General features: G+C 68.4%; 112 protein-coding genes, 2 tRNA genes and 1 pseudogene (2 of these 115 cut by a window edge). 59 read left to right on the forward strand and 56 right to left on the reverse strand.

What is annotated here, in order from left to right; translation table 11 throughout:
* The 3 genes from eutC to NCO8_RS08380 all read left to right on the forward strand — a co-directional run.
* Positions 1 to 200, forward strand: the 3' portion of a protein-coding gene (gene eutC, locus NCO8_RS08370; RefSeq protein WP_067638013.1) for an ethanolamine ammonia-lyase subunit EutC. Its footprint begins 589 nt before the window's first position; only the last 200 of its 789 coding nucleotides appear in the window; its start codon lies beyond the left edge, outside the window; the stop codon is at positions 198 to 200.
* Between the two features lie 44 nt (positions 201 to 244).
* Positions 245 to 643 carry an NUDIX hydrolase gene (locus NCO8_RS08375; protein ID WP_067485630.1) on the forward strand — a complete coding sequence of 133 codons (399 nt, stop codon included), beginning with the start codon at positions 245 to 247 and terminating at the stop codon, positions 641 to 643.
* Positions 644 to 712: 69 nt separating this feature from the next.
* Complete coding sequence (locus NCO8_RS08380) at positions 713 to 904, forward strand: hypothetical protein (RefSeq protein WP_067485629.1); 192 nt, start codon at positions 713 to 715, stop codon at positions 902 to 904.
* Here the strand turns inward: NCO8_RS08380 and NCO8_RS08385 are convergent.
* Together NCO8_RS08385 and mca are read right to left on the reverse strand one after the other, a co-directional pair.
* Positions 901 to 1170: a hypothetical protein gene (locus NCO8_RS08385; protein ID WP_067485627.1), complete on the reverse strand. Its 270-nt coding sequence runs from the start codon at positions 1168 to 1170 to the stop codon at positions 901 to 903. The two genes, NCO8_RS08380 and NCO8_RS08385, sit on opposite strands and share 4 nt — an antisense overlap.
* Positions 1167 to 2033: a mycothiol conjugate amidase Mca gene (gene mca / locus NCO8_RS08390; RefSeq protein WP_133733926.1), complete on the reverse strand. Its 867-nt coding sequence runs from the start codon at positions 2031 to 2033 to the stop codon at positions 1167 to 1169. Before mca ends, NCO8_RS08385 begins: the two co-directional genes overlap by 4 nt.
* A gap of 120 nt (positions 2034 to 2153) precedes the next feature.
* On the opposite strand from mca, the gene NCO8_RS08395 reads away from it, so the two are divergent.
* Positions 2154 to 2612, forward strand: coding sequence for a DUF4307 domain-containing protein (locus NCO8_RS08395; RefSeq protein WP_067637835.1), 459 nt, complete (start codon positions 2154 to 2156; stop codon positions 2610 to 2612).
* Between the two features lie 240 nt (positions 2613 to 2852).
* Positions 2853 to 3344, forward strand: coding sequence for a transcription elongation factor GreA (gene greA / locus NCO8_RS08400; RefSeq protein WP_067485978.1), 492 nt, complete (start codon positions 2853 to 2855; stop codon positions 3342 to 3344).
* A 95-nt stretch (positions 3345 to 3439) separates the two neighbouring features.
* Here greA and NCO8_RS08405 read toward each other — a convergent pair whose 3' ends face one another.
* Positions 3440 to 4582 carry a cystathionine gamma-synthase gene (locus NCO8_RS08405; protein WP_067637836.1) on the reverse strand — a complete coding sequence of 381 codons (1143 nt, stop codon included), beginning with the start codon at positions 4580 to 4582 and terminating at the stop codon, positions 3440 to 3442.
* Positions 4583 to 4681: 99 nt separating this feature from the next.
* Between NCO8_RS08405 and NCO8_RS08410 the strand changes: the two genes are divergently transcribed.
* Positions 4682 to 5863 carry an acyl-CoA dehydrogenase family protein gene (locus NCO8_RS08410; RefSeq protein WP_067637839.1) on the forward strand — a complete coding sequence of 394 codons (1182 nt, stop codon included), beginning with the start codon at positions 4682 to 4684 and terminating at the stop codon, positions 5861 to 5863.
* Positions 5864 to 5884: 21 nt separating this feature from the next.
* On the opposite strand, the gene NCO8_RS08415 is transcribed toward NCO8_RS08410, so the two are convergent.
* The gene (locus NCO8_RS08415; protein WP_067637840.1) at positions 5885 to 6193 is read right to left on the reverse strand and encodes a hypothetical protein; all 309 of its coding nucleotides are present in this window, start codon (positions 6191 to 6193) and stop codon (positions 5885 to 5887) included.
* Positions 6194 to 6354: 161 nt separating this feature from the next.
* Between NCO8_RS08415 and NCO8_RS08420 the strand changes: the two genes are divergently transcribed.
* Positions 6355 to 6702, forward strand: coding sequence for a DUF6401 family natural product biosynthesis protein (locus tag NCO8_RS08420; protein ID WP_067485976.1), 348 nt, complete (start codon positions 6355 to 6357; stop codon positions 6700 to 6702).
* A 58-nt stretch (positions 6703 to 6760) separates the two neighbouring features.
* On the opposite strand, the gene NCO8_RS08425 is transcribed toward NCO8_RS08420, so the two are convergent.
* Entirely contained in the window at positions 6761 to 7630 is an 870-nt protein-coding gene (locus NCO8_RS08425) for a mechanosensitive ion channel family protein (protein ID WP_067637842.1), read from the reverse strand.
* Positions 7631 to 7829: 199 nt separating this feature from the next.
* On the opposite strand from NCO8_RS08425, the gene NCO8_RS08430 reads away from it, so the two are divergent.
* The 3 genes from NCO8_RS08430 to erm all read left to right on the forward strand — a co-directional run bounded on the left by NCO8_RS08430 (position 7830) and on the right by erm (position 10641).
* Positions 7830 to 8468 carry a TetR/AcrR family transcriptional regulator gene (locus NCO8_RS08430; RefSeq protein WP_157104835.1) on the forward strand — a complete coding sequence of 213 codons (639 nt, stop codon included), beginning with the start codon at positions 7830 to 7832 and terminating at the stop codon, positions 8466 to 8468.
* Positions 8465 to 9634, forward strand: a complete 1170-nt coding sequence (locus NCO8_RS08435; RefSeq protein WP_067637848.1) for an FAD-dependent oxidoreductase — start codon at positions 8465 to 8467, stop codon at positions 9632 to 9634. The genes NCO8_RS08430 and NCO8_RS08435 overlap by 4 nt, the downstream gene beginning before the upstream one ends.
* A gap of 233 nt (positions 9635 to 9867) precedes the next feature.
* A complete protein-coding gene (gene erm / locus NCO8_RS08440; RefSeq protein WP_376739943.1) occupies positions 9868 to 10641 on the forward strand; it encodes a 23S ribosomal RNA methyltransferase Erm in 774 nt (257 codons plus the stop codon).
* Between the two features lie 183 nt (positions 10642 to 10824).
* Here the strand turns inward: erm and NCO8_RS08445 are convergent, their stop codons facing one another.
* Positions 10825 to 12207 (reverse strand): cystathionine beta-synthase, encoded by a 1383-nt coding sequence (locus NCO8_RS08445; RefSeq protein WP_067485967.1) that lies wholly within the window; start codon positions 12205 to 12207, stop codon positions 10825 to 10827.
* Between the two features lie 73 nt (positions 12208 to 12280).
* On the reverse strand, positions 12281 to 13684 hold the full coding sequence (locus tag NCO8_RS08450; RefSeq protein ID WP_067637854.1) for an MFS transporter: 1404 nt from the start codon (positions 13682 to 13684) through the stop codon (positions 12281 to 12283).
* 34 nt (positions 13685 to 13718) lie between these two features.
* Here NCO8_RS08450 and NCO8_RS08455 point away from each other — a divergent pair, with 34 nt between their 5' ends.
* Both NCO8_RS08455 and NCO8_RS08460 read left to right on the forward strand, forming a co-directional pair.
* Positions 13719 to 14600, forward strand: coding sequence for an SGNH/GDSL hydrolase family protein (locus NCO8_RS08455; protein WP_067637858.1), 882 nt, complete (start codon positions 13719 to 13721; stop codon positions 14598 to 14600).
* Positions 14601 to 14649: 49 nt separating this feature from the next.
* Positions 14650 to 15870 carry an acetyl-CoA C-acetyltransferase gene (locus tag NCO8_RS08460; protein ID WP_067485604.1) on the forward strand — a complete coding sequence of 407 codons (1221 nt, stop codon included), beginning with the start codon at positions 14650 to 14652 and terminating at the stop codon, positions 15868 to 15870.
* A gap of 70 nt (positions 15871 to 15940) precedes the next feature.
* On the opposite strand, the gene NCO8_RS08465 is transcribed toward NCO8_RS08460, so the two are convergent.
* Together NCO8_RS08465 and NCO8_RS08470 are read right to left on the reverse strand one after the other, a co-directional pair.
* Complete coding sequence (locus NCO8_RS08465; RefSeq protein ID WP_067485966.1) at positions 15941 to 16795, reverse strand: Bax inhibitor-1/YccA family protein; 855 nt, start codon at positions 16793 to 16795, stop codon at positions 15941 to 15943.
* A 148-nt stretch (positions 16796 to 16943) separates the two neighbouring features.
* Positions 16944 to 18092, reverse strand: coding sequence for a class I SAM-dependent methyltransferase (locus NCO8_RS08470; RefSeq protein WP_067637860.1), 1149 nt, complete (start codon positions 18090 to 18092; stop codon positions 16944 to 16946).
* Positions 18093 to 18323: 231 nt separating this feature from the next.
* On the opposite strand from NCO8_RS08470, the gene NCO8_RS08475 reads away from it, so the two are divergent.
* The 9 genes from NCO8_RS08475 to NCO8_RS08510 all read left to right on the forward strand — a co-directional run bounded on the left by NCO8_RS08475 (position 18324) and on the right by NCO8_RS08510 (position 23786).
* Positions 18324 to 18902 (forward strand): AMIN-like domain-containing (lipo)protein, encoded by a 579-nt coding sequence (locus NCO8_RS08475; RefSeq protein ID WP_067637862.1) that lies wholly within the window; start codon positions 18324 to 18326, stop codon positions 18900 to 18902.
* A 62-nt stretch (positions 18903 to 18964) separates the two neighbouring features.
* Positions 18965 to 19402, forward strand: a complete 438-nt coding sequence (locus tag NCO8_RS08480) for a DUF6153 family protein (protein WP_067637864.1) — start codon at positions 18965 to 18967, stop codon at positions 19400 to 19402.
* A gap of 61 nt (positions 19403 to 19463) precedes the next feature.
* A complete protein-coding gene (locus tag NCO8_RS08485) occupies positions 19464 to 20060 on the forward strand; it encodes a DUF305 domain-containing protein (protein ID WP_067637866.1) in 597 nt (198 codons plus the stop codon).
* Positions 20061 to 20178: 118 nt separating this feature from the next.
* The gene (locus tag NCO8_RS08490; protein ID WP_067485963.1) at positions 20179 to 20694 is read left to right on the forward strand and encodes an Rv2240c family protein; all 516 of its coding nucleotides are present in this window, start codon (positions 20179 to 20181) and stop codon (positions 20692 to 20694) included.
* Between the two features lie 63 nt (positions 20695 to 20757).
* Entirely contained in the window at positions 20758 to 22086 is a 1329-nt protein-coding gene (locus NCO8_RS08495) for a serine hydrolase domain-containing protein (protein WP_245655280.1), read from the forward strand.
* Positions 22087 to 22156: 70 nt separating this feature from the next.
* Entirely contained in the window at positions 22157 to 22882 is a 726-nt protein-coding gene (locus NCO8_RS08500; RefSeq protein WP_067637869.1) for a GntR family transcriptional regulator, read from the forward strand.
* Between the two features lie 61 nt (positions 22883 to 22943).
* Positions 22944 to 23216 carry a hypothetical protein gene (locus tag NCO8_RS08505; RefSeq protein WP_157104836.1) on the forward strand — a complete coding sequence of 91 codons (273 nt, stop codon included), beginning with the start codon at positions 22944 to 22946 and terminating at the stop codon, positions 23214 to 23216.
* Positions 23217 to 23391: 175 nt separating this feature from the next.
* Positions 23392 to 23547, forward strand: a complete 156-nt coding sequence (locus NCO8_RS31785) for a DUF6131 family protein (RefSeq protein WP_166655728.1) — start codon at positions 23392 to 23394, stop codon at positions 23545 to 23547.
* Positions 23548 to 23576: 29 nt separating this feature from the next.
* Positions 23577 to 23786 carry a hypothetical protein gene (locus NCO8_RS08510; protein WP_067485590.1) on the forward strand — a complete coding sequence of 70 codons (210 nt, stop codon included), beginning with the start codon at positions 23577 to 23579 and terminating at the stop codon, positions 23784 to 23786.
* Positions 23787 to 23804: 18 nt separating this feature from the next.
* Here the strand turns inward: NCO8_RS08510 and NCO8_RS08515 are convergent, their stop codons facing one another.
* Positions 23805 to 24245, reverse strand: a complete 441-nt coding sequence (locus NCO8_RS08515; RefSeq protein WP_067638018.1) for an SRPBCC family protein — start codon at positions 24243 to 24245, stop codon at positions 23805 to 23807.
* A gap of 124 nt (positions 24246 to 24369) precedes the next feature.
* Between NCO8_RS08515 and NCO8_RS08520 the strand changes: the two genes are divergently transcribed.
* From NCO8_RS08520 to NCO8_RS08535, 4 genes are all read left to right on the forward strand, one after another.
* Entirely contained in the window at positions 24370 to 25857 is a 1488-nt protein-coding gene (locus NCO8_RS08520; RefSeq protein ID WP_245655281.1) for a peptide MFS transporter, read from the forward strand.
* 89 nt (positions 25858 to 25946) lie between these two features.
* Positions 25947 to 27404 (forward strand): amino acid permease, encoded by a 1458-nt coding sequence (locus NCO8_RS08525; protein WP_157104843.1) that lies wholly within the window; start codon positions 25947 to 25949, stop codon positions 27402 to 27404.
* A 117-nt stretch (positions 27405 to 27521) separates the two neighbouring features.
* Positions 27522 to 27595: transfer RNA gene (locus NCO8_RS08530), tRNA-Leu, on the forward strand.
* 205 nt (positions 27596 to 27800) lie between these two features.
* Positions 27801 to 28499 carry a class I SAM-dependent DNA methyltransferase gene (locus NCO8_RS08535; protein ID WP_067637876.1) on the forward strand — a complete coding sequence of 233 codons (699 nt, stop codon included), beginning with the start codon at positions 27801 to 27803 and terminating at the stop codon, positions 28497 to 28499.
* An 87-nt stretch (positions 28500 to 28586) separates the two neighbouring features.
* On the opposite strand, the gene NCO8_RS31175 is transcribed toward NCO8_RS08535, so the two are convergent.
* Positions 28587 to 28730, reverse strand: a complete 144-nt coding sequence (locus NCO8_RS31175) for a hypothetical protein (protein WP_157104837.1) — start codon at positions 28728 to 28730, stop codon at positions 28587 to 28589.
* Positions 28731 to 28800: 70 nt separating this feature from the next.
* Here NCO8_RS31175 and NCO8_RS08540 point away from each other — a divergent pair, with 70 nt between their 5' ends.
* The gene (locus tag NCO8_RS08540; protein WP_067638022.1) at positions 28801 to 29349 is read left to right on the forward strand and encodes a carboxymuconolactone decarboxylase family protein; all 549 of its coding nucleotides are present in this window, start codon (positions 28801 to 28803) and stop codon (positions 29347 to 29349) included.
* Positions 29350 to 29363: 14 nt separating this feature from the next.
* Here NCO8_RS08540 and NCO8_RS08545 read toward each other — a convergent pair whose 3' ends face one another.
* The 3 genes from NCO8_RS08545 to NCO8_RS08555 all read right to left on the reverse strand — a co-directional run bounded on the left by NCO8_RS08545 (position 29364) and on the right by NCO8_RS08555 (position 31870).
* Positions 29364 to 30035, reverse strand: coding sequence for a hypothetical protein (locus NCO8_RS08545; RefSeq protein ID WP_067637878.1), 672 nt, complete (start codon positions 30033 to 30035; stop codon positions 29364 to 29366).
* A gap of 281 nt (positions 30036 to 30316) precedes the next feature.
* The gene (locus tag NCO8_RS08550; protein ID WP_067637881.1) at positions 30317 to 31051 is read right to left on the reverse strand and encodes a dienelactone hydrolase family protein; all 735 of its coding nucleotides are present in this window, start codon (positions 31049 to 31051) and stop codon (positions 30317 to 30319) included.
* Between the two features lie 174 nt (positions 31052 to 31225).
* Positions 31226 to 31870 carry a TetR/AcrR family transcriptional regulator gene (locus tag NCO8_RS08555; RefSeq protein ID WP_372462148.1) on the reverse strand — a complete coding sequence of 215 codons (645 nt, stop codon included), beginning with the start codon at positions 31868 to 31870 and terminating at the stop codon, positions 31226 to 31228.
* 108 nt (positions 31871 to 31978) lie between these two features.
* On the opposite strand from NCO8_RS08555, the gene NCO8_RS08560 reads away from it, so the two are divergent.
* The 9 genes from NCO8_RS08560 to NCO8_RS08600 all read left to right on the forward strand — a co-directional run bounded on the left by NCO8_RS08560 (position 31979) and on the right by NCO8_RS08600 (position 39934).
* A complete protein-coding gene (locus tag NCO8_RS08560; RefSeq protein WP_067637888.1) occupies positions 31979 to 32806 on the forward strand; it encodes an SDR family NAD(P)-dependent oxidoreductase in 828 nt (275 codons plus the stop codon).
* A gap of 22 nt (positions 32807 to 32828) precedes the next feature.
* On the forward strand, positions 32829 to 33752 hold the full coding sequence (locus NCO8_RS08565) for a reductase (protein ID WP_067637890.1): 924 nt from the start codon (positions 32829 to 32831) through the stop codon (positions 33750 to 33752).
* Entirely contained in the window at positions 33749 to 34315 is a 567-nt protein-coding gene (locus tag NCO8_RS08570) for an NAD(P)/FAD-dependent oxidoreductase (RefSeq protein WP_067637892.1), read from the forward strand. Before NCO8_RS08565 ends, NCO8_RS08570 begins: the two co-directional genes overlap by 4 nt.
* Positions 34316 to 34379: 64 nt before the next feature.
* Positions 34380 to 35891, forward strand: coding sequence for a flavin-containing monooxygenase (locus NCO8_RS08575; protein ID WP_067637894.1), 1512 nt, complete (start codon positions 34380 to 34382; stop codon positions 35889 to 35891).
* Positions 35888 to 36154 (forward strand): YdeI/OmpD-associated family protein, encoded by a 267-nt coding sequence (locus tag NCO8_RS08580; RefSeq protein ID WP_067637896.1) that lies wholly within the window; start codon positions 35888 to 35890, stop codon positions 36152 to 36154. Before NCO8_RS08575 ends, NCO8_RS08580 begins: the two co-directional genes overlap by 4 nt.
* 87 nt (positions 36155 to 36241) lie before the next feature.
* A complete protein-coding gene (locus NCO8_RS08585; RefSeq protein ID WP_067637900.1) occupies positions 36242 to 36883 on the forward strand; it encodes a fasciclin domain-containing protein in 642 nt (213 codons plus the stop codon).
* A 116-nt stretch (positions 36884 to 36999) separates the two neighbouring features.
* Positions 37000 to 37647, forward strand: a complete 648-nt coding sequence (gene sigK / locus NCO8_RS08590; protein WP_067637902.1) for an ECF RNA polymerase sigma factor SigK — start codon at positions 37000 to 37002, stop codon at positions 37645 to 37647.
* Complete coding sequence (locus NCO8_RS08595) at positions 37644 to 38366, forward strand: anti-sigma factor (RefSeq protein ID WP_067637903.1); 723 nt, start codon at positions 37644 to 37646, stop codon at positions 38364 to 38366. Before sigK ends, NCO8_RS08595 begins: the two co-directional genes overlap by 4 nt.
* Positions 38367 to 38395: 29 nt before the next feature.
* Positions 38396 to 39934, forward strand: coding sequence for a molybdopterin-dependent oxidoreductase (locus NCO8_RS08600; protein WP_067637904.1), 1539 nt, complete (start codon positions 38396 to 38398; stop codon positions 39932 to 39934).
* Between the two features lie 7 nt (positions 39935 to 39941).
* Here NCO8_RS08600 and NCO8_RS08605 read toward each other — a convergent pair whose 3' ends face one another.
* The 9 genes from NCO8_RS08605 to NCO8_RS08645 form a co-directional block, all read right to left on the reverse strand.
* Complete coding sequence (locus tag NCO8_RS08605; RefSeq protein WP_067637906.1) at positions 39942 to 40892, reverse strand: Ppx/GppA phosphatase family protein; 951 nt, start codon at positions 40890 to 40892, stop codon at positions 39942 to 39944.
* 39 nt (positions 40893 to 40931) lie between these two features.
* On the reverse strand, positions 40932 to 41453 hold the full coding sequence (locus NCO8_RS08610; protein ID WP_067485558.1) for a DUF501 domain-containing protein: 522 nt from the start codon (positions 41451 to 41453) through the stop codon (positions 40932 to 40934).
* Entirely contained in the window at positions 41454 to 42026 is a 573-nt protein-coding gene (locus NCO8_RS08615; protein ID WP_067485556.1) for an FtsB family cell division protein, read from the reverse strand.
* A gap of 44 nt (positions 42027 to 42070) precedes the next feature.
* Positions 42071 to 43357 carry a phosphopyruvate hydratase gene (eno, locus tag NCO8_RS08620; RefSeq protein ID WP_067485554.1) on the reverse strand — a complete coding sequence of 429 codons (1287 nt, stop codon included), beginning with the start codon at positions 43355 to 43357 and terminating at the stop codon, positions 42071 to 42073.
* Between the two features lie 115 nt (positions 43358 to 43472).
* Complete coding sequence (locus NCO8_RS08625) at positions 43473 to 44183, reverse strand: lytic transglycosylase domain-containing protein (protein WP_067485552.1); 711 nt, start codon at positions 44181 to 44183, stop codon at positions 43473 to 43475.
* Between the two features lie 67 nt (positions 44184 to 44250).
* Positions 44251 to 45384: a hypothetical protein gene (locus tag NCO8_RS08630; protein ID WP_157104838.1), complete on the reverse strand. Its 1134-nt coding sequence runs from the start codon at positions 45382 to 45384 to the stop codon at positions 44251 to 44253.
* A gap of 66 nt (positions 45385 to 45450) precedes the next feature.
* Positions 45451 to 48183 (reverse strand): ABC transporter ATP-binding protein/permease, encoded by a 2733-nt coding sequence (locus NCO8_RS32385; RefSeq protein ID WP_084456777.1) that lies wholly within the window; start codon positions 48181 to 48183, stop codon positions 45451 to 45453.
* Between the two features lie 205 nt (positions 48184 to 48388).
* The gene (locus tag NCO8_RS08640) at positions 48389 to 49327 is read right to left on the reverse strand and encodes an ABC transporter permease (RefSeq protein ID WP_084456780.1); all 939 of its coding nucleotides are present in this window, start codon (positions 49325 to 49327) and stop codon (positions 48389 to 48391) included.
* Positions 49324 to 50832 (reverse strand): ABC transporter substrate-binding protein, encoded by a 1509-nt coding sequence (locus NCO8_RS08645; protein ID WP_067637910.1) that lies wholly within the window; start codon positions 50830 to 50832, stop codon positions 49324 to 49326. The genes NCO8_RS08640 and NCO8_RS08645 overlap by 4 nt, the downstream gene beginning before the upstream one ends.
* Positions 50833 to 51134: 302 nt before the next feature.
* Here NCO8_RS08645 and NCO8_RS08650 point away from each other — a divergent pair, with 302 nt between their 5' ends.
* From NCO8_RS08650 to NCO8_RS08670, 5 genes are all read left to right on the forward strand, one after another.
* Entirely contained in the window at positions 51135 to 52250 is a 1116-nt protein-coding gene (locus tag NCO8_RS08650) for a TauD/TfdA family dioxygenase (RefSeq protein WP_084456783.1), read from the forward strand.
* Positions 52222 to 53232, forward strand: coding sequence for an ornithine cyclodeaminase family protein (locus NCO8_RS08655; RefSeq protein ID WP_174550305.1), 1011 nt, complete (start codon positions 52222 to 52224; stop codon positions 53230 to 53232). The genes NCO8_RS08650 and NCO8_RS08655 overlap by 29 nt, the downstream gene beginning before the upstream one ends.
* Before the next feature lie 77 nt (positions 53233 to 53309).
* Positions 53310 to 54608 (forward strand): alanine racemase, encoded by a 1299-nt coding sequence (locus NCO8_RS08660; RefSeq protein ID WP_067637912.1) that lies wholly within the window; start codon positions 53310 to 53312, stop codon positions 54606 to 54608.
* 24 nt (positions 54609 to 54632) lie between these two features.
* Positions 54633 to 55667 (forward strand): PLP-dependent cysteine synthase family protein, encoded by a 1035-nt coding sequence (locus NCO8_RS08665; RefSeq protein ID WP_067485546.1) that lies wholly within the window; start codon positions 54633 to 54635, stop codon positions 55665 to 55667.
* A gap of 37 nt (positions 55668 to 55704) precedes the next feature.
* The gene (locus NCO8_RS08670; protein ID WP_067637914.1) at positions 55705 to 57096 is read left to right on the forward strand and encodes an MATE family efflux transporter; all 1392 of its coding nucleotides are present in this window, start codon (positions 55705 to 55707) and stop codon (positions 57094 to 57096) included.
* 45 nt (positions 57097 to 57141) lie between these two features.
* On the opposite strand, the gene NCO8_RS08675 is transcribed toward NCO8_RS08670, so the two are convergent.
* The 4 genes from NCO8_RS08675 to mfd form a co-directional block, all read right to left on the reverse strand.
* Complete coding sequence (locus NCO8_RS08675; RefSeq protein WP_067485544.1) at positions 57142 to 57717, reverse strand: TerD family protein; 576 nt, start codon at positions 57715 to 57717, stop codon at positions 57142 to 57144.
* Between the two features lie 25 nt (positions 57718 to 57742).
* Complete coding sequence (locus NCO8_RS08680) at positions 57743 to 58222, reverse strand: hypothetical protein (RefSeq protein ID WP_067637915.1); 480 nt, start codon at positions 58220 to 58222, stop codon at positions 57743 to 57745.
* A 201-nt stretch (positions 58223 to 58423) separates the two neighbouring features.
* On the reverse strand, positions 58424 to 59125 hold the full coding sequence (locus NCO8_RS08685) for a nucleoside triphosphate pyrophosphohydrolase (protein ID WP_067637917.1): 702 nt from the start codon (positions 59123 to 59125) through the stop codon (positions 58424 to 58426).
* Complete coding sequence (gene mfd, locus NCO8_RS08690; RefSeq protein ID WP_067637919.1) at positions 59122 to 62730, reverse strand: transcription-repair coupling factor; 3609 nt, start codon at positions 62728 to 62730, stop codon at positions 59122 to 59124. Before mfd ends, NCO8_RS08685 begins: the two co-directional genes overlap by 4 nt.
* 118 nt (positions 62731 to 62848) lie before the next feature.
* On the opposite strand from mfd, the gene NCO8_RS08695 reads away from it, so the two are divergent.
* Positions 62849 to 63472, forward strand: coding sequence for a TIGR03085 family metal-binding protein (locus NCO8_RS08695; protein WP_067637921.1), 624 nt, complete (start codon positions 62849 to 62851; stop codon positions 63470 to 63472).
* Here the strand turns inward: NCO8_RS08695 and NCO8_RS08700 are convergent.
* Together NCO8_RS08700 and NCO8_RS08705 are read right to left on the reverse strand one after the other, a co-directional pair.
* Complete coding sequence (locus NCO8_RS08700; RefSeq protein ID WP_067485534.1) at positions 63469 to 64116, reverse strand: TetR family transcriptional regulator; 648 nt, start codon at positions 64114 to 64116, stop codon at positions 63469 to 63471. The two genes, NCO8_RS08695 and NCO8_RS08700, sit on opposite strands and share 4 nt — an antisense overlap.
* A 169-nt stretch (positions 64117 to 64285) precedes the next feature.
* Positions 64286 to 64912 carry a TetR/AcrR family transcriptional regulator gene (locus NCO8_RS08705; protein WP_067485532.1) on the reverse strand — a complete coding sequence of 209 codons (627 nt, stop codon included), beginning with the start codon at positions 64910 to 64912 and terminating at the stop codon, positions 64286 to 64288.
* 341 nt (positions 64913 to 65253) lie between these two features.
* On the opposite strand from NCO8_RS08705, the gene NCO8_RS08710 reads away from it, so the two are divergent.
* The 6 genes from NCO8_RS08710 (at position 65254) to NCO8_RS08735 (ending at position 69591) form a co-directional block, all read left to right on the forward strand.
* A tRNA-Gln gene (locus NCO8_RS08710) sits at positions 65254 to 65324 on the forward strand.
* A 98-nt stretch (positions 65325 to 65422) separates the two neighbouring features.
* Entirely contained in the window at positions 65423 to 66913 is a 1491-nt protein-coding gene (glmU, locus tag NCO8_RS08715; RefSeq protein ID WP_067637923.1) for a bifunctional UDP-N-acetylglucosamine diphosphorylase/glucosamine-1-phosphate N-acetyltransferase GlmU, read from the forward strand.
* Positions 66910 to 67890 carry a ribose-phosphate diphosphokinase gene (locus NCO8_RS08720; protein ID WP_067485529.1) on the forward strand — a complete coding sequence of 327 codons (981 nt, stop codon included), beginning with the start codon at positions 66910 to 66912 and terminating at the stop codon, positions 67888 to 67890. The genes glmU and NCO8_RS08720 overlap by 4 nt, the downstream gene beginning before the upstream one ends.
* Before the next feature lie 228 nt (positions 67891 to 68118).
* A complete protein-coding gene (locus NCO8_RS32135) occupies positions 68119 to 68550 on the forward strand; it encodes a hypothetical protein (RefSeq protein WP_210740324.1) in 432 nt (143 codons plus the stop codon).
* Between the two features lie 14 nt (positions 68551 to 68564).
* On the forward strand, positions 68565 to 69206 hold the full coding sequence (locus tag NCO8_RS08730) for a DUF2461 domain-containing protein (RefSeq protein ID WP_067637924.1): 642 nt from the start codon (positions 68565 to 68567) through the stop codon (positions 69204 to 69206).
* Positions 69207 to 69261: 55 nt separating this feature from the next.
* Complete coding sequence (locus tag NCO8_RS08735; RefSeq protein WP_174550306.1) at positions 69262 to 69591, forward strand: hypothetical protein; 330 nt, start codon at positions 69262 to 69264, stop codon at positions 69589 to 69591.
* 69 nt (positions 69592 to 69660) lie between these two features.
* On the opposite strand, the gene egtD is transcribed toward NCO8_RS08735, so the two are convergent.
* The 4 genes from egtD to egtA form a co-directional block, all read right to left on the reverse strand.
* Positions 69661 to 70632, reverse strand: coding sequence for an L-histidine N(alpha)-methyltransferase (gene egtD, locus NCO8_RS08740; protein WP_067637925.1), 972 nt, complete (start codon positions 70630 to 70632; stop codon positions 69661 to 69663).
* Positions 70629 to 71462: an ergothioneine biosynthesis protein EgtC gene (gene egtC / locus NCO8_RS08745; protein ID WP_067637927.1), complete on the reverse strand. Its 834-nt coding sequence runs from the start codon at positions 71460 to 71462 to the stop codon at positions 70629 to 70631. The genes egtD and egtC overlap by 4 nt, the downstream gene beginning before the upstream one ends.
* Entirely contained in the window at positions 71462 to 72796 is a 1335-nt protein-coding gene (egtB, locus tag NCO8_RS08750) for an ergothioneine biosynthesis protein EgtB (protein WP_067637928.1), read from the reverse strand. Before egtB ends, egtC begins: the two co-directional genes overlap by 1 nt.
* Positions 72797 to 72878: 82 nt before the next feature.
* Positions 72879 to 74156 carry an ergothioneine biosynthesis glutamate--cysteine ligase EgtA gene (gene egtA / locus NCO8_RS08755; RefSeq protein ID WP_067638035.1) on the reverse strand — a complete coding sequence of 426 codons (1278 nt, stop codon included), beginning with the start codon at positions 74154 to 74156 and terminating at the stop codon, positions 72879 to 72881.
* Between the two features lie 123 nt (positions 74157 to 74279).
* Here egtA and NCO8_RS08760 point away from each other — a divergent pair, with 123 nt between their 5' ends.
* Both NCO8_RS08760 and NCO8_RS08765 read left to right on the forward strand, forming a co-directional pair.
* Positions 74280 to 75461, forward strand: a complete 1182-nt coding sequence (locus tag NCO8_RS08760) for an aminotransferase class V-fold PLP-dependent enzyme (protein ID WP_067637930.1) — start codon at positions 74280 to 74282, stop codon at positions 75459 to 75461.
* 192 nt (positions 75462 to 75653) lie between these two features.
* Entirely contained in the window at positions 75654 to 77297 is a 1644-nt protein-coding gene (locus NCO8_RS08765; RefSeq protein WP_067637932.1) for a fatty acyl-AMP ligase, read from the forward strand.
* A gap of 50 nt (positions 77298 to 77347) precedes the next feature.
* Here the strand turns inward: NCO8_RS08765 and pth are convergent, their stop codons facing one another.
* Positions 77348 to 77926, reverse strand: coding sequence for an aminoacyl-tRNA hydrolase (gene pth, locus NCO8_RS08770; protein ID WP_067485516.1), 579 nt, complete (start codon positions 77924 to 77926; stop codon positions 77348 to 77350).
* A 20-nt stretch (positions 77927 to 77946) separates the two neighbouring features.
* Entirely contained in the window at positions 77947 to 78561 is a 615-nt protein-coding gene (locus NCO8_RS08775; protein ID WP_067485514.1) for a 50S ribosomal protein L25/general stress protein Ctc, read from the reverse strand.
* Positions 78562 to 78882: 321 nt separating this feature from the next.
* Between NCO8_RS08775 and NCO8_RS08780 the strand changes: the two genes are divergently transcribed.
* Positions 78883 to 80523, forward strand: a complete 1641-nt coding sequence (locus tag NCO8_RS08780) for a peptide chain release factor 3 (protein ID WP_157104839.1) — start codon at positions 78883 to 78885, stop codon at positions 80521 to 80523.
* Positions 80524 to 80544: 21 nt separating this feature from the next.
* Here the strand turns inward: NCO8_RS08780 and NCO8_RS08785 are convergent, their stop codons facing one another.
* Both NCO8_RS08785 and NCO8_RS32390 read right to left on the reverse strand, forming a co-directional pair.
* Positions 80545 to 81132 carry a nuclear transport factor 2 family protein gene (locus NCO8_RS08785; RefSeq protein WP_370465680.1) on the reverse strand — a complete coding sequence of 196 codons (588 nt, stop codon included), beginning with the start codon at positions 81130 to 81132 and terminating at the stop codon, positions 80545 to 80547.
* A 206-nt stretch (positions 81133 to 81338) separates the two neighbouring features.
* Positions 81339 to 82211 carry an Abi-alpha family protein gene (locus NCO8_RS32390; RefSeq protein WP_084456787.1) on the reverse strand — a complete coding sequence of 291 codons (873 nt, stop codon included), beginning with the start codon at positions 82209 to 82211 and terminating at the stop codon, positions 81339 to 81341.
* Positions 82212 to 82549: 338 nt separating this feature from the next.
* Here NCO8_RS32390 and NCO8_RS08795 point away from each other — a divergent pair, with 338 nt between their 5' ends.
* Together NCO8_RS08795 and NCO8_RS08800 are read left to right on the forward strand one after the other, a co-directional pair.
* Complete coding sequence (locus NCO8_RS08795) at positions 82550 to 83872, forward strand: DUF445 domain-containing protein (RefSeq protein WP_084456789.1); 1323 nt, start codon at positions 82550 to 82552, stop codon at positions 83870 to 83872.
* Positions 83863 to 84699, forward strand: a complete 837-nt coding sequence (locus NCO8_RS08800) for an Abi-alpha family protein (protein WP_067637936.1) — start codon at positions 83863 to 83865, stop codon at positions 84697 to 84699. The genes NCO8_RS08795 and NCO8_RS08800 overlap by 10 nt, the downstream gene beginning before the upstream one ends.
* Here the strand turns inward: NCO8_RS08800 and NCO8_RS08805 are convergent.
* Positions 84696 to 86486 (reverse strand): ABC-F family ATP-binding cassette domain-containing protein, encoded by a 1791-nt coding sequence (locus NCO8_RS08805; RefSeq protein ID WP_067637940.1) that lies wholly within the window; start codon positions 86484 to 86486, stop codon positions 84696 to 84698. The two genes, NCO8_RS08800 and NCO8_RS08805, sit on opposite strands and share 4 nt — an antisense overlap.
* A gap of 184 nt (positions 86487 to 86670) precedes the next feature.
* Complete coding sequence (locus tag NCO8_RS08810) at positions 86671 to 87606, reverse strand: 4-(cytidine 5'-diphospho)-2-C-methyl-D-erythritol kinase (RefSeq protein WP_067638039.1); 936 nt, start codon at positions 87604 to 87606, stop codon at positions 86671 to 86673.
* A 173-nt stretch (positions 87607 to 87779) separates the two neighbouring features.
* On the opposite strand from NCO8_RS08810, the gene NCO8_RS08815 reads away from it, so the two are divergent.
* Positions 87780 to 87986, forward strand: a complete 207-nt coding sequence (locus tag NCO8_RS08815; protein WP_067485507.1) for a cation transporter — start codon at positions 87780 to 87782, stop codon at positions 87984 to 87986.
* Between the two features lie 42 nt (positions 87987 to 88028).
* On the opposite strand, the gene rsmA is transcribed toward NCO8_RS08815, so the two are convergent.
* The 5 genes from rsmA to NCO8_RS08840 all read right to left on the reverse strand — a co-directional run bounded on the left by rsmA (position 88029) and on the right by NCO8_RS08840 (position 93531).
* A complete protein-coding gene (rsmA, locus tag NCO8_RS08820; RefSeq protein ID WP_067485505.1) occupies positions 88029 to 88910 on the reverse strand; it encodes a 16S rRNA (adenine(1518)-N(6)/adenine(1519)-N(6))-dimethyltransferase RsmA in 882 nt (293 codons plus the stop codon).
* A 34-nt stretch (positions 88911 to 88944) separates the two neighbouring features.
* On the reverse strand, positions 88945 to 90087 hold the full coding sequence (locus NCO8_RS08825; RefSeq protein WP_067637941.1) for a lipase family protein: 1143 nt from the start codon (positions 90085 to 90087) through the stop codon (positions 88945 to 88947).
* A 62-nt stretch (positions 90088 to 90149) separates the two neighbouring features.
* A complete protein-coding gene (locus tag NCO8_RS08830) occupies positions 90150 to 91280 on the reverse strand; it encodes an alpha/beta fold hydrolase (RefSeq protein WP_067637943.1) in 1131 nt (376 codons plus the stop codon).
* Between the two features lie 116 nt (positions 91281 to 91396).
* Positions 91397 to 92524 (reverse strand): resuscitation-promoting factor, encoded by a 1128-nt coding sequence (locus NCO8_RS08835; RefSeq protein WP_067637945.1) that lies wholly within the window; start codon positions 92522 to 92524, stop codon positions 91397 to 91399.
* Positions 92525 to 92697: 173 nt separating this feature from the next.
* A complete protein-coding gene (locus NCO8_RS08840) occupies positions 92698 to 93531 on the reverse strand; it encodes a TatD family hydrolase (RefSeq protein ID WP_243749754.1) in 834 nt (277 codons plus the stop codon).
* A gap of 22 nt (positions 93532 to 93553) precedes the next feature.
* On the opposite strand from NCO8_RS08840, the gene metG reads away from it, so the two are divergent.
* Entirely contained in the window at positions 93554 to 95119 is a 1566-nt protein-coding gene (metG, locus tag NCO8_RS08845; RefSeq protein ID WP_067637947.1) for a methionine--tRNA ligase, read from the forward strand.
* Between the two features lie 16 nt (positions 95120 to 95135).
* Here metG and NCO8_RS08850 read toward each other — a convergent pair whose 3' ends face one another.
* On the reverse strand, positions 95136 to 96113 hold the full coding sequence (locus NCO8_RS08850) for an Rpn family recombination-promoting nuclease/putative transposase (RefSeq protein ID WP_084456792.1): 978 nt from the start codon (positions 96111 to 96113) through the stop codon (positions 95136 to 95138).
* Positions 96114 to 96204: 91 nt separating this feature from the next.
* Positions 96205 to 97032 (reverse strand): 16S rRNA (cytidine(1402)-2'-O)-methyltransferase, encoded by an 828-nt coding sequence (rsmI, locus tag NCO8_RS08855; protein ID WP_084456794.1) that lies wholly within the window; start codon positions 97030 to 97032, stop codon positions 96205 to 96207.
* Positions 97033 to 97227: 195 nt separating this feature from the next.
* On the opposite strand from rsmI, the gene NCO8_RS08860 reads away from it, so the two are divergent.
* The gene (locus NCO8_RS08860; protein WP_067638042.1) at positions 97228 to 98778 is read left to right on the forward strand and encodes a dolichyl-phosphate-mannose--protein mannosyltransferase; all 1551 of its coding nucleotides are present in this window, start codon (positions 97228 to 97230) and stop codon (positions 98776 to 98778) included.
* A 4-nt stretch (positions 98779 to 98782) separates the two neighbouring features.
* Here NCO8_RS08860 and NCO8_RS08865 read toward each other — a convergent pair whose 3' ends face one another.
* Positions 98783 to 99139, reverse strand: a complete 357-nt coding sequence (locus tag NCO8_RS08865; RefSeq protein WP_067637953.1) for a GntR family transcriptional regulator — start codon at positions 99137 to 99139, stop codon at positions 98783 to 98785.
* Positions 99139 to 100374, reverse strand: coding sequence for an arginine deiminase (gene arcA / locus NCO8_RS08870; protein ID WP_067485485.1), 1236 nt, complete (start codon positions 100372 to 100374; stop codon positions 99139 to 99141). The genes NCO8_RS08865 and arcA overlap by 1 nt, the downstream gene beginning before the upstream one ends.
* Positions 100375 to 100495: 121 nt before the next feature.
* Between arcA and soxR the strand changes: the two genes are divergently transcribed.
* Positions 100496 to 100981, forward strand: coding sequence for a redox-sensitive transcriptional activator SoxR (soxR, locus tag NCO8_RS08875; protein WP_067485487.1), 486 nt, complete (start codon positions 100496 to 100498; stop codon positions 100979 to 100981).
* A gap of 32 nt (positions 100982 to 101013) precedes the next feature.
* Positions 101014 to 101766 (forward strand): isocitrate lyase/PEP mutase family protein, encoded by a 753-nt coding sequence (locus NCO8_RS08880; protein ID WP_067637955.1) that lies wholly within the window; start codon positions 101014 to 101016, stop codon positions 101764 to 101766.
* Positions 101767 to 101781: 15 nt separating this feature from the next.
* Here the strand turns inward: NCO8_RS08880 and NCO8_RS08885 are convergent, their stop codons facing one another.
* The 6 genes from NCO8_RS08885 to NCO8_RS08910 form a co-directional block, all read right to left on the reverse strand.
* Positions 101782 to 102909: a glycosyltransferase gene (locus tag NCO8_RS08885; RefSeq protein WP_067637957.1), complete on the reverse strand. Its 1128-nt coding sequence runs from the start codon at positions 102907 to 102909 to the stop codon at positions 101782 to 101784.
* A 78-nt stretch (positions 102910 to 102987) separates the two neighbouring features.
* The gene (locus NCO8_RS08890) at positions 102988 to 103956 is read right to left on the reverse strand and encodes a GAF domain-containing protein (RefSeq protein WP_067637959.1); all 969 of its coding nucleotides are present in this window, start codon (positions 103954 to 103956) and stop codon (positions 102988 to 102990) included.
* Positions 103957 to 105774 carry a putative bifunctional diguanylate cyclase/phosphodiesterase gene (locus NCO8_RS08895; protein WP_067485939.1) on the reverse strand — a complete coding sequence of 606 codons (1818 nt, stop codon included), beginning with the start codon at positions 105772 to 105774 and terminating at the stop codon, positions 103957 to 103959. It lies immediately after the preceding gene.
* A gap of 68 nt (positions 105775 to 105842) precedes the next feature.
* Complete coding sequence (locus NCO8_RS08900; protein ID WP_067637961.1) at positions 105843 to 107990, reverse strand: Rv1355c family protein; 2148 nt, start codon at positions 107988 to 107990, stop codon at positions 105843 to 105845.
* A 309-nt stretch (positions 107991 to 108299) separates the two neighbouring features.
* A complete protein-coding gene (locus NCO8_RS08905; protein WP_067637963.1) occupies positions 108300 to 108740 on the reverse strand; it encodes an AraC family transcriptional regulator in 441 nt (146 codons plus the stop codon).
* Positions 108737 to 109180, reverse strand: a complete 444-nt coding sequence (locus NCO8_RS08910) for a GyrI-like domain-containing protein (RefSeq protein ID WP_067485472.1) — start codon at positions 109178 to 109180, stop codon at positions 108737 to 108739. The genes NCO8_RS08905 and NCO8_RS08910 overlap by 4 nt, the downstream gene beginning before the upstream one ends.
* 182 nt (positions 109181 to 109362) lie before the next feature.
* Here NCO8_RS08910 and NCO8_RS08915 point away from each other — a divergent pair, with 182 nt between their 5' ends.
* Positions 109363 to 111540 (forward strand): hypothetical protein, encoded by a 2178-nt coding sequence (locus NCO8_RS08915; protein WP_067638044.1) that lies wholly within the window; start codon positions 109363 to 109365, stop codon positions 111538 to 111540.
* Here NCO8_RS08915 and NCO8_RS08920 read toward each other — a convergent pair.
* Entirely contained in the window at positions 111533 to 112459 is a 927-nt protein-coding gene (locus NCO8_RS08920) for an alpha/beta hydrolase (protein ID WP_167353258.1), read from the reverse strand. The two genes, NCO8_RS08915 and NCO8_RS08920, sit on opposite strands and share 8 nt — an antisense overlap.
* A gap of 291 nt (positions 112460 to 112750) precedes the next feature.
* Here NCO8_RS08920 and NCO8_RS08925 point away from each other — a divergent pair.
* Positions 112751 to 113356, forward strand: a pseudogene (locus NCO8_RS08925) (MFS transporter); the annotation flags it as partial.
* 120 nt (positions 113357 to 113476) lie between these two features.
* On the opposite strand, the gene NCO8_RS08930 reads toward NCO8_RS08925, so the two are convergent.
* Positions 113477 to 113711: the final stretch of an ATP dependent DNA ligase gene (locus NCO8_RS08930; protein ID WP_210740973.1), read on the reverse strand. 608 nt of this gene lie beyond the right edge of the window; the window shows 235 of its 843 coding nt (coding positions 609–843); its start codon lies beyond the right edge, outside the window; the stop codon is at positions 113477 to 113479.

A 113711-nucleotide genomic window follows, 5' to 3' on the forward strand; every position in this document is an offset into this window, starting at 1 on the left:
GTGCCGACGCCGAACGCAACTGTGTATCCAATATCCACCCACCGGACGGTCTGGCCTATGCCGATGCGGCACGGGTGGTGGCCGGGCTCGTCGCGGGCGCCCGTGCACTCGGCCGCTCCGGAGTCGACCTCAAGGACACCTCACGTGCCCTCACCGGATCGGACGAGACCAGTCTCACGGTCGGTGACCCAGACACCTGACCGTTCGACATGATTCCAAGCCGTTCGCTCAATAGAGTGAACCCATGATCCGCACCGCCGCCCTCGCCCATGTTCGCGACCGCAGGCTGATCCAGACGCGCCCGGAAGGCAAGGATGTCTTCTACATGGCGGGCGGCAAGATCGATCCCGGCGAGACCCCTTTACAAGCTCTGCATCGCGAGATCGAGGAGGAGCTGGGCGTGGGTCTGGACGGTGTGTCCGAGCTCGGCATCTTCGAGGCCGAGGCGTTCGGTCACGGCCGCAACACCCCGCTGCACATGACGTGTTTCCTCGCCGACCTCACCGGCGAACCGCAGGCCACCGGGGAAATCGCCGAATTCCGGTACTTCACGGTGAGCGAATACGCGGGCATGACCCAGGTGGCGCCGGGTTCGATGATGGTGTTCCGCCGCCTGCACGAACTCGACCTCATCGACTGGTGATCGCGGCGGCAACGATTGCGTCTCGGGCGAAACGAACCCGCCACCTGCGGCGATCCCTTAGCTGTGACGATGACCCAGCCGACGGCTTCCGACATGACACCGTCCGAGCGCCGGGCTGCTCTGCGGCAGCTGATCATCGCGTTCGGCTTGATCAACAAGACCATCGAGCTCAGTGCCAGCGGCGCGCCACGGCAGATCGCCGAGCATGCCGAGGCCGCTCGCGATCTGATCGGTGAACTGGTGGCCGATCTGGCCCGTTAGGTCGCCGCCGGTTTCGGCGGTTCGGTGCCGTCGCCGGTGTCCGGGATCGCGCCCGGGTCGGTGCCTTCGTCGGCCTTCTGGTCCGGTTCGGGATGTTCGGGTTCGAACGTCTCCGGCAGGCCCTTGAGGTGTTTGTTCATCGAACGAACCAGCAGGACGGTGCCGGCCAGCAGGATCAACACGATCAGCAGGCCGAGCGGGGAGGCCTTGCCGAACTCCGGGCCGGTCGGGGTGCCGGGGTCTTGTGCGAGGAGAGCCAGAATCACCGGTCGGCGTCCTCGATACCGGCGAACAGGTCGGTCTCCGGGATGGCGGTGGATACTCTGGTCTTGGCCAATTCGAACTCCTCGGTCGGCCACAGCCGCTGCTGCATCTCCAACGGGATCGCGAAGAACGCGCCGTTGGGATCGATCTGGGTCGCGTGCGCGCGCAGGGCGTCGTCACGCTGGGGGAAGTATTTCGAGCACTCGATCTGCGTGGTGACCCGGGCCATGATGTCGCCGCGCGCCGCCGCGTACTGACGCATCCGGTCCAGCCATTCCTGCAGCGGGAACGGCTTGCCCTCACGCTCGAACTCGGCGGCGAAGGTTTCCAGGCGCTTCTGGCTGAAGCCGTGGTCGTAGTACAGCTTCAGCGGGGTCCACGGTTCGCCCGCGTCGGGGAATGCCTCCGGGTCGCCCGCCGCGTCGAACGCGGCCACCGACACTTCGTGGCAGCGGATGTGGTCGGGGTGCGGGTAGCCGCCGGTCTCGTCGTAGGTGGTGATCACGTGCGGTTTGAACTCGCGCACCACCTTGACCAACGCCTCGGTGGCCTCCTCGAGCGGGACCAGCGCGAAGCAACCCTCGGGCAGCGGCGGCAGCGGGTCGCCCTCGGGCAGACCGGAGTCGACGAAACCGAGCCACTGCTGGCGCACACCGAGCGCATGGGCGGCCGCGGCCATCTCCTCGCGCCGGATCTCCTCGATCCGGTCGAGGACACCCGGGGTGTCCATGGCGGGGTTCAGGATGCTGCCGCGTTCGCCACCGGTCAGGGTGACGACAAGCACGTCGACGCCCTCGGCCGCGTACCTGGCCGTGGTCGCGGCGCCCTTGCTCGATTCGTCGTCGGGGTGGGCGTGCACCGCCATGAGGCGAAGGCCACTCACGTCTCGTTCACCATCGCTCTCGCTCGCGGGTGTCAGAACTACAGTCCCTATAGTTCCATCCGACCCCACTTTTGTTCCGACCACCCCCGGGAGCGAGAACCGATGACCGAGCCCGCACCGCACTCCGCCGCGAGCTCGGCCGCCTCAGCAGCGCGACACGCCGAACGGTATGGCACAAAACCACCGGTGCGCCGCCCCTGGGTGCTCGCTTTGCTCGGTGTCGGCGTGGTGGTCGCCGGCTTCGTGGTCGCCTATCTCGGTTTCCAGAAATACGGCCCGAAGGCGATCGAGACCGAGCAGCTCGGTTACGTGGTCGTCGACGACTCGACGCTGGAGATGCGGGTGAAGGTCACCCGCGACGAGCCGCGCAACGCCGTGGTGTGCTTCGTACGGGCGATGGACCGTGACGGTGCCGAAGTGGGCAGGCGCGAGATCCTCGTGCCCGGCTCGGAGGCGACCAGCGTGCAGGTGAGCACCACGGTCAAGGCATCGAGCCGCCCCTCGGCGGGCGACATCTACGGCTGCACCGAGGACGTGCCCAGCTATCTGCGGCTGCGCTGACACCGCGCGATCGGCCCTGACCTGCATCTTTGTGAGACATGCTAAAATAGCTGGATACACGGTTCCGGGGCTCGGAGCCGTGTTTGCTGCATTGGCGGCCAGCGATGCTGTTTCCGGGTTACGGGTTCACCCCCAGGATCGCTCCAGCCGTCGGGCTGGTGCATGCCCTCCTACCGGGGGCGTGGCGCCGGTTTCAGGGAATCCCGGTGCGCCGGGAACAACTACTAGGGAGTGATCGAGATGACCGAGAATGTGACCTGGCTTACCCAGGAGTCGCACGACAGGCTCAAGAGTGAGCTGGACTCGCTCATTGCCAATCGTCCGGTCATTGCCGCCGAGATCAACGAGCGTCGCGAAGAAGGCGACCTCAAGGAGAACGGTGGCTACCACGCCGCGCGTGAGGAGCAGGGTCAGCAGGAGGCGCGTATCCGCCAGCTGCAGGAGCTGCTCAACAACGCCAAGGTCGGCGTGGCACCCACCAAGTCCGGTGTGGCACTGCCCGGTTCGGTCGTCACCGTCTACTACGACGGGGACGAGAGCGACACCGAGACCTTCCTGATCGCCACCCGCGAAGAGGGCCTCGGCGCCACCGATCTCGAGACCTACTCGCCGAACTCCCCGCTCGGCGGCGCGCTGATCGACGCCAAGGTGGGCGAGACCCGCGAATACACGCTGCCCAACGGCAACACCATGAAGGTGACCCTGGTCAGCGCGGAGCCCTACCACGGCTGAACACGGCCGCCTCGAGCCCCGTGAAATAGAACCCGAACGCAAGCGGCCGCACCCGGATACCGGATGCGGCCGCTTCGTCATTCTCTGGTCCCCGCTCAGCTCAACGCTTGTTCGATGTCGGCGAGCAGGTCGCTGATGTCCTCGATGCCCACCGAGAGCCGGACCAGGTCCGCGGGCACCTCCAGGGCCGAGCCCTCGGTGCTGGCGTGGGTCATGGCGCCCGGGTGCTCGATGAGCGACTCGATGCCGCCCAGCGATTCGGCGAGGGTGAAGATCGTGGTGCGCGAGCAGAACTTCAGTGCCGCCTCCCGGCCACCGGCGAGGCGAACCGAGATCATGCCGCCGCTGCGGCGCATCTGCTTCTGCGCGATCTCGTAGCCGGGGTGCGTGGGCATGCCCGGGTAGATCACCTTCGAGATGGCGGGGTGGTTCGAGAGGAACTCCGCGATCACCTCGGCGTTGTCGCAGTGCTTCTCCATGCGCACGGCGAGGGTCTTGATGCCGCGCAGGGTGAGGAAGGCGTCGAACGGGCCGGGCACCGCGCCCGCGCCGTTCTGCAGGAACGCGAACGCCTTGTCGAGTTCCTCGTCGTTGGTGATGAGCGCGCCGCCGACGACATCGGAGTGACCGCCGAGGTACTTGGTGGTCGAGTGCACGACGATGTCGGCGCCGAGCAGCAGCGGCTGCTGCAGGTACGGGGTGGCGAAGGTGTTGTCGACGACGAGCTTGGCGCCCGCCGCGTGCGCGATGTCGGCAAGGGCGGGGATGTCACCGATGCTCAGCAGCGGGTTGGTCGGCGTCTCGATCCACACCAGTTTGGTGTTGGGGCGGATGGCCGCGCGGACCTCGTCGAGGTTGGCGATGTGGGCGGGCGAGTGCTCGATGCCCCACTGGCTGAACACCTTGTCGATGAGCCGGAAGGTGCCGCCGTAGGCGTCGTCGGGGATGACGATGTGGTCGCCGGGGCGCAGCACCGCGCGCAGCGCACAGTCGGTCGCGGCCATACCCGAGGCGAAGGCGCGACCGTAGCTGCCCGATTCGAGGGCGGCGAGGTTGGCTTCCAGTGCCGTGCGGGTCGGGTTGCCGGTGCGCGCGTACTCGTAGCCTCCACGCATGCCGCCGACGCCGTCCTGGGCGAAGGTGGAGCTCGCGTAGATGGGGACGTTCACCGCACCGGTCTGAGGATCGGGTTCATATCCGGCGTGCACGGCCCTGGTCGAGAATCCCAGCTCACTCATGGACTCAGACTAGATGCCCGGATCCGGCCGTTCGCGCACGGGTATCACGCCTGCACGAAGTGCCCGATTCGGTGACGGCGCCACGGTTAAGCTGACGCCATGGTGACCGTGGAAGAGTTGTTCGCGATCGATGCGTTGCTGTCCCCGGAGGAGCGTGAGATCCGGGATACCGTCGCCCGATTCGGCGAGAAACGACTTCGCCCGCACATCGCGGAGTGGTTCGAGGCGGGCACCTTCCCCGCCCGCGAGATCGCACCCGAACTCGGCAAGCTCGGACTGCTCGGCATGCACCTCGAGGGGTACGGCTGCGCGGGCGCGTCGGCCACCGCCTACGGCCTGGCCTGTCAGGAACTCGAGGCCGTGGACTCCGGTGTGCGCAGCATGGTGTCGGTGCAGGGCTCACTCGCCATGACGGCCATCCACTTCTTCGGGTCCGAGGAGCAGAAGCAGCAGTACCTGCCCGCCATGGCGGCCGGTGAGCTGATCGGCTGCTTCGGGCTCACCGAACCCGACTACGGCTCCAACCCCGGTGGCATGCGCACCCGCGCGCGCCGCGACGGTGACGACTGGGTGCTCAACGGGTCGAAGATGTGGATCACGAACGGCTCGGTCGCCGACATCGCCGTGGTGTGGGCCTATGCCGAGGAGCCCGGCGACGACAAGCCACGGGTGCGTGGGTTCCTCGTACCGGCAGGCACCCCCGGATTCACCACCCGGGAGATCCACCGGAAATTGTCGCTGCGCGCATCCCTCACCGCCGCACTGGATTTCGATGACGTGCGCCTGCCCGCCGACGCGGTACTTCCCGAGTCACGCGGGTTGAGTTCGCCGCTGGCGTGCTTGAGCGAGGCGCGGTTCGGCATCGTCTTCGGTGCGCTGGGCGCCGCACGCGACTGCCTCGCCGCCGCCGTCGACTACGCCCGCACCCGCGAGGTGTTCGACAAGCCGCTGGCCGGCTACCAGCTCACCCAGGCGAAGCTGGCCGATATGGCGCTCGAGCTCGGCAAGGGTCAACTGTTGGCCCTGCATCTCGGCCGGTTGAAGGATCGGCACGAGATCACGAGTGAGCAGATCAGCGCGGGCAAGCTCAACAGCACGCGTGAGGCGATCCGCATCGCCCGCGAATGCCGCACGATTCTGGGTGCCAACGGGATCACCCTCGACTACCCGGTGCTGCGGCACGCGAACAATCTGGAGTCGGTGCTGACCTACGAGGGCACGGCCGAGGTGCATCAACTGGTGCTGGGCAAGGCGCTCACCGACGCGAACGCTTTCCGCTAGGCCGGTCGACTCGTCGCCGGATCAGTCCGTCGAGTCGGCGGTCGCGGGGCGGATCATTCCGCCGGCGAAGACGAGGGTGAGCGTGAGGGCGACCACGGTGAGCACCGTGAGAGCGAGCGGGAGGGTGAGGCCGAGGGGAACCCCGAGGGCGGTGAGCGCGGCGACTCCGCCGCTACCCCAGAGGAAAGCCGCGACGAATCGGCCGAGCACCCGCGCGTAAGGCCGGTGCCGCAGCAGTCCCGTGACACCGGAGCGCGCCGTGTAACCGGCGCCCGCGGCGACGACAGGGTTCGCCCACAGCAGCTGAACCGCCGAATCGGTGACGTGCACCGTAGATCCTTTCGCTCGCCGAGCTGGTTTGCCGAAAGTTCTCCCGAATCGGTTATACCTGCCCAGAATCCATCGGGGCGGCACTTCACGCAAGTCTGTGCACAGGATCGTAAAGTTGCGCCGCGTTCGCCGCTCTATGACGGATTCGCTACCATCTGGTGGTGTTTTCGCTCGGCCCCGCACTGCTCGAAATTTCGGCACGGCGACATCTGCGACAGTTGAACATCGAATACGGCGTCCCCGCGGCCGCCGCCGCAGCGCAGCACCCAGGGGTGCTGGCGCAGCTGGACCAGCACGCCGCCGCCGTCCGCGACATTCTCGAGTACGGGGTCGAGGAGGCGGCGCGGCTTCCGCTCGCCATCCTGCTGGCCGGATACGTGCGCGGACTGCTCGATCAAGTCGTCGCGGAGCGAGCGGGTGTGTTCGCGGGGGTGGCGCCGCAGACCTGGCACGACGCCGACTGGCTGCAGTACCGGCTCGCGGCCGTCTGCCACCACGCCGGCGCCTGAAACCGGAATCGGCGCTCCGCCACCGAAGCGGTGACGGAACGCCGGCGCCGGTTGGTTCCTACCTCGCGGTTTCCCCGCCCCAGCCGGGCTGCTGGCCCGTCTGCGGGTAGCCACCGGCCTGCGGGCTGCCGCCCGCACCGGGAGTCGCCCATTCCTGCTGGGTCTGCTGGGTGTGCGAACCCGGCACCCGCTGCCCCTCGCGCGTCACGTCCTCACGACCGCGCTGGTAGGCCTGCGCCTCGCCCTTGAGCGCGGGCATCTCCGATTCCAGGTTGCCGAGCCAGCTGCTCCAGCGCTGCTCCATGGGCCGGACCAGGCCGCCGCCCACACCGACGACGAGGATGCCGCCGATCGTGGCGAGCACCGCGATCAGGATCGGGGTGGTCACCGTGGTGGCGACGCCGATCTGGTTCAGGGCCGCGATGATACCGATCGCCCAGATGAACACCGAGGCGATCTTGCCGAGCAGCGAACCGTAGGACAGGCCGCCGAGCGCGTTGGTGACCAGCTCGCTCACCGCGTGCGCGACCGCACCCGCGATCACCACGATCACGATCGCCACCGCCGCCTTCGGCAGCCAGGCCACGATGCCGGTGAGCAGGTCACTGACCGGGTTGGGGCCGAACACACCGAAACCGATCTGCAGCGCGATCAGCAGGATCGCGTAGTAGGCCAGCTTGGCCAGCAGATCAGAGGCGTCGTACTTGCTCTTGGCCATCATCTTCTTGATCTGGCCGCGCTCGACCAGCCGGTCGAAACCGACCCGCTCGAGCACCGCGTTCACCACCTTCGCCACTACTTTCGCGATGATCCAGCCGATCAGCAGGATGGCGATGAAGGCAACCAATTTCGGCACGAATTGCGCTACCGAACTCCAAGCGTCATTGAAGCCTTGCTGGAAGTCGATCGCGACGACGGAGTTGTCCACAGCACTTCCTTTCGCTCTTCCCGCCCGATTTGCCGAGAGTGTCATCGGAGGCTTACCCCCATGAATCGGTCCGAACCAGCCGGTTGCGAGAAAGTTGCCTACTTTCTCGCACGTGGGATGAGCCACACGGTCCGCTCTTGCGCGCGAAGCGATCGCGGCTCACTCTGTAAGTAAGTGGTTACTTACAGGAGGAGTGCCAGTGACGCCGTCGACGCGCGAGCGGATCATGACCGAGGCGCTGCGGTTGTTCGGTGAGCAAGGGTTCGCCAAGACCTCGGTGGCTCAGATCGAGCGGGCCGCGGGGTTGTCCAGCGGAGCCGGCGGGCTGTACCGGCACTTCCGGTCCAAGGACGAACTGCTGGTCGAGGCGGTGTCGTCGCGGCTGTCCGAACGCGGCGCGTTGAAGCTGTTCCTGGCGCCGGACTTCTCGATCACCGCCGCGCTCGCCCCCGCCGGTTCACTGGTCGACAAGCTGACGGCGCTGTGCCGGATCGGCCTGGACCGGATCGACCACGATCGCGATGTGAACCGGATTCTGATGCGCGACAACTCGGTTCCCGCCGACATGCTCGAGGTCTTCCGACAGCAGGAGTACGCCGTTGTCATGCCGGTGCTCACCCGAGGACTCGCCGAGCTGGCCGGAACCCCTGGGCGCGAACAGGACTGGGAGGCAACCGCCGCCGTACTCGTCGGTGCTATCGCGCACTTCTGGCTGATCCGCGACATCTTCGACGGCGACCATCCGGCGAATGTCGAGGCCGAAAGCTATCTGAGAGCAACCGCGGAAATGATCGCCGCCCGACTCGAATGGGCGGGCAACGAGGAGGAACAACCATGAACACACCAGTCACGGTGATCGGGGGCGGCCTGGCCGGACTCACAGCGGCCATCGCGGTCGCCGAAACCGGTGCGGCCGTGCGTCTTCACGACGCACACAGCACACTCGGCGGTCGGGGCCGCGCCACCGAGCCACCACATGTGGTGCACGAGGGCGCGCATGTGTTCTACGCCGACGGACCGCACTACACCTGGCTGAAGAAGCGCGGTTTTGTCGACGGACTCGGCTGGCCGTCTCCCGTCGACGCGGCGAAGGTCGCGTTCCGGTGCGACGGCACGTTGCGTCGGATGCCGCCGATCACCATGCTCCGCGCACAAGCCCGAACTCGTCTGACAGCCCCGGTGGACATCGATTTCCACACCTGGGCGACCGAGCGTTGGGGCGAGCGGACCGCGACCCAGATGGCCAACGCGATCAGCGTGGTCACCTATGACGCGGAAACCGGTCGGCTCTCGGCCGCGTTCGTCTGGGACCTCTTCCAGCGTGTCCTCGGGGCGAAGGTTCCGGCGGTGCGCTGGGTGCGCGGCGGGTGGCAACGCACGGTGGATCGTATGGTCACGCGGGCAACAGAACTCGGCGTCGCGATCGAAACCGGTTCACGCCTGGACAGCGTGCCGACCGACGGCCCGGTGATCGTGGCGACCGACCTGGATTCGGCCCGCCGCCTGCTCGGCGACGAAATACCGCGCGGCACATCCGGGTTCGCCGCTCTCCTCGACATCGCCGTCACCAAGGACCGCCGCGACCGCAGCCTGGTGTTCGACCTGGACGAAGGCGGCTTCCACGAGTCCTACACCATGCAGGACGACTCCATCGCTCCCGCGGGCGAATCCCTCTACCAACTCCAGATGCCCGTCCGCCCGGGCGAATCCCGCGATGCCGCCCACCAACGCCTCGAAGCTTTCGCCGACGCCATCATCCCGGACTGGCGCTCCCGCAAGACCTTCCACCGTAAAGCCACCGCGAAGAACCGCACCGGCGCCCTGGACCTTCCGGGCACCACCTGGCGCGACCGTCCGGCCGTCGACCGGGGCAACGGGGTGTACCTGGCCGGTGACATGGTCGCCGCGCCCGGCATGCGCGGAGAGATTTCCATCAATAGCGCGTTGATCGCCGCCGAGTCGGCGGTGGCCGCCTTGCGCGCACGAACGGTCAGCGGGGCGTGAAATTCGGTTGCGACCGAATGGACCGAGTTCTAGCGTGATCCGCATGTCGTGCTCCGTATTCATCCGCATCCGCCACGCCCGGGCTCTGGCCCGCTAGCGGACGCGGATCTCCTCTCTCGCGTCCACCGGCGCGCCCAGGGCCCATCGAGACTCTTCCGACTCGATGACCCGAAGGGGCAACTGCCGTGGCGCAGGACCATTCACACAAGAACTATTCACACACCCAGCGCAAGATCGCCGCGCGTGGGGGCCACCGTACGTCGCGCGACTCGAACAGAAGGACGCTGTCACAGAACTTCCTGGTGGATCCCCACGCGGTCGAACTACTGATGACCGTCGCCGATCCAGCCGGTACCGTGCTCGAACCCGGTGCGGGCGAAGGCGTGCTCACCCGGGCACTCGCCCGGCGCGGGGCCGAGGTCACCGCCTACGAAATCGATCCACTGCTCGCGGCCAAACTCTCGGCCCAGACCAGGGGCGAGCACGGAATCCAGGTGATCCGAGGTGATTTCACCAACGCCAAGGCGCCACGCACCGAGTTCGCGGTCGTCGGCAACATCCCGTTCTCGGCCACCGCACGGATCGTGGACTGGTGCCTGAGCGCACCGGCCCTCACCTCGGCGACCCTGCTCACCCAACGCGAGTACGCCCGCAAACACACCGGCGACTACGGAAGATGGAGCCTGACAACCGCCCTGACCTGGCCGTGGTTCGACTGGCAACTACGCGGCCACATCCACCGCACCAGCTTCCGCCCGATCCCGGCAGTCGACACCGCCATCCTGCGACTAGGCCGCCGCCCGACACCCTTTGTCCCCCACCGCGACTCCTACACCGAACTGGTACGCACCGCATACTCCGGAATCGGCGGCTCGGTCGGTACCGCGCTGCGAACCCGCTACCACGGAGTGGACACGGCCCTGCACAGCGCAGGCATCGCCCACGACACGGTGGTCGCCTATGTCCACCCGGAGCAGTGGGTGAACCTACACTCCGCGTTGGCTTGACCGATATCCCGCAGGGCTGTCCACAGCGACGGCCCTGCGGGACTTCATCGTCACTCTGATCCCACCGCCGTTTCGCTGCCTGCTCATCCCAGACGATGTAGCGCAGCACGACGCCGACCGTGCTCGGCGTCAGCTCCTCAGCTCACCGCCGCTGTCCGGGCGGCCTTCGCGTTCGGTCTGATCTCAGATCGAGCCGGTGCTGAGGAAGCCGAGCAGGTCGTGGCGGGTGATGACGCCGACGGGCTTGCCGTCTTCGACGACCATCAGCGCGTCGGTGTCGGACAGGGCCTTGGTGGCGGTCGAGAGGGGTTCGCCCGAACCGATCAGGGGGAAGGACGGGCTCATGTGCTGGGCCACCGAGTCGGTGAGCTGGGCGCGGCCCTCGAAGACGGCCGAGAGCAGGTCGCGTTCGGTGACGCTGCCCGCCACCTCGCCCGCCATCACCGGCGGTTCCGCGCCGACGACCGGCATCTGCGAGACACCGTATTCGCGCAGGATCTCGATGGCGTCGCGCAGGGTCTCCGACGGGTGGGTGTGCACCAGGTCGGGCAGCTCGCCCGACTTGCCGCGCAGCACGTCACCGACCAGCGGTTCCGGGCCCGACTCGAGCGGGGTGGTGAGGAAGCCGTAGGAGCTCATCCACTTGTCGTTGAAGATCTTCGACAGGTAGCCGCGGCCGCCGTCGGGCAGCAGCACGACGACGACGGCGTCGGGGTCGCGCCGGGCCACCTCGATCGCGGCGACCACGGCCATGCCGCAGGAGCCGCCGACGAGCAGGCCCTCTTCCCGGGCCAGGCGACGGGTCATCTCGAAGGAGTCGGCGTCGGAGACGGCGATGATCTCGTCGGGCACGGCCGGGTCGTAGGCGGTGGGCCAGAAGTCCTCACCGACGCCCTCGACGAGGTAGGGACGGCCGGTGCCGCCGGAGTACACCGAGCCCTCGGGGTCGGCGCCGATGATCTTCACCTTCCCGCCCGAGACCTCCTTGAGGTAGCGGCCGGTGCCGGTGATGGTGCCGCCGGTGCCGACACCCGCGACGAAGTGGGTGACCTTGCCTTCGGTGTCGGCCCAGATCTCGGGGCCGGTGGTCTCGTAATGGCTTTCCGGGCCGCCCGGGTTGGAGTACTGGTTGGGCTTCCAGGCGCCGTCGATCTCGCGGACCAGGCGATCGGAGACGTTGTAGTAGCTGTCGGGGTGCTCCGGCGGCACGGCGGTCGGGCAGACCACGACCTCGGCGCCGTAGGCACGCAGCACGTTGCGCTTGTCCTCGCTCACCTTGTCGGGGCAGACGAACACGCACTTGTACCCGCGCTGCTGGGCGACCAGGGCCAGGCCGACACCGGTGTTGCCCGAGGTGGGCTCGACGATCGTGCCGCCCGGCTTCAGCAGGCCCTCTTCCTCGGCGGCATCGATCATCTTGACCGCGATGCGGTCCTTGGAGCTGCCGCCCGGGTTGAGGTATTCGATCTTCGCGGCGACCAGGCCCGCGTTCGGGCCGACCACCGAGTTCAGCCGAACCAGTGGGGTGTTGCCGATGAGGTCGACGACATGATCCGCGATGCGCATGAGCTCCATAGTTGCAGAACCTCGCGCGCAGGTCGCGACCTGGTCCGACAGTGTGTGCCAGCACACCGGTCCATCACCCGGCGGCGCGACGCCCCGACAGGCCGACAGCGGTGACGACTGCCCCGGCGAGCACCAGCCCCACGCACCACCACAAGGCGCCGCGATAGGCCGCGGTGACGGCATCGGCGTCGGCGTAGGCGTGCCCGGAAAGCCCGACCAGCAGCGGCAACGCGGCGACGGCGAGCAACCCCGCCGTGCGCGAGACCGCGTTGTTGATGCCGCTGGCGACCCCCGCCCGACCGGCCGGTGCGGCGGCGAGGACGGTGCCGGTCAGCGGGGCGACGAGCATCGAGAGGCCGAGGCCCATGGCGAGCATCCCGGGCAGGATGTCGGTCACGAAGCCGGGGTCGCGCGGCGCGCCCGCCAGCAGCGCCAGCCCGCCGGCCAGGACCAACGCGCCGATCACCATCGGCCTGCGTGGCCCGAATCGGGTGGCGACCGCGCCGAAACGCGCCGCGAGCAGGAACATCAGCACACTGATCGGCACGCTCGCCGCCCCGGCCGCCAACGGCGACCAGCCGGCGCCGATCTGTAGGAACAGGGCGATGAACACCATCGACCCGGACAGCGCGGCGTAGACGAGCAGCGTCACCACGTTGATGAGGGTGAAGACCCGGTCGGCGAACATCTCGGGCGGCACCATCGGATACCGCGCCCGCCGTTCGACGACGACGAACGCCACGGCGGCAACCACACCCGTCGCCGCGGCGCCGACCGTCGCGGGTGTGGCGCCGGTGTCGGGCCATTCGGTGAGCGCCCAGGTGACCGCGGCCAGCGCCACCGGCGCGAGCACGATGCCGGGCAGGTCGAAGTGCTTGCCGTCGGCGCGTTCGTCGCGTGACTCGGGCGCGCCGCGCAACAACAGCAGGGTGAGCACGGCCAGCGGCAGATTGATCGCGAACGCCCACCGCCACGACAGCCCGACCAGCCAGCCACCGAGCACCGGGCCACCTGCGGTGGCGACGCCGAGCATGCCGGTCCAGGCGCCGATGGCCCGCATCCGGTCGTGATGAACGAAGGACGACTCGACCAGCGCCAGACTGCCGGGGGTCAGCAAGGCGGCGGCGACGCCCTGCAACAGCCGTGCCGCGATCAAGGTTTCGATCGTCGGCGCGAGCGCGCACAGCGCGGAGGTGACAGCGAACGCGGCGACGCCCCAGGCGAACATCCGTTTGCGGCCGAACCGGTCGCCGAGCGCGCCACCGACGAGGATCAGCGAGGCGAGTGCGAGGGTGTAGCCGTTGATCACCCATTGCAGGGCGGCCAGGTCGGCGTGCAGTTCGGAGCCGATCCGGGGAAGCGCGACGTTGACGATGGTGCCGTCGAGAAACCCCATCCCCGAGCCGAGCACGGTGGCGGCGAGCAGCCGTCGCCCGGCCGGTTCGCCGAGTCGCAACAGCTCGGGCGCCTTACCCACTCCCGCACCATAGTCCGCCGTAGAATTTTCGGATGTGAGCGCACCTCGAATCAGCTGGCGCACGGCCGCGGTCACCGGCGCCACGACCGTCCTCGCCGGGTCGGGCGCGGGCACCGTCTCCTGGGCCACCTACCGGTTGCTGATGACCCAGGCAGGCGCCGCACGCGCGGTGATCGGCCGCGACACCTCCAAGCCGCCCGAGGCCGACGGCGTGTACGCCCCCGGTGCGAACCTGCCCGAGCCGTGGCGCAAGAATGTCCCGTTCGACCTGCACCTGATGATCTTCGGCGACTCCACCGCCGCCGGTCTCGGCTGCCTCGGCGCCGCCGACGTGCCGGGTGTGCGCCTGGCCCGTGGCCTGGCCGAGGCCACCGGCATGCGGATCCGGTTGAGTACCAAGGCGATCTCCGGCGCCACCTCCAAGGGCCTGGCCGGGCAGGTCGACGCGATGTTCATCGCGGGCCCGCCGCCGGACGCGGCGGTGATCCTGGTCGGCGCCAACGACATCACCAAGAAGCATTCGATCCGTGCCTCGGCCCGCAGGCTCGCGCAGGCGGTATCGCGGTTGCGCGAGGCCGACGCGCTGGTCGTCGTCGGCACGTGTCCCAACCTCGGCACCGTCACCGCCATCCCGCAACCGTTGCGCACGGTGGTGGCGAATTGGAGTGTGCGGCTCGGCAAGGCGCAGACGGTGGCGACCACGCTGGCCGGGGGAATCGCGGTGCCGATGGGCTCGCCGCTGGTGGCCTCGGAGTTCCGGGCGGCTCCCGAGATCCTCTTCGCGACCGACGGCTTCCATCCTTCGGCAGCCGGTTACGAACTCGCGGCCGCCCAGTTGTTGCCGGTGCTCGTCTCCGCGGTGCGTGGCCGCCCTGGTCTTCCTGTCGCGCAGAGCGAGACGTACATTCACGAATGAGCGGTATGTACAACAGCCGTTCGCGCCAGCCTTCCGAAAAGGAGTCCTCATGCCCGAGGCCGTCATCGTTTCCATCGCCCGCTCCCCGATCGGCCGTGCCGTCAAGGGTTCCCTGGCCGGGATGCGCCCGGACGACCTGACCGCGCAGATGGTCCAGGCCGCGCTGGCCAAGGTCCCTGCCCTCGACCCCACCCAGGTCGACGACATCATCCTCGGCACCGGCTCCCCCGCCGGTGAGGGTGGCTTCAACCAGGGGCGCATCGTCGCGGTGAAGCTCGGCCTCGACGTGGTCCCCGGCACCACCGTGCACCGCTACTGCGCCTCGTCGCTGCAGACCACCCGGATGGCCTTCCACGCGATCAAGGCCGGCGAGGGCGATGTGTTCATCTCCGCCGGTGTGGAGACCGTTTCCCGCTACGCCAAGGGTTCGGCCGACAGTTCGCCCGACACCAAGAACCCGGAGTTCGCCGAGGCCGAGGCCCGCACCGCCAAGACCGCCGAGGGCGGCGCGGGCGCGTGGCACGACCCGCGCGAGGACGGCCTGCTGCCCGACGCCTACATCGCGATGGGTCAGACCGCCGAGAACGTCGCCTCGCTCACCGGCATCAGCCGCGAGGACCAGGACCACTGGGGCGTGCGCTCGCAGAACCGGGCCGAGGAAGCCATCAAGAACGGCTTCTTCGAGCGGGAGATCACCCCGGTGACCCTGCCCGACGGCACCGTCGTCAGCAAGGACGACGGCCCGCGCGCCGGCGTCACCTACGAGGCCGTCAGCCAGCTCAAGCCGGTGTTCCGCCCCGACGGCACCGTCACCGCGGGCAACTGCTGTCCGCTCAACGACGGCGCCGCGGCGCTGGTGATCATGAGCGACACCAAGGCCAAGGAACTCGGTCTCACCCCGCTGGCGCGCATCGTGTCCACCGGTGTCTCGGGCCTGTCCCCGGAGATCATGGGCCTCGGCCCGATCGAGGCCGTCAAGAAGGCGCTCGCCCTGGCGGGCAAGTCGGTCGCCGACATCGACCTGTTCGAGATCAACGAGGCCTTCGCCGTGCAGGTGCTCGGCTCGGCGCGTGAGCTGAAGATCGACGAGGACAAGCTCAACGTCTCCGGCGGCGCCATCGCCCTCGGCCACCCGTTCGGCATGACCGGTGCCCGCATCACCGCCACCCTGCTGAACAACCTGCAGACCTACGACAAGCAGTTCGGCGTGGAAACGATGTGCGTCGGCGGCGGCCAGGGCATGGCCATGGTCATCGAACGCCTCAGCTGAGAAGCGTCTGGATAGCAGAGCGGCTCCCCACCGGATCGGTGGGGAGCCGCTTTTGGGTCTATCGCTTGTCTCAGTCCCGCTGGAAGTAGCTCAGCAGGCGGAGGATCTCGACGTAGAGCCAGACCAGGGTGACGGTCAGGCCGAGGGCGACGCCCCAGGCTGCCTTCTCGGGGGCCTGGGCGCGGATCAGCTGGTCGGCGGAGTCGAAGTCCAGCAGGAAGCTGAACGCGGCGATGGCGATGCAGACCAGGCTGAACACGATGGCCAGCGGGCCGCCGTCGCGCAGGCCGAAGCCGCCGTCGGTGAAGAAGCTGGCGATCAGGTTGCCGAGCATCAGGACCAGCACACCGACCATGGCGCCGAGCAGCATGCGGGTGAATCGCGGGGTGACCCGGATCGCGCCGGTCTTGTAGACCACGAGCATGCCGAAGAACACGCCGAACGTGCCGAGCACCGCCTGACCGATCAGGGCGCTACCGCCCACACCGCCGAAGGTGACGTCGGTGAACATCAGCGACAGCGCGCCGAGGAACAGACCCTCGAACGCCGCGTACGACAGTACGAGCGCGGGGTTGTCCATCTTGTTGCCGAAGCTGGCGATCATGACCAGCACGAAGCCGATCAGGCCGCCGCCGATGACGAACAGCGGCGCCAGCGACGGGTTCGCCGACGACAGCGCGAAGGAGACGATCGCCGAGACGGTGAGCACCGCGAGGGTGATGCCGGTCTTGGTGACCACGTCGTCGATGGTCATGGCACGGGTGGCGGGCGCCTGCTGGTACTGCTGCCCGTACTGCTGACCGTATTCGCCGTACTGGTTGCCCAGCTGGCCTGCGCCGGTCACGCCCGAACCGAAGTTCGCGTAACCGCCGACTCCCTCTTGGCGAGGTAAGTTCTTGAACACCGGATTCGATGAGGTACGCACCGTGCGCCTTTCCTGGAGTGATGAAACGTCGTACAGCTCCAACTGCCCTGTTCAACGTGTCGCGAACGAACAAAGTTCCCGGCGGCGCGATCATTGATCGCATCACCGTCCGTTCGGACAAATCGGACTCTACCCCGTCGGAGCGCCCCTATCGTTGTACGTCGCGCAGGCCACGGACAGACCGCGTCACCGTGAATTTCTGGTTCCGGTCGATCACGTCGGTCCGCCCGACCATCCGTTCCACCACACCCCGATAGTTCAGGTGCGAGTTGTACACCGTCCACAGTTCGCCGCCGGGACGGAGCACCCGGCCGGTCTCGGCGAACATCTTGATGGCCGAACCGGTGTGCACGGCCGCGCCGACATGGAACGGCGGATTGCACAGCACAAGGTCGGCACTGTTGTCGGCGGCCGAGGACATCGCGTCGTCGCGCACCACCGTGACGCGGTCGTCGACACCGTTCGCGGCGGCGGTCGCCCGGGCCGAGGCGACGGCGGCACAGGACTGATCGGTGCCGACCACCCGGATACGCGGACGCGACTTGGCCAGGGCCACCGCGAGAATGCCGGTGCCGCAACCGAGGTCGATGGCCTCGCGGGCGTCGGGCTTCATCCGGTCCAGATGTTCGAGCAGGAACCGGGTGCCGATGTCGAGGCGTGGGCCGGAGAACGCGGCACCGTAGGCGACCACGTCACCGTCGATCTCGATGATGTTCTCGCGCACCGGGAATCGGGGTTCGCCGACGGGTAGCGGTTCGCTGACGACGAGCACCCGTGACTTCTGCCTGCCCCGGCCCGCCCGCACCTGGCGGAACGTTTCGCCGAACACCTCGTTCATGGTCGGGGTGAGGTATTTGTCGCGGCCACCGGCGTAGACGACCACGTCGTCGGCGGCGTAGCGGGCGATGGCCTCGGCGATCTCGGCTAGCCCGGCAAGCATTTTCGGCAACCGCATCACGACCACGCGGGCGCCGGTGAGCAGGTCCGCGTCGAGCCCGTGCACGGTGAAGCGGTCGGCGAGACCGAGGTTCTTGGCGTTGCCCGCCAGGGCGAGTTCGCCGGTGAGCAGGTCCTGGTGCACCCGGATGCCGCTGTGTCCGTGCCGTACCGCTACCCCGAGGGTCAGCGCGCCGTAGGCGTCGCCGATCACCGCCACCTCGCCGCTGCCCGCGCTCGCGAGCGCGTCGGCGGCGGTATCGAGAATCAACCGATCCGCGGCGTCGACGGCATAGAGGTTCGGCGCCTCCACGTCCGGATACCGGCGCAGCCGGGTGAATACGTCCTCGACACTGTCCACGCGACAAGTGTGCTAGATCGTTGCCCCATCGTCACATCCGCCCCTGCCGCACATCGGAACCGGCGGCCACATATGCGCACCGAGCATGGAAAAGACTGACGGCGAACGGGTTACAGCGATGCGTGCCGACCTCGCTGATACCGCGGTGCACGCGCCCAGCAAACTCACAGCCTGGACACGCGCCCGGCTGATTCCCGCAACCCTCGAGTTCACCTGAGTACCATCGGTCACATGCGCAACGCCCCCGTGTTCGTGCTGATCGCCGCCGCGGCTCTGGTCCTGCCGAGCTGCGGTTCCGACGACGCGCCCGCCGCGACTCCCTCGACGACGACAACGAGCACCGCGAGCACCTTCGCCGACGCCACCGGCCCGCGCGACAACGACGCGAAGTCGGGCGAGGCGAGCGACGGTGCGGCCCTCACCGTCACCGATGTCCGCCTCGGCCACCACCCCGGCTACGACCGGGTCGTCTACACCCTCGGCGGCACCGGCACCCCCGGCTGGCAGGTGGCCTACACCGACAACGCCGTGCAGGATGCCAGCGGCAAGGCCGTGGACGTGGCGGGCAACTCGATCCTGGAGGTGCGCATCCTCGGTTCGGCCTACCCGTTCGACTCCCCCGTTCCCCCGTTCGCCGGGCCCGATCCGGTCACCGATCCCAGTACGCCCCGCATCACCGGCGTCTACAAGTCGGTGGTCTACGAAGGCGTCACCCAGTCGTTCATCGGGCTCGACGCCGACCGTCCCGGTTTCACCGTGAGCACCCTCGCCGACCCACCGCGCCTCGTCGTCGACATCGCGAACGACTAGTTCTACCCCTACCACGTGCGGGTATTGCGGAGAGCCCCTGAGCACTGGTTAGACTCGTCGCCGTGACCGTCCAGCTGTCGTATGCGCGCCTCGCGAGGGCCTTCGCCGTCGTGCTGCTGCTGGCCGGAATCGTCGCCATGCACTCGGCGGTATTCGTCACCTCCGCACACGACACCTCCGCACACGACACCTCCGCTCACACGCACGGAAACGCCGCCCACACAGCCGTCGGTCCGGCTGTTGAAGCGGTACCGGCGCAGAACGACTCGACGAAGGACCACGGCTGCGGCGGCGGCGGATGCACCGAACACGCGGCCGTCCACGGATGCGTGTTCGTCCTCGTCGCCCTGACCATGTTGCTCGGCTGGATGCTGCTGTCGCGGCTGGCCGAGGACGGCGACGCCATCCGCCGGTCGACGAGAGCCTGGCGTGGCCGCCGCGAACGGCCACCTCCCTGGACCGTCCTTTCCCTTTCCCAACTGGCGATTCTGCGGATCTGACAGATCGGCCCACGCGGCCCCTGTCCGACACCCCACACCCGAGTCCCCAGGAGGATCACCCATGTCCATCACCCGTACCGTTCTCGCCCTCGCCGCTGTCGCCGTGGTCGCCGCCGGGTGCGGCGACGACTCGACCACGCACACCACCGAGCACTCCTCGACGACCACGGCGAGCACGACGAGCGCCACGGCCCGCACCGACTTCAACGATGCTGACGTGACCTTCCTGCAGATGATGTACCCGCATCACGCGCAGGCGGTCGAGATGTCGAAGATGGTGCCGAGCCGGACCCAGAACCAGCAGCTCATCGCGCTGGCCGCGCAGATCGAGCAGGCGCAGGCACCGGAGATGCGCCAGATCACCGACCTGCTGACCAGCTTCGGCAAGCCCGCACCGAGCGCCGAGGGCCACGGCGGCCACGGCATGCCGGGCATGATGACCGAGGAACAGATGAGCGCGCTGGCAGCGGCGAACGGCGCCGAGTTCGACCGGCAGTGGCTGCAGATGATGATCGAGCACCACCAGGGCGCGGTCGCCATGGCCCAGACCGAGCTGGCGGAGGGAACCAACCCGGAGGCAAAGCAGCTCGCCACCAAGATCGTCGCCGATCAGGAGGGTGAGATCGCGACCATGCGCGGCATGCTCGGCCAGAGCTGACCCGGGGTGGCGCCGCGCCGGAACGGCGTGGCGCCACCTGATCGTCGCGAAGCCAGTACGGTCGATGTGTTCGGCCACCGCGACGGTGACCGACGCTCCGGCGAGGGAGGAGAGACAGATGCTGGTACGGGAACGAATGGGGCTCGGCACCGCGCTGGTTGTCGTAGCGGGCGCGCTCACGCTGGCCGCCTGCACCAATCAGGTACCCGGTACCGCCGAGGCCAACCTCACCGATCTCGCCTCCTACACCTCCGAAGTCGCGGCCTCCTCGACCGCGAAGGTGAAGGCGGCCAACGACTCGGCCTGCGACGGACTGCGCGCGGCCAACAAGAGCTCGGTCGCCTCGTTCAACGCCTATATCGAGGCGAGCAACAACCGCGCCCCCGACACCGACACCAAGGCCAACGAGGCGGTTCCGGTGCTGCGCAACAATGCCAAGGACGTCGATCGCAAGGTCACCACGGATGTCATCGCCGAGCTGGCCGACCCGCTGCGCACCTACCGTGACAAGACCAACCTGCTCGCCGACACCCTCGAGCGCCGTGCGCCCACCGACGAACTCAACGGCGTGATCGATCAGTTCAACGCGTCCAAGGACGCGGCGATCGAGGTCTGCAAGCCCTACGGCCGCTAGCCACGTAACAGGAACATCACCGTTCGCGATTGCCACTCCGAGACAAGTCATCGGAGGGGTTGCGTGCGTGGGTTCCTGAAATATGGTGCGGCGATTGCGGTTACCGCATTGTCGCTGACCTCGGCGGCACTGCTGCCCGTCGCGGCGGCCGACCCGCCGATCGCGCGGCACTGCGAGGTCAGCTCCGGACGCACACCGCAGGCGGCCTCTCCCGCAGAGGTCGCCCTCGATCCCGATCGGGTCGCCGAGGCCATGCGCCTGGCCGTCGACCCCACCCGCTTCAACATCCAGCTCTACCGCAACAACTGCCTGGTGGCGGCGGGCCCACGCAACGCCGAATCCGGTGGGGTGCCGTGGAATCTGTGGAGCGGGACCAAGAGCGTCGTCGCGCTGATCGCGGGCGCGGCGGTCGACGAGGGCCGCCTCGACGTCGACGCGCCGATCGGCCGCTACCTGCCCGAGGGGCTCGGCGACGAAGGGCACCGCGCGATCACCGTGCGCAACCTGCTCACCGAGTCCTCCGGGATGGAGGTGGCCATCGCCGCCGAGGGCGCGACGGGGCTGGCCCAGCTGGATCCGAACGTCGTCGCCCAGGCGCTCGCGATGCCGATCGAACGCCCCCAGGGCACCCTGTTCCGCTACAGCCAGCGCGCGGTCGACCTGCTCGTCTACGTCATCGCACAGGCCGTCGGCGAAGACTTCCAGGACTTCGCCCAGCGAAAGCTGTTCGACCCGTTGGGCATCGAACGCACCGATTACTACTGGGCCCGCGATCGCGCCGGAAACACCTACGGCCACGCGCATCTGCTGCTCCCACCGGACGACTTCGCGAAACTCGGTCTGCTCGTGGGCAATCGGGGCCGATGGAACGAGCAGCAGGTGATCTCGGACGCCTACCTGCGCGAGGCGTTGTCGCCGTCGCGGGCCATGCCCTGTTACGGCTTCCTGTTCGTGATCAACGGCGCGCCCTGCCGCCTCGAATTCCCCGGCCTGCCCGACGATGCCGTGAAGATGTCCGGAATGCTGCGCAACGACAGCTACATCGTGCCGAGCCTCGGGCTGGTGCTGAACTGGACCGGCGTCGCCACCCCCGGCATCTCGACGACCTACACCCATGACGTGATGCGCAAGCTGGTCTCGTCGTTCCGCGATGTGGCGGTGCCGGATCCGGGCCCGTATCGGGAGAAGCCGGACGTGAGCGTCACCGATCCGATGATCGCCCGGCCCGACCCGGTGTTCGGCACCTTCGGCCTCGGCCCCTACGCCTATCCGGGCTGCGGTTTCGTCGAATGTCTCGGCGAGACACCGAAAGCCCCGTTCGCCGACACCCCACCCGGCTGCGTGGTGCTCGGCTGTATCGGCCCCGACCCGCGCACTCCCGGCATCCGCTGACGGCTGGCGTATCCTCGACAACGACCGGACAGGACCAGTAGGGACCGGTTCGTCGAGAGGAGCCAGCCCCATGCCAGCACCGCTGCGAGACAGCGCAGTGCCCAAGCATGAACAGTTGCGCGCGATCCTGCTGCAGAAATGCACGCGCGAACTCCAACCCGGCGATCTGCTCACCAGCGAGCGAAACCTGATGCAGGACTACGGCGTCAGCCGGATCACCGTGCGCGAGGCGGTCGGTCAGCTGGTGAACGAAGGCTATCTGGTCCGGGTGCGCGGTAAGGGCACCTTCGTCGCTCACCGGCCGGTGCAGTCGCGGTTGCATCTGGCCTCCTTCACCGAGGAGATGCGCGCCCTCGGCCATCAGCCGAGCACCCTGGTGCTGGTCGCCGAGGAGGCCACCGCGCCCGAGCCGACGGCCCGCGCGCTGCGGCTGCCGCAGGGCGCGCGCGCCTATCACGTGCGCCGCTTGCGCCTGGCCGACGACGACGCGGTGAGCGTCGACGACGCGTGGTTCAACCCCGAACTAGTCCCCGACCTCATCGCCCACGACCTCACCGGCTCGCTGTACCGCCTCGCCGCCGACCGCTACGGCAGGCCGATCGAACGCGCCGAGCAGACGGTCGACGCCCAAGCCGCCGACACCGGGATCGCCGCACTGCTCGGCGTCCGCAAGGGCGCACCCGTTCTGCATTTCGACCGGGTGTCGTTCAGCGCCGACGTGCCGATCGAGCACACCCACAGCTGGTACCGCTCCGATCGGTACCGCGTGCAGATGGAAGTCGGAAGAAGCACCTGAAACACTCGTATTTCAGATACCGTATGGGCGCCATCACAGTGAAGTGCTCGGAGGTATCACCGTGTCCCTGTCCCCCACCCTCACCCGCGCGGGCGTTCTGACCGCGCTGGCAGCCGCCGCCTTGCTCACCGCGGGCGGCACCGCCAACGCCGTCGGCAGCGCCGATTGGGATCTGCTCCCGTCCGGCTCGGTGGTGATCGGCCCGCCGACCGGCAGCGCGGGCTCGGTCGACATCGGTCTGCCGACCGGTTCGGTCGACGCCGACTTCGGCTCGAGCGCACCCACCCCGCCGCCGCCCTCGGGCTCGGCCGTAATGCCGGGCTCCGCAGGCTGATTCGCGTGGCGCGTCATCTCGGAAAGGTGACGCGCCGCACTCGGAACGGCACCGATCGAGCCGCGAATCCGTTCCGGCGCAACCGAAGCTGTTTCCTCTTCACCGAACCGGGCATACGCCCCACGAGACGCGCCACCCGGTGCGTCTGATCGTTACCCGAACAGGTGAGCTTCACATGATTCTTCTCGGTGCAATTCTTCTCATCGCCGGCCTCGTCTTCGGCATCCCGATTCTCAACACCGTTGGTGTGATCGTGCTCGTCATCGGCCTCGCGCTACTCATCGCGGGCAGCATCGGGCGTCCGGTCGCCGGTCGCAGGCACTACTACTGAGCCGGGCCTGCCACCGGAAAGGACACGTCATGACGAATACACCGCGCATCGTTTCGATCGTTGTGCTGGTCTGGTTACTGATCGGTGTCCTTGCCGCAGGTCAACGCGGCTACTACACCGAGCGCGACCAGAATTGCGCTTCGTTGGGCACCATCGCGGTCACCATGATCGCGGGCCCGCTCAACTACATGGGCGTCAACCCGAAGGTCGACGACTGCGAACTCCCGCAACCCAGTTAGCCGGAATCCGCGCGCGAGCTACCTGGCTCGCGCGCGGATCAGGGCTGCCAACCGTTCCAGAGATTCCTGATTGCGCGCGGCGAAGGCCACGTCCTGGGCGAGTCCCGGGATCAGGCTGGCCGGGCCGCGCGCGGCACGTTCGGTCATCCGGATCGTCGTGTGCCCCGGCTCGGCCTCGGCGAGGGTGATCCGGATCCAGGCCGACCCGATCGACCACAGCCGCGCCTCCAATTCCAGCCGGTGCGGCGGCTCGACCGTTCGCACCTCGGTGGTGTCGCCGATCAGCACCGGCCACAGACCGAAGCGGTAGTGGATACGGCTGCCGACGGCGGGCCATTCGGGGTCGACTTCGCGGATGTGCGAGGCACCGACCACCCAGCTGGCGTAGAGCCAGCCGTCGGACAGCGTCGCGAACGCGACCTCGCACGCCACCGGCACGGTCACCTCGGCAGTCAGCACCAGACCAGCGTAATTCCCGTCCGCCCCGTCGGCGCGGCAACGCGGGCCCCGGCCGGCGGCACGCCGAACGATGACAGATGCGGGAAAATTGCTGTACATCGTTTCGACGTGGGATCGTTCCCTTATGTCCACGCAACACACCCGGCTCGGCGACCAGCCAGGGCCCGCCGATCCGGCGCTCGAACACACCCTGTTCGGGCATCCGATCGGGCTGACGAATCTGTTCGGCGTCGAGCTGTGGGAGCGTTTCTCCTTCTACGGCATGCTGACGATCCTCGGCTACTACCTGTACTACACCGCCGCGGACGGCGGACTGGGGATCGCGCAGAGCACGGCGCTCGGCATCGTCGGCGCCTACGGCGGATTGGTATACCTCTCCACGGTCCTCGGCGGGTGGATTGCCGACCGGGTGCTGGGCATGGAACGCACCGTGTTCTACGGCGGTGTCGTGGTGATGGCGGGCCATCTCGCGCTGGCCGTGTTGCCCGGATTAGCCGGTGTCGGTGTGGGTTTGGTGCTCGTGGCACTCGGCAGCGGCGCGTTGAAGGCCAACGCCTCCTCGCTGCTCGGCACCCTCTACGCGCCCTCGGACGCGCGCGTGGACGGCGGCTTCACCCTCTTCTATCTCGGCATCAACATCGGCGCCTTCACCGGTCCGCTGCTCACGGGTCTGCTGCAGCGCGAATGGGGATTCCACGTCGGCTTCGGCGCGGCCGCGGTCGGCATGGCGCTCGGCCTGACCCAGTACGTGGTCTTCCGGCGCAACCTCGGTACGCACGGGCGTGAGGTCCCCAACCCGGTGACCCGTGCCGAGCTGCGGCCGGTGCTGACCGGCGTGGCCGTCGCCGCCGTGGCAGCGGGCCTGGCGATCTGGGCCGGGTGGATCACCCTCGACAATCTCTCCGATGTCACCACCGGCGTCATCGTTGTCGCGTCCATCGCCTATTTCACGGTGATGCTCACGAGCGCGAAGGTGGAGCCGGTCGAACGCACCCGGGTGGTGGCGTTCATCCCGCTGTTCCTGGCCAACGCGGTGTTCTGGTCGCTGTTCCAGCAGATGTTCACCATGCTCGCGGTGTACTCCGACGAGCGTGTCGACTGGCGCATCTTCGGCTGGGAGGCTCCGGCCAGCTGGATCGGCTCGGTGGAACCGGTGTGGATCATCGCGCTCTCGCCGCTGTTCGCGCTGCTGTGGACCAAACTCGGTAACCGGGCGCCGAGCACACCGATCAAGTTCGCGCTCGGTGTCATCGGCATGGGTATCGCGTTCTGGTTGTTCGCGCTGCTGTCTGGCTTCGAGGGCAAAACCGTTCCGGTGCTCGCCGTGTTCGCCATCCTCGGCGGTTTCGCGGTCTCGGAATTGCTGCTGTCCCCGATCGGCCTCGCGGTGACAACGCACCTCGCGCCCGCCGCGTTCCGCTCCCAGATGATGGCGCTGTACTTCTTCTCGGTCGGCATCGGCACGTCGATGGCGGGCACGCTTGCCCGCTACTACAGCCCCGACAGCGAAGGCGTGTACTTCGGCGTCAGCGGTGCGGCCGCCATCGCGGCCGGACTCGTCGTCGCGGCCTGCGCGCCGTGGATCAAACGGCACATGCAGGGTGTGCACTGACCCGCCGGGGTAACTCTTCTCACAACGTTCGCATGCAGAAGGAGAACAACGTGCCGGCACCGGCAGAGACACCGAGCCGATGGGGCGGCATGTTCCGCACCAAATCGGTCGAACAGTCGATCCTCGACACCGATGAACCCGACTCCAGACTCCGCAAAGACCTGACGGCCTGGGATCTCACCATCTTCGGTGTCGCCGTCGTCGTCGGCGCGGGCATCTTCACCCTCACCGCCCGCACCGCGGGCAATGTCGCCGGGCCGTCGGTGTCGCTGGCGTTCGTGTTCGCCGCCATCGCCTGCGGTCTCACGGCGGTCTGCTACGCCGAGTTCGCCTCGACCGTTCCGGTGGCCGGCAGCGCCTACACCTACTCCTATGCCACCTTCGGTGAGCTGGTCGCCTGGATCATCGGCTGGGACCTGATCCTCGAATTCGCGCTCGCCGCGTCGGTGGTCGCCAAGGGTTGGTCGCAATACCTCGGCACCGTCTTCGGATTCGAGTCGGCCACAGTGAAATTGGGGTCGATCACCTTCGACTGGGGTGCGGTGACGCTGCTGATCGTGCTCGGCGTGCTGCTCGCGGTCGGCACCAAGGTGTCCTCGCGGGTGTCGGCGATCGCCGTGGCCATCAAGCTCGGTGTGATCGCCCTGGTGCTCGTCCTCGGCATCACCTACTTCAAGGCCTCGAACCTGAGCCCCTACATCCCGCCGTCACAGCCCGCCGACGACGGCGCGAGCGGCCTGCACCAGTCGCTGTTCTCGTTCGTCACCGGCGCCGGTGACAGCAGCTTCGGCTGGTACGGCCTGCTCGCCGCGGCCAGCCTGGTGTTCTTCGCGTTCATCGGTTTCGACGTGGTCGCCACCGCCGCCGAGGAGACCAAGAACCCGCAGAAGGCGGTGCCGCGCGGCATCCTCGGTTCGCTGCTCATCGTCACCGTGCTCTATGTGGCCGTCACCCTCGTGCTCACCGGCATGGTGCCCTACACCGAGCTCGCGGGTGAGAACGCCACGCTGGCAACGGCATTCGCCATCCACGGGGTCGACTGGGCCAAGACCGTCATCTCCATCGGCGCCCTGGCCGGCCTCACCACCGTGGTGATGGTGCTGTTCCTCGGCCAGACCCGCGTGCTGTTCGCCATGGCCCGCGACGGCCTGCTGCCCCGCTGGCTGGCCCACACCGGCAAGCGCGGCACCCCCGTGCGCCTGACCGTCATCGTCGGCATCGTCTGCTGTGTGCTCGCCGGTTTCGTCGAATTCGGCACCCTCGAGGAAATGGTCAACATCGGCACCCTGTTCGCCTTCGTGCTGGTGTCGGTCGGCGTCCTCATCCTGCGCCGTACCCGCCCCGACCTGCCCCGCGGCTTCCGCGTCCCGCTCGTCCCCCTCATCCCGATCCTGGCCGTCGCGGCCTGCCTGTGGCTGATGGTGAACCTGTCGGTGGAAACCTGGCTGCGCTTCCTGGTCTGGATGGTGCTCGGCTTCGTGATCTACTTCGCCTACAGCCGGCACCACTCCCTGCTCGGCAAGAAGGAGGCGTTGGCCAAAGACTGACCAGCGACGATAGCTCCCCGGCCCGGATCGGCGCGCTCCCCCGCGACACGCCGATCCGACCGGGTCTACCGCCAAAATTCCGGTACACCCGTACGAGTCGCTAGGCTGTCGGCGGACGCCCCTATAGCCCAATTGGCAGAGGCAGCGGACTTAAAATCCGTCGAGTCTGGGTTCGAGTCCCAGTGGGGGCACTTCGGTGCTGTTGGGTGGTGCCTTGACGTGCTCGTTCATGATCAGCTCGCCTGTCCAGTCCGCAGTGAGCCCGCAGGGCTCGCACGCCCCCGTCCATCGCGCCCTACCGATGAGACAGGAGACTCGCGGTCGGCGCCGAGCGCTGCGTGCGGGAGTCGGTGAAATCAGGTTGCTCGTGCCGGTCGGTGCGGGAATACTCCGCCCGTGGCGACTTTCGCAGAATTCGACCGGCGCAATTACCGGACCGTCGATGCCGTCACAGGATACGACGGGTGGGCAGCCACCTACGAGCAAACCGTGATGGACGAGATGGATCTCGCACTGCTGGAACGGCTGCGCCGTCCGGAGTGGGGGCGGGTGCGGCGGGCGGCCGATCTCGGCTGTGGGACCGGACGGACCGGAGGCTGGCTGCGGGGGCAGGGGATCACGCACATCGACGGGGTCGACGCGAGCGCGGGGATGCTGGAGCGCGCCGAGGTCCGAGGCGCGCACACGTCGCTGCGGCGACGCGACGTGCGCGACACCGGACTGCCCGACGACACCTACGACCTGGTGATCGCATCGCTGATCGATGAGCACCTGCCCGAGCTGGCACCGTTCTACGCCGAGGCGGGGCGGCTGGCCGCGCCGGACGCCCACTGCGTGGTGGTCAGTTATCACCCGCAGTTCATGATGGTGACCGGCATGCCGACCCACTACACCAGCGGGTCCGGGGAGCCGGTGGCGATCAGCACCCACCTGCATCTGATCAGCGAGCACGTCACCGCGGCGACCGCAGCGGGCTGGACGCTGACCGCGATGGCCGAGGCGTTGGTGGACGACCGCTGGCTGGAGCGCAAACCGAAGTGGGCCGACCTGCGCGGCCACCCGTTCACCATGGCGACGGTCTGGTCCCGGCCGTGACCGCGTCACCGTGGAACAGGTTGTCCAGCAACGCCGTTCCGATGTTTCGGCGCCGAGCGGGACGGCGACGGCTGCGCCGTGTCAGGTTCAACCGCCGGTGATGTCGGCGGGCAGGAACATCGCGCCGAGTTGGGTGGCGATGGCGTAGGTGACGAGGCGCCGTTCTGCGGGTTCCGCGACTCGGTATCCGCCGACCATCGAACTCGAGCGAGGACGGGTGGTGCGGATCACGCTGGGTTTCGGTGGTTGTGCGGCGTAGCTTCAGCCGAAAGCGAATCGCGGGCACGAAGGGGTGTTGACGATGCGGGTGATCGGGCGGATTCGGGGGTATGCCACGGTGGTTCGGCGGGCTCGCCGGCATCGGGGGGACCTGGTCGGGTGGCTGGGGCGGCGACCGCAGATCGGGGTGGCGACCGCGGGGTACGAGACGGCGTTGTTGTTCAGCAACAAGCTCGATCCTCGGCTCAAAGAACTCGCCGAGCTCAAAACGGCGGGGCTGGTGGCCTGTCAGTTCTGTCTCGATATCGGGTCGGCGCTGGCGCATACGAGTGGGTTGAGCGAGCGGCAGATCACCGATCTGCCTCGCTATCGCACAAGTGACGCCTACAGCGAGTTGGAGAAATTGGTGATCGCGTTCGCCGAGGCGATGACGGTGACGCCCGCGGTGGACATCGACGAATTACGGGCAGACCTGCTCACCCATCTGACGAAAGCGCAGCTCATCGAACTCGCCGCGACTATCGCCTGGGAGAACCAGCGGGCCCGCCTCAATCAAGGGCTCGGGGTGCAGCCGACCGGGATGGCAGACGGCCTGGCATGCGCGATGCCGGAGCGCCCACACACTCCGTGATCGCAGCAAGTTCCCTATGTTCCGGCCGCCCTAGTCCAGCTGGCTACGACGAAACCTCGGTCATGGGAAGCCAAATCGGATAGCACGTGACCGGCGAGTTCTTGGCCTTCGGCCGCGCCGGCCAGAACTTGCCACGCTGCTCGTCCGGTGGCCTTCAGCGTCTGCGATTCCACGGGGTCCAGTTGGTTGAGGGCGGTGGTATCCACTTGGGCGAAGGCCCTTGTGAGGGCGCCGTTGTATTCGGCTGCTCGGATTGCCGTGTGAGTGGTCGGCTGTTCGCGTGGCGCGGCCTCCCCGACGACGAGCATTGTCACATTGGCCTCCTGTGCGGCCAGGTCCTTTCCGAGTGCCGCACACTCACTCGGCGAGGCGTCAGACGAAATCGATTGATACGCAATTCTTTTGATGAAGACGCCGGGCGGGGCGTGCGCAGTGGCGAGCCATACCCCGACCGACAAGGACAGCGGAAGTGGCCGCGAAGACAAGTCGTCCCGGCACCAAGCGATATCCCAGTCCCAAGCGATGCCGTGATGCCGAAGGCTGCCGAATGCGTTGGCCGGATCGGATGCGGTTGTCGTGTCGTCGCATCCGACAATCACCAAGAGGCCGGGCAGAGTTGGATCGGACAGAAACTCCTCGGACCGACCCACAGCCCAACCGTCGGCCTCGTTGCCGAACTTGGGCACCCTGAGCCGCCGGACCGACTCGATACACGCCGCACGTAACCCATCCAGTTCAGCGGCTGCAGCGCCTCCCACTGCGGGTATGAGTGCGGGCGGGTGCGGGCAGACAGCGGCCGATATCAGCGGCACGGGCACTCCTGACGATCTTGGTTACCACCACTGTGGCACGCCGGATTGCACAGGGCCCGCGCTCGTGTCTCCGCCGACACAAGATCGGCGGAGACACTTCCGCACGACGGGTTACTCGAGCGCCCTCACGCCGCGCATGCCGTTGACAGCCGACATCACGTCAGGTGCCGGGTGAAGAAACGGCCCGCCTCCGCCCCGGCGTACGGCGGAACGCCGGTGTGCCCGCCCATATTGGCGTTCAGTGCCTTCTCCGCGGAACCGAAGGCGTCGAACAGGTCGAGGGACCTTTGGCGGTCGTTTCCTTCGTCGTCCCATTGCAGCAGGACGTGCAGCGGAATTTTGACGTTGCGGGCTTCCTCGAGGATGGCGCGTGGCACGAAGCTGCCGGCGAACAGGACGGCGGCGGCGATGCGTGGCTCGACGGCTGCCAGTCGGGTGCCGATGGAGATGACTCCGCCCGAGTAGCCGACCGGGCCACTGATTTCGGGCAGGGCGAGGAGGGCGTCCAGGGCGGCTTGCCACTCCGGGACAGCCTCGTCGACCAGCGGGAGGATGAGCCGGTCGACGATCTCGTCGGCGACAGGCCCACCGGCCGCCAGCGCCCGGCGCAGGTCGGCGAGGGCCTGATCGGCGGCGGCCGAACGGGGGCGGTCACCGCTGCCGGGGAGTTCGATGGTGGCCGCGGCGTAGCCTGCCGCCACGGTGGGCCGGACCCGGGCGAGCAGGCGCGGGTACGCGTTGCGCAGGCCGATCGGAGGAGGGCCTACCAGGATCAGGGGCGTCGGCGTGGGGACAGACGCCGGCGTCCACAGAATTCCGGGGATGTCGCCGAGGAGGAATTCGCGTTCGAGGATGTCGTCGTCGAGGCGTTGTTCGGTAATGAATCGCACGGTCGTGCCTTTCGGGAGTGCTGTTGATCGGCGCTCCCGGACGACCTATCGCCCGACCGTGACTCCAGTGGAGAGCACCCATGTCGATACTGCGTTCACGGGTACCACCTCCTCGTCCACTGTCACGGAATTCGTGAAAGGTAGCAGTGGGTGCCGTCGTTCGCCAACGGATTTTCAACCGCCGATGATGTCCGCGGGCAGGAACATGGCGCCGAGTTGGGTGGCGATGGCGTAGGTGTGTTCGACGAGGCGGGCGGCGTCGACGTCGATGGCACCGGTGCGCCAGGCGGTGAGTAGTTCGATGAAGCCGCCGATGCCTGCCAGGGTGCTCATGCGCACGGCGGTTTCGTCGGCGTCGGGGCGTAGATGGGGCCAGGCGGCGGCGAGCAGGAGGTCGGTGGCGTCGGTGAGCATGGCTTTGCGGCGTTGTTCGAGGACGGCGCTGCCCGCGTGGTCGGCGAGCAGGATGCGGGCCCGGCCACGCAGGTCGGTCTGCAGTTCGACGGCGCGGGCGATGGCGGCGCGCAGGATTTCCAGGGGGGCGCGGTCGGCATTGTCGGCCAGGATGGTCGCCAGGTCGGCGAAGACCTCCGCGCACACTTCGTCCCACACCACGGCGAGCAGGTCGTCGCGGTCGGTGAAGTTCTCGTAGAAGTAGCGGTCGTTGAGCGCGGCCCGCTGGCAGACGCCACGCATCGTCACCGCGGCCCATCCGCTGTCGAGCCAGATCTCGAGGGCCGCCGCGATCAGGTCGGCGCGGCGCTGTGCCCTGCGCTCTTCGGCGGTGCGGCCGCCCCAGGTCCGGGCCGGTGCGCGCACATCCATGGTTGACAAAGTACTCCGTCACGCGCCTAATTGGTGTCAGGTGCGGCCAATGGTGGCAGATGACACCAGTTCGGACCGGACCGGTTGAACCAGGGAGTCGCCATGCGCCTGTTTCGTCGTCGTCGAACCGAACACGCCGATGCGGTGGTCACCGGCGCGGGCAGCGGCATCGGCCGCGCATTCGCCGTGGAACTGGGCGGTCGCGGCGCGCGGGTGGTGTGCTCCGACATCGACGCCGACCGGGCCGCCGAGACCGCCGTGCTGGTGGAGAACGCGGGTGGCAAGGCCGTCGGCGCCCGCTGCGATGTCACCGCGATCGACGAGGTCACCGCGCTGGCCACCCTCGCGCAGGACTGGTTCGGTGGTGCGCCGAGCCTGGTCGTGAACAATGCCGGGATCGGTGCGGGCGGGCCGCCGGTCGGCGAGTTCACCCTCGACGACTGGGAACGCACCCTTGCGGTGAACCTGTGGGGAGTCATCAACGGCTGCCACGTCTTCACGCCGATCCTGCGTGCGGCGGGGCGTGGAACGGTGGTCAATGTCGCCTCCGCCGCCGCCTTCGGCGCGGCACCACGGATGGCCGCCTACAACGTGAGCAAGGCGGGGGTGCTCGCGCTGTCGGAGACGATGGCGGCCGAGCTGGCCGGGACCGGCGTCGGCGTGACGGTGCTCTGTCCCACGGCCGTGAAAACCGGGATCCTGCGGTCGGATTCGCCGCTGGACGGCACCGCCGAACGCCTCGGCGGATCGCTCCTGCGGTGGACGGGCCGCGCGCCCGCGAGTATCGCGAAGACCACCCTCGACGCCGTCGACCGTGGCGATCTCTATGTGGTCCCGCAACTGGAGGCCAAAGTGCTGTGGCAGGCCAAACGCTTGATGCCCGCCACCTACACCCGTTCGGCGGGCCTGCTGGAGCGGGTCGTGCGCTGAACCGACCGGAAGGAGACGGACAATGACGTTCGCCTATCCCGACATGCTCGCCACCGTGCGGGCCAAGCAATGGGCCCTGGCCGATATCGACTGGGACGCACCGGGTGCCGAGCTGATCACCGACGAGCAGCGGCCACGACTCGCCGCGTTCATGTCCGATCTGGTGTGGATCGAACACGTCGGCGCCCGTGGTTTCGCCGCGCTGGTCCAGCAGGCGCCACCGGGTGCGCTGCGCGAGATCTACCGGCACTTCCACGCCGAGGAGCAGAAGCACGCCAATGCCGAGCTGGCGCTGATGCGCCGCTGGGGCATGCTCGACGGCGACGCGATGCCGGTGCCCAACAAGAACATTCGCCTGGTGATCAGCTGGCTCGATCGCTATGCCGAACACCTGAGCCTGCCCGTCCTCGGCACCGTCATCCCGTCCTTGGAGACGGCGCTGGACGGCGCGCTGGTGAAGTTCCTGCTCGACGAGGTCGACGACCCGGTGTGCCACGAGGTGTTCCGCCACATCAACAGCGACGAGTCCCGGCACCTGGCCGTCGGCTTCCAGGTGCTCGAGCAGCTCGGCGCGGGACCGCTGCGCAAGATCGCCATCGAGACAGCGGGTTTCGCGGCGCGTCCGTCTTTCGTACTCGGCGCGCTGCTCTACGCACCGCTGTTGTCGCGGATGGCAGCCAATATCGTGGCGCTCGGTCTGGACGAGGAAAAGCTGTGGAACGCGGTGCGGCGCTACGAGACCGTCGGCGAGCGCAGCCCGCGGATCCGGCGGCTGCCGCTCTATCACGTGGTGCGGTTGCATGCCAAGGCGACGATCGACCACCGGCAGCCGTTCCAGTTGCTCGCCGATGTGTCCAGTGCCTGTATCGACAGGTTCCCGGTCCGGGTGCTCGGTCACCGTCCGTCGTGGGTCCGCGAGCTCACCTACGAACCGGTCGCGAAATGATCGGGCTCCCCGGCACATTCGACGGCCGGATCGTGCACCACCGCGAATTCCATCCGCGCCGGGAGTTCACCGGCGAGCGGGTGGCGATCATCGGTTCCGGCGCGGCAGCGGCACGACTACTGCCCGGCATCGCGGCCGAGGCGGCGCGGGTGACGGTGTTCCAGACCGAGGCCGTCTGGATCGTGCCGCGCGCACCCCTGCCGCCCGCTGCCCTGCGGCACGCGCCGGATGGTCTGGTGCGGCTCGTCGCGCGCGCCAATCTCTTTTGGCAAGTGCGCGATTCGTGGTTGCGGTACCGGCTCACACCCGACGACGACGCGGGCGTCGCGGTGCACGACAGCTACTACCGCACGCTGCGACAACCACACTGCCGGCTGGTCACCTGGCCGATCGCACGGCTCGCCCCGCTCGGCGTGCGCACAGTCGACGGCATCGAACACCGGGTCGACACCATCGTCTTCGCCGACGACTCCCACCACGTCGTGCGCACCATCGGCCGCGGTCACCATCTGCCCGCGACAGCCGCCAGAGTCGGCGCGGCCGACAGAAAGGAATCAGCGTGAGCGAGCGAACCAGCTACCTGCGCACCGTGCGAACAGCACGGCCGAATCTCGGTGAGGCAGCGGCATGAGCACCATCGATCACGAGATCATCATCGTCGGCGCGGGCTTCTCCGGCATCGGTGCCGCGATCGCGCTGCGCGAGGCAGGTTTCGAGGACTTCCTGATGGTCGATGATGCCGACGGGGTCGGCGGCACCTGGCACTGGAACACCTATCCCGGTGTGGCCGTGGACATCCCGTCGTTCAGCTACCAGTTCTCCTTCGATCAGCGGACCGAGTGGTCGCGGGTCTACGCGCCGGGCCATGAACTCAAGGCCTATGCCGAATCCTGTGTGGACAAGTACGGTCTGCGCCCGCGCATCCGGTTCGGCACCACCGTGGTCGCCGCCGATTTCGACGCCGACGGCGACCGCTGGGTGTTGTGCACCGCCGACGGCGCCGAGCTCACCGCCAGGTTCGTGCTGAGCGCGACCGGTGTGCTCACCCGCCCGAAACTGCCCGACATCCCCGGTATCGAGACCTTCGCCGGGACCACCGTGCACACCGCACGCTGGGATCACGGCCTCGACCTGCGCGGCAAACGGGTCGCGATCATCGGCACCGGGGCGTCGGCGGTGCAGGTGATCCCGGAGATCGCGCCGCTGGTCGAGCACCTCACGGTTTTCCAGCGCACCCCGATCTGGTGCCTACCCCGCCCCGATCTGCCCATGCCGCCACCCGCGCGCTTGGCACTGCGCCTGCCCGGCGGCCGCACCCTCACGCGGCTCATCAGCCAGACCTACGTCGAGGTCACCTTCCCCCTGGCCGCCCACTACCACCGCTCGCTGCCCACCGCCGCGATCGGCGAGCGGGCCGGGCTGGCCCACCTGCGCCGCCAGGTGAAGGACCCGACCGTGCGCGCGAAACTCACGCCGAACTACGCCCTCGGTTGCAAACGGCCGAGCTTCTCCAACGACTACCTGGCCACCTACAACCGCGCGAACGTCACGCTGGAAACCGCGCCCATCACCGAGATCACCGCGACCGGCGTGCGCACCTCGGGCACCGAACATCCGGCCGACGTGCTGATTCTCGCGACCGGCTTCAAGGTGATGGAGTCGGGCAATATGCCGACCTACGACCTGCACGGCGTCGACGGCCTCGACCTGGAGAAATGGTGGGACGAGAACCGGCTGCAGGCCTATGAAGGCGTCAGTGTGCCGGGATTCCCGAACTATTTCTCCATCATGGGCCCCTACGGCTACAACGGCGCCTCGTATTTCACCCTCATCGAGAACCAGACCCGCCACATCCTGCGCTGCCTGCGCCGCGCCCGCAGCACCGGAGCCACCCGCGTGGAGGTTCGCCGCGAGGCCAACGACCGGTTCTTCCGCGAGGTGCTGGCCCGCCGCGGCGGCCAGGTGTTCTGGCAGGACAGCTGCGCCGACGCGAACAGCTACTACTTCGACAAACACGGCGATGTGCCCCTTCGCCCGTCCTCCACTCTGGAGGCGGCCTGGCGCAGCGGTCATTTCGACCTGTCCGACTACATGTTCACCGCAGCAGGCCGAGCACTGAGCGCTACCGTGGAAACATGAGCAGTCCAACGGTGCCGGGTGGGGTCGTGCACGAGCTGCCCGCCGATCTGCGGACCGCGCTGGCGAGCAATCCCGCCGCGCTGGCCGCGTGGCTCGACATCACGCCACTGGCTCGCAACGAATTCATCTGCTGGGTCGAGGACGCCAAGCAGGCCGCGACGCGGGAGCGGCGGATCCGGCGGACACAGGAGGAACTCGAAGAGGGCCAGCGGCGGCCGTGCTGCTGGCCCGGATGTCAGCATCGGGAACGCACCGGCAAGTAGCGCCCATCCGGGCCGGGTGGCTGGCCGAAATCCTTCCGTCAAACAGCTGTGCGGCTGCGACCGCCTGGACGGAAGTGATGGAAGACGATGCGATCTGTACGTAATTCCCTGATGGCGGCCCTGCTGCTCGGTTCGGTGGTCGGTGTGACGGCCTGTTCACAGGACGACGAGGCCGACACGGCAACGGCCGCGAGCACCACGGCGGCCACCTCCTCGGCGATGGGCACCCCGGCAGCCTCGGGTCCGGTCGGACCCGGATGCGCGGAGTACGCGGCCCAGGTCCCCTCCGGCCCCGGCTCGGTGGCGGGCATGGCGCAAGACCCGGTCGCCGTGGCGGCGTCCAACAATCCGATGTTGACCACCCTCGTGTCGGCGGTATCGGGCAAGCTCAACCCGGAGGTGAACCTGGTCGACACCCTCAACGGCGGACAGTTCACCGTGTTCGCACCGGTCGACGCGGCGTTCGCGAAGATCGATCCCGCCACCGTCGAGTCGTTGAAGACCGACTCCGCCACCCTGACCACCATCCTCACCTACCACGTGGTCCCCGGCCGGATCGAGCCCCAGCAGATCCCCGGCACCCACGCCACGGTGCAGGGCGCGGATGTGCAGGTGAGCGGTTCCGGCGACAACCTGACCGTCAACGACGCGAAGGTGCTGTGCGGCGGCGTGCAGACCGCCAACGCCACCGTCTACATGATCGACACCGTCCTCATGCCACCGTCGTGAACGCGCGGGCACTGGCGCGGACGGAGGGGTGGGGAGAAGAATTTCGGCATGACACCCATCCGGCGGCACGGGTGAGCCGAAATCCCTCCCATGCGCATGGAAACAGGGGCCCGACGATGACGAATGGCCCGGGATCCTCGCCGATCCGCCTGCGATCGGTGCCGACCGACCCGCCCACGTGTCCGCCGGATCGTGGGGCGGACCGGGCTGTGCAGGCCCGGCTGGTGACGCTGCTCGACGACGTCGCCGCCGGTAGCAGACCCGCGTTCACCGAGTTCTATCGAACGACCAGCCCGCGGGTCTTCGGGCTCGCACTGCGAGTCGTGCGCAGTCACGCCCTCGCGGAGGAGATCGCGCAGGAAGTGTTCCTGCAGGTCTGGTCGTTGGCCTCGGACTACGACCAGGACCGGGCGAGCCCGATCGGCTGGCTGATGATGCTCACCCATCGGCGCGCCGTCGACCGGGTGCGCGCCGAACAGTCGGCCACCAGCCGCGACATCGTGTTCGGTCACTGCCACCTCGGCCGCGATCACGACGTGGTGACCGAGGAGGTCACCCAGCGCCTCGACGAGCAGTCGGTGCTGGACTGCCTGGAAACGATGACCGCCCTGCAGCGCGAGGCGGTCGCGCTCGCCTATTACAGCGGGCGCACCTATGCCGAGGTCTCCGAGACCCTGGCGGTGCCGTTGCCGACGGTGAAGAGCCGGATCCGCGACGGTTTGAAAAGGCTCGAGAATTGTTTGACCGGAGGGACTTCCCGATGAACGAGACGGATCGGCGGACCCCCTGGTCATGGTTCGACGAGGCCTACCCCTACGCACTGGACGCGCTCGACGCCCAGGAGCGTGCCGACATCGATGAGCGGCTACGGGCGGCGGGCCCGGCGGTGACGGCCGAGTTCCACGCGAATGTGCGGCGCATCCAGGAGACCCTCGCGGCGTTGACCAGCATGGACGTGGTCGCACCGCCCGCTCGGCTCGAGACCGCGCTGATGGAAGCGCTCGATCGGCGTGATTCCGTTCGGCCGCACACGGTTTCGCGGGAACGGCGGCCGCTTCGGTGGCTCGCGGCCGCGGCGGCAGCGGTGGTGGTCGCCGGTGCGGCGGTGGGAATAACGGTCGCGGTCGACCGGGCGAACGACGCACCCGCCGCGATCACCGCGCAGCAGGTGCTCGAGCAGCCCGACAGCCGGGAAAGTTCGGCCCCGGTCACCGGTGGCGGCGAGATGACAGTGCATCTGTCGAAGGAGCTCGGTGCGGCGGCGGTGGCCTTCCACGATCTGCCCGTCCTGCCCTCGGACCGGACCTATCAGTTGTGGCGGGTACCGCCCGCCGGGCAACCGGAATCGGTGGCGGTGCTGGCCGGGCAACCCATGATCGTGACCCCGGTCCAGGCGGCGGACACCCTGGCCGTGACGATCGAACCGGCAGGCGGATCGCCGACGCCGACACCACCGGTGCTCGCCGGGGTGAAAGTCGGCTGATCGGGCAGCCACATCCTCAGGAGGTCAGCATGATTCACCGCGCACCCCGCGAACTGGGGCACCTCGCGGCCGCGGCAGCCGCGACGGTGGCCGCGGCCACCGTGCTGGCCGTCGGTCATCTCGTCGCGGTGTTCGTCGCTCCCGCCGCTTCGCCGTTCTTCGTGCTCGGCGCCACCGTCGTCGACAATACACCGAAGTGGTTGAAGGACAGCGCGATCCGCTGGTTCGGCGCCAACGACAAACTGGCGCTGGCCATCTCGATGGGCGCGGTGATGGTGGTGGCGGCGAGTCTGCTCGGTGAGCTCGCCCGGCGCCGCTTCGCCCTCGCGGCGGGCGGGCTCACCGTGCTCGGCGTGATCGTCGCCTTCCTGGCGCTGCGGCGTCCGAGTGCCACATTCTGGTTCGCGGTGCCCGCGCTCGCCGGAACCCTCGCCGGTGTGGCCGCGCTGACCGTATTGTTCGTGAGCTTCTCGGGGTCGGAGCCGGAACCGGCCACCGGACCGAGCAGGCGTGGTTTCCTGCTGGCCCTGGGCGGGGTGACCGCGGGCGTCGTCGCGGCAGGCGTGGCCGGGCGCTACCTCGCCACCCGCTTGCGCGATATCGCCGCCGACCGCGCCGCATTCCTGTTGCCCCGGGTCGCGAAACCGGCACCGCCGGTGTCGGCCGAGATGGATCTGCCCGTTCAGGGGATCACCCCGTTCGTCACCGACGCCGACGAGTTCTACCGCGTCGACACCGCCCTGCAACTGCCCTCGCTGACCCGCGGCGAGTGGCGACTGCGCATCCACGGCATGGTCGAGCGCGAGATCCGGCTGGACTACGACGAGCTGCTTTCCCGCGACGCCGTCGAATCCGTCATCACGCTCACCTGCGTCTCCAACGAGGTCGGTGGTGACCTGCTCGGCACGGCCCGCTGGACCGGGTACCGGCTGGCCGACCTACTGGCCGAGGCGGGTCCTTCCCGCGATGCCGATATGGTGCTGTCGCGCAGCATCGACGGCTTCACCGCGAGCACCCCGCTGGCCGCCCTCACCGGCAACCAGGACGCCCTGCTCGCGGTGGCCATGAACGGCGAGGCCCTGCCGGTGGCGCACGGTTATCCGGCCCGGATGATCGTCCCCGGTCTCTACGGATACGTCTCGGCGACCAAATGGGTCGTCGACCTCGAGGTCACTCGTTTCGATCGGACCGAGGCCTACTGGACCCGTCGCGGATGGGCGCCGACGGCGCCGATCAAGACCGCCTCGCGGATCGACGTCCCCGCAGCGTTCGCGACCCTACCCGCTGGTGAAGTCGTCGTCGCGGGCGTCGCCTGGGCGCAGGGCCGCGGTATCCGCGCGGTCGAAGTGCAGGTCGACGACGGCGCCTGGCAGGAGGCCACCCTGGCCGAGGCCTACTCGATCGACACCTGGCGCCAGTGGACCTGGCGCTGGGACGCCTCCCCCGGCACCCACTCCCTGCGGGTTCGAGCCACCGACGCCACCGGCTATATCCAGACCGACGAACGAGTCCCGCCCTTCCCGGACGGTTCCACCGGACACCACAGCCGAGTGGTCACCATCCGCTGAGCCGCTGCTAGCCCAGGATCGACATGGCGATGCCGTCGAGGATGTCGTGTTCGCTGACGACGAGTTCGGTGACGCCCGCTCGCGCGGCGAGTTCGTCGGCCAGCACCTCGGTGATCACCGCACCGCCGCCGATCACGTCGACGCGGCCGGGGTGCATGGGACCGAGGGCGGCGCGCTCGTCGTGGTTCATGGCGACCAGGCGGTCGCACACCTGGTGCACCTCGTCGAGGCTAAGGCGGGTGAGATGTACACGCTCCGAGTCGTATTCGGGGAGGTCGAGGGCGACGGCGGTGATGGTCGTCATGGTGCCCGCGACACCGACCCAGGTGCGCACCTTGTCGACCGGGACCTTCGCGAACGCTTCGTCGAGCTTCTCCTGCGCGAATTCCTTTGCCGCCGAGACCTGTTCGGCCGTGGGTGGGTTGCCCGGCAGGCAGCGTTCGGTGATGCGCACGCAGCCGATATCGGCGGAATAGGCGGCTTGCACACCCTTTTCGTCACCGACGACGAGTTCGGTGGAGCCGCCACCGAGGTCGACCACAACGAAAGGTCCGGCATCGGCCGACAATTCACCGACCGCGCCGGCGAAGGACAGCCGAGCTTCTTCGTCACCGGTGATGACTTCGGCGACGGCACCCTCGACCACGCGGCCCAGCTCGGCGCGGGTCATGGAGAAGAAGTCGTCCCGGTTGGCGGCGTCGCGGGTGGCCGAGGTGGCCACCATCCGTACGCGTGAAACACCTTGCGCCAGCATCACATCGACGTAGTCGGCCAGCGCGGCGCGGGTCCGTTCGATCGCCTCGGGGGCGAGTCGTCCGGTCGCGTCGACACCCTGGCCGAGTCGCACGATGCGCATCTCGCGGTGCACGTCGGTCAGCGCGTTGTCGGCGCCGACTTCGGAGATCAGCAGACGGATCGAGTTGGTTCCGCAATCCACTGCGGCGATGCGCTCACTCATGAGTGTTCCTCCAGGTCTCGACCAGCTGCTGTCCCGCGATTATGCCTGTTCGTCGGACTTGCGGGCAGCGGGCCAGTCGGCGGGAACGGCGGTCCCGCGCAGCCCGGCGTCGGCGGCCAGGGCCACGGACTCGTCACCGAGCGGGTTCACGCCCGGCCCCTTGGCCAGCGAATGCGCGATCAGCACGTGCAGGCACTTGACCCGGTCGGGCATGCCGCCGCCGGTGAAATCCGTTCCGAGCGACTCGATCTCGTTGCGCTCGGCCAGGTAGCTCTCGTGCGCGGCGCGGTAGGCGGCGGCCAGTTCGGGGTCGTGGGCGAGGCGTTCGGTCATCTCGCGCATCACCCCGGCCGACTCCTGCCTGCTCGCCTCAGCGGTGAGCCGGGGGTCGGTGAGGTAGTACAGCGTGGGGAACGGGGTGCCGTCGGGCAGGCGCGGCGCGGTCTTCACCACGGCGGGCAGACCGTCGGGGGTGCGGTAGGCGATCGCGAGGACTCCGCGCGGCTCGCGGCCCAGTTGCCGAGCGATGATCTCGAGGTCGCGCTCGTTCGGTGCGGTCACCTACGGTCCTTCCGGTGCTGGTTCGGAGATGCTGCGCCACAGGTCGGTGTACCAGGGGTCGGGCTCCGCTGTTCGGGTACTCATCGGCGGCGGTGCAGGCGCCTCGATGCCGGGAACCTGCACGATGTAAGGGGTTTCGCCGGGCATCACCAGCCGCAGCCGTTCACGGGCCTCGGTGCGGATGTAGGCCGGATCCTGTTGCTGCGCACGACGATCGCGCAGCGCGGCCAGGTCGGCGTCGAGTTCCGCGCGTTCCTCGGCCAGCGCGGCCGCCTCGGCACGCTGACTGAAGTACGTGCGCGTCGGCACGGCCAGGGTGAGCGCCAGTCCGCACAGCACGGCCGCCAGGATCACCGCCTTGCCGGTAGAGAGCCCGAGGATCGTGTGTTCGGTGCGTTCCAGCTTGCCGCTCGGCTTGCGGGTGGCCGTTTCCGGCCGCCGCCGGGTGGTGCGTTTGGCGGCGGTCGGACGGCCGGGTGTGTCGAGCGGGCTGGGGCGTGAGCGCGCGGCCCGCGACGTGCGCCGGTCGCCTCGTCCACCCGGACTGGTCCCCCGCGCACGTCGCTCGGTCATTGGCGCTCTACCCCATCATCTCCAGGTCCCGCGGTACTTCTTGTTCAGAACTCGCCGGTGAAACGCGGGAAGGCCACGTCGCCGGCGTAGCGTGCCGAATCACCGAGGGCGTCCTCGATGCGCAGCAGCTGGTTGTACTTGGCGACCCGCTCCGAACGCGCGGGGGCGCCGGTCTTGATCTGGCCGGAACCGACGGCGACCGCGAGGTCGGCGATGGTGGTGTCCTCGGTCTCGCCCGAACGGTGCGACATCATGGTCTTGTAGCCGTTGCGGTGAGCCAGGTCGACCGCGTCGAGGGTCTCGGTGAGGGTGCCGATCTGGTTGACCTTCACCAGCAGCGCATTGGCCGCGCCCTTGGCGATGCCCTCTTCCAGGCGCTCCGGGTTGGTGACGAACAGGTCGTCGCCGACGAGCTGCACCTTGTCGCCGATGGCGTCGGTGAGCGCGACCCAACCGTCCCAGTCGTCCTCCGACAGCGGGTCCTCGATGGAGACCAGCGGGTACTGGGTGAGCAGCTCCTCGTAGAACTGGCCCATCTCCTCGGCCGAGCGGACCTTGCCCTCGAACTTGTAACCCTCACCGGGGGTGTAGAACTCGGTGGCGGCCACGTCGAGCGCGAGCGCGACATCGGTGCCGAGCTTGTAGCCCGCCTTCTGGATGGCCAGGCTGATCAGGTCGAGCGCTTCCTTGGTGCCCGCGACGTCGGGGGCGAAGCCACCCTCGTCACCCAGGCCGGTGGACAGGCCCTTCTCCTTGAGCACGGCCTTGAGCGAGTGGTACACCTCGGTGCCCCAGCGCAGCGCCTCGCGGAAGGTGGGCGCGCCGATCGGGGCGACCATGAATTCCTGCACGTCCACACCGGTGTCGGCGTGCGCGCCACCGTTGAGGATGTTCATCATCGGCACGGGCAGCACGTGGGCGTTCGGGCCGCCCAGGTAGCGGAACAGCTCGAGGCCCGAGGACTCGGCGGCACCGCGCGCCACGGCCAGCGAGACACCGAGCAGGGCGTTCGCGCCGAGGCGTGACTTGTCGGGGGTGCCGTCCAGATCCAGCAGGACCTGGTCGACGGTGCGCTGCTCGACGGCGTCGAGGCCGATGATGGCGGGCGCGATCTCGTCGAGGACACCCTCGACGGCCTTGGTGACGCCCTTGCCGTTGTAGCGGTCGCCACCGTCGCGCAGCTCAACGGCCTCGTGCTCACCGGTGGACGCGCCGGACGGCACGTCTGCCCTGGTCAGGGTGCCGTCGTCGAGGGCGATCTCGACCTCGACAGTGGGATTGCCGCGCGAATCCAGAATCTCGCGAGCTCCGACCTGTTCGATGATGGCCACGAAAACGACTCCTTACGACGGAAAGGCACGGTAGGTCTCACGGGATGGTCCGTGCGCAGCCGAGCCTATCGTCTCGCGGTGGCAGGCAGTAACCGGCACTCCGGGCAGGTGGCGACTAGGCGCGGCGCCCGATGCTGTAGGCGGCGGCGCGATCCCGCACGACCAGCATGTACTTGTTCGACTGGTTGTAGGCGAACAGGGCACGCTGCCAGCCGTCGGCCGAGGTCAGGTTGCCGCCGCGGGTGCAGAGGTAGCGGGCGGCGGTGAGGGCGGCGTCGTCGATGTTCTGGGGATCGAGCACGCCGTCGCCGTTGGCGTCGACGGCCCAGCGCTGCCAGGTCTCGGGGATGAACTGCAGCGGACCGACCGCCCGGTCGTAGGTGGTGTCGCCGTCGAGGCGGCCGCCGTCGGTGTCACGGATGACGGCATTGCCCTTGGTCCCGTCGAGGGCGACACCGATGATCGGCGGGCGAACGGTTCCGTCGGCGTCCACGTCGGCGCCGCGGTGGGTGCCGTGCCCGCTCTCCACGCTGGCGATGCCCGCGATGGTCGTCCACGCGATGCCGCACTCCGGAGCCGACCTGGCGAGCACGGCGGCGGCGTAGCCGTAGGCCTCGAGGGCCACCGGTGCGATGCCGAGCGCGTCGGACTGCTCGTCGGCCCAGCCGCGCAATTGCGTGGCGGCGCGCCCCGGCGCATCGATATCGATGACGGGTAAGGCCACGCCGGGGCCCGGTGGCATGTCACCGGGAATCGACGCGAGCGAACTGCACCCCGTGAGCAACGCGGCCACCGCCACGGCGACGATGACGCCGGCTTTCTGCACAGACACTCAACCAATCATCCAGATCAGCGCGCCGCCATGCACATCTCACAGTGACTTCTCAGAGTTCTCAGGTCGCGACGAGGCAGATGGTCGAGCCGTGGGACACGCCCGCCTCGCGTGACATTCGCGCCTCGCCTGCCGAACATCCGATGTTCGCTTCGTCGTACACGGACGTGACGCGACCGTCGGCACTGCTGTCGTCACAGCTCACCAGCCTCGGCAGGCCAGCGGTGCCCGCGTAACCGGTGACGCAGTCGCCGGGCCGGGCGTAACCGAGGTGGTTCTGGTCGATCGGCCCCAGGCAGACGACGACGCGCAGGTCGGTGTTGTCGTTGACCGAGACCGACGCCGCGTTGGCGTTGGTGACCTCCTCGCATTTCGGGTCGGCCGGTTCGGTGTACTGGGTCCGCACCGAGAGCACCCGGTGCGTGGCGGACCGGTGCGCGCACGCGATCGTCTTCATCGACACATTCGAAGCGCATTCGCCCACAAAGGCTCCCGCCATCGAATCGGAGTCCTCGGCGGGCTTCGTGCAGATCACCACGGCACGGCCACCCAGGGACGATTGGGCGTAGGCTTCGCGGGTTTCCGGGTGGGATTCGCAGGCCCGATCGGTGACCGGGACCTTGACGTGCAGCTCGGTGGCGATCACAACGTGCGGTCCGCCGGTGAATCCGCATGTGCTGCGTTCGATTTCGCCGCCGGACTTACGCACATCGATGCAGTCGCCGGGGCGAAGACCGCCCGCGTCGGTCGCGTTCTTCTCGGTCGGTTCGAGGCACAGCACGGTTTCGCCGTCGGTGGGGCTCGGGTCGGCTACCGCGCGGGTCGCCTTCTCGAATTTCATGCAGGACAGGGCGAACGGGTGCTGCATCGGTTCCCTGGCGTGCACCCGGTAGACGGCGAGGTCGTCGGCGCAGGCGTATTCGACGGGCAGTTCGTCCCGGCTCACGCAATCGCCGACGGCCATGCGTGGTTCGCCGGGCCGGGTGAGGAGGTAGCCCGTGACCGCTCCGGCGGCGGTGAGCAATACGACGACGGCGACGATCGCGAGCAGCACCGGGGATCTACGACGCGATGGGGTCGGTTCCGGCGCGAGGTTCGGAGACGATTCGCCCCACGGCCGCACCACCGGAATGCCGGTCGACGGTGGCGGGCTCGGCGGCACAGCGCCCTCATGTGGAGGGGCAGGGTGGATCATCGGGGTTCGTCTCCTTGAAAACGCTTGGGGGACAACCCGATGTGATCGACTCCTGCCGCCGCGCCGTTACACCAGCAGCTCCGCGGTGGCGCGGTGCGCCGGAGCGGCGAGAACGATTGCGGGATCACCTCTTTCGACGACCTCGCCGTGGTCGAGGACCAGCAGGTCGGTGCAGTGCCTGGCGACCAGAGCCATGTCGTGGCTGATGAGCAGGACGGCGGTGCCGTGCTCGGTGCGCAGGCGGTCGAGCAGGGTCATGACGCCCGCGGCCGTGTGCTGGTCGAGGGCGGTGGTGATCTCGTCGCAGATCAGGACGGCCGGATCGGCGGCGAGAGCTCGCGCCAGGGCGACGCGCTGACGTTGCCCGCCCGACAGTTCGTGTGGTCGCCTGCTCGCGAGGTCGGCAGGCAGGTCCACATCGGCGAGCAGGGCGTCGACCCGCTTGCGCACGTCCGGTTTCGGCACGCGGGCGATCCGCCGCAGCGGCCTTGCCAGGGTCTGTTCGACGGTTCGGCGAGGATTCAACGCTGCCAACGGGTTCTGCGTGACCAGCTGAATACCCTTGGCCCCCGGCTTGATCCGTCGCCGTTTCCCGACCGGCGCCCGCACCGCGCCTGCTTCGACAACGCCCGCGACCCCGATCTGCAAGCCGGCGATCACCCGCGCCAACGTGGTCTTGCCTGCCCCCGAAGGCCCGACCACCGCCAATGCCGCCCCCTCGCGTACTTCCAGATCGATCTCACCGAGAATCCGGTGGTTGTCGGCAGTGGCGGTGATCCCCTTGGCGGACAGCGCGATTCCCGGCGATTCTCGCCCGTCGGTCGCGGGACTCGCAGGTCCGGCGAAACCCTCGGCAACCGGGCTCTCGCAGCACGGCGCCTGGTCAGCTGACCCAGCGGCCCGGTCGTCCTCGGGCTCAGCGGTGCGGCGACCGGCTGTGCGCTGAACAGCTGCAACCGTTGCGCCGTCACCCGTCGACGCGTCACCTCGTTGGCGGCCGTACGGCGTTGCCTTCTCATCGTGCCCGATCGGCGCCGAGCCCACCCGGCGGGATCGCGGTACGGCGCTGGGTGGATGGACTTCGATCACCGTGTCGGCGATGGCATGGACGGTGGTGGTGTCGTGGCCGGATAGCAGGACGGCGGTGGCGTCGGTGACGGCGAGATCGGCTATGAGCCGCGCTATTTCGGTGCGCAAGGCGCCGTGCAGACCGGCGAGGGGTTCGTCGAGGACGAGGACGGTCGGACGGCGGAGGAGGGCGCGGGCCAGGGCCACCCGGCGTTGCTGGCCACCGGACAGGCGACCGACGCGGCGCCGCAGGAACGTCTCGTCCAGCCCGACGCGATCGAGCATCGCTTGTCGTTCGGCCTCGGAACTGGTGGGTGCGGCTTCGGTGAGGAGCGCACTAACGCGCAGGAGGGGGTTCAGCTCGGACCCGGGATCCTGGCCGACGTAGGCGATCCGCTCGCGCCGGAAAGTCCGCAGCGCACGCGGATCGAGCCCGAAGACGTCGTGTCCGGCCACCAGAACCGTGCCCGCACACCGCATCCCGGCGGGCACGTGCCCCAGCAGCGCCCGCATCGCCGTCGACTTGCCCGCCCCGGACGCCCCGGTCAGCGCCGTCACGGATCCCGCCTTCAGCCGGAAGGACAACGGCGCCAACAACACCGCCCCCGCAGCGCTCACCACCGTCAGCCCATCCACCACCGCCGCATCCCCGGCGTCGACCGCCGCGGGGTGTCCATTCCGCCGCCCGCTGGACACGAGTCCGTCCATCACCGCCAGCTCTACGTCGGTGGGCGATGCTGTCTCATTTGGCATCCCTGCGGGGGTGCCCGCTTGGTCGCGCTGCCGGCCGAAACCGGAAACCTGCACGTCACCGCGGCTGCCCGCGCCGACCATCGCTCCTCGATCGGGGACGTAGTCAGTGGCTCCAGCCCGTCGGCGTCGGGCACCATCACGCGCGGACCCGGCGGTGACCACCAGGTTCACGCCGACGGCGACGATCGCGATGGCGGCGCTGGGGGCAAGCACGGCCCAGGGGTTGAGGAGGATGCCGGAGGCGTTGTCGCGGACCATGATCGCCCAGTTGTCGGCCCCGAGCGCGGGCACACCGAGGAAGGAGACGGTACTCACCAGATAGATCGCCACGACGAAACGCAGGCCGAGCTGGGTGGTGAAGACCGAGCGGAGGTTGGGCAGGATCTCACGGAACACCAAGTAGGGCAGTGATTCTCCGCTGGCGACGGCTGCTTCGACATAGCCGGTGGCGGCGATGCTCGCGGCCGAGGCGGCGAAGATCCGTGCGCAGTACGGCACTCCGAACACCAGCGACACCACGATCAACGCCGCTACCCCACCCTGCGGCCAGGCGGTGAGCACGAGCAGGATGCCGAGCACGGCGGGCAGGAGAATGACGAGGTCACCCGCGAGTTCGATCACCGAACCCGCCCGCGGCCGCACCGCGGCGACCGCCCCGAGCACCGCCGACAACACGGTCACCGCCACCGCGATCACCGCCGAGACCACGAGCAGCTGCGTTCCCCCGGTCAGCAGGTGACTGAACACATCGCGCCCGAGCCGATCGGTGCCGAGCACCGCGCCCCCACCCGGCTCCGCGAACGGAATCCCCACCGCCTCTTCCGCCCCGTGCGGCGCGAACAACGGCCCGACCAGCGCGCCCGACACCACCAGCCCCACCCCGAAACCCGTACCCCACCGCCACGAACGCACAACTCCCCCGAAGCGCCCCGCCGTGCGCGAAGCGCTCCGGCCGAGCCCCCACCTTTCCGTACCCATCACGCCACCTCCACGGATTCCCCGAAGCCCCAGCCTTCACGCCGGGCTCTCCTCGGAATCCACCGGTCCACACCGATCACACTCGTCTTCCTCGACCCGCCCGCCCTGCGCACCTCAGCCCCACAAGACTTGGACATTTGATCACCACGCTCTGGTGGCAGCATCGGCCGAGTAGCTCCCGCCACCAGCGCGTCTCGAGCGCCGGTCATCGGGCGCCCCGGGTGGACCAGGTGCGGACGAAGTCGGCGCACGCGAGGAGGACCATGATGACGATGGCGGTGAGAGCGACCACGGCGGCGACGGTCGCGGTGTCGCGGTCGGCCACCGAGCCCGCGAGGACGGCGCCGACACCGGGGTAGTTGAAGAGGGTTTCGACGACCAGGGCGCCACCGAAGAGCATGCCGACCGAGGTCGCGTATCCGGCCACGATCGTGGGTGCGGCGAAGGGAAGCATGTGGCGCAACAAGATGGTCCGGCGCGGAAGACCGTCCAGGACAGCACTTTCCACATGCGGTGCCGCGGCGACGTCGAGGAGCGCCGACCGCACCACCCGCGTGTTCCAGCCGATCTGGGGAATCGCGAGTGCGAGCACCGGAAGCACGAGCATCTCGGGGCCCGCCGGGAATCCGGAGCGGTCGGTGATCGTCACGGCGGGCAACCAGCCGGTGGCCAGGGAGAACACCAGGATCAGCACGGTGCCACAGACGAATTCGGGGACGGCGACGGCAATGGTGGTGGTCGGCTGCAGGAGTCGCGAACCGAAAGCCTTGGGCCGCATCGCCCACCAGCAGCCGAGGGCGAGCGAGCACACCACCGTGAGCAGCAGGGCGATCCCGCCGAGCAGCAGCGTCTGCGGGAACTTGTCGGCGAGCATGTCACCGATCGAGTTGCCGCGTGCGGTCCGGCCGAAATCACCGGTCAGCACACCGGTGATCCAGTGCCAGAACTGCACCGGCAGTGCGCGATCCAGGCCGAGTTCGTGCTCCTTGGCCGCGAGCTCGGTCGCACCGGCCTCCCTGCCCAGCACCGAGCGGGCCGCGCTGCCGGGCAGCAGGTCCACCGCGACGAACACGATGGCCAGCAGGGTCACCAGCAGCACGACCCGGCGCAGCGCGGGCAGGGCGAACGCTTTCACGGCACTCACGCCAACCAGGCACGTTCCAGCTGGACGCGGGCGAAACCGCCGAGGGTCGGCAGCCCACGCACGGACGCGGCGGCGATGTCGACACCGTCGGCCATGCCCCACACCAGGTAGCCACCGCGCTCGAACTGGATGCGCTGCAACTCACGCACCGCACGGCCGTATTCATCGCCCGTCGCGGCGAGCGCCTTGGCGTTGGCGGCATCGAATTCCGGGTCGCGGAAGGCGGTTTCGTTGCGGTTGGAACCGGAGGTCATCAGCTTGTCGGCCAGGAAAAGCACCGAATCGTTGGTGCCCCAGGACACGGTGTAGAGCGGGGCGTTCAACCAGGTCTGGTCGTAGAACGCGGCCGACTCGACCGTCTGCACATCGAGGCGGACCCCGATCTCGGCGAGCTGGCTGGCGATCACCTTCGCCGACTCGACCTCACCGGGTACCTCGGCCTTGGTGACGAACGGGTAGCTGCGTCCGGTATCGAAATTCGCCTCGCGCAGCAGGGCTTTCGCCCGCTCGATATCGCGACCGCGGCGCAGCGAGGTGTCGTAGAGCGGGTCGGCGGTACCGAGCACATCGGCGGCGACCGTGCCGAACCCGGAGTGCACCTGGTTGACGAGCGCCTCCCGGTCCACGCCCAGCCGCAACGCGGTGCGCACCCGCGCGTCGGCGAACGGCCCGTCGGCGGCGCGCATCGCGACACCGAGCATGGTGTCGTCCGGGCGGCGGATCACCTGCAGGTCGCCGCGACCGGCGGCGGTGCGGCCCGCGATGGCGCCCACATTGGAGGCCAGGTCGATCTGTCCACCGAGCACCGCGTTGCCGAGCGCGGTGACGCTGTCGAACATGGTCACCTCGATGGCATCCAGCGACGGCGGGGTGCCGTGCCAGTTCTCGTTGCGCACCAGGCGGGCGTTGCCGTTCTGGTAGGACTCGAGCCGGAACGGACCGGAGCCGACGGCGGCGGCGAAGTCGGTGGTGCCCTGCGGGACGGTGAAGGTCATCAGCCGAAGCAGCAGCGGCAGTTGGGTATTGGGTGCGGGCACGGTGAACACCACGCGGTTCGGGCCGTCGGCGACGATGTCGTTCTCGGCGACCGGCATCTTCGACGCCCCGCCCACCGACCGCAGCCGCCGCATCGACCACACCACGTCCTCGGCGGTGACCGGCGCGCCGTTGTGGAACTTGGCGCCCTCGGCGATGGTGAAGGTCCAGCGGCGATTCTCGGCGTCGGCCTCGCAGCGCGAGGCCAGGCGCGGCACGACATTCGGGTCGTCGCCGGGAACGGTCAGCGCGTCGTAGACGAGCGAGGCGATCAGGAAGTCGCTCTCGTTGCTGAGATTGGCGTGCGGATCGCGTTCACTGCGCGCGGCGGTGCCGAGCGCGCCGACGCGCAGCGTGCCGCCCGGCTTGACGGTTCCATTCGACTCCTCGCCGCTGGTGCACGCGGCGGCCAGCAGCACTGCGGTGAGACCGATGCCGGATTGCAGCAACTGCCTGCGTGTGAAACCCATGGTGTTCCTCCTCGAGCGGCGGGCGCCGAACCCCTTCACCGGGCGCCGCAAACTAGGCGAGGCTAGCCTAAAACAGTGGCCCGGTGGTGGTCTTCCTTTCGACCGAGACCGTTCCGCCACGCCGCCCACGGCCCCCGATTCGGCGACTGCCAGCGACTTCGGGTAGAAATCAGGCTCATACCCATAAGCTATTTGCCATGAGAGCATGTTAGGTAAGTCTTGCCTAATCCATTGCCAGGCACTACCTTCGCTCATCGAGTCTCCACCACCCGCGTTCGACCGATGCGAAGAAGGGAAGGCCGGTGAAAAGCGTTCTCTCCGAACGTAAAACGATTCACCTGCACGACATCGAGTACCGCGAGTTCGAGCCGGACGCCGCCCAGGCCGTTCGCCGCCTCGCCGCCGAGATCCGACATCAACTGAGTGACCTACCGCATACCGAGACCCTGCACGACCCCGCCCTGCTGGCCGAGATCGATCGGCGCGCCGGCGAACTCCCGGCATCCGTGCGACACGCCGTGCGCCCACCCGCCACCGCAGCGGGCGCGACCGTGGTGCGGGGACTGCGCGTGAGCGATACCGAATTCGGCCCGACGCCTGCGGATTGGCAGCGCGCGGCCGTCTCGGCGGGCGATTCGATCCACCTCGGTTCGCTGGAACTCGACATCGTCCTGCTGCTGCTCGCGCGGTGTGCGGGTGAGCTGTTCGGCTGGCTCGGTCAGCAGAACGGGCGGCTGGTCAACAACATCGTGCCCGCCGCCGGACACGAACACGAACAGTCCGGTGCCAGCAGCGCGACGCTGCTGAGCCCGCACTCCGAGGACGCCTTCCACGCCGAACGCGCCAATCTGCTGATGCTGGCGTGCGTGCGCAACCCGGATCGCGTGGCTACCACCGTGTCCTCGATCCGCGAGGTCGAACTCAGCGACGAGGACCGCCGCGTCCTGGCTACCCCGACGGTGCCGATCCTGCCCGATGTCTCCTACGGCACCGACTTCGGATCGTTCGCACCACCGTTGCCCACCGTCTGGGTGGACGAAAACGGTTGCGACACCATCAGATACGACCCAGCCTATACCCCGCTCGACGACGCGGACCCGGCGTTCCGCGCGGCCTACGCCCGGCTCACCGCCGAACTCGCGCGCGTCTGTCACGCTCCGGCGCTTGCCCCCGGCGAGCTCCTGCTCGTCGACAACGATGTGGCCGTGCACGGCCGGGTACCGTTCCGCGCCCGCTACGACGGCACCGATCGGTGGCTCAAGCGCGTCAATATCCGCCTGCCGGAACGTCGTCGGCGGGGCGAGGAAGCGTCCGAGAATGGGTACGGGCAAGAGGTGATCGCGCCGTATCGGGCGCGCACCGATCGGACGGCAGGGCAGGACAGTGCAGATGAACGAGGATCCGTTGAACAACCGTGACCGCAGCGTCGGGCTCCGAGTGCTCTCGCGCAGCGATCTGGCCGATGTGCCGATCACGCCCGCCGAGGTGGTACGGGCCGTCGAGGAGGCCTATCTCGCCTTCGCAGCGGGCGAATCCGACAACCCGCGCAAGCTGAGCGTCGCCGATCCTGGTGGCTCGTCGGTGTCCTACGCAATGCTCGGCCGCGATGGTCGCCGCCGCGTGGTGGCGATGAAGACCTCCTACAAGTTCGACCCGGGTCACGACCGCAGCACCAAGCGGTACTACACCACCATCACCCTCTACGACGACACCACCGGCGCCCCCATCGCGATGATGGATTGCGCCCGAGTCGGCGCGTTGCGCACTCCGGCGGTGTCGGCACTGCTGGTGCGCGAGACGGTCCGCCGCGGTGCGGAGAGCGCGTTGCTCATCGGTACCGGAACGCAGGGGCGCAACGCGCTGCCACACCTGCTCGCGGCGAACCCGCAGCTACGCAAGCTGATGGTGTACGGCACGCACGCCGAGGGCCTGGCGGCGGTGCACGCGCAGCTGGCCGCCGAGGTGCCGCACGCGGTACTGGAACAGGTGGACGATCCGTACGCGGCGGCACCCACCGCCGATGTGGTGCTGGCGACGGCCGGTCCCGGCACCGAGGTCGCGCTCGAGTCCTCCCATCTGGCACCGGGTTCCGTCGCGGTGCTCGTGGGATACGGGCTGGCACCGTCGACGCTGGTCGACGCCGATCGGGTGGTGGCGACCAGTGCCGCACAGATGGCGCTGACCGGCACCGACATGGCAGGCCCCGACGGCACGCTGCGCTCGGTCGACGCCGAACTCCCCCAGATCCTCACCCGCGCGGCCACGGCTCGCCGCTCCGACGACGAGAAGATCTTCGTCTACAACAGCGGGCTTGTGCTCACCGATATCGCGGTAGCGCATGCGCTGGCGGCGCGCGCGATCGCCGAGGGGCGGGGCACGGAGGTGCCGCTGTGGGATTAGCCGGAGCCGATTCCGCCCAGGCAGTCGACGAATACCGTTCCAGCGCAACCGATGGCCTGCCCCATTGCGCACCGCCGATGCCCGCCTACATCGATGCGGTGGAGCAACGGCTGCTCGATGATCCACTGCTGCTCGGCGACATCGCCGAAGCGGTCGGCGGACCGTTCCACGTGCTGTTCCCGGAGCGGGTCGCGGTGAATGTCGAGGCTTTCCAGTCGGCGTTCACCGCCGCGGGGGTCGACGGGTTCGTCTACTTCGGAAAGAAGGCGAACAAGGCGGCCTGTGTGGTCCGGGCCTGCGCGGAATCCGGTGCAGGAGTGGATGTGGCCAGTACCGGCGAGCTCGTGGCGGCGCTGGCACAGGGCGTGCGCGGTGAGGATCTGATGGTCACCGGGCCCGCGAAGTCCGACGATCTGCTGTGGCTGGCCGCACGTCATCGCGCGCTCATCGCGATCGATGCCGTCGACGAGCTCGACCGGCTCGCCGCGCTCGACCTGCCTGCCCGGATCGTGCTTCGTGTACTGCCGGAGGGGTCGACGAGCCGGTTCGGTCTGGATCGCCGGGAATTCGAGCAGGCGATCGGAGCCGTGACTCCGGGCGGACCGATCAGCTTGTCCGGCTTCAGTTTCCATCTGTCCGGTTACGACGCCACCGCCCGCGCCGAACAAGCCACGGCCCTGGTCGACCACTGCTTGAGGGCACGATCCGAGGGTCATCCTGCCGACATCATCTCGATCGGCGGCGGCTTCGGCGTGGACTACCTCGATGCCGATTCCTGGTCTCGTTTCCGGGAAATGCTCAGCGACAGCTGGTTTCACGGCAGCGCACCTGCGGAGGACTACTACCCCTATCATTTCCCGTCACCGGGGGCCGACATGCTCAGCGTCGTCCTCGCGCACAACGGCCTCGCGAAAAGGCTGCGCGACAACGGTATACGCCTGGCTGTCGAGCCGGGACGCGCTCTACTCGATCGCGCGGGCAGTTCCGTCTTCCGCGTGCAAGGCGTGAAAACCCGGACGACACAGGGTCACCCATACGACATCCTCACCGTCGACGGCACCAGCCTGAGCCTGTCCGAACAGTGGTTCGCCAGCGAATACCTCCCCGACCCGGTGCTGTGGCCGCAGCGACCCGGCGCCACCACCCCCTCCTGCGTCGGCGCGACGACCTGCCTGGAATCCGACCTCCTCAGCAGGCGGCGAATCCCGCTGCCGCGCCGCGCTCGCGTCGGCGACCTGCTGATCTACCCGAACACCGCCGGGTATCAGATGGATTCCAACGAGTCACCGTTCCATGAACTCCCCCTGCCGCCCAAGGTCGTGCTGCGCGAGCGCGCCGACCGGCTGTGCTGGACCCTCGACACCACTTCCCGCTGATTCCCTTCCGATGGAGGAAACCCCATGGCTCTCGTCACGCGCGTGACGGATCTGATCGGCCGCACTCCCCTGTTCGAGCTGGCCGTCACCGACAGCGGCACCCGCCTGCTGCTCAAGCTCGAACAGTTCAATCCCACCGGCGCCGCCAAGATCCGCATGGCCCGCTCGATGGTCGACGATGCCGAGCGGCGCGGTTTGCTGCGCGATGGCGGGCATATCATCGAATCTACGTCCGGCAATACCGGGCTCGGCTTGGCGGTGGTCGCGGCCGAACGTGGCTATCGGTTCACCGCCGTGGTCGACAACCACGCCTGTAAGGACAAACTGCGCGCGATGAAGGCCATGGGCACGGACCTGGTGTTCGTCGCCGACGACGGTGACGACGAACTGGCCACCTCGGCACGGGAGGACCTCGCCGAGGCGATGGCCGCCGCCCGCGACGACGCCTTCTTCACCGAACAGCACAACAACGACGCCAACGCCGTCGGCTACTACGCGGTCGCCGAGGAATTGCTGGCCGAGGTGGAGCGGGTCGACATCCTGCTGTCGGCGGTCGGCACCGGCGGGTCGCTGTTCGGCACCGCCACCCGCCTGCGCGAACTCGGTTGCGTGCCGAAGGTGATCGGGGTGGAGCCGGTCGGGTCCATCGCCTTCGGCGGCGAGGGCGGCCCGTACTGGCAGTCGGGCACCGGCACCCCGCCGGGCGCGACCATCGGCACCGCGGTCGACTACAGCCTGCTCGACGAGGGGGTGAAGGTGAGCGATGTCGACGCGTTCGCCACCGCCCGCGCCGTCGCCAGGACACACGGGCTGCTGATCGGTGGTTCGGCGGGCGGTTCGGTGCACAATGCTCTGGCCCGGCTCGAGGAATTCCCGGCCGGTTCCACCGTGGTCACCATCGTGTGCGACGGTGGCGAGAAGTACTTGGACACCGTGTTCGACGACGACTGGATGAGCGCGCGCGAGTTGCTCGATCCGGCCGCCGAATGCGAGGTCACCACACTGCTGCGCCGGTACTCACCGCTGCGGCGCCACGACGAACTGATGGAGGTCAGGTGAGCGCGATCGCGCGCGAAACGGAGACCGGGGAGCGCTGGTGAACGGCAAGAACACCGACACCAGCGCACTGGCCAAGCTGGCGACGCCGATCGCGTTGACCCAGCTGGCTCAGATCGCGGTGTCGACCACCAATCTCGTGCTGATGGGCACGCTCGGTGTCGCGGAGGTCGCGGCGGGCGGCCTGGCGCTGGTGTTGTTCAACCAGATCCGCACCATGTGCGTCGGCCTGATCACCGGGACCGGTAATCAGATCGCCGGTGCGCTCGGCGCGGCGGGCAAACGCGGCGAGTCGGCCGACGACGAGGTGCGCGCGGTGGTCCGGGCGGCGTTCGTCATCGCCACCATCGCCGGCCTGCTCGGCGGTGCGGTGCTGATCGGTCTCGGCTGGGCACTGTCGTGGCTCGGGCAGGACACCGCCGTTCTCGACCTGGCCCGGCCGATGATGATCGCGCTGGCTCCCGGCCTGCTGCCGTGCCTGTGGTTCCAGGTGTTGCGCCAGTACACCGTGGGCATGCAGCGTCCTCAGGCGTTGTTGATGGTGACGCTGGGTTCGGTGGTGCTGAACCTGGTGCTCGCACTGGCCTTCATCCACGGCTGGGCGGGCATCCCCGCCTCCGGTCTGACCGGCGTCGGCATCGCCACCTCTCTGGTCTTCCTGATCACCTTCGGGGTGTTCTGGGCGATGGTGCGCCGCCACGAACAGCTCGGCGCCACCCTGCCGCGAACCCCGTGGCCGGTGCGCTGGGCGACCGTGCGCGAGGAACTTCGCCTCGGCACCCCCATCGCGCTGACCTACGGTTCCGAGGCGGGCATGTTCTCGGTGCTGGCGCTGGTGATGGGCAGTTTCGGGCCGGCCGCCCTGGCCGCGCACAACGTCGTGTACCAGATCATCTACATCGTCTTCCAGGTCGCGATCGGCCTGTCGCACGGTGCGTCGATCCTGGTCAGCCATGCCGTGGGCCGCGACGAGTACAGCCACGCCAGGTCGCTGGCCTGGCTCGCCCTACGCCATGCGGGTGTGCTCGCCATTCTCACGGGGGCGGTCTACATCCTGGCTCCCGACGTGGTGCTCGCGCCGTTCCTCGACACCTCCGACACCGCGACCGTCGAGATCGCCCACACCCTGCTGCTCATCGGCATCGTGCTGCAGTTCTTCGACGCCGCCCAGAACATCGGGACGGGTCTGCTGCGCGGGCTGAAGGAGACCTCGGCGGGCTTCCGGCTATCGCTCGTCGGTTACTGGGGTGTCGGCATCCCGGCCGCCCTGCTGTTCGCCTTCCCGCTGCATCTCGGTGCGGCGGGCGTCTGGTGGGGCCTCACGGCAGGCCTGGCCACTACGGCAGCGCTCATGCTCCGCAAGTACTTCAGCCTGCTCGACCAGGCGAGTACGACTCCACTCCCGCGCATTCCCGCGACCCAGGCAGGATGACGGGCGGCGGTCGCCAGGACCGCCGCCCGTTCGTCGCGCGGTTCGTCAGATGTTGACGCCGTAATCGCGGGCGATCCCCGCGAGACCGGACGCGTATCCCTGGCCGATCGCGCGGAACTTCCACTCGTTGTTGTGCCGGTACAGCTCACCGAAGACCATCGCGGTCTCGGTCGAGGCGTCCTCGGACAGGTCGTAGCGAGCCAGCTCGACACCGGTGTTGGCGTCGGTCACCCGGATGTAGGCGTTGCGGATCTGGCCGAAGGACTGGCCGCGGGCCTGGGCGTCGTGGATCGAGACGGGGAAGAAGATGTTGGTGATCGACGGCGGCGTGGCGGCCAGGTCGACATTGATCACCTCGTCGTCACCGTCGCCCTCGCCGGTCAGGTTGTCGCCGGTGTGCTCGATGGTGCCCTCGGGCGAACGCAGGTTGTTGTAGAACACGAAATGCTGGTCCGACAGCACCTTCAGGTTGGCCCCGGTCGCCAACGCACTGGCATCGAGATCGTGGTCGGCGCCGGTGGTGGTCCGCACGTCCCAGCCGAGACCGACCGCGACCTTGGTGAGGTTGTCGGTCTGCTTCGACAGCGAGACATTGCCGCCCTTGGCGAGTGAGACGCTCATGAAAACCCTTCTGTCCTGATCGTGTTCAGTGCTGCTGCTCGGCCCAGGTGCGCAAGGTCTCGACCCGGCCCTCCAAGGCGCGCAGTTCGGTGTCGTCGAGAACCGTTCGCTGGATGCCACGGTCCACCGCGAAGGCCGACTGACGGTGGTCGTCGATCACGTCGACGTCGATCCGCACGGCGGCGTAGTCCTCGGCCTCGGGCATCTGCTCGGCGATCACGCTCGCCCGGCCACGGGCCGACAGCGCCACATTGCCGCCGCCAAGGATCAGCAACGCCACCTCGGGTCGCTCCCGCAACCGGGCGAGCGACCCACGATTGGTGCGCAGGCTGATGAGGATGCGCCGGTCGCCCGCGCGCACCGGCCAGGAAACCGGAATGGCGTGCGGGGCGGGATCGGTGGTGACCAGTACCGCGATGGTTTCCTGCGGCCACACCGGCAACACGTCGAGTTCGGGATGATCTGTCAACTCGCCGTGTTCCACCGGATCGACTTCTGTTGCCATCTACCTCACCTCGACGATCGTCGGACACCCCAGCCCGCCGCGAACAGCGAGCTCGCCACCGAGTCTAAAGCGCTGTGCCACTTGCCGCTAACGTCTCGGCAGCGATCGCCGGGCATTCACCCGACCAAGATCGTTAGCCGTCGGGTAGCTGTGCACCGCACTCGTGTTCGACCGGAACCGATCTCGCGGTGTCGCGCGTGGTCAGCGCGGCCAGTAGGCACGCCAGTCCTCGGCGGTGAGCAGTAGCCGTTCCCCGCGCGCCGATTCCGCCGCGTCCTCGGCCGCACGGATGGCGGAGGCGAAATCGAGCGTGGCCTTGCGCAGGCGCTCCTCGGCGGAGTCCGGGCCACCCAGCTCGACCGTGCGCAGGGCGGCGGGGACCAGGTCGTCGGGCAGGCCGGCGCGGGCGCTGCGGGACCGGACCTTTTCGGCGAGTGCGAGCGCGGGCTGGGCCATGGCGATGCCGTCGAGGCAGGAGCGGCGGGCCTTCTCGGCGGATTTGCGCTCCTCCCAAGCCTTTTCCTGCGCGGCGATCTTCTCGGCCACCGAGATGCCGGGCGGCAGGTCGGCCTCGATCAGGTGCGGGCTGCGGTGGACGAGCTTGCCGACCAGTGCCGCTGCCACGTCGTCGACGGTGAATTCCCCTGCGGCTTGGGCGATCCGGGAGTGGAACAGCACCTGCAGCAGCAGATCGCCGAGTTCCTCCTTGATGGTCTCGTAGTCGCCGGAGCCGATGGCGTCGAGCAGTTCGTAGGTTTCCTCGAGCAGATAGGGGCGCAGCGAATCGTGGGTCTGGGTGGTTTCCCAACCACCGAAGTGCCACAGCCGGTCCATCACCCGCACGGCCTCGGACAGGCCCGCCGCGACGACGGCGGTATCGGCCGCCTCCTGCGCCTCGCTCATACGCTCGCCTCGGTGGGCACCGAAAGATCCACCATCCCTTGCGGTTTGCCGTCGAGCACCAGCAGCAGGTCGGCGACGAATTGCAGCACCGCGACATCGCGGACCCGGTCGGCGCCGACACTGTCGGTGACGCGCGGCAGCGGCAACTGCACCATTCCGCTGGCCGCCCGGTAGGTGGCGCTGGGGTAGATCCGCTTGAGCCGCATCTGTTTCGAGTCGGGCAGGTTCAGCGGGGCGATCTTCAACGTCGAGCCGGTGACCACGATCTCGGACACGTCGTACTCGCGCGCCAGCAGTCGCAGCTTCGCCACCGACACCAACCTGCCGACCTCCACCGGCACCGGGCCGTACCGGTCGACGAGCTCCTCGACGACAGCGGCCAGCGCCGAATCGTCCTGCGCGGAGGCGAGTTTGCGGTACGCCTCGAGCCGCAGCCGGTCGCTGGCGATGTAGTCGGGCGGGATGTGCGCGTCGACGGGCAGGTCGATCCGCACCTCCTTGATCTCCTCGGTGACGATCGGTTTGCCGTCGGCGGCGGCCCGGTAGGCCTCCACCGCCTCACCGACCAGCCGCACGTACAGGTCGAAACCGACGCCCGCCACGTGACCGGACTGCTCGGCGCCGAGCACATTGCCCGCGCCACGGATCTCGAGGTCCTTCATCGCGACCGCCATACCGGCGCCGAGATCGGAGTTCTGGGCGATGGTGGCCAGCCGGTCGTACGCGGTCTCGGTGAGGGGCTTCTCCGGCGGGTACAGGAAGTAGGCGTACCCGCGCTCACGCGAACGACCGACCCGGCCGCGCAACTGGTGCAGCTGTGAGAGGCCGAGGGAGTCGGCGCGTTCCACGATCAGGGTGTTGGCATTGGAGATGTCGAGACCGGTTTCGATGATCGTGGTGCACACCAGCACGTCGTATTCGCGCTCCCAGAAACCCTGCACCGTGCGCTCGAGCTGGTCCTCGTTCATCTGCCCGTGTGCGACCACCACCCGCGCCTCGGGCACCAGGTCGCGAATCTTCTTGGCGGCCTTGTCGATCGAGGACACCCGGTTGTGCACGTAGAACACCTGGCCGTCGCGCATCAGCTCACGGCGGATGGCGGCGGTGACCTGTTTGTCGTTGTAGGCGCCCACGTAGGTGAGCACCGGATGACGTTCCTCGGGCGGGGTGAGGATGGTCGACATCTCGCGGATGCCCGCCAGGCTCATCTCCAGGGTGCGCGGAATCGGGGTGGCCGACATGGTGAGCACGTCGACGTGGGTGCGCAGCGCCTTGATGTGCTCCTTGTGCTCCACACCGAAGCGCTGCTCCTCGTCGACGATCACCAGGCCGAGGTCCTTCCAGCGAACCCCGGTCTGCAGCAGCCGGTGGGTGCCGACCACGATGTCGACCGATCCGTCGGCCATCCCGGCCAAGATCTCCTTGGAATCGGACGCGTCGGTGAAGCGCGACAGGCCTTTCACCGTCACCGGGAAACCCGCCACCCGCTCGGTGAAAGTCTGCAGGTGCTGCTGGGCCAGCAGTGTGGTGGGGACGAGCACCACCACCTGCTTGCCGTCCTGCACCGCCTTGAACGCCGCGCGCACCGCGATCTCGGTCTTGCCGTAGCCGACATCGCCGCAGACCACCCGGTCCATCGGGACCGGCTTCTCCATATCGGCCTTCACATCGGTGATGGCGGTCATCTGGTCGACGGTCTCGGTGAACGCGAACGCGTCTTCCATCTCCTGCTGCCACGGGGTGTCCGGACCGAAGGCGTGTCCCGGTGCGGCCTGGCGGGCGGCGTAGAGCTGCACCAGCTCGCCGGCGATCTCGCGAACGGCCTTGCGCGCCTTGCGTTTGGTGTTCGCCCAGTCCGAACCGCCCAGCTTGGACAGGCTCGGCAGCTCGCCGCCGACGTAGCGGGAGAGCTGATCGAGCGACTCCATCGGCACGAACAACCGGTCGCCGGGCTGGCCGCGCTTGCTCGGGGCGTACTCGATCACCAGGTATTCGCGGCGCGCCCCGCCGACGGTGCGTTCGATCATCTCGACAAAGCGGCCGATGCCGTGCTGGTCGTGGACCACCATGTCGCCTGCCGACAGGGCCAGCGGGTCGACCTGGTTGCGGCGCTTGGCGGGCAGCCGCTTGCCCTCGCTGGGCGCGGTGACCCGGTTGCCGGTGAGATCGGATTCGGCGACGACGACCAGGCCCGCGTCGTCGAAGATCAACCCGTCGTGCAGCGAACCGCACAGCACACCGACCACGCCCGGCTCCGGCACCGCCCCCGCCGGGAGCAGTGCGGCGGGCACCTCGGCCTCACCGAGCCGTTCCAGCACGCGCTGGGCGGTGCCGTGCCCGGTGACCACCACGACGGCGCGCCCACCGGTCGCCACGTGCGCGCGCAGCGAAGCGAAGATGGTCGCGACCAACTCCTCCGACCCGCGGGCGGTCGGGCCCGCGAGCACCGGCAGGTTCACCTCGACCGGGTCGCCGGAACTGAGCGGGCTCAACGTCCACCATGGCAGCCCGAGTTCGTCTGCGCTGCCGTGCAATTCGGGCAGCGATCGGTAACCGGAGGCGGCCAGGTCGAGGCCGTGCGCGCCCAGCGGGGCGTCGCTGCCGAAGGAAGCCGCCGTCCAGGAGGCCTCGAGGAATTCCTCGCCGGTGCGCACCAGGTCGGCCGCGCGGGTGCGGATCTTCTCCGGGTCGCACAGCAGCAGGTGGGTGCCCTCGGGCAGCGCCTCGGTGAGCAGGCTCAGCTTGCCGGGCGCCAGGACGGGAAGCAGCGCCTCCATGCCGTCGACCGGGATGCCCTCGGCGATCTTGTCGAGCATTTCCACGAGCGCGGCGTCGGCGGCGTTGTCGGCCGCGACGGCGGCGGCGCGTTCGCGCACCGGCTCGGTGAGCAGCAGTTCGCGGCACGGCTGGGCCACGACCACCTCGACGCTCAGATCGTCGATGGAGCGCTGATCGGCCACCGCGAACGGGCGGAGTTCGGTGACCTCGTCACCCCAGAACTCCACGCGCACAGGATGATCGGCCGTCGGCGGGAACAGGTCGAGAATGCCGCCGCGCACCGCGAACTCGCCACGCTTGCCGACCATGTCGACGCGGGTGTAGGCGAATTCGACCAGGCGCGCGAGCAGGGCGTCGAAGTCGTGGTCCTCGCCGACGCGCAACACGATGGGCTCGATATCGCCGAGGCCCGCCGTCATCGGCTGCATCAGCGACCGCACCGTGGTGACCACCACCCGCAGCGGTTCCGGGTACACCGGGTCGTCGGGGTGGGCGAGCCTGCGCAGCACCTCGAGCCTGCGCCCGACCGTGTCGGCGCCGGGTGAGAGGCGTTCGTGCGGCAGTGTCTCCCAGGACGGGAACATCGCCACCGAGTCGCCGAGCATCTCGGCCAGCTCGACGGTCAGGTCGTCGGCCTCGCGGCCGGTGGCCGTGACCACGACCAGCGGGCGCTGGGCGGCCACGGTGCTCGCGACGAACGCGCGCACCGCCGAGGGGGCGACCAGTTCCACCCCGGACTTGCCGACCAGATCGGCCACCGTCCGCAGCGCGGCATCACCCCCAGCCGCCTCGGCCAGACCGGCGAGCGGGGGACGAAGGGAGGACATGAACGCTCCTGAATGCGCAGACGGGATGGTCGAGGAGGACGTAGCAAAGTCTAGTCACCGGCTCCGACATCTCCCCGAGCTGGGCGAGGCACCGGCCACCCGGCGTAGGGTCGCAGGCGTGAGTCTGGCTCAACGTGAACGCCACGCCCTTGTTCGGTCGGCACTCGCGGCGGGTGCCGAAGCGCCGACGCTGTGCGGCACCTGGACCGTCTACGACCTCGCCGCCCACCTGGTGGTGCGCGAACGCAGGCCCGACGCCGCACTCGGCATCCTCCTGAAGCCCCTGTCCGGCTACCTCGACAAGCAACAGGCCAAGATCCGGCAGCGTCCGTTCCCGGAGCTCGCCGAGCAGATCCGCACCGGGCCACCACTGTGGTCACCGCTGCGCCCGGTCGACGCGGTGGTGAACCTGACCGAGATGTTCATCCACCACGAAGACATCCGCCGCGGCGAACCAGGTTGGGAGCCAAGGCAATTGGACGATGCCGACGAGCAGCGGCTGTGGCGGGCGCTGCGGGCGATCGCCCGGGCGAACTACCGCAAGTCACCTGCGCCGCTGGTGCTGGCCACCCCGGGCGGTGAGCGGATCACCGCGCACGCGGGCACCGGCGACGCCGTGGTGCTCACCGGCCCGCCGTCGGAACTGCTGCTGCACGCCTTCGGTCGCGACGAGGTGCGGATCGAGGCGAGCGGACCCGACGCGGACGTGCGGGCCGTGCTCGCCACCGACCGCAGCGTCTAGACCACGTAGCGGCGCAACCGGCGCGCCGCGAACTCCCGGAAATACGACAGCTTCTCGGGCGGGACGATCGAGGGCAGCAGGAAATACCAGGCCCGTTCCATCCGGGTGGCCATCTGGTCCATCGATTCGGTGCCCACCGCGACGATGTGCACGCCCGCGGTGAGTTCCTGCAGGAGCAGCCCGACCACCTCGGCGTCGAGATCGGCGAGCAGGTCGCCCTGGGAGATCGCGCGCTCCGACAGCACCCGGTACGTCTCACCCCAGGTCTTGGCGATGTTGTCGCCCTGGGCGCCGCGATAGTCACCGATCTGGTGGGTGAGCTTGAGCATCGCACCGACCATCGGATCGTTCATCGACAGATCGGCGACCACATAGGTGATGCCGATGCACGCCTCGAGCGCGGGCACCCGGGAATCGAAGAAACCCTGACACGACCCGATGAGCCGTTCGTTGCCCTGATCGACCACCGCCCGTGCCAGCTCCTCCTTGGAGCCGAAGTGAAAGTACAAGGCGCCCTTGGTCACATTGGACTGCGCGATGATTTCGCTGAGGCTCGCGTTGGCGTAGCCCAAACGGAGAAAGACATCGGCAGCGCCAGCAAGGACGGAGTCGCGGGTGATCTCCGCGCGCGCTTGCCTAGCCATCAGATCCGCCTGTCATCCAATAATCCAGCCATCCTGAAGTAGACCGACATCCCGAAGTTGATCGACATACCGCCCGGCAGCACCCAAAAGGATGGGTGAACCGTACCACCAGACCCTTCGGGGGCACCCGAATCCTGGATTCGCTTCCGGCACGGGCGCTATCGACCGGTTACCCCGGCTTGGGCCCCGCGATGTTCGTATTCCATTCGGAGCTGAGACCCGGTTCGGCTTCCAAGTGGCTCAAACCGTTCCAGCACAGGTTCACCAGATGCGCCGCGACCACTTCCTTCGGCGGGGTGCGCTCGTCGAGCCACCAGGTGGCCGCCGTGGACACCATGCCGACGAGTGCCTGGGCGTAGAGCGGGGCCAGGCTGGTGTCGAGATCGCGGCGGCCGAAGTCGCCCGCCAGGATGTGCGCCACCTGGTTGACGGCCTCGTTGAGCAGGCTCGAGTACCGGCCGTCGGCGTTGGGGGCCGGTTGGTCGCGCACCAGGATGCGGAATCCGTCGGTGCGTTCCTCGATGTAGGTGAGCAGCGCCAGCGCCACTTGCTCGAGCCGCAACCGCGACCGGTTCTGGGTGAGCGAGGAGGTGACCATGTCGAGCAGCATCGACATCTCGCGGTCGACGACCACCGCGTAGAGCCCTTCCTTACCCCCGAAATGCTCGTAGACCACCGGCTTGGACACCTGCGCACGCTGCGCGATCTCCTCGATCGATGTGGCGTCGTAGCCCCGCTCCGCGAACAACGCGCGACCGATCTCGATCAACTGCTGGCGCCGCTGCGTACCGGTCATCCTCGGTCTGGATACACGCGCCGGATCACTAGAAGACAACTTCCCTGCCTCTCCACCACCTGCCGGACCCACCACCCCCAACTGTCTCAGACCGCACGGCGCCACCGCATCCCCACCCTGCCGACGACTGATCTCGCGAGCACATGGGTAACTCGTCGGGTACCAGCTGACCAGGCCACCTCCGCAGGCTTGCCGCGTTCCCGACTTCTTCCGCACCTGAGTCCGGCCAAAATTCTCGGAGTGGCGGACCGGCCAAGATTTTCCGCGAGGCGCGATCTATGCGAGGATCATGGCCGTGCCGTAGCACAGTGGTGGGCTCTGACAGCCCACTGGTGTGGCGATCCGCCGTAGTGTAATGGCAGCACCTCTGATTTTGGTTCAGATAGTTCAGGTTCGAGTCCTGGCGGCGGAGCACACACGGGCACAGTGACGTATCGTCGGCCCGCACCCCATCACCGACCGACCGAACCCGCCACAGCACACTCGCTGACCGGCAGCCGAGGGAGATCCATGCCACCGCAGACCGCCGTCGTCGTTCTCGCAGCCGGGGCTGGGACGCGAATGCGGTCGAAGACTCCGAAAGTGCTGCATCCGCTCGCGGGACGCTCGATGCTCTCGCACGCGCTGCACGCCGCGGCGGAGATCGACCCCACCCATCTGATCACCGTCGTCGGGCACGACCGCGACAAGGTCGGCGCCGCCGTCGCCGAGGTCGGCAAGGAACTCGGACGCGAAATCGTCTGTGCGGTACAGGAACAGCAGCTCGGCACCGGCCACGCCGTGCAGTGCGCGCTCCAGGCCGTGCCCGCCGATTTCACCGGCGACCTGCTGGTCACCTCCGCCGATGTGCCGCTGCTCGACGGGCACACCCTCGGCGCCCTGCTCGACGAGCACCGCAGCTACGCCGAACGACCGGCGGTCACCGTGCTCACCTTCGTCCCCGACGATCCCAACGGTTACGGCCGGATCGTGCGCGACGACGACGGTCAGGTCGCCGAGATCGTCGAGCACGCCGACGCCACCCCGGCCCAGGCCAAGATCAAAGAGGTCAATTCCGGCGTCTACGCCTTCGACGCCGCCGTGCTGCGCACCATGATCGGGCGGCTGTCCACGGCCAATGCCCAGCATGAGCTCTACCTCACCGACGTGTTGCGTCTCGCCCGCGAGGCCGGGCATCCCGTGCACGGCGCGCGACTGGTCGACTCGAACAAGGTCACCGGGGTCAACGACCGGGTGCAGCTGTCGCAGGCCGGTGCCACGCTCAACCGGTACATCCTCGAGCGGCACATGCGCGCGGGCGTCACCGTCATCGATCCGGCCACCACCTGGGTCGACGCGAGTGTGCGGATCGGGCGCGACGCGGTCCTGCGCCCCGGAACCCAGCTGTTCGGCGAGACCCATATCGGGGAGGACGCCGAGATCGGGCCCGACACCACGCTCACCGATGTGATCGTCGGCGCGGGCGCCAAGGTGGTGCGTACCCACGGTGAGCAAGCCGAGATCGGCGAGAACGCCAACGTCGGACCGTTCAGCTACCTGCGCCCCGGCACCGTGCTCGGCGAGCACGGCAAGCTCGGCGCGTTCGTCGAGACCAAGAACGCGACGGTCGGCGCGCACTCCAAGGTTCCGCACCTCACCTACGTCGGTGACGCGACGATCGGCGAGTACAGCAACATCGGCGCGTCCAGTGTTTTCGTGAACTACGACGGGGTGAACAAGCACCACACTGTGGTCGGTTCCCATGTGCGGACCGGCAGCGACACCATGTTCATCGCTCCGGTAACCGTGGGTGACGGCGCCTATACGGGTGCGGGTACTGTACTGCGCAGGAGCGTTCCACCCGGGGCACTTGCCGTGTCGGGTGGGCCACAGCGCACCATTGAGAACTGGGTGCAGCGCTACCGTCCCGGAACCGCTGCGGCACGCGCGGCGGCGGAAGCCATCGCGGCAGACGAGACGTCGAACAAGGCAATCGAGCAAAAGGATGGCAACCAGCAGTGACCGCGTTCTCGATCGACAATCAGAAGAACTTGATGCTCTTCGCCGGCCGGTCACATCCTGAGCTTGCCGAGCAGGTCGCCAAGGAACTCGATGTCGACATCACCCCGCAGACCGCGCGTGAGTTCGCCAACGGTGAGATCTTCGTCCGGTTCGAGGAGTCGGTGCGCGGTTCCGACGCCTTCGTGCTGCAGAGCTTCCCGGCCCCGCTGAACCAGTGGCTGATGGAACAGCTCATCATGATCGACGCGCTCAAGCGCGGTTCGGCCAAGCGGATCACCGCCGTGCTGCCGTTCTACCCCTACGCCCGCCAGGACAAGAAGCACCGCGGCCGTGAGCCCATCTCCGCCCGCCTGGTCGCCGACCTGCTCAAGACCGCCGGTGCCGACCGCATCATCAGCGTCGACCTGCACACCGACCAGATCCAGGGCTTCTTCGACGGCCCCGTCGATCACATGCACGCGCTGGTGCAGCTGTCGGACTACATCCGCACCAACTACTCCACCGACAACCTGGCCGTGGTCTCCCCCGACGCCGGTCGCGTGAAGGTCGCCGAGAAGTGGGCCGATGCGCTCGGTGGCACCCCGCTGTCGTTCATCCACAAGACCCGCGACCCGCTGGTCCCCAACCAGGTGAAGTCCAACCGCGTCGTCGGTGACGTCGAAGGCCGCACCTGCGTGCTGATCGACGACATGATCGACACCGGTGGCACCATCGCCGGCGCGGTGAAGGTGCTCAAGGAAGCCGGTGCGGGCGATGTCATCATCGCGGCCACCCACGGTGTGCTCAGCGACCCGGCCGCCGAGCGCCTCGCCGCGTGCGGTGCCAAGGAAGTGGTCATCACCAACACCCTGCCGATCAGCGAGGAGAAGAAGTTCCCCACGCTGACGGTGCTGTCGATCGCGCCGCTGCTGGCCCGCACCATCCGCGAGGTCTTCGAAAACGGCTCGGTAACCGGCCTCTTCAACGGCAACGCTTGACCGCCTCCCCGCGCCTTTCGGCCAGACTCAGGCGCGGGGCGAGTTGGGGACGCGGCAAGCTTTCGTGAGGTGGGTGGGTTAGCTCGTACCCGGTGAGTTACCCGTGTACTTGCGAAATCTGTGGGTCGGTTCTAAGAGCTCCGGACGGGCTCGTCGGTGCTGGGACGGGCCGTCGTTGGGCGATACTGGAGACGGTAGCCCCGCGATAGCCCGACCTGGGAGGTCTCGATGAGCACACCGCAGGAATCCGGATCCGGAGAGGGCGGGTATCGGCCTCGGCATGCCAAGCCGGAGCGGCCCGAGGTGTCGTATTCGCTGTCGGACGAGCCGGCCGAGCCATCGCATGGCGCGCACGAGGCCAAGTATCCCGGCAGGCCCGAGGTGTCCTACGGTGGGTTACCGGTCGACGACTCCGACGGTGATGTCGAGGCGCCCGGGGGTAAGACCTGGTCGACCGTGGCGTTCGTGTTCGCCGTGATCGCCCTGCTGTTCTTCCCGATCATCTTCGGTGTGCTCGGGATCGCGGCGGGGCTGTACGGGAGCAAGAAAGGTGAACCGCTCGGCAACTGGTCTGCCGTGGCGGCGCTGTTCGCGTTGCTCGCGGGGCTGGCGATCCGGGTGTTCTTCTTCGACGCCGACATCATCCCGTCACAGAACTGAGAACCACACGCACGATGAACGCTTTCACCGGTTTCCCCCTGGCCGGCCTGGACTTCTACGAGGATCTCGAGGCCGACAACTCCAAGGCCTTCTGGACCGCGCACAAGCACACCTACGACGAGGCGGTGCGGGCGCCGATGGTCGCGCTCACCGCCGAGCTGGCGGCCGAATTCGGGGACGCCAGAGTGTTCCGGCCCTACCGTGACGTGCGCTTCTCCGCCGACAAGACGCCCTACAAGACTCATCAGGGTGCGGTGGTCCACCTCTCCCCGGGTGTGGGCTGGTACGTGCAGATCAGCGCGGCCGGGCTGGCCGTCGGCGGCGGCTGTTTCCGGCCCGCGCCGAGCGCCCTGGCCGTCCTGCGCGCCACCATCGACGACGACGTGCGCGGCCGCGAGCTGGAGGGCATCCTGGCCGCGATCACGGCCGCCGGTTACGACCTCGGCGGCGAACAACTCAAGACCCGCCCCAAGGGCTACCCCGCCGACCATCCGCGCATCGGGCTGCTCCGCCACAAGTCGCTGATCGTTCGCCGCGACTACGGGGCACCCGACTGGCTCAAGACCCCCGCAGGCGTCACCGAGGTCCGGCGGGCCTGGAACGAGCTACGTCCGCTCATCGAATGGCTGGCCGCCGTCCTCGAAGGCGTCGACTGATCCGCGCGGGCGTGCCTTCCTGGCACGGGTCGGCGCACAGGCCGATACTGGCACCATGAGCCGTGAACCGCTGGACATGGACATGGGCGACGACGATCAGGCCGACGACATCATCGAATACGAACGCAATATCGAAGACCCGCCCGCGGACTACGTGATCCGCAACCGCGAAGCCGACGCCGACGGCTTCCTCGGTATCGGCGAGGAACTGTCGGAGGAATGGACCGAGCGCGGCGAGCGCCACGAGGAGATGGAAGAAGACGAGCGCCCCGCCGAAGAGGTTGCCGTCCGCGCTTTCGACGAGGACTCCCTCGACAACGCCGACCTCGACGGGGACGAGAACCTGATCAGCGGCGAAGGGGTCGCCGACGAACTCGACCTCTAGAACCGCCACGCCATGACGACCGGCTCGGTCGACATCCTGCCGACCGCGGCAGTTCCGTCGTAGCCGCGGTCAACGACGCTCGGCCAGGACGAGGGTGAAGCGGTTCTCGGGGTCGGTCCAGGTGTGGGTGGGTCCGAAGCCCGCGGTGTCCAGTTCGGCGCTGAGGGCTTCGGGGCGGAACTTGGCCGAGATCTCGGTGCGCATCTCCTCGCCCGCGGCGAAGTCGACCGTGAGGCCCAGCTCGGCGACGGTCGCGGTCATGGCTTCGGTGGCGCGCAGGCGCATTTCGATCCACTCGTTCGTGGGATCCCAGAGCGCCACGTGCTCGAACTTGTCCGGCTCGAAATCCGCGGACAGCCGGTTGTTGAGGACATGCAGGACATTGCGGTTGAACTCGGCGGTGACACCCGCGGCGTCGTCGTAAGCGGGAACGACGATCTCGGGGGCGACCACGAGGCCCGCGCCGAGCAGCAGCAGTTCCCCGGGTTCGAGAACCTCGTTGATGCCGGCCAGGAATTCGGCGCGCTCGGCGGGCACCAGGTTACCGATGGTTCCGCCGAGGAAGGCGATCATCCGGCGCCCACCCCTCGGCAGGTTGTGCAGGGTATCGGTGAAATCGCTGACCACACCGTGCACGGACAGGTTCGGGTACTCGGCCGCCAATTCGGTTGCCGCACCGCGTAGGGCTGACGCGGAAACATCCTGTGGCACATAGGTTTTCAGCGAACCTACGGCCGTGAGCGCGTCGAGGAGTAGCCGGGTCTTGGCGGCCGAGCCCGCGCCGAGTTCCACCAGTACGTCGGCGCGGGCGGCGGCCGCGATCTCGTCGACCACATCGCGCAGCAGCGCCCGCTCGGTGCGGGTGGGGTAATACTCGGGCAGCTCGGTGATCGCCTCGAACAATTCGCTGCCGCGCGCATCGTAGAACCACTTGGGCGGCAGCGACTTCGGGTCGGCGGTGAGTCCGGCGCGGGCGTCGGCTCGCAGGGCCTCGGTGAGATCGGCGTCGGTGAGGTGGATGTCCAGCAGCGGCGCGGTCATGAACGGACCCTTTCGGTGGCGGGGAATTCCAGAGCGGTGATGGTGCAGTGGCCGGGCGAGGCGGTCACCAGCTGACGATCCGCGATCGGTCGCCACCGTGGATCGTCGTCGTACGGTTCCGAGGACAGCACGGCGTAGTCGTCGGTGACCAGCACCGACAAGGCATGCCAGCAGGTGGTGGCCCAGAGTTCGGAACCGTTGCCGAGCAACAGATTCACACGGGCATTGGGCTGATGACGCAGCACGGTGGTCACCAGTAAACGCAGCGCGTCGGCCGGCGAGGTGACCGGACCGTCGGGGTCGATGGCGGCGAGCAGGGCGCGCAGCACGACCCACAGTGCCGCCGCGTCGGTGAGTGCCTCGGCGTGCAGGAACATCGAGGCCGTGGCGGACGGGTCGAGCAGGGGCGCCAAGTCGGTGAGGACGGCGGGCAGGGTGGTTCGCCACTCCTGCACGACACCGTTGTGGCTGAAGGCCCAGTGGTCGTCGGTGAAGGGGGCGCAGGCGGAGCGTTCGATCGGCATGCCGACGGTGGCCGAGCGGACGGCCGCGAGCACCGCTCGGGACTCGAGCTGCCCGAGGACCTCGGCGACAGCCGGATCGGTCCAGATGGGGGCGGGGTTGCGGTAGCGGGTCACCGCGTCGCGGGCACCGTCCATGCCGACCTCGGCCCGGCGCCACCAGGCGACGCCGAAACCGTCGGCGTTGACGGTGCCACCGGCACGCATGTCGAGCGGCGCCCAGGACTGGGCGTAGAGCGAATGCGAGCCGCGCAACACCAATTCACCGACCGCGACCGGTGGGCCGACATAGCCGAGGTGTCTGCACATCAGCGTTCGTCCTCGCGCAGGTCGCGGGCCAGCCGGAACCCGGCGAAGATCTGCCTGCGGATGGGGTGGTCCCAGTTGCGGAAGGTGCCGCGGCAGGCCACCTCGTCGGTGCCGAACGAACCGCCGCGCAGGATCCGGTAGTCCCCACCGAAGAAGACCTCCGAGTATTCGCGGTACGGGAACGCACGGAACCCGGGATAAGCCTCGAAACCGGAGGAACACCACTCCCAGACGTCACCGATCAGCTGGTGCACCCCGGTTGCCGACGCACCGGCCGGATACGCGCCGACCTCGGCCGGTTCCAGATGACGCTGACCCAGGTTGGCGGTGCGCTCGCTCGGCTCGTCCTCACCCCACGGATAGCGTCGCGACGCACCGGTGGCCGGGTCGAACCGCGCCGCCTTCTCCCATTCCGCCTCGGTGGGCAACCGCTTACCCGCCCACGTCGCATAGGCTTCGGCCTCGAACCAGCACACATGCACCACCGGCTGACGTGGCCGCAACGCGGTACGCACCCCGAAAGCCCTTCGGTACCACTGATTCCCCTCGCGCTCCCAGAACTGCGGCGCGACGAGCCCTGCCTCCTGCCGGTGCGCCCACCCGCGCTCCGACCACAGCTCACGGCGCTCGTAGCCGCCGTCGTCGATGAACGCCAGGTACTGCTCGTTGGTCACCGGGGCGACATCGATCGCGAAACCCTCGACATACACCGGATGCGCGGGTCGTTCATTGTCCAGCGCCCAGGGATCGGCTGACGTACCCATCATGAACTCGCCTTCGGGAACAACTACTTCACCGCCGATCGGAACCCGGGCAGACGGCGCGGGTGGCGCCGACAGCACCGGTGCGCCCAGACGCAACTGGTGGGTGGCCAGCATGGTTTCGTCGTGTTGCTGTTCGTGCTGAGCGATCATCCCGAACGCGAAACCATTGTCCACCAGCGGGTTCCCGAGCAGCGGACTGGATTCGAGAACGTCGAAGACCTTCTCGCGCACGGTGCCCACATAGCCACGCGCCTGCTCGGGATTCAGCAGCGGCAGCGCGGGCCGGTTCGCCCTGGCGTGCTTGAAGGCGTCGTACAGTTCGTCGATATCGCTGCGCACCGGCTCCCGGCCGCCGACATCGCGCACCAGCCAGAGCTCCTCCTGGTTGCCGATGTGGGCGAGATCCCAGACCAGTGGCGACATCAGTGGTGAATGCTGCGCCACAAGGTCGGCCTCGTCGACGCTGTCGGTGAGCACGGCGGTGCGGCGGCGCGCACGAGCGAGCACCTCGGCGATCCTGGCTCGCGTGCGTTCGCGGTCGGCATGGTCGGCGGGTGCGGAAAGTGTCACGAGCGGATCTCCGAGTGAGGCTGGGCGACAGGGATCTTCACAGCGGCAGGCAGGGTCGGGCCATCGGGCGCGCGGCGTCGATTCATCGCGAACCCTCCGAGCTCTCCAGCTGGTCCGAGGGGCTGAGTGCCAAACGACATCGACGCGCCGCGTCGGCCAATTCCTGTGCAGCGGCGGGTGTTCTGGCATGCTGTGCCGCCAGGTCGAGCACGTCCACCGCCACCTGGCGCACCTGCGGGTCGAGTAGCCCGTGGCGCGCCGCTGTGGTCCACTCCCCCGCGACCGGCGCCGCGAGAGCTGTTGCCTCGGAGACCACTTCGGGTGTCGAGAGCAGGGCGTCGAACAGGTGGATCGGGGTGGTCCAGGTATCGCCCGGCTGGGTGTCGAGATACCGCACCTCGAGGTGTCCCGAGGCCCGGACCGGCGGGAACAGGGTGGTGAGGTGGTAGTCGAGGTCGGCGCGGGTGGGGCGGCGGCCGACTTCGTCGTCGAGTGCGCCCGAGAGCCAGTCGGCGAAGGTCGCGCCCGGTGGGGGCGACCAGTCGGCGTCGGGTTCGGTGCAGCGCACGCACAGCAGTGGAACGTCGAGCGCCCAGCGCGCGTAGGCGGTGATCGGGTCGGCCCAGTCGGACACCGGGGGCCTGGTGCGGGCCGGGTCGAGGCGCAACCAGGTGCGCATACGCTGGGAAACCCAATCCCCGCACGGTATTCCGCGCAAGGTAGGCGAGCAGGCGAACGCCGCGATCAGCGCGGGCCCGAGCACGTAGAGCGCGGTCCAGCGGGCGCGCACCTCGGCCGGGTCGGCGCCCGCGTCGACGCTGACCTGGGTGGCGGCGGTATTGCACATCATCAGGCCGCCGAAGGGGCCGATGCCTGCGAACGCGCGTTCCATCGCCGCGTATCGGGGCAAGCGAAGGAGCCGCTCAGCCGGGCGGTGCGCGTCGGCGGACGCGGCGGTGACGGTGATTTCCCTGCTGGCGAGCAAGTCCCGCAAACGGGCCGCATCTGCCCGCAGATGCCGCGTGAGCTCCGCCGGATCGGCGAAAGGTGCGCTGGAGAGTTCGATCTGACCACCGGGTTCGATGGTCACCGCGCTGCCACCGGGCAGGGGAAGCGCGGGTGAGGCAGGGGCGAGGGCGGTCGGAGCATGTGGCCCGAGGGCCGAGCAGAGCTGGTCGAGCGAGGGTCGGGCGCCGGTGGGTCCGGCGGTGAGCCATTCGAGTTCGGCACCGATCAGTGTGGGTGGCCCGAGCTTGAAACAGACCCCGCCCACATAGGCCTCAGCCGCCGCCCGCGACGACAATTCGCCCTGGTCGCAGGCGGAATCCGGCCAGGAGGAACGTTCCAGGGTGACCGCCATGCCAACCTCCACGTGGTGAGCGCCGCCGGGGCTCGGCGCATGTCGTTCATTCCAGGGTAGCGAGGGCCACCGACAGAAAAAGTGTCGAGAAGCCGAACACCGATGGGCGTTAGGGTCGTCGCCATGCTGGATTTCGCCGCCATTACCGCCGCCACGCCGGGCCTTGCCGACGGCAAGGTCTTCCTCGACAGCGCGGGCTCGTCTCTGCCGCCGCGCATCGTCACCGACACCGTGATCGCCCATCTTCGTCGCGAAGCCGATATCGGTGGCTACCGAGCGGCAAACGAACGATTCGACGACCTCGCCGCCGTGAAGACCTCCATCGCCACACTGATCGGCGCCACCCCCGACACCATCGCGCTCAGCGACAGCGCCACCAGGTCATGGGCCGATTTCGCCTACTCGGTGCCACTGCGCCCCGGCGACCGGGTGCTGATCTCCGGGGCCGACTACGCGAGCAATGCCATCGCCGCGCTGCAGCGCGCCGCCGCCACCGGCGCGGTGGTCGAGCGCATTCCCAGCGACGACACCGGCCGCCTCGACACCGCTGCCCTGGCGAACATGCTCGACGAGCGCGTCCGCCTGGTCTCGCTGCAGCACGCGCCGACCAACGGCGGCCTGGTGAACCCGGTCGCCGAGGCGACCCGCATCGCGAAACAAGCCGGTGCGATCGTGCTGCTCGATGCCTGCCAATCGATCGGCCAACTGCCGATCGATGTGATCGAACTCGGTGTCGACGCCCTGTCGGCCACCGGGCGCAAGTGGTTGCGTGGCCCGCGCGGCACCGGATTCCTTTACGTGCGTAACGAACTGGCGCACACGATGGAACCCGCCCGCCTCGACCTGCACAGCGCCACCTGGACCGGCCCCACCGACTACCGCCTCGCCGACGGCGCCCAGCGCTTCGAGTTCTGGGAGTGCGATGTGGCCGCCCGCCTCGGCCTCGGCGCCGCCGTGGACTACCTGCTCGAACTCGGTCCCGACGAGGCCTACGCGGCGGTGGCCGCGGGCGCGGAATACCTGCGCGAAGCCATGGCCGACCTAACCGGCGTCACCGTGCGCGATCTGGGGACCGAGCACAGCGGCATCGTCTCGTTCACTGTCGACGGCCACGACCCGGACCAGCTGCGTGACCGGCTCGCCGAGCACGCCGTCACCGTCACCGTCAGCCGCGCCACCTCGGCGCTGCTCGACATGACCGAGCGCGCGCTGCCCGCCATACTGCGTGCCTCACCGCACTACTTCGTCAGCCGCTCCGATCTCGACCGTTTCGTCGCGACCTTGGCAACCCTGACACAGCGCTGACCGGCGGATCACGCGTTCGGCCCGCTGCCTCCGGCAGGCAATTGCCCCGGTGTGGCCAGAGCAGTCGGAGGCAGCGGCTATCGTGTTCACACAGGGGTGCCGGGGGCAATTGGGGTTAACACCGGAATCACGGGGCGGGATCTTGTTGGGAGCACGGCCGTAACCGATCGTTGGCGTAAAGGGAGTCCGACGTTGAGCAGGTTCACCGACGAAATGTTTGCCACAGCGCTGTCCAGCCCGCGTGGGCTGGTCACCGGAGAACCCGAGGCACCGCTTCGGCAGACCTGGGGGGAAATCCATCGCCAGGCGCGGCGGATGGCGGGCGGTCTCGCGGCCGCCGGGATCGGGCACGGCGATGCCGTGGGTGTGCTCGCCGGGCTGCCGGTCGACATCGCCCCTGTGTGCCAAGGGATCTGGATGCGTGGCGCCTCGATCACGATGCTGCACCAGCCGACGCCACGCACCGACCTCGCGGTCTGGGTACGCGACACCGAGACCGTCCTGAACATGATCGAGGCGAAGGCCGTCGTGCTCGGTGAGCCGTTCGCCGCCGCCGAACCGGTGCTGCGGGAGCGCGGGATCACCGTGGTCCGGGTGGCGGACCTGGCCGAGGGCGCCGACTCCGATCCGGTGCCGACCACCGAGGCCGATATCGCCCTGCAGCAGCTCACCTCCGGGTCGACGGGCTCGCCGAAGGCCGTGCGCATCACCCACGGCAACTTCTACGTCAACGCCTACGCGATGTTCAATCGCGTCAAGTTCCAGACCGACGACGACGTGATGATCAGCTGGCTGCCGCTGTTCCACGACATGGGCATGGTCGGATTCCTCAGTGTGCCCATGCAGTTCGGCGCCGAGGTGGTGTGCGTGACGCCGCTCGACTTCCTGGCCAGGCCGCTGCTGTGGGCCGAACTCATCGCCAAGTATCGCGGGACCGTCACGGCCGCACCGAACTTCGCGTATTCGCTGCTGGCGCGCCGGCTGCGGCAGGCCGAACCGGGCAGCATGGACCTGTCGAGCGTGCGCTACATGTGGAACGGCGCCGAACCGGTCGACCCGGATACCATGACGGCCCTGGCCGAGGCCGGAAAACAGTTCGGCCTCAACCCGTCTGCCCTCACCCCCGTCTACGGCATGGCCGAAACCACCCTCGCCGTGTCGATTCCCGATCCCGGTCACGGCATGGTGCTCGATATCGTCGACGCGGATCTGCTCGAGGCCGTCGGCAAGGCGGTGCCCGTCGCCGAGGACGGCCATCACGGCACGCCGCGCAAACTGCCGACCCTCGGCCACCTGGTCGACGATCTCGAGGGCCGGGTGGTCGACGACGAGCGTCAGCCGCTGCCGGTGCGCTCGGTGGGCGTCATCGAATTGCGTGGCCCTGCCGTCACTTCGGGCTATGTCACCGTCGACGGTTTCCGCCCCGCCCAGGACGCCGACGGCTGGCTCGACACCGGCGACATCGGCTACTTCACCGACGACGGCCTCATCGTGGTGTGCGGCCGCATGAAGGACGTCATCATCATGGGCGGCCGCAACATCTACCCCACCGACATCGAACGCGCCGCCCTGCGCGTGCAGGGAGTTCGCCCCGGCAATGCCGTGGCTGTGCGCCTCGACGCGGGCGAGAAACGCGAAAGCTTCGCCGTGGTAGTCGAATCCAACGATTACCAGGTCCCCGACGAGGTGAAACGCATCGAACGTGAGATCGTCCACGAGGTCTTCGCCGAGGTAGGCGCCCGCCCCCGCACCGTAGCCATTCTGGGCCCCGGCGCCCTCCCGAAGACCTCTTCGGGAAAGCTCCGCCGCACAGCGACGGCAGCCCACCTCCGCTGACGCCGACGAGCCCTCCCCGAAACCGGGGAGGGCTCATTGTCGAAAGTTCGCTAGTGCAGCTGGTTCTGGGCGGTTTCCAAACCGGCCTTCAGCAACAGCTCCACCGCATCGGCGGCCTGCTCCACGATCACCGGCACCTCTTTGCGTTCGGGGGCCGAGAACGGCTTGAGCACATAGTCAGCCGGATCCTGACGACCAGGCGGGCGGCTGATGCCGATCCGGGTGCGCAGGTAGTCCTTGGTGGTGAGGGCCTGGGAAATGGACCGCAGGCCGTTGTGGCCGCCTTCGCCGCCACCCTGCTTGAGCCGGATCGTCCCGAACGGCAGATCCAATTCGTCGTGCACCACGATCACCTGATCGACGGGCACCGAGAAGAACTTCGCCAGCGCCGCCACCGGGCGCCCGGACAGATTCATGTAGGTGCGCGGTTTGGCGATGAGGACCTGGCGGCCGTCGAGGCGGGCCTGCAGCAGATCGGCGCCGGACTTCTTGTGCACGGCAAAACGGCCGCCGACGCGCTCGGCGAGCACGTCGGCGACCAGGAAGCCCACATTGTGGCGGGTGCGCTCGTATTCGGGGCCGGGGTTACCCAGCCCCACCACGAGTGCGGGCCCGGAGGATTCGGTCATCGGCCGAACCGTGGAGCGTCTTACTCGGTCTCTTCGGGGGTGTCGCCCGCGGCGGCGGCGCCTTCACCCTCGTCGTCGAGCTGAGCGGCCGACGGCGCCTGGATCACGTTGACGACCAGGATCTCCGGCTCGCCGGCCAGGGTGACGCCCTTGGGCAGCGCGATGTCGCCCGCCTGGATCTGGGTGCCCGCCTCGACGCCCTCGACCGAGACCTCGATGCTCTCGGGCAGGTTCATCGCGTCGGCCTCGATCGACAGGCTGTTGAGTTCCTGGGTGACCAGGGTGCCCGCGGCGGCATCGCCGGTGACGACGACGTTGACGTCGGCGACGACGCGCTCGCCACGCTTGACGATCAGCAGGTCGGCGTGCTCGATGTAGCGACGGATCGGGTGGACAACGACCGACTTGGTCATCGCCAGCTGCTCCTTGCCGTCGATCTTCAGGCTCAGGATGGCGTTGGTGCCGTGCAGACGCAGGATGGCGGCGAAGGCCTTGGCGTCCAGCGACAGGTGCTGCGGCTCGGACTGGTGGCCGTACAGCACGGCGGGCACGTTGCCGTCGCGACGGGTACGGCGAGCGGCGCCCTTACCGAATTCGGTACGGACGGCGGCTTCGATCTGGTTCACGTCGGACATGACTGATGCGCTCCTACGGCTCTTCCGGGCTGGTCAAGGGCGACCCATCTACCGGGGTCGGGTGGTCTGCTCGTCGGACGAAGAACGAACGAGGACGACCGGAAAGGCCGAGCCGCGTCGATCACGGTGAGCACACGGGGTGCGACTCACCCTCGCCGAGACAACCCGACCACCATACCGCACCCGATCGGCCGACCTGAAACCGCTCCAGCTTCGAACTCCCAGCCCCCACGCCCCGACCCTGAGGAGGGGGCGCGACCTCGAGCGCGCCGGCGCTCCAATAAACTCGATTGGTTGCCGACCACTGCGAGAGGTTCTGTGTTGACCGAGTCCGGAGAGAGCGCCGTCCCCACTCCGCGCGGATTGCCCGCCGAGGTGGCCCGTCGCCGCACGTTCGCCGTGATCTCGCACCCCGACGCGGGTAAGTCGACGCTCACCGAGGCGCTGGCCCTGCACGCGAAGATGATTTCCGAGGCGGGCGCCATCCACGGTAAGGCCGGTCGCAAGTCGACCGTGTCGGACTGGATGGAAATGGAGAAGGCACGCGGTATCTCCGTGAGTTCGACCGCGCTGCAGTTCAATTACCGTGCGGCCGGTTCGGATGTCGACAGTGTCATCAATCTCGTCGATACGCCCGGTCACTCCGATTTCTCCGAGGACACCTACCGGGTGCTCACCGCGGTCGACGCCGCGGTGATGCTGATCGACGCCGCCAAGGGCCTCGAGCCGCAGACGCTCAAGCTGTTCCAGGTGTGTCGCCACCGTGGCATCCCGGTGATCACGGTGATCAACAAGTGGGACCGTCCGGGCCAGGCACCGCTGGAACTGCTCGACGAGATCAGCGAGCGCATCGGCCTCACCCCGACTCCCCTGTTCCTCCCGGTCGGTATCGCGGGCGACTTCCGCGGTCTGCTGCGCCGCGGGCCCGAAGGTGAGGCGACGGAGTACATCCACTTCACCCGCACCGCCGGTGGGGCGACGATCGCCCCCGAGGAATCGCTGACGCCCGCCGAGGCCGAGGCACGCGAGGGCGAGGCGTGGACCACCGCCGCCGAGGAGAGCGAACTGCTCTCGGCCACCGGGCAGGACCACGATCAGGAACTGTTCCTCGCCGGGCAGACCTCGCCGGTCATCTACGCCTCGGCGATGCTGAATTTCGGTGTGCGCCAACTGCTCGAGACCCTCGTCGCGCTGGCGCCGGCACCCGGCCCGCGCGCCGATGTGAACGGCAAACCCCGCGAGACCCGTGACCCGTTCAGCGCGGTGGTGTTCAAGGTCCAGGCCGGTATGGACACCGCCCACCGCGACCGGTTGGCCTTCATGCGCATCGTCTCGGGTGAGTTCGAACGCGGCATGGTCGTGACGCATGCCCAGACCGGTCGCCCCTTCGCGACGAAGTACGCGCTCACGGTGTTCGGCCGCGAACGCACCACCGTCGACACCGCCTACCCCGGCGACGTGGTCGGTCTGGTGAACGCGACCGCCCTGGCACCGGGACACACCCTGTTCGTGGACAAGAAGGTCGAGTTCCCGCCGATCCCGAGCTTCGCGCCCGAGCACTTCGCGACGCTGCGCGCCCAGAGCGCGGGCAAGTACAAGCAGTTCCGCAAGGCCATCGACCAGCTCGATTCCGAGGGCGTGGTCCAGGTGTTGCGCAACGACGCGCGCGGTGACGCCTCGCCCGTGCTGGCCGCCGTCGGACCCATGCAGTTCGAGGTGGTCACCGCCCGGATGCAGGCCGAGTTCAATGTCGAGACCCAGCTCGACTTCCTCGCCTACACCCTGGCCAGGCGCACCGATGCCGAGTCGGCGCCGGAGCTGGACCGCCAGCGCGGAGTCGAGGTGTTCACCCGCACCGACGGCGCGATCCTCGCCCTGTTCAGCGACAAGTGGCGGCTGCAGTACATCGAGAAGGAACACCCGGATCTCACCCTCGAGCCGCTGGTGGCCACGGCCGACTAGCTGTCTGGGCCGGGAAGGCGGCTACTCCTCCGGTTCGCGTTCCACCCGGGAGACGTCCTGGGAGATCATGCCCCAGCGGCTCGCGGTGAGCCGCAGACTCGGCAGGTCGCTGAGCGAGAGGACCACCTCGTAGGTGCGTTCGTAGCCGGTGTGGGCGATGCGCCAGTAGCCGTCGTCGCAGCGCACGTAGCGGTCGGTGTAGAACGCGGCGCCGTGTAGGCACATGTTGTGTTCGGGGATGAGCACGGTGTCGGCGAGATACCAGGTGCCGGTGGCGGTATCGCCGTCGACATCGATCTCGGGGTGGTCGCACCGGTGCTCGGTGATGACGTGCGGGCCGAGGGTGTTGCGCAGGAAGGCGAGGAAGGCCTCGCGCGACTCGAACTGCAGGTATTCGCTGTAGGTTGCCGTGGCCTCGGGCACGAGGGTGTCGGCGAACTCGTCCCAGGACTTGGTGTCCAGCGTGCGCAGGTAGCGGAATTTGAGTCTGCTGATCGCGGTGACGTCGTCGGGGTGCTCGGGCGGGCGCGGCTTCGGTTGCTCGGGCGGCGCGGCGGCGGGCTGTTCGTCGTCGGCGATCACACTGTCCGTCCCGTGCCCGGCGACCAACGGCTCCTCCGCCCCGGGTAACAGCGGCCCCGAGCGTTCACGACGCACATCGACCTCCTCGACGCGCGCGTTCACAGACCCGGGCCCTTGCTCCATGCCTCCACGATCCCACCGGATCGCCCACGCGAGGCGGATCTGTACCCGATCGCTACCCCTGTCGAAACCGGAGTGTGACCTGCGCCCGCTCGGGCCCCGGACTGTCTGGGCTAGCCGATGGTGAAGCAGGTGCGGCAGAAGTCCTCGCCGAATTCCGAGAGGCGAAGGCTCTTGCGCACGATCTTCGGCGCGCGCCCGGCCTTCTTGAGCGCCTCCTCGACGACCGGCTGCACCTCGAGCACCATGTAGCGGCTCAGCACCACCGGGTCGTCGGAGGTGAGGGTGAGACCGAGGCGGTTGAGGTTGATGAGGTAGGAGCGGGCCCGGTCGGGATAGCGCACGCCTGCCTGTTCGGGCACCGAGGTGAGGTCGCCCTGCACCAGTTCCGAGCCGATGCCGAGCGGGCGGTTGGTCCGCACGTCGACGGCGGGCTGCGGGCCGTTGAGGGCCATGAACCGCAGGATGCGGGCCTCGTCGGGGGCGATCTCGTCGAGGATGCGGTCGTAGGCGGGGTGCACGTCCTCGGTGAAGTACACGTCGGCCGAGCGGGCCAGCAGCGCATCACCGCGGCGGCGCAGTTCCTCGGTGGTGGTGGAGCGCAGGTACGGGCCGACCGCGAGGGACTGCTGGCCCGAACCGTTGGTGGTCGGCACATAGCTGACGATCTCGCGCACCGAACCCTCGGTGACGCCGAGTGCACTGCGGGCGATCGAGCGCAGCGCGTTGCCGGTGCGCTCGGCGATATCGGCGGACGACTCACCGTCGAGCGCGGCCTGCGCCAGCTCCTTGGTGACCTCGTAGGTGGTGCCGACGGCCCACTGGCTGCCGCGCACGGCGGTGCCCGCGGCCAGTCCGGCCGCCCGGAACACCCCGCGGATCAGGCGGGCTTCGTTACTGATCTGTCGCTGCTCGACATCCGAGCTGCGCTCGACGGCGCGGGTACCGGCACGGGCCAGGTCCTGTCCGGTCCTGTCGTCTGTCAACGTCCTACTCCGAAGTCTCGCCGTGGACAACGATCGCCCACCAGATTATTGCCCGACCACGCTCCAGGCACAGTGCGATCTACCGCGCGCCCCTGTCCGCGCCTCGATTGTGGCCTGTCACGAAATGTGGTGATGGTCATTGTTCCGATTCGGTGGGCCGAGTGCGGCATCCGCGACAGGTTCTGTGACTGATGTCTCAGACACTACCCTGTGGCCTGGAGCACGGCGAATGGACCCGGTTCCGTACCTCACAGTAGGGTCACCTCGCCGCGGGGGTGCTAGTTTTTGAACGCCGGTGAAGGCGGTGGTCACCGGGTATCGGCAGGAGGGTGTCGTCAGTGTTGGAAAGTGTGTTCGGTATACATCCGACGCTCCTGCTCGAAATTCTGACCATCCCGTTGTTCACAGGCGTCATCGGTTACATCACCAACTGGACCGGCATTCTCATGCTGTTCCGGCCGCTCGAGTTCCACGGCGTCAAGCTGCCCGGCCTGCGCACGGTGTTTCCCTACCTGCCCAAGCGAATTCAGGTGCTGCCGCTGCTCAGTTACGACGGCCGCATCGGCTGGCAGGGCATCGTCCCCTCCCGGGCCGACAAAATGGCGAGCATCGCGGTCGACAAGGGTCTGTCGAAACTGGGCAGCGTCTCCGACTTCTACCGCGAACTCGAGCCGGACAAACTCGCGGAGCATCTGGCCCAGGTGGCCGACGCGCAGATTCGCGACATCGTCGAGGTGATCCTGCGCCGTGAGCATCCGCAGCTCTGGTACAACCTGCCCACCCAGGTCAGGGAGATGATCCACCAGCGGGTGCGCTCGCAACTACCCGAGATCCTGCGCGAACTCACCATGGAACTCGGCACCAATATCGATCAGCTGCTCGATGTGAAGCAGATGGTGATCCGCTATTTCCAGGCACGCCCGCAATTGCTCAACCAGTTGTTCCAGGTGCTCGGCGCCAAAGAACTCCGGTTCATGCAGAATTTCGGTTTCTATTTCGGCGCGCCCTGCGGCCTGCTGCTCGTACTGGCACTGCACACCACGTCGCTCTCGCCCCTGATCGTGCTGCCGCTCGGCGGCATCGTGATCGGCTGGGTGGTGAACTGGGTGGGTCTGAACATGATCTTCGCGCCCGCCGAACCCAAGTGGTGGTGCCCGTGGCGGCAGGGTCTGCTCATCAAGCGTCAGCCCGAAATCACTTCCGGCTACGCGGCTTTGGTGTCGACCGAGGTGCTCACCGTCGCCAATATCGGTGACGAACTGCTCAACGGCCCGCGCTCGGACCGCACGCTGCAGATGCTAGAGGACACGCTGCGCCCGGCCGCCGACCGCGCCCTCGGCCCGGCCAGGCCCGCGGTGAAGTTCATGCTCGGCAGCCGCGAATACGACTCGCTGCAGTCCACCCTCACCGCCGAGGCGATGACGATCGCGCCGATGGCCTTCGCCGACCCCGAGTTCAATGTCCAGCAGGGCCGCCAGGTCAACGAATTCATCGCCCGGCAAATGTCCGCGCTTTCGCCGCACGACTTCGTGGACATGCTGCGTTCGGCGATCAAACAGGACGAATGGTTGCTTTTCGTCCATGGCGGCGCGCTGGGGCTCATTGCCGGATACGCTCACATCCTGGTCTTCGGAACAGGAGTAGCGACGACATGGATGTAGACGACGGACCTCCGTCCACCGAACTGGTGCGACGGTCGGTGCCGTCGCCCGATGCCCGCCGCGGCGTGCTCCCGGTATCACCGGTGCGCACCGCCCGCGCGGCGACCGGTGTCGCGCGCGTGGCGATCACCGCCGCGTCGGGGATGACGATGTGGACTCTAGACACCGCCCTCGGTGTCACGGTCACGGTGCTGCGCGGCAGTATCGCGGGCGCACCGCCCGCCGAGGTACTCGCCGACGCGCAGACCGAAGTACGCGACCGGCTGCGCAACGCCCTCGGCCTTCCCCAGAGCGGGGAACAACACGGTGGTCCGGGCATGCCGACGCTGCGCGAACAGGGCGCCGAACTGCTCCGCCTGTCGGCGAGTACCCATGCGGTGGCACCGGATTCGCATCCGGCCTACCCGGGCATCCTCGCCGAGATCACCCCCGACGAGGCGCGCATCCTGCGGTTTCTGCACGTGGACGGACCGCAGCCGTCGATCGACGTGCGCACCGGACGTCAGCGGGCGTTCGGCGGCGAACGCCTCATCAGCGGTCTCACCATGCTCGGTGAGCATGCGGGCCTGCGCTTTCCGAACCGGGTGCCGCAGTACCTGCCGAACCTGCGCAGGCTCGGGCTCATCGAGTCCACCCGCGAGCCGGTGGGCAACCCCAGCCGCTACCAGCTCATCGAGGCGCAGGAACAGGTGCGAGAGGCGTTGAAGCGCGCGAGTTTCGGCACCAAGGTGAGCTACCGCAGCATCGTGCTCACCGAGTTCGGCGCCGACTTCGTCCAGACCTGTCTACCGGTCGTGATCAACGACGGACGAGAGACCGCAACCTAGCTTTCGGCCAGCTCGGCGAGTTCCATCCAGCGCTCCTCCGCCGCTTCCTTCTCCGCGACGACCTCTTTGAGCTCGGTGTTGAGCTTGACGAGTTTGTCCGGGTCGGTGGCGGCGTCGGCGAGGGCGGTGTGGAGTTTCTGCTCGCGCTCGTCGAGCTTGGCGATGGAACGTTCCAGGCGCGAGAGTTCCTTGCGCGCGGCACGGCGGTCGGCCGAATCCGTCGACGTGGCGGTCGACTTGGTGTTGATCGGCTTGGCGGCGTCGGTCTGCGCGGCGCGGCGGGTGAGGTACTGGTCGATCCCGCCGGGCAGGTTGGTGAGCTTGCCGTCGCCGAACAGGGCCCAGGTGGAGTCACAGATGCGTTCGACCAGGTAGCGGTCGTGACTGATGACCACGAGGGTGCCCGCCCAGTTGTCGAGCAGGTCCTCGAGCTGCTGCAGGGTGTCGATATCGAGGTCGTTGGTCGGCTCGTCGAGCAGCAGCACGTTCGGTTCGGCCATCAGGATGCGGGTGAGCTGCAGGCGACGGCGTTCACCACCGGAGAGGTCACCGACCGGGGTGCGCTGACGGGCAGGGGTGAACCCGAGCCGCTCGGCGAGCTGCCCGGCCGAGATCTCCTTGTCGCCCAGCATGATTCGCTGCGCGATCTGCTGCACCGCCTCCAGCACACGCATATCGGTGGGCAGGTCGTCGAGTTCCTGGCGCAGCCAGCCGATCTGCACGGTCTGACCCTGGATCCGCTTGCCCGCGGCCGGTTCCGCGTCGCCGGCCAGGGCGCGCAGCAGCGTCGTCTTGCCCGAACCGTTCACGCCGACGAGACCGACCCGTTCGCCGGGCGCGAGCCGCCAGGTGAGATCGCTGACCAGCTCGCGGCCGTCGGGGGTGGTGAGGGTGGCGTCTTCGAGCTCGATCACCACGCGCCCGAGGCGTTTGCGGGCGAAGGCGGCCAGCGAGACGGAGTCGCGCGGCGGCGGCACATCGGCGATCAGCGCCTCGGCGGCCTCCACGCGGTAGCGCGGCTTGGACGTGCGGGCCTTGGCGCCCCGGCGCAACCAGGCCAGTTCCTTGCGGGCCAGGTTGGCGCGGCGCGCCTCGGAGGCGTCGGCCTGACGGGCGCGTTCGGCGCGGGCGTAGATCCAGTCGCCGTAGCCGCCCTCGTAGGTCTCCACCTTGCCGCCGACGACCTCCCAGGTGCGGGTGGCGACGGTGTCGAGGAACCAGCGATCGTGGGTGACGACCACCAGCGCGGTACGACGGGCGATCAGATGCTGGGCCAGCCACTGCACACCCTCGATGTCGAGGTGGTTGGTCGGCTCGTCGAGCACCAGCAGGTCGAGGTCGCGCACGAGCGCGGCGGCCAGCGCGACGCGGCGGCGTTCCCCACCGGACAGGTTGGTCACCGGGGTGTCGAGGCCGAGGTCGGCGATGCCGATGCCCTCGAGCACCGTGCGGATGCGCGCGTCGGCGGCCCACTCGTGTTCGGCGATGTCGACGGTCGACAGATCGTCGGACAGTCCCGCGAGCACGACCGACCCGATCGTCGCCCCTTCGGGCAGCACACCGCGCTGGGTGACCACGGCCATCCGCAGCCCACCGACCCGGCTCACCCGGCCGCTGTCGGGCGGTTCGAGACCCGTCAGCACCTCGAGCAGCGTGGTCTTACCGCCACCGTTGAGACCGACCACCCCGATTCGTTCCCCGGCGTGGATACCGAGGGAGACGTCATCCAAGAGCGGCTTGATGCCGAAGCTCTTGGAGACTTGTTCGAGGTTGATCAGGTTCGACATTTCCGCCTCTCCGCGAATTCAAGCCAGACATAGGTGGCGGGGGCACGGCGCGCCGGCGGCCGACAGGCGGAACGCGGGGCCAGTTAGCCCGTCCCCGATGAGTTACCCATGTTCTTGCGAGATCTATTGGTACGAATCGTAGAGGATGCGGCGCCAGCCGCCCGCGGCAGCTCGGTGACGGCGGTCAGTGCTTGGCCTGCGGCTCGTGGTCGAGCACCCGTGCGCCGGGGACCGGGCCGCTCGCGGTACGCACGCTGCGGCACACGCCCGCACCGGCCAGCTCGGCGGCCACCGCGATGGCCGCTTCCTCCGTCTCGCAGAGGAACGCGCAGGTCGGGCCGGACCCCGACACCAGCCCGGCCAGCGCACCGGCTCCGACCCCGGCACGCAGGGTGCGGCGCAGTTCCGGTTTCAGGGAGAGGGCGGCTGCCTGCAGGTCGTTGCCGAGCAGCGGGGCGAGGGCGTGTGGGTCGCCTGCGGCCAGGGCCTGCAGGAGTTTCTGCGGGTGGCCGAGGCGCGGCGGGTCGCCTTCCTCGCGCAGGCGGTCGAGTTCGCGGAAGACCGACGGGGTGGACAGCCCGTCCTTAGCGAGGGCGAGAACCCAGTGAAAGGTGTTGCGCGACAGCACCGGCAGCAGCTGTTCACCACGACCGGTGCCCAGTGCGGTGCCGCCGTGCAGGGCGAACGGCACGTCGCTGCCGAGTTCGGCGGCGACCGAGGCCAGTTCATCGCGGCCGAGGCCCAGGTCCCACAGCTCGTTGAGCCCGACCAGCGCGGCGGCCGCGTCGGCGCTGCCGCCCGCCATGCCACCGGCCACCGGGATGCCCTTGGCGATGGCGATCTCCACCAGTGGCGCACGCCCGGCCAGGTGAGCGAGCGCGACGGCGGCCTGCCAGACGAGATTGGTCCGGTCGGTGGGGACCTGTGCCGCGCCCTCCCCCGTCACCCGGACGGTGAGTGAGGCGGCGGGGGCCAATCGTAGGTCGTCGGACAGGGATAATGCCTGGAAGACCGTGGTCAGGTCGTGGTACCCGTCGGCGCGCAGATCACCGACTCCGAGATGCAGATTCACCTTCGAAGGAGCGCGCACGACGACCGGGCTGGGCACAACTGACAGCACGATCACCAAGCGTAACCGGTAGTACCGACGAGTATGGGCGCAGAAACGGCCGACCGGTCGGTGGGTATCCGCGATGGACGAACCGAGGGCTTGCGCTCAGTACCCATGGGGGGTATGTTCGTTGGTGTCGGGGGCATACCCCGGGACCGTATATTCGAGCGAAGGAGTCGGCCATGGCCACCACCACTTACACCGTCACGGGGATGACCTGCGGACACTGCGTGAGCTCGGTCAAGCAGGAGATCGGCAAGATCGACGGCGTCACCAGCGTCGACGTCGACCTGGCCAGCGGACTCGTGCGCGTCGACAGCGCGAACGAGGTGTCCGAGGCCGAGGTGGCCGCCGCCGTCGACGAGGCGGGGTACGAACTCGCCCGCTGATCCTGCTGTGGCCCGCACCGACGGGGTGCGGGCCACAAGGGTTCAGCCCTGAGCAGCCAGTTTCACGAACGCGGCGGTCTCGAGAGTCTCACCACGCGCCGTCGGATCGATACCCGCGGCGACGAGCCTGCGCTCGGCCTCGGCGGGCGAACCCGCCCAGCCGGACAGCGCCGCCCGCAAGGTCTTTCGCCGCTGGGCGAAGGCCGAGTCGATCACCTCGAACACCCGCCTGCGATGCGCGTCGTCCATCGGCCACGGCGGCTCGGCATACCGATCGATGCGGACCAGGCCCGATTCCACCCGCGGCACCGGCCAGAACACCTGGGTACCCACATGACCCGCGCGCCGGACCTTGCCGAAGAAACCCGCCTTGACGCTCGGCACCCCGTACACCCGGTTGCCCGGTTCGGCGGCGAGCCGGTCGGCCACCTCGGCCTGCACCATCACCAGCGAGACCTTGATGCTCGGCAACTCGGCGAGCAGGTGCAGCAGCACCGGCACGGCCACGTTGTACGGCAGGTTCGCCACCAGCGCGGTGGGTTCGGCGGGCAGCTGATCGGCGCGCACACGCAGCGCGTCGGCCTCGACCACCCGCAGATTCCCGACCAGGTCGGGAGCGCGATCGGCGACGGTTTCGGGCAGGTAGTTCGCGAGCACCGGGTCGATCTCCACGGCGACCACCTGGTCGACCACATCGAGCAGGGCCAGCGTCAGCGAGCCGAGACCGGGGCCGACCTCGAGCACCGTGTCGCCGCGACCGACACCCGCCGCGGACACGATGCGCCGCACCGTGTTCGCGTCGTGGACGAAGTTCTGCCCGAGCTGTTTGGTCGGTCGCACGCCGAAGCGTTCGGCCAGCGTACGAACCTCGGCGGGGCCGAGCAGCGCGGCGGGACCACGAGCGGAATTATCGGGTTCGGGCACTGCTAGAACTTACCAACCTCGCCGATCGGGCAGCTCAGCGCTGTGGTGGGGCGGCATTGACGCGGGCGAGGAAGGCATCGATGGCATCGAGCTGGGCCGGTGTCACCGAGCCGTGTGTGCCGGTGCCGGGCAGCACCTGGTGGTCCACTCCGTTCACGGCGAACTGAGCGACCAGCGCCGCGTGCAGCGGGGACGGGACGATCGTGTCGGTGACGTTCATGGTCAGCAGGATCGGCGCGTCGTAGCCGCTGGTCGGCAGGGCCATGTAGGCCGCGAGGGCGCCACGCAGCGGTTCGATCGGGCGGACGAACATATCGCGCGAGGTCATCCCCTTGGTCTCGGCGACGATCGTGTCGAGGCACTGGCCCGCGGCCGCGTCGATGACGGCCTTGCCACGCGGCGTGAGGTAGGAGTCCACGTCGAGTTCGGGGTGGGTGGCGCGCAGACCCGCCAGGATGCTGACGAGGAAGATCGTGCTCCCCGGCGGGCCCGGCACGTCCGGTCCCATGAACGGCAGGACCTTCTCGACATCGGAGGCGGCATCGATGGCGACGGTGCCCCGGAAATCGAGTTCGGGAGCGTAGGAGGACTGCACGTGTGCCGAGCTCAGCGCCGCGTGCCCGCCCTGTGAGGTACCGACCACGCTCCACGTGCGCGACAGACCGGGTTCGGCGGCGCGGGCCGCGCGGACCAGATCGATGGTCGCGGTCGCCTCGCTGCGCACCTCGAGATACGGATGCGGACCGGTGTCGAAGCGGCCCAGGCCCAGGTAGTCGGGCGTGACGACGGCGAAGCCCTGCTCGACGAAGCGTTTGATGAGCCGGTCCTCGGCCGCGCGCTGCGCCGGGAACGGCGCGGTCTCCGGGTCGGCCTGACCGCCGCAGCCTCGGCCGGAGCCGGAACTGCCGTGGTCGTAGGCGATGATCGGCCAGCCGGTGGCGGGTGCGTCACCGCTCGGCAGGAACAGGGCACCGCTGGCCGGGCGGGCGACGCCGGCGGAGTCGGTCATCCAGTACTCGATGGACGAGCCGCGATCCAGGCCGTGCCAGCCCGCCGCCTCGGCCTGCGCCGAGATGAGCGAGCCGGGCGTTTCGGCGGAGGCGGGAGCCAGACCGGCGAGCAGCGCGGCGGAGGTCAGGGCCGCGACAACGGCCGCTCTGATCGGCTTGTCAGACATGGACTCGTCTCTCCACCAGGGGGATCATGAACTTGGACGAGTGTACAGATAGGTGGTCGGGATCAGCGTGCTCGAGCCAGGAATTGATCGATAGCCACCCACATCGCCGGGCTCAGCTGGGTATGACTCCCCGTGCCGACCACCGTCTCGAATGCCACGCCGCCCGCGGCGAACTGCGCCGCGAGCGCCGCGTGCAGCGGGGACGGCACCGTCCGGTCGGTGGCGTTCACCAGCAGCAGGATCGGTGCGTCGTAACCGCTGGTGGGCACGGCCATGTAGTCGGTCATCACCGAGCGCAGCGGTTCCTCGCCGAGCGAGCGCGACAGCAGGTCGCCGAGGTAGAGATCGGCGACCCGGTCGTCGATGGCGTCCTGGCACAGCGTGCCGATCTCGTCGAGCACCTGCCGACCGAGCGGGCTGAGGTAGCTGTCGACCTGCGCCTCCGGCCGGGCCGCACGCAAGCCGGCGAGAATGCTCGCCGAGAAACCGAGGGTGCCGCCGCTCACGCGGTCCGGGTTACCCGGGCCGAGCAGCGGGGCGACCTTCTCCACATCCGAGGCCGGATCGACGGCGATGGTGCCACGGAAATCCAGCTCCGGCGCGTAGCTCGCCTGCCGGTGTGCGGTGGCAAGCGCGGCATGCCCACCCTGCGACATGCCCGATGCCAGCCACACCGCCGAGAGCTCCGGATGCACCGACCGGGCGGCGCGCAGCAGATCCAGCGTGGCGGTCGCCTCGGTATCGATGTCGAGGTACGGATGCGGCCCGGTGTCGAACCGACCGAGCCCCAGATAATCCGGGGCAACCACCGCGAACCCGCGCGACACAACGTGCCGGATGAATTCGTCTTGTCCCACTTGCGATTCCGGCCACGGCGCCCCCGCCGGTTCCGATTGCCCACCGCAGCCGGAACCGAGCCCGGTGGTGCCGTGGTCATAGGCGACGATCGGCCAGCCGCCCTCGGGCGCGGTGCCGTCGGGCAGATACAGCACGCCGCTGGCCGGCTGGGTCGTCCCGCCGACTCCCCTGGTCGAGTAGTCGATGATCTCGGCGTCCAGCCCGCGCAGCACTGCGGGCATCACCGCGAGCACCTCCCCGGGCGACTCCGCGCGCGCACCCGGCGCACAGATTCCGAGTCCCACCGAAACTGCCACCGCCGCAGCAGCGCATCGCAACGCCGAAACACCGCGCATCTCAACCACCCGTCGACTCGTCCGAAGCCGACCCCGCCGCACGAGCACAGCAGACCCGGCGAAACGAGAGCACGCTACCGCACGGCAATCCCCCGCCGTGACAGCGACTTACCTGATCAGCTCAGGCCGAGGCGGCCGGTGCAGGCGGGCCAGGCGCCCCAGCCCTGGCGGGCGCGGGTCACTTCGGCGATGGCGATCTGTTCCTCGCGGGTGGCCAGGTCGGCGCGGGGGGCGTACTTGAGGCCGCCCTGGCGTTCCCAGGTGCTCTGGTCGAACTGGATGCCGCCGTAGTAGCCGTTGCCGGTGTTGATCGACCAGTTGCCGGTCGACTCGCACTTGGCCAGCGCGTCCCAGATGTCGCCGTCGCGGACCGGCGGTACCTCGGTGCCCGGCTTGGCGCCCTTGCGGATGGTCTTGGGCTGAGCCGGGGTGATGACCTTCGAATTGGTCTGCACGCGATGGGCTTCCACCCCGTTGATCATGGTCACCGCGAAAGTCGCCTCGTGCAGGCCGGGCGCACCGGGGTTCTCCACGACGGTGCGGCTCATGTTCATCGTGACGTCCTCGATCACCTGCTCGGTGGGTTCCAGCGGCAGGGTCTCGGTGCGCTCCTCGACGCGCTGACGGGTGACGGTGACCTTCATATCGCCGGTGAGCGGGGTGCTCGCGGCGGGCTCGGCGAAGTCCTGGTCTTTGAGCGGGATGCCCGCGGCGGTGAGGAAATCGCCGACGGTCGGGGCGGCCAGGCGCACGTCGACCGGTTCGCCACCACCGTCGACGACGGTGACGGTGCGCGGGGTGTACACGCTCAGCGCGGCACCGGCCAGCGGCAGCTTCTCGGTGCGGGTGGGCACCACGTGGGTGTCGGCCGGGATCTGCATCTGCGCGAGCGCCTCACCGGCGGTGATGCCGGTGGTCCACACCTTGCGTTCGGCGCCGTCGACGATCACCGTGATCTCGCGGCCGCGGTTGAGGGTGATGGTCGCGCCGTCGGACACCTTCGTGCCCGCCGACGGGCGGACGTCGTCGTGTTCGGTGAGTTCGTAGCCCGCGTCGTCGAGGATCGCGCGCACATCGCGCGACATGGTGGTGAGCTCGACGCGTTCTCCGTCGACCACGATCGCCACCGTCTTGTGGTTGACGATGGCCATCGAGGCGCCGACGAGCAACACCAGCAACAGGGCCGCCGCCGCCGCGTACAGCAGCGGCGAGCGGGACGAGTTGATCCGTGCGAAAGCCGACATGGTTACGGAACGATAACGAGCATGTCGACATGGGACAACAGGGTGCCGCCCGATCAGCGGGACCACACATCACGATTCGATATAGACATCGCAGGTAGATAACGGCTTCGACACAGAAATGTGAGCCGAAACACGTTTATCGTCCAGCCCCCTGACAACAGGGCGAAAGGGACTCAGCGAATGCGATAGAGCCTTCGGGCATTGGCCGTGGTGGTCTCCGCCAATTCGACCGGGTCCTGTTCGCGGATCTCGGCCAGCGCGCGCACCGTGTACGGCAGGCAGTACGACTCGTTCGGTGCCCCCCGATACGGATGCGGCGTCAGATACGGCGCGTCGGTTTCGACCAGGATCTGATCGTCGGGTACCAGCTTGGCCGCCTCACGTAATTCGTGCGCGTTCTTGAAACTCACCGTTCCCGAGAAACTGAGCACATACCCCTCGGCCACACATGCCTGCGCCATGTTCGCGTCCGAGGAGAAGCAGTGGAAGATCACGGTGTCGGGGGCGCCCTCGTCGAGCAGCACCGTGAGCAGGTCGTGGTCGGCCTCGCGGTTGTGGATCATCAGCGGCTTGCGCACCCGCTTGGCCAGGTCGATGTGCCAGCGGAAACCCTCGATCTGGGTCTCGATGTCGGCGCAACCGTCGAGTTTGCCCGGCCAGTAGTAGTCCAGGCCGGTCTCACCGATCGCGACGACGCGGGGATCGGTGGCGAGGTTCTCCAGTTCGGCCATGGCCTTGTCGTCGAGGGCGTTGGCGCGGGTGGGGTGCAGCGCGACGGCCGCGTACACGCGCGGGTCCCAGTGCGCGGCCCGGACCGCCCACTGCGCGGCGGCGAGGTCGTCGGCGACCGTCACCACATGGCCCACACCGACGGCGGCGGCCCGGTCGACGATCGCGGTGGTCGAGGCGGCATCGGTCGCGCCGCAGGCGTCGAGGTGGGTGTGCGCGTCGATCAGCGGTGCGAGCGGTGCGGGAGGAGGCGGAGCCGGACGATTCTGGTTTGCCACGCGGATTACAGTAGTTGCCATCATGAGCGAGCGAAGCGAGCAGCAGCCGGCCTTCTACATCACAACGGCCATCGCCTACCCGAACGGTGCACCGCATATGGGGCACGCGTACGAGTACATCTCCACCGACGCGCTTGCCCGCTTCAAGCGTCTCGACGGCTACGACGTGTTCTTCATGACCGGCACCGACGTGCACGGCCAGAAGATGCAGCAGACCGCGGCCGCCGAAGGCGTTCCGGTCCAGGAACTCGCCGCACGCAACTCCGACGTGTTCGAGGCCATGGACAAGGCCCTCGACGTCTCCTTCGACCGCTTCATCCGTACCACCGACGAGGACCACAAGGCCGCGAGCGTCGCCATCTGGGAGCGCATGCTCGCCAACGGCGACATCTACCTCGACAACTACTCCGGCTGGTACTCGGTGCGCGACGAGGCGTTCTACACCGAGGAGGAGACCACCCTCCTCGACGACGGCACCCGCGTGTCCACCGAGACGCAGACCCCGGTCACCTGGACCGAGGAGTCGAACTACTTCTTCAAGCTCTCGCAGTACCAGGACAAACTGCTCGAGCTCTACGAGACGCATCCGGAGTTCATCGCCCCGGCCACCCGGCGCAACGAGATCGTGAGCTACGTCAAGGCCGGGCTCAAAGACCTGTCGATCTCGCGCACCACCTTCGACTGGGGTGTTCCGGTGCCCGGTCATCCCGATCACGTGATGTACGTGTGGGTCGACGCGCTCACCAATTACCTGACCGGCGTGGGCTTCCCGGATACCGACTCCGAGCGGTTCCGCAAGTTCTGGCCGGCGAACGTGCACATCATCGGCAAGGACATCACCCGCTTCCACACGGTGTACTGGCCCGCGTTCCTGATGTCGGCGGGCATCGAACTGCCGGAGCGCGTGTTCGTGCACGGGTTCCTGTACAACAAGGGCGAGAAGATGTCGAAGTCGACGGGCAATATCGTCGACCCGCTCGAACTGGTCTCCACCTACGGCCTCGACCAGGTGCGCTTCTTCCTGCTGCGCGAGATCTCCTACGGCCAGGACGGCAGTTACAGCAACGAGGCCATCGCGGGCCGCATCAACAGCGACCTGTCCAACGAATTCGGCAACCTGGTGCAGCGCAGCCTGACCATGGTCAACAAGAACTGCGACGCCAAGGTCCCCACGCCGGGCGAATTCACCGCCGACGACCGCGCCCTGCTCGACCGCGCGGCGGGCCTGCTCGACAAGTGCCGCACCGAATTCGACGCCCAGCAGATGCACCTGGCCCTGGGAGCCGTCTGGCTCACCCTCGGCGAGACCAACCGCTACTTCTCCGCCAATGCCCCCTGGGCCCTGCGCAAGTCGGGCACCGAGGAAGACCTGGCCCGCATGGCGACGGTCCTCTACGTCACCCTCGAGGTGGTCCGCATCGTCGCGATCCTGGTCCAGCCGGTGATGCCCGGCTCCGCCGCGAAGATCCTCGACCTCCTCGGCCAGGAGGCCCGCACCTTCGCCGACATCCCCACCCCCCTCGCCCCCGGAACCGACCTCCCGGCCCCGGAACCGGTGTTCCCCCGGTACGTGGAGCCGAAGGAGTAGCCAGAAAACTGCTATTTCAGCTGAGGGTCTCGTCGAGCGTCGTTGCGGTCAGAATCTGATCGGTCCACCGGTCCAGTTCGGCAGTGTCTGCCGCCCGCACCCGGGCAACAACCGTTTCGGGAACCCCGCCGAACTTGCGATCGAGCTGCCGGAGCAAAGTATTCACCCGGCCCCTGACCTCGCCTCGGGCTTCGCCTCGAGCGATCAGCTTTTCTGCGGTTGTCACGACGACCTCCTTCGCCTGCGCTCCCAGGCGATCGAACAACGGATCGAATCCCGACGGGTCCGTATCGCTGACAGTAATAATGTACTCCACCAGGGCTTGGAGGTCGCTGCGTCCGTTCGGACCGGCGAACATCGCCGCCACGTCGTCTACCAGCGGCAACAGTCGTGCGGCCGCATCGTGGCGGCCGGGAGCCACCTTCAGCGCGTACAGCATCACCAATACGGCGGGGGTGAGTTGACGTTTGCGTAGTTCGGGTAGGTCGGTGGCAACGATATCGTCGAGCAAGTACCGCATTCTGGGCACCAGCTCGCCCATCGCCGCTCGCATCCGCGGGGTGAGTGCGAACAGTTCCGACAAGTCGGTGGCCGCCGACCAGCACCGTCCTTTCGGATCCGCGTGGATCACCAGCGGGACAATCAACGGCAGCGTGATAGTTCCGGGATTTTTGGCGGCATAGCGAGTCCAGATCGCCACCATGTACTCCATCAAGCGCAGCGCCATCAATTTGTCTGTGCTGCTTTGGTGTTCGATCAAGCAGTAGAGGTAGGTTTCCTGACCCGCTACAGATATGGAATACAGCAGGTCGCTGTAGCGCGCTGTCAGGTGAGCCGAAACGAAACCCGTCGGCAGCTGTTTCAGTGACGTCCAGTCGACCAGGGCGGCAAACTCTTCCGGCAATATCGCGCGCAGCTCGGAGGCGGCGTCCTCGGGTCGGCCGAGGACCCGGCGGCACACTGCGTCATGCGGACTCGTTGGTCGCTCGGACATAGCTGAACCCTATTCCGCGACCGAGACGAACAGCTAATCGGACAGATCAATCGTATGATCGAAAGCTATTGCCGAGGAATAGCTTTCGTTGTCACTCGGCGGAGCGGGCGGCGAGTACGGCGTCGTAGAGTTCGCGGCGGGAGGCGCCTCGGCCTGCCGATACTTCCGCGCAGGCGTCTTTGAGGCGCATACCGCTCGCGACGAGGGTTTCGACTTCGTCGACGAGTTGGGCCGGTTCGGCCGAAACCGGTTGGGCGCCTTCGAGAACCACGGTGATTTCGCCGCGCGCGCCGTCGACCGCCCATTCGGCGAGTTCGCCGAGGGTGCCGCGGACGACTTCTTCGTAGGTTTTGGTGAGTTCGCGGCAGACGGCGGCGCGGCGGTCGGGGCCGAGGACAGTGACGGCGTCGGCGAGGCAGTCGGCGAGGCGGTGGGGTGCTTCGAAGAAGACGCAGGCGCGTTGTTCGGACGCCAAGGTGCGCAACCACTCCCGGCGCTGGCCGCCTTTGCGCGGTGCGAAACCGTCGAAGCAGAACCGTTCGACCGGCAGGCCCGACAGGGCGAGCGCGGTGGTGACGGCCGACGGGCCGGGCAGGCAGGTGACGGGCAGGTCGCGTTCCACCGCGGCGGCCACCAGTCGATAACCGGGGTCGCTCACCGACGGCATACCCGCGTCGGTCACCAGAAGCACGGTGAGCCCGCTCGCGATGTCGTCGAGCAGGGCGGGAATGCGGGCGGTCTCGACATGGTCGTAGAAGCTGACGACGCGGCCGGTGATCTCCACACCGAGAGCCTTGGCGAGCGATCTGGTGCGTCGGGTGTCCTCGGCGGCGACCACATCGGCCGTGCCGAGCGCGTCGCGCAGACGCTGCGACGCATCGCCGATATCGCCCATCGGGGTTGCCGCTAGGACCAACACGGTGGGGTTCCGCCTCTCCGGGAGTTCGGCCGCAGGCGGTGCGTGCGGCGCGCGGTGCCAGTGGATGGCGCGACGTCCATTCTGTCAGGTGACCCGGTCCCGACCGGTGTCGGCTCGGCCCGAGTCGGTGGCACCGCCTACGATCGGGGCGTGATCCCGGTGACCGAAGCCCGTTCGACGCGCCCGGTGTCGGCCGTGGTGAGCCCGGTGCCGCTGCGACCCGCCCCCGATTTCGGGCCGCTCGACACCGCGCGGGGCTGGGCGGTCACCCTGGTGCTCACGGTGATCGCGGGCGTCACCCGCTTCCTGAACCTGAACTCTCCCACCGACGCGCGCACACCGGTTTTCGACGAGAAGCACTACGCCCCGCAGGCCTGGCAGATGGTCACCGGCGGCGGAGTCGAGGACAACCCCGCCTACGGCCTGGTGGTGCACCCCCCGGTCGGCAAACAGTTCATCGCCCTCAGCGAGGCCCTGTTCGGCTACAACGCCTGGGGCTGGCGCGGCACCGCCGCCCTGGCGGGCACCGTGCTGGTGCTGCTGGTGATCCGGATCGTGCGCCGGATGTCGCGCTCCACCTTGATCGGCGCGTTCGCGGGCATCCTGCTCATCGCCGACGGCCTGACCTTCGTGTCCTCACGCATCGGCATGCTCGACATCTTCATGGCACTGCTGGTCACCGCCGCGTTCGGCTGCCTGATCGTCGATCGCGACGAGGTGCGTGAGCGCATGGCCGCCGCCGACCTGGCCGGTCGCATCGGGCTCACCGACTGGGGACCACGGCTGGGGGTGCGCTGGTGGCGTTTCGGCGCCGGTGTGCTGCTCGGTCTGGCCTGTGGAACCAAATGGTCGGGCATCTACTTCATCATGTTCTTCGGGCTGATGAGCGTGGCGTTCGACGTGAGCGCCCGGCGCGCGTACGGGGTGCGCAGGCCGTGGGTCGGCACGCTGGTGCGCGATGTGGGGCCCGCGCTGTACGCCCTCGTCGTCATTCCACTCGTGGTGTACCTGTCGTCGTATTGGGCGTGGTTCGCCAGCGAGACCGGGACCTACCGGCACGCGGTCGGCAATCAGATCGGCACCGGTGGGGCATTCGCGTTCCTGCCCGACGCCCTGCGCTCGCTCTGGTACTACCAGGGCGAAACCCTGGACTTCCATTCGACTCTCACCAATTCGGCGGGCAATCACCACCCGTGGGAATCCAAGCCGTGGACCTGGCCGATGGGTCTGCGCCCGATGCTCTACTACTACGCCGACGGCACCGTCACCGGATGCGGCGAGGCGCAGTGTGTGAAGGCCGTGATGGCCATCGGCACCCCGGCGCTGTGGTGGCTCGCGCTGCCTGCGCTGGGCTGGATGATCTGGCGCAGCGTCACCCGGCGGGACTGGCGGTACGCGGCGGTGCTCGTCGGCTACGGCGCCGGTCTGCTGCCCTGGTTCCTCACCCTCGACCGGCAGATGTACTTCTTCTACGCCGTCGTGCTCGCCCCGTTCCTCGTGATGGGTATCGCGCTTGTCCTCGGCGACATCCTCGGTTCGTCGCGGCCAGTGGGGATACCGCGCAGCCCGACGGGCACCTACCTGCCCGCCCCGGTCGACGAGCGCTACGCCCTCGGGCTGCTGATCGTCTCCATCTACCTGGGCCTGGTGATCGCGAATTTCGTCTGGCTGTGGCCCATTCTCACCGGGATGCCGATCAGCCCCGCCACCTGGCAGGACCACCTCTGGTTACCGAGCTGGCGCTGACACCTCAGCCGAGCGCACGGTGGACGAAGTCGATGGCGTCGCTGTCGGCGAGGCCGAGCCTGCGGATGGTCGTCACGTATTCGACGGCGGCGCGGCCGGCGATATCGCGGGTGGGGTCGCCCGACGACGCGATGAAAGAGCCCTGGCGGCCACGGGTTTCGAGGACACCGTCGGCCTCGAGTTCGCGGTAGGCGCGGGCGACGGTGTTCGGTGCGATGCCGAGGTCGGCGGCCAGCGCCCGCACGGTGGGGATCTTGGTGCCCGCCGTGAGCGTGCCCGCGCGGACTTGTTCGATCACCGCCATGCGCAACTGTTCGTAGGGCGGCTGGGTGGAATCGGCGGACAGCTCGACGTGGAACATCACACCTCGTCTCGGGACAGCGGGCAGGACATGCATCGGGGGCCGCCGCGCCCGGACCCCAGCTCCGAACCCTGGATGGTGAGCACCTCGATCCCCGCGTCGGTCAGGCGGGAGTTGGTCATCTCGTTGCGTTCGTAGGCCACCACGACGCCGGGGGCGAGCGCGAGGGTGTTGTTGCCGTCGTCCCACTGCTCGCGTTCGGCGGCGGGTCCGTCGCGGCCGGTGTCGATCACCCGCAGGGTCGGGATGCCCATCGCGGCGGCAGCGGCGGGCAGGAACGGTTCGGGGCCGCTGATGCTGATGCGTTCGGTGTCACCACGTCCGGCGAAGCCGTCCTCGCGGCGAATCGTGAACGCCTGCAAGGTTTCCCGGACGCCTGGGTACATCACCACCGCATCGGTGTCGACCATGGTGCACACGGTGTCCAGGTGCATGGTCGCGCGGTTCTGGGCGATCGGCACCACCAGCACGGTGTGCGCGAGGTCGTCGTCGAAAAGACTGCGCGCCAACGCTTCCGCGCCGGCGGGGGTGGTTCGCTCGCCAACGCCCACCGCGACGACGCCGGGAGCGAGCAACAGCACATCACCGCCTTCGATGGGGGCCGTGTGTGATTCGTAGGCCCGGCGCACGCCGAGGAAACGAGGGTGGAAGGCGTAGACGAGGTCGGTGATGGAGGTTTCGCGACTGCGCGCGGGCAGCGCGAGGGAGGTGATCGCCACCTTGGGACCGACCCAGAACGACGAGTCGCGGGTGAACAGCAGGTTGGGCAGCGGGTCGATGACGAAATCGGCACCGTGATGCATCCGCCGCACCAGCGACGTGGAGTCGGGACCGAACGGCAGTTCGTCGAAAGTCATTCCGGCCATGAGGATGTCGGCCAGTTCGGGGGCCTCGACCTTGCGGAGTTCGGCGGCGAGCTGGTCGGCGAGATCGTGGCCGAGCCTGCGCGCGTCGACGGCGGCGGAGATGCCCTGGATACGGGCGGCGCCGCTGGTCGCGAGTGTTTCGGTGAGCAGGTCGGCGAGCAGCAGCACCTCCACGCCGCGCCCGCGCAGGACGGCGGCGAAGGCGTCGTGTTCCTCCTGGGCGCGTTCCACCCAGGGGATGCCGTCGAAGAGCAGCTGATCGTTGTTGCTCGGGGTGAGCCTGCGTAGCTCATCGCCGGGCCGGTGCAGCAGCACCGTGCGCAATGTGCCGACCTCGGAGGTGACAGCCAGGCGCGAGTCCGTTCCCATGCCGAAACCGTAATGCGAGCGGGGCGCGCCTGCCAGGAAGACCCGCACCGAGTCACCCCGTTTTCGTACACCACACAAGTACCTCAAGTATGGTTGAGGTGAAAGCGGGAGGAGACAGGAAATGACGACGGCCGATTGGCAAACGAAGGAGCTGACCCCCGGGCAGCTCTCCGAGCGTAGTGGAGTTGCAGTGTCCGCGTTGCACTTCTACGAACGCGAAGGTCTCATAACGAGTCGTCGAACCAGTGGCAATCAACGCCGCTACGCACGCGAGACGCTGCGGCGGGTGGCGTTCATCCGCATCTCCCAGCGCGTCGGCATCCCGCTCAGCGATATCCGCTCCGCGCTCGACCGGCTGCCCGAGGGCCGCACACCGACCCGACGCGATTGGGAGGCCGTGTCGACCACCTGGCGTGCGGACCTCGACGAACGAATCACCCAGCTCACGCGCCTGCGCGACAATCTCACCGGTTGCATCGGCTGCGGCTGCCTGTCGCTGGGTTCGTGCAAGCTCGTCAACGAACACGACCGCCTCGGCGCGGAGGGGCCCGGCGCGCGCGTGCTCGACGTACACCTGAACTGCCCACCGAAAAGTGGCTGCGCCTAGCCACTGCCGCACGGCTGGGGCATCATCGCGGTATGACTTCACTCGAGACCCGCGCCAAGTCCCTGCTCGCGCTGCACCGTCCCGGCGACCCGGTGGTCCTGCCTACGGTGTGGGACGCCTGGTCGGCGAATGTCGCTGTGAGTGCGGGCTTTTCGGGACTGACGATGGGCAGTCACCCGGTCGCCGACTCGATCGGACGCCCCGACGGTGAGGGGATGAGCTTCGACGAGCTGCTCGCGCGTGTCGCGCAGGTGACCGCCTCGGTGGAGGTGCCGGTGTCGGTCGACATCGAATCCGGGTACGGCCTCGAACCGTTGCAGCTCATCGACGGCCTGCTCGGTGCGGGTGCCGTCGGCCTCAATATCGAGGACACCGTGCACAGCGAGGGCAAGCGGCTGCGCGAGGCCCAGGAGCACGCCGACCTGGTGCGCGGCCTGCGCGAGGCCGCCGACGCCACCGGCGTGCACGTGGTCGTCAATGCCCGCACCGACCTGTTCCTGCGTCAGGACGGCGAGGAACCCGACCGCGTCGACCGTGCCGTCGCCCGCCTGTCCCTCGCCGCCGAAGCGGGCGCCGATGTGCTCTACCCCGTCGGCCGCCACAGCGACGAAACCCTTCGCCGCCTCACCACCGAACTGCCGCGCCCGGTCAACGCGATCGGCCAACCCGGAACTCCCGCCAAGTCCTATTTCGCCGAGCTCGGGGTAGCCCGGATCAGCTTCGGCCCCTTCCTCCAGGCGGCGCTCGCGACTGAAGCGACCCGTCTGCTCGAGACCTGGAAGTAGTCCGGCTGGAGTAGGTCAGCGGTTCAGGACCGCGAGCATGCCTGCCACCGCCCGGGGCCAGGTGAATTGTTCGGCGCGGTGGCGGGCGGCTTGGCGACGGTCGGTGGTCGGCATGGCGAGGACATCGGTGACGGCTCGGGCGAAGGCTCGGGGGCGGTCGGCGGCTACGGCGCCGCATTCGGCGGTGATGATGTCGGCCAGGGCCGAGGAGCGGCTGGCCACCACGGGGGTGCCCGCGGCCAGGGCTTCCAGGGCGGCGAGGCCGAAGGTTTCGTGGGGGCCGGGGGCCAGGGAGACGTCGGCGGTGGCGAGCAGGGTCGCCACCTCGGCGCGGTCGCTGATGAAACCGGTGAAGTGCACGGCGGGTTCGCCGCCGGGCAAGGGCGGCAGGGTGCGGGCGCGGCGTTCGAGGGATTCGCGGCGGGGGCCGTCGCCCGCGACGACCAGGCGGGTCGGCATGCCCGCGCGGTGCAGGGCGCCGATCGCCTCGATGCTGCGGTCAACCCGTTTCTCCACCGACAGCCGCCCGCAGTGCACGAGCAGTGGGTAACCGTCCACGCCGAGGTCGGCACGGAGCCGACGGTCGCGCTTGCGCGGGCTGAACAGGTCGAGGTCCACACCGAGCGGGACGAGTTCGACATTGGGTGCACCGATCCGCAGGAACTCCTCGCGGGCGAAATCGGTGGTGCACACGACCATGTCGTAGTCGTCGGCGGTGCGCCGGTTGGCCACGTCGGCGCAGCGCCGGGCGGCGGGCCCGGGGAGCACCTGGCCGAGCAACCGGTCTAGCCGTTCGTGCGAGATCATCACGCTGGTCACGCCGCGCCGCCCGGCCCACCGTCCGAAGCCGCGCAGGGTGAGCCGGTCGGACACCTCGAGCACGTCGGGCCGCAGCCCGGCGAGTACGTCGGCCACCGCCCGCGGGTCGGCCGCGCGGTACCCGCCGGTGAACGGAATACCGAACGCGGGCAAGGTGATTCGCAAAGCGCCGGTGGACAGTACTTCCTCGCTGCGGCGCGGGCCAGGCACGATCAGCACCACCTCGTGTCCGGCGGCCACATACCCTTCCCCCAGGTGGTGCAGCGCGGTGCGCAACCCACCGGATCGTGGGCCGTAGAAGTTCGCTAGCTGCACGATGCGCACATGCCGATGGTCCAGCCGTCCGGGTTACTCGCGGCTCATGCCCGTGGAATGGCAGGTGAACACCCGTGAAAGAGCCGCTTAACCCGATTCGCCGTCGACGGAGGGCCGCACCCGGAGCAATCCGTGGCCGGTGGCGGCAGTGGTAACCGTCGCCAGCTCGGCGTGCGCGCGGATCCACTCGCCCTCGGCGAAGCGCACCCGCAGCGTGAGGCGCCGCGTGGTGTCCGGAGCGTGCACCAGCTCGGCGCAGGCGGCACGCAACGCGATCAGATCGGCGGGATCGATGGTCGGTCGTTCGACGGCCCAGCGATCCAGCGGCGGCGGTGGATCAGCCACCCATTCGTAGATGACGCCGCTGGCGAGCAGGATCAGCCCGGCACCGACATCCACTCCCTTGGACACGGCGCGCAGCATCGCGACCTCGAGGTCGACCGTTTCGCCGCCGAGTTCGGGGACGGCGTGCATCAACCCGCTCACCCGGCGCAGCTCCGGCCGGGCCCGCGCCACCATCTGGAACCGGCGGACCTGCTCGTCGTCGCCGAGCACGTCGACCACTCCCTGCCAGCGCCCACCGGGCTCGAGAGTGCTGGCCATCGCGAAATAGTCGACCCGGCCGTCGAAACGGACCATGCGCCCGAACGCCTCGGGCGGTGTGCGCACCACCCGCACGGCCCCGGGCTCGCGCGCGAAGATCAGTTCCTCCAGACCCGGCCCGTGATGGGCGAGTTCGGTGCGGGCGTCCCAATCCCAGGCGGCGACGTGACGGCGTGGCGGCACAGGCGCGTCGGCGGGCCCGATCCAGACCTGGACGCCGTGTGTCCCGCCCAGTGCGCACCGCACGGGTTCGACGACAACGACGTTATCGCCCAGGCGCGCGGATTCCCCGCCGCGTACCGCGTCACGCAGCAGTTTCGCCTTGGCGGGGCCGATCGCGCGCGACCAGCGTTGGGGGGCGATCCATTCCCTGATCCGCGCGTCGTCGGCGACAAGAGCCGGTTCGAGATCCTCGGTGAGGGTCTCGACCAGTAACCACCCGTCGGCGGTCATTCAGCTGGGTGCCACGCCGCGTCCGGCACGTGGGAGATCGAGATCGAGCGGAATACGCCCCTCCCGAAGCTGAACCTCGACTTCCTCGGCGGGCATCGGTCGTGCGATCAGGAAGCCCTGGGCGCGATAGCAGCCGAGACCGACAAGGGTCCGGGCCGCCATGGGGGTCTCCACACCCTCGCCGACCACGCCGAGCCCGAACGAACCGGCCAGGCCGATAATGGATTTCACGATGGCGAGGTCGTCGTTGCTGTCGCCGAGGCGCTGCACGAAACCCCGGTCGATCTTCACCGCGTCCACCGGCAGGGCCTTCAGATGCGACAGCGAGCTGTAACCGGTGCCGAAGTCATCGATGGCGATCTGCACGCCCATCCGCTTCAACCCGCGCAGGGTCACCCGGGTGCGCACGAGGTCTTGCACGACAACGTGTTCGGTGATTTCGAGGCACACCGAGCTGCCGTCGATCTCGAACAGGCGGAGGATGTCCTCGATCCGCTCGACGAAATCGGCGCTCACCAGCTGCACCGGCGACACATTGATCCGGATGACGACATTGGCCGCCAGGCCACGCCGCCGCCAGTCGGCGAATTGGGAACAGGCCGAACGGATCACCCAGCGGCCGAGCTCGCCCGCCAGGTTGGTCGCCTCGGCCACCGACACGAACGCGCCGGGCGGTAACAGGCCACGGGTGGGATGCTGCCAGCGCACCAGCGCCTCGAGCGCCACGATCCGGCCGGTGCGCAGATCGACCTCGGGCTGGTAGTGCAGGATCAGCGACCCGTCGGAGACCGCGCTGCGCAGGTTCAGCTCCACATCGTCCTGGAGTTCGAACTGCGCGCGCATGGCGTCGGTGAACACCGCGACACCGTTGCCCCCACCGGATTTGGCGGACAGGAGCGCGTGGTCGGCTCGGCGCAGGACATCCGACACCGAAGTCTCACCCGGAATGCCCAGCGCCACACCGACACTCACGCCACGGCTCACCGACTCCTGGCCCACCGAGACCCGGCGCCCGATGAGTTGCTGAATGCGCGCGGCCTCGAGTTCAGCGGCGACCGCGTCCATCGGTTCGGCGGGCACGATCACGAATTCGTCGCCACCGAGGCGGGCGATCATGTCGTCGGGCCCGAGGTTCTGTTTCAGCCTGCGGGCGAGAGTGCGGATGAAATTGTCGCCCGCGCTGTGGCCGAGGAAATCGTTGAGGGCCTTGAGCCGGTCGAGATCGAGAAAGAAGGTGGCGACGGGGCCCGGGTTTTCGGGCGCGAGCCTGCGTTCCATGTATTCGAGCAGGGCGCGCCTGTTGGCCAGGCCGGTGAGATCGTCGTGCAGGGCGATATAGCGCAGCTTCTCCTCGGCGACCACGCGCGCCTGCAGTTGCGCGAACAGTGCGGCGATCGCCTTGAGGACATTGAGTTCGCGCTTGGTCCAGGTACGGTCGCCCATCTTCACGAAGCCGAGCACACCGGTGGACTCACCCCGCGAAACCAGCGGCACACAGGCCATGGCGACCTGCGGGATGCCGGAGGATTTGCGGATCGTTTCCTGGTAGTCCTCGCTGTCGTTACCGGGCCGGACGATCAGCGGTTCGGTGGCGAATTCGAGAGCGCGGAATACCGAGTCGGCCTTGTCGAACTCCACCACCCGTAACGGGTCGGGCACCGGAGTATCCGCGCGCTGCGGCCATTCGGCGACGAGCACGGTGGCGCGGCGGGTGCGGTCGGTATGGCGCAGATAGCTGAAATCGACGTCGAAATGTTCGACGAGTGCGGCGAGCACCCGCTCGCTCGCCGCCACCATGGTCGTGGCGTCGACACCCATCAACTCGGAGGCGACCTCGGTCACCAGTGAGTCGAGCGATTGCCGATGCACGCTGTCTCCGATCCGCGCTATCCGTCGTTCCTACTGCCAGGCACCGGCAACCGTCGACTGCGAACGCTCGCAGCGGCGGCGTAGCTCAGACGAAGAACCAATGCCACGTTCTCATCCTCAGAGATTTCCATGATGTCCAGGAAACGCCTCTGAATGCTGGCAAGTGTATCTGTGAACTCGGGAGAAACGCGGCGCAAATCCTCGGGCCGGTTCGCGTACAGGAACACCGGAGACACCGGCTGCACCGCCAGCCCCAGCAGTTGCGCCCGCAACCAGACCTTTTCGACGGCGGCACCGGCCCGCGCGTAGTCGGCGAGATCCGGTGCGCCGCCGCCGCGTTTCCGGAACCCGACGGCGACCAGCGCGGAACTCGACCGCACCCGATCGACCGTGAATTCGCCGAGCGCGGTGCCTGCCGACCACTCACGCAACCGGGCCATCACATCGCTGCGGCTGCCGACCTGGAGTTTCGCGAGTTCGTCCGGTGCCGGGTCGAGGGTCCGCACGTCGATGCCGGTGCGGATATCCTCGCCCGGCCAGCGCAATTCGGCGTAGAGCTGCTGGTGCAGCTGCGGGGTGAGATAGCGGACGCGATCGCTGGCACCGAGCAGATCCGCGGCCTCGGCGAGGCGTTCGCGCCCGGTGATCGCGTGCACGATCGCCTGCTCGCCCGCTGCTCGAGCGAGGGCGGGCAGCACCGAATCCGGGAGGTCGGCGGCATTGCCGAGGCGCCGATTGGTGTGGCGCGCGCAGGCGAGCGGGTAGTCGGCGGCGAGCTCGGCGTCGGTGCCGGGACGCAGTCGCAGGCGGGCGACCAGGGGTGCCGACGGCTCGTCGACGAGCAGTTGCGTGTCGCTGAGCAAACCGTGAGCGGCGGCCGCCGCAGTGGCGTTGTACAGCGCGGCACCGACGGCGACCGCGCTGCCGCGCAGGTCGACGTCCATCGCCGTCGTGTCCGTCGGATCGAGGGCGATCTCGATGAGCTCGTCGTCGCCGCGCAGGATCCACGGCTGCACATTGCCACCCGAGGGCGCGCGCTGCGCGCAGGCGAGGATCGCGCCGATGGTGTCGGCGGGCGGTGGCTCGTCGTCGAGTTCGGTGGCGTGGTCGTCGGCCTCGTCGTCGAGGTAGCCGGGTTCGGCGAGCGAATCGAGGGCGGCCTCGAGGTCGATACGTGTTCGACCCGACGACAGCTTCACCCCGAGCCCGATCCGGCGGACCGCCGCACTGACGATCGCGGCACCCAGCTGCACCTCACCACCCAATTGCGGCCAGGTGGTGATGGTTTCGCCGACCTCGGCCAGGCTGGCGGCCATCCGCGCGGACAGCTGGGCCGGGTCGAGGATGCGCAGCACGTGTGGCGCCTTGGACCTGGTGTCCAGACCGGCGAGCTGGGCGCCGGTGGTCGCACCGAGCAGACCGTGGAAGGGTTCGCGGCCGGGTTCGAGGTCGTAGCGTTCGACGTCGAACAGGCCGCGGTCGTTGGTGTCCATCAGCAACGGGATGCGCCTGCGGCGGGCGGCCTCGCGGACCGCGAATTTGATGTCGAGCGAATCGCATTCCTCGACGACGAGGGAGAGCCCGTCGAGGAATTCGTCGGCGGTCTCGGTGAGCACACCGGTCTGCCAGATCTCCACCGGCAGGTACGGGTCGAGTTCGGCGATGCGGCGGGCGGTGACCACCGCTTTGTTCACGCCGACGTCGAACAGCCCGCCCGGGACCCGGTTGAGGTTCGACAGCTCGATGGTGTCGAAGTCGGCCAGGCGCAGCAGCCCGCAGGTGCCCTCGAGCGCCAGCGTGTAGGCCACCGAATGGCCGACGCTCTGCCCCACGACGCCGACGCGCAGTTCCCGCAGCCGCCGCTGTTCGTCTCGGGTGAGCTTGTTGCGGTTGCGGTCCGAGCGGATCGCGGCGAAGGCGTCGGGCCCGAGGACGGCGACGAGCGCGTTGCGCCACGGGTAGTGCACCCACCGTTCCTCGCCGGGGTCGAGCCCCGGCGGTGGGCCGGTGAGCTGATCGAGTTCGGCGCGCAGTCCGGCGCGCAGGTCGACGGTCTGGATACCGGGGGTGTCGGCGAGCTGCCGCAAGGTTGCCCGGTCGGTGGGGTCGCGCGGATCGAGCAGACGTGGCCGGTAGTCCGCCGTCTGTGGTGCTTGTTCGTTCATCTAGCGATCGACCCCACGAAAACGTGCCGTCGCGACCGCGGTGGTGTGGCGGTGAATCCGCCGCAACCGCGTTTCGCCGCATGCTGCATCGACAGCCATCGGGTTCCTACTCCATGCTTCACGCCCGCAAGGGGTCGGCGTCCCATAGATGCCGACTGGTGCAGTATCCGTCATCGGTTACGAATCCACCAGACAAGTGGCTAATTTCCCGGAAACCTTCTGAGCCAGTTGAAATAACCGCAGGTCAGAAGCGGTTAGGGTGCACTGAGTAAATTTTCGCAGACCGTACGGTCCGAATGCAGCTACCCGTCAGTTATCGACTTGGATCGAGACGAACAGTTCCACGTCGGTCGGCCCGTGCCAGACCTCGATCTCCTCGCGGTAGGCGCGCGAGATCTCGGCGGAGGCGGTGGCGTCGTCGACCTGGGCCCACACATCCTCGACCGGGTCGTGGTAGTCGCCGTTGGGCGCGAAGCGGGCGTAGATACCCTTGGGCACGCTGACCATGAGGTCACCGACGGGAACCTCGTCGGGCATGGCGAATTCGCGAGCGACGAGGGCGTTCCAGTTGCCCGCCGGGTCCGGCACGTAAACGGTGTGCAGCGGTTCGCGCCCGCCGGGACGGTCGCGCAGCCGGTCCTTGAGGAACTCGATCAGATCGCTGTTGGAGACCTTGAAGCTGGGATGCACGCGCGGTACGGCGAGGCCGCCGTAGAGCGCCCCGCCGCGGACCACGATCGTGTAGGTCATCGCGGATCGACCGCCAGGTACAGGTCGATCTTGTACGCGTGCGGGTAGCACTCGAAATCGCCGGTGAAGGTGCGTTTGATCTGGTTGTGTTCCTCGGCGTAGGCGATCTGGGTCCACAGATCCGTCATCACCTGGGGAAAGTTACCGACCGAGGAGAAGCGGGCGTAGGCGCCGCGCGGGAGCCGGGCGGCGAGATGGCCACGGGTGACCTGGTCGAGCGAATCGCACTGATAGCCGACGATCTGGGTGTTGTAGGTGCCCAGCTCGCCGCTGAAATCGGTGTAGGCGCTGGCCAGTGGCCCGCCGAGATCCTGGTGCAGGACCGCCGACCAGGCGGCTTCGAGGTCGTGGTCGCGCAGCTTACCGAGTGCGCGTTTGGGACTGCGGACCGGCAAACCGGCCACCCAGGTCTCGTCCCGCTCGACGATTTCGAACTGCATTGATGACTCTCTCGAAGGTCGGCACGGTTGCGCCATGCTATCAACATCGGTCGACCCCACCTAACCACAGCTGAGCTGGTCAAACGTCCATCACCACGCGGGGCATTGTCCGATTCACCTCCATGCCCTAAGCTCCCGCGCTCGTGTGGGTACGCGCGGCGCTCGAACCGCGAAAACAAGTGATGCGGTGGGCAGGACTTGTCGTTGTCGCGGTCCTGGCGGGGTACATCGCGGTGTTGCTCGGCGACGCGCGCCATTTCTACACCGACGATACCGAGGCGCAGTACGTGCCGATGTGGCAGCTGCTCGGCGCCGAGCTCCGCGCCGGCCGGTTCCCGGCGATGGTCCCGTGGGAATGGATGGCGGGCAACTACAGCCTCGAGGAGGCCGGGCTCTACAACCCGGCCCAGCTGCTGGTGTATCTGCTCGCGCCCTCGTTCGACAATCTGGCCGGTTACGCGACGGCCGTGAAGTTCGTGTTCTCCGCGATCGCGGCGCTCGGCGTGTTCCGCATCTGCCTGGCCTACGGTGCGCGGGCGCCGTGGGCGGCGCTGGCCGGTGTGGCGTTCCCCTTCAGCGGCTGGTTCCTGTTCTTCGACGAGGCGAGCTGGTTCACCTCCCAGACGGGCACCGCGTGGCTCGTGCACGCCTGGGCCTCGGCGGTGCTCTACGCGCGCAAACGATCCGGCCCGATCCCGCTGTTCGTGTTCCTGTACCTGGCGCTGACGATCCAATACGTCTTCCCGGCGGTCGAAGCCGCGCTGATGATCGTGGCCGTGGCCGCCGGGGAGTACCTGTATCAGCGCAAGTGGGTGCCGGTGCTGCGGATGCTCACCGCCGCCGGTCTCGCCGCGCTGGCCTCGCTGATCGCGAATCTGCCGCTGCTGCTGTCGTCCCAGGCCACCTGGCGCGGTGACGTCTCGACCATCCACAACGATCCGTTCCTCACGGTGCCGTGGTCGGAATCGCTCAATGCCAGTCTGCCGAGCACGGTTCCGGCGTTCACCGCGTGGTGGGGGCATGTGCAACCACTGCCGATGGTCTACATCGCGTGGTTCGTGGTTCCGGCGCTGGCCTTCATCGATTGGAAGGCGGCGGCGAAGGCGGCGAGCGAGTGGAGCGGCATCGCCCTGTTCGGCGTGGCGACGCTGATGTGGACGGCGGGACCTGGCGCGATCGGGCCGCTGCGCTGGCCCGCACGGGTGTTGCCGATGCTCGCCATCGCCGTGCTCGTGCTCGTCTGCGTCCTGCTCAGCAGGTACGGGGCATTCGCGTCGTCGCGGCGCCGGTACGCGGCGGCGGGCGCGTTGATCGGGCTGCTGTTCATCCGATCCTTCTCTGCGGCACCGGAACTCCTCGTCCGGCATGTGCTCGCCGTCGTCGCGGTCGTGGCGATGGGCGCGGGCGCGCTGTGGCTCGCGCGTCATCGTGGCGTGGCCGCGGCGGCGACGGCGATGATCGCCGCGACCATGCCCATCGCGTTCGCGCAGGTCGCGGCTGCTCCCGAAACCCCTCTGTCCTACGGGTTCCCGGAGCGGCGCTCGGAGATGCTCGCCGCCTTCCCCGATTTCGGCGGGCGCACACTGCAATTGGCCGACCGCATCGCGGTGCGCGACGAGGAGCGCACGCTCGCGGGCACTTACGGATCGATCGCGCTCGGCAGCTATGCCAAGAACATGGGCCTGCAGTACGTGAACGGGTACACCCCTGTCGGGCACGCTGCCTTCGCCGGACTGCTGTGCATGGCGTGGGACGGTGGCACCTGCCCGGACGCCTATCGCCGGGTGTTCGCCGTCGAACCGTCGACCGACACGCCGATCGTCGACCTGATGCGACTGGATCGCGTTGTGCTGCAACGCGCGCAGTACCCGGACGCGGGCGAGAAGCCCGCACCGCCGGGCTGGGCGTTCGTCCGCTACCCCGGCCACGAACACCAGATCTGGGTGCTCGAACGCGTGAATCCGCTGCCCTCCCCCGGTGACATGATCGCGCACGAATCCGGTGTCCACGCCACGGTGATGCCGGAGGCCGGGCTCACCAACCGCGCGACCGTCTCCTCCGGCACCGGCGGGCGGATCGTGTTCTCCCGCCTGGCCTGGCCCGGCTACACGGCCACCCTCGGCCCGAGCGAGATCCCGACCCGCGCGGTGGCGGGCACCTTCCTCGCCGTCGACATTCCGCCGGGCACGCACAACGCCGAGCTCACCATCACCTGGCGCCCGCCCGGCCTGTCGATCAGCCTCACCGCGGCACTGCTCGCCGTGCTGGGGATCGCGGCGCTGCACTGGTGGTACCGGCGCGAGGACGAACCGGCGGTCGAGGAGCCGGCCGCCGAACGCCCCCGCATCGCGGTCAGCTGATCGCGGCGGCCAGGTGCGGCCAGGCTTCGTGCAGGTCGGCCTCGAACTGGCCCCAGGTGTGCGAACCGGTCGGCCGGTGCACGTGCACGGCCGGGATACCCAGCTGGGCGAGGCGCCCGGCGAAGGCGGCCGTGCAGGCGCCCGCGATGGTCTCGAGCGGCGGCATCGGCAGACCACGGTCGGCGGCGCCCGGTGCGCCCGTCGCGGCGGCGAGGAAGATCGACTTGCCCGCGAGGCGACCGGCATTGGCGAAGACGTCGTGCTCGCGCCAGACGGGTCCGCCCGGAACGCCCCACATGTTGCCCGGGTTGCCGCCGCCGCGCACGGCCTGGGCGCTCGCCATCGCGATGCCCATCGGGTCGGCCGCCCACGGGCATCCGCTCAGCGCCGCCACCGCCGAGAACCTCGGGCCGCCCTGGATCGCCAGATCCAGCGCCGACGCCGCGCTCATCGATACGCCTGCGATGGCGTTGCGGCCGTTGGTACCGAGCGCGCCGTCGATCACGCCGGGCAGTTCCTCGGTCAGGTAGGTCTCCCACCGCACGCGCCCGACGGCGGGATCGTCGGAGATCCAGTCGGTGTACAGGGTGAACGCACCGCCGACCGGCATCACCACATTGACGAACTTGTCGGCGAAGAAGTGCCGCACATCGGTGTTGTCCCACCAGGAGATGCCGTCGGCGCCACCGCCGGCACCCGTGAGCAGGTACAGCGTCGGCGCACCCGCGCCCGCCGCCTTGATCACCTTGTTCTGCACGACCCGCCCCATCGCGGGCGAGTACACGTCGATCTGGGCGGCCCGCCCGCCCAACGGCACCTCCCCCGTCACATGAGCCCCCGGATCGGCTGTCGCTCGGCCCCCACCGACAACAGCAACGATCGCGCACACCACAGCAAGCCACAACCTCGATGTAGTCACCGATCCGGTATACCCCCTGCCCCCGGGTTCGACACGGAAACACACGCGCTCGGCCGACAGCGCGACCGGATGGTGACCAGGGTCACTGCGTCCTGGACGTATGTCCTGTGAGGTGCTGGTGAGCTGCTGTTTCCGCCGATAGACGAGCACTCGGCGCCCGGAAAACCAGATGATTTGTGTCGGTGGTGACCGGAATACTTGCCCGCGCCCGATGAGTTGGACCGACGGCCCCCGTCTTCTTTCTTGTGGTGCCCGCACACCCGCCGTTCCCCGCCCCGGAGGTTTACCCGAATGCCAGCCGATATATCCGCACCTGCCGCGAAGGAGCGGACACCAACTGTCATCCGGGTCCTGGTGCTCGCGACCTTCGTCGTGATCCTCAACGAGACCATCATGATCAACGCGATCCCCCGCCTGATGGAGGATCTGAAGGTCACCGAGGTGGCCGCGCAGTGGGTTTCCACCGCGTTCATGCTCACCATGGCGGCGATCATCCCCACCACCGGCTGGTTCCTGCAGCGGGTCACGACCAGGACGGCCTACGCCACGGCGATGGCCACCTTCATGGCGGGCACCGTGCTCTCGGCCGTCGCGCCGACCTTCGCCGTGCTGCTCATCGGCCGGATCATCCAGGCCGGTGGCACCGCGGTGATGATGCCGCTGCTGATGACCACGCTGATGACCGTTGTCGCGGAGAAGGATCGCGGCCGGGTGATGGGCAACGTCACCCTGGCCATCTCGGTCGCCCCCGCGATGGGTCCGGTCGTGTCCGGGCTGGTGCTGCAGATCAGCGTGCCCCAGATCGACTCGTGGCGACTGCTCTTCGTGCTGATGCTGCCGATCACCGGCATCGTCACCTGGCTGGGTCTTCGCCAGCTCGAGAACGTCGGCGAGCCGGTTCGGCATCAGCGTCAGCTCCGCAGCGACCGACAGTCTCTGACCCGACCCTTCCGGCTCGATGCGCGCTGCGGGGTAGCCCGAGAATGCTTGTCAGCTCGAGTGCCCGTCGACGGTGACTTATTGTCGTCCGGTCGGTGTTTCCACCTCATCGACGTCTTTGTCCAGCCGTAGTCCCCGCCAGCTCGGGTGGCGTAGGCGGCCGTCGCCGGTCCACTCGGTGAACGCGACTTCTCCGACCACACACGGTTCGAGCCACACCACCCCGGTCGCGGTCGACCGGAATCCGGGGACCGGTGGGTCCGGGCGTTGCAGCGGCGCCAATCGCTCGTGCAGGTCCGTGAGCATCCCTACG

The organism is Nocardia coubleae NBRC 108252, from assembly GCF_001612805.1.
GTDB lineage: Bacteria > Actinomycetota > Actinomycetes > Mycobacteriales > Mycobacteriaceae > Nocardia > Nocardia coubleae.

Bases quoted from the DNA above. Each gene is read 5' to 3' on its own strand.
- NCO8_RS08835 (WP_067637945.1), bottom strand. From the start codon at position 92,524: ATGTCGGCTTTCGCACGGATCAACTCGTCCCGCTCGCCGCTGCTGTAC.
- NCO8_RS08435 (WP_067637848.1), top strand. From the start codon at position 8,465: ATGAACACACCAGTCACGGTGATCGGGGGCGGCCTGGCCGGACTCACA.
- NCO8_RS08680 (WP_067637915.1), bottom strand. From the start codon at position 58,222: ATGGCAACAGAAGTCGATCCGGTGGAACACGGCGAGTTGACAGATCAT.
- NCO8_RS08655 (WP_174550305.1), top strand. From the start codon at position 52,222: ATGAACGAGGATCCGTTGAACAACCGTGACCGCAGCGTCGGGCTCCGA.
- NCO8_RS08800 (WP_067637936.1), top strand. From the start codon at position 83,863: ATGGATGTAGACGACGGACCTCCGTCCACCGAACTGGTGCGACGGTCG.
- NCO8_RS08575 (WP_067637894.1), top strand. From the start codon at position 34,380: ATGAGCACCATCGATCACGAGATCATCATCGTCGGCGCGGGCTTCTCC.
- arcA (WP_067485485.1), bottom strand. From the start codon at position 100,374: ATGGGAACGGACTCGCGCCTGGCTGTCACCTCCGAGGTCGGCACATTG.
- NCO8_RS08805 (WP_067637940.1), bottom strand. From the start codon at position 86,486: ATGTCGAACCTGATCAACCTCGAACAAGTCTCCAAGAGCTTCGGCATC.
- NCO8_RS08405 (WP_067637836.1), bottom strand. From the start codon at position 4,582: ATGAGTGAGCTGGGATTCTCGACCAGGGCCGTGCACGCCGGATATGAA.
- NCO8_RS08660 (WP_067637912.1), top strand. From the start codon at position 53,310: ATGCCCGCCTACATCGATGCGGTGGAGCAACGGCTGCTCGATGATCCA.
- NCO8_RS08375 (WP_067485630.1), top strand. From the start codon at position 245: ATGATCCGCACCGCCGCCCTCGCCCATGTTCGCGACCGCAGGCTGATC.
- NCO8_RS08880 (WP_067637955.1), top strand. From the start codon at position 101,014: ATGACTTCACTCGAGACCCGCGCCAAGTCCCTGCTCGCGCTGCACCGT.
- metG (WP_067637947.1), top strand. From the start codon at position 93,554: ATGAGCGAGCGAAGCGAGCAGCAGCCGGCCTTCTACATCACAACGGCC.
- NCO8_RS08905 (WP_067637963.1), bottom strand. From the start codon at position 108,740: ATGACCTACACGATCGTGGTCCGCGGCGGGGCGCTCTACGGCGGCCTC.
- NCO8_RS08665 (WP_067485546.1), top strand. From the start codon at position 54,633: ATGGCTCTCGTCACGCGCGTGACGGATCTGATCGGCCGCACTCCCCTG.
- NCO8_RS08460 (WP_067485604.1), top strand. From the start codon at position 14,650: ATGCCCGAGGCCGTCATCGTTTCCATCGCCCGCTCCCCGATCGGCCGT.
- NCO8_RS08685 (WP_067637917.1), bottom strand. From the start codon at position 59,125: ATGAGCGAGGCGCAGGAGGCGGCCGATACCGCCGTCGTCGCGGCGGGC.
- NCO8_RS08445 (WP_067485967.1), bottom strand. From the start codon at position 12,207: ATGCGCATCGCGGATCATGTCGTCGACCTCATCGGCAACACCCCACTG.
- NCO8_RS08890 (WP_067637959.1), bottom strand. From the start codon at position 103,956: ATGACCGCCGACGGGTGGTTACTGGTCGAGACCCTCACCGAGGATCTC.
- NCO8_RS08615 (WP_067485556.1), bottom strand. From the start codon at position 42,026: ATGACCGAGCGACGTGCGCGGGGGACCAGTCCGGGTGGACGAGGCGAC.
- soxR (WP_067485487.1), top strand. From the start codon at position 100,496: ATGACGACGGCCGATTGGCAAACGAAGGAGCTGACCCCCGGGCAGCTC.
- egtC (WP_067637927.1), bottom strand. From the start codon at position 71,462: ATGTGCAGACACCTCGGCTATGTCGGCCCACCGGTCGCGGTCGGTGAA.
- NCO8_RS08570 (WP_067637892.1), top strand. From the start codon at position 33,749: ATGATCGGGCTCCCCGGCACATTCGACGGCCGGATCGTGCACCACCGC.
- NCO8_RS08675 (WP_067485544.1), bottom strand. From the start codon at position 57,717: ATGAGCGTCTCACTCGCCAAGGGCGGCAATGTCTCGCTGTCGAAGCAG.
- NCO8_RS08580 (WP_067637896.1), top strand. From the start codon at position 35,888: ATGAGCAGTCCAACGGTGCCGGGTGGGGTCGTGCACGAGCTGCCCGCC.
- mca (WP_133733926.1), bottom strand. From the start codon at position 2,033: ATGGCGGTGCACGCCCACCCCGACGACGAATCGAGCAAGGGCGCCGCG.
- NCO8_RS08560 (WP_067637888.1), top strand. From the start codon at position 31,979: ATGCGCCTGTTTCGTCGTCGTCGAACCGAACACGCCGATGCGGTGGTC.
- NCO8_RS08510 (WP_067485590.1), top strand. From the start codon at position 23,577: ATGACGAATACACCGCGCATCGTTTCGATCGTTGTGCTGGTCTGGTTA.
- NCO8_RS08895 (WP_067485939.1), bottom strand. From the start codon at position 105,774: ATGGGTGTCGACGCCACGACCATGGTGGCGGCGAGCGAGCGGGTGCTC.
- mfd (WP_067637919.1), bottom strand. From the start codon at position 62,730: ATGTCCTCCCTTCGTCCCCCGCTCGCCGGTCTGGCCGAGGCGGCTGGG.
- sigK (WP_067637902.1), top strand. From the start codon at position 37,000: ATGACGAATGGCCCGGGATCCTCGCCGATCCGCCTGCGATCGGTGCCG.
- NCO8_RS31785 (WP_166655728.1), top strand. From the start codon at position 23,392: ATGATTCTTCTCGGTGCAATTCTTCTCATCGCCGGCCTCGTCTTCGGC.
- egtD (WP_067637925.1), bottom strand. From the start codon at position 70,632: ATGACCGCGCCGCTGCTGGACATCCACCTCACCGACGCCGATCTCACC.
- NCO8_RS08410 (WP_067637839.1), top strand. From the start codon at position 4,682: ATGGTGACCGTGGAAGAGTTGTTCGCGATCGATGCGTTGCTGTCCCCG.
- NCO8_RS08705 (WP_067485532.1), bottom strand. From the start codon at position 64,912: ATGACCGGTACGCAGCGGCGCCAGCAGTTGATCGAGATCGGTCGCGCG.
- egtA (WP_067638035.1), bottom strand. From the start codon at position 74,156: ATGGCGGTCACCCTGGAACGTTCCTCCTGGCCGGATTCCGCCTGCGAC.
- NCO8_RS08605 (WP_067637906.1), bottom strand. From the start codon at position 40,892: ATGAGTGAGCGCATCGCCGCAGTGGATTGCGGAACCAACTCGATCCGT.
- greA (WP_067485978.1), top strand. From the start codon at position 2,853: ATGACCGAGAATGTGACCTGGCTTACCCAGGAGTCGCACGACAGGCTC.
- NCO8_RS08630 (WP_157104838.1), bottom strand. From the start codon at position 45,384: ATGATCCACCCTGCCCCTCCACATGAGGGCGCTGTGCCGCCGAGCCCG.
- NCO8_RS08735 (WP_174550306.1), top strand. From the start codon at position 69,262: ATGAGCCGTGAACCGCTGGACATGGACATGGGCGACGACGATCAGGCC.
- NCO8_RS32135 (WP_210740324.1), top strand. From the start codon at position 68,119: ATGAGCACACCGCAGGAATCCGGATCCGGAGAGGGCGGGTATCGGCCT.
- NCO8_RS08900 (WP_067637961.1), bottom strand. From the start codon at position 107,990: ATGAACGAACAAGCACCACAGACGGCGGACTACCGGCCACGTCTGCTC.
- NCO8_RS08825 (WP_067637941.1), bottom strand. From the start codon at position 90,087: ATGTCTGACAAGCCGATCAGAGCGGCCGTTGTCGCGGCCCTGACCTCC.
- NCO8_RS08850 (WP_084456792.1), bottom strand. From the start codon at position 96,113: ATGTCCGAGCGACCAACGAGTCCGCATGACGCAGTGTGCCGCCGGGTC.
- NCO8_RS08380 (WP_067485629.1), top strand. From the start codon at position 713: ATGACCCAGCCGACGGCTTCCGACATGACACCGTCCGAGCGCCGGGCT.
- NCO8_RS08915 (WP_067638044.1), top strand. From the start codon at position 109,363: ATGCGGTGGGCAGGACTTGTCGTTGTCGCGGTCCTGGCGGGGTACATC.
- NCO8_RS08500 (WP_067637869.1), top strand. From the start codon at position 22,157: ATGCCAGCACCGCTGCGAGACAGCGCAGTGCCCAAGCATGAACAGTTG.
- NCO8_RS08475 (WP_067637862.1), top strand. From the start codon at position 18,324: ATGCGCAACGCCCCCGTGTTCGTGCTGATCGCCGCCGCGGCTCTGGTC.
- glmU (WP_067637923.1), top strand. From the start codon at position 65,423: ATGCCACCGCAGACCGCCGTCGTCGTTCTCGCAGCCGGGGCTGGGACG.
- NCO8_RS08565 (WP_067637890.1), top strand. From the start codon at position 32,829: ATGACGTTCGCCTATCCCGACATGCTCGCCACCGTGCGGGCCAAGCAA.
- NCO8_RS08520 (WP_245655281.1), top strand. From the start codon at position 24,370: ATGTCCACGCAACACACCCGGCTCGGCGACCAGCCAGGGCCCGCCGAT.
- NCO8_RS08910 (WP_067485472.1), bottom strand. From the start codon at position 109,180: ATGCAGTTCGAAATCGTCGAGCGGGACGAGACCTGGGTGGCCGGTTTG.
- NCO8_RS08645 (WP_067637910.1), bottom strand. From the start codon at position 50,832: ATGGGTTTCACACGCAGGCAGTTGCTGCAATCCGGCATCGGTCTCACC.
- NCO8_RS08490 (WP_067485963.1), top strand. From the start codon at position 20,179: ATGCTGGTACGGGAACGAATGGGGCTCGGCACCGCGCTGGTTGTCGTA.
- NCO8_RS08540 (WP_067638022.1), top strand. From the start codon at position 28,801: ATGCGGGTGATCGGGCGGATTCGGGGGTATGCCACGGTGGTTCGGCGG.
- NCO8_RS08485 (WP_067637866.1), top strand. From the start codon at position 19,464: ATGTCCATCACCCGTACCGTTCTCGCCCTCGCCGCTGTCGCCGTGGTC.
- NCO8_RS08865 (WP_067637953.1), bottom strand. From the start codon at position 99,139: ATGTTCCACGTCGAGCTGTCCGCCGATTCCACCCAGCCGCCCTACGAA.
- NCO8_RS08525 (WP_157104843.1), top strand. From the start codon at position 25,947: ATGTTCCGCACCAAATCGGTCGAACAGTCGATCCTCGACACCGATGAA.
- NCO8_RS08830 (WP_067637943.1), bottom strand. From the start codon at position 91,280: ATGCGCGGTGTTTCGGCGTTGCGATGCGCTGCTGCGGCGGTGGCAGTT.
- pth (WP_067485516.1), bottom strand. From the start codon at position 77,926: ATGACCGAATCCTCCGGGCCCGCACTCGTGGTGGGGCTGGGTAACCCC.
- NCO8_RS08730 (WP_067637924.1), top strand. From the start codon at position 68,565: ATGAACGCTTTCACCGGTTTCCCCCTGGCCGGCCTGGACTTCTACGAG.
- NCO8_RS08700 (WP_067485534.1), bottom strand. From the start codon at position 64,116: ATGGCTAGGCAAGCGCGCGCGGAGATCACCCGCGACTCCGTCCTTGCT.
- NCO8_RS08600 (WP_067637904.1), top strand. From the start codon at position 38,396: ATGATTCACCGCGCACCCCGCGAACTGGGGCACCTCGCGGCCGCGGCA.
- NCO8_RS08595 (WP_067637903.1), top strand. From the start codon at position 37,644: ATGAACGAGACGGATCGGCGGACCCCCTGGTCATGGTTCGACGAGGCC.
- NCO8_RS08585 (WP_067637900.1), top strand. From the start codon at position 36,242: ATGCGATCTGTACGTAATTCCCTGATGGCGGCCCTGCTGCTCGGTTCG.
- NCO8_RS08760 (WP_067637930.1), top strand. From the start codon at position 74,280: ATGCTGGATTTCGCCGCCATTACCGCCGCCACGCCGGGCCTTGCCGAC.
- NCO8_RS08815 (WP_067485507.1), top strand. From the start codon at position 87,780: ATGGCCACCACCACTTACACCGTCACGGGGATGACCTGCGGACACTGC.
- NCO8_RS32385 (WP_084456777.1), bottom strand. From the start codon at position 48,183: ATGGGTACGGAAAGGTGGGGGCTCGGCCGGAGCGCTTCGCGCACGGCG.
- NCO8_RS08395 (WP_067637835.1), top strand. From the start codon at position 2,154: ATGACCGAGCCCGCACCGCACTCCGCCGCGAGCTCGGCCGCCTCAGCA.
- NCO8_RS08775 (WP_067485514.1), bottom strand. From the start codon at position 78,561: ATGTCCGACGTGAACCAGATCGAAGCCGCCGTCCGTACCGAATTCGGT.